Below are 99,693 nucleotides of genomic sequence, written 5' to 3'. Positions count from 1 at the left end.
CGCCGTCCTCGCCGAGCGGGGTGTGCAGCGAGATCGGCTCGCGGCCGTACTTCTGCACCTCGACGACCTTCTCCGGGGTCATGTCGAGCTCCTTGGCGAGCTCTTCCGGGGTGGGCTCGCGGCCCAGGTCCTGCAGCATCTGGCGCTGGACGCGGGCGAGCTTGTTGATCACCTCGACCATGTGCACCGGGATGCGGATCGTGCGGGCCTGGTCGGCCATCGCGCGGGTGATCGCCTGCCGGATCCACCAGGTCGCGTACGTGGAGAACTTGTAGCCCTTGGTGTAGTCGAACTTCTCGACCGCACGGATCAGACCGAGGTTGCCCTCCTGGATCAGGTCGAGGAAGAGCATGCCGCGACCGGTGTAGCGCTTGGCCAGGCTGACCACGAGGCGCAAGTTGGCCTCGAGCAGGTGGTTCTTGGCCCGCCGGCCGTCCTCGGCGATCCACTCGAAGTCTTCGAGCTGAGCGGCCCGGGTCTTCACCTTGGGGTCGTTGATCTTCTCGTCGGCGAAGAGGCCGGCCTCGATCCGCTTCGCGAGCTCGACCTCCATCTCCGCGTTCAGCAGCGCGACCTTGCCGATCTGCTTCAGGTAGTCCTTGACCGGGTCTGCGGTCGCGCCGGCGACCATCACCTGCTGCTCGGGCTCGTCCGCGTCGTCGGCCGTCGAGAGGACGAAGCCCTGGTCCTCGGTCAGCTCCTTCTCCAGCGGCGCCACGACAGCCGGCTCGAAGGTGGCGTCGTCGACGTCGTCCAGGGTCCGCTTCTTGCCCACGGTCACGACGACCTCGTCGCCCTCGATGTCGACGACCACGTCAGCCACCGCAGGGACGATCACGTCCGCCTCGACCTCAACGAGGTCCTCGATCGCGATCTCCTCGACCGCCGGGTCGTCGAGGTCGATGCCGGCGCCCAGCGCGTCGTCGTCAACAGCCAGCCCGTCATCCTTGGCGTTCGGACTCTGGCCAGCCAGCGGCTCGACGGCCTTGAGGGCCGCCTTCTTGGCCGGGGCCTTGCGGGCCGCCGCCTTCTTGACCGGAGCGCTCACCTGGCCGGCGCGGCCGGCGGCGGCGTTCAGGACGGGCTCGGACGATTCGACGTAGGACGGGGGTGTCACAAAGCAACCTCTCGGGGCTAACAGGTAGATCTAGGGCATGCAGTCGCCAGTTGGATGTCAACGGGAGCTCCAGGAAGGTATTCTGGCACGCCGATCCAAATAGTGGCCTGAGGGTTCCCTCAGACCTTCTTGGTGTCGCATCCGTCGAGGCCACGTCGGGCGAACGCGCGAGGCGGGTTGGCACCTCGGCATTCGTCTTGGCCGGCGGGACCGGCCCGACCACGAGCCTAGACGCGGGCGGAAAGCCTCGGCGGCGGCAAGTCCAGCGGGTGCGGGGGGTCGGTCAGGCGCTCTCGGCCTTGACCGCCAGCACGGGGCAGGACGCGTCGAGCAGGACCCGTTGGGCGTTGCTGCCGAGCAGCAGCTTGCCGACCGGCGACCGGCGCCGAAGCCCGATCACGATGAACTCCGCGCTACGGCTGTCCGCCGTCGAGATCAGCTCTTCCGCCGGGTCCATGGCGTCGACCGCCTCCAGGACCTCGTGCGGGACCCCGGAGCTGTCCAGCTGAGCCCGCAGGTCCCCGACCTCGACATCAGGCGAGGTGTGCACGACGACCACCTCACCGCCACGCAGCTCAGCCTCGGCGAGAGCCCGCTTCAGGGCAGCCCGCCCCTCGGGCTTGGAGGAGTACCCCACCACGATCACCGGCCGGCTGGGAGCGCCTGCGGGGTCGGTGCTGCCGGTCTGCTCGACCTTTGTGCCGGTCATCAGGCCGCCTCCCAGGTGTGTACGGGCTCGTTGCTGTGCATGCCGTCGAGATAGCTGCGGAGCATCCCGTGCAGGGCCTCGTCCCGAGACTCCCCGGCCGCCTCGCGCCGACCCACAGCCGCAGTCTGCCACGTCGCGCCGTTGACGCCTCGGAGGCACCGACGCTCGATGATGTCGAGGTAGCGGCCGCTCTCGGCGTCCGAGACGCCCCACAGCGCCAAGCCCTCCGCCGCTCGGGGCAACAGCTTGCGCACGACCAGCTCGGCGGCCCGCAGGTGGCCGACCTGAGGCCAGTAGACCTCGGCGTTGATCCCGTGTCGGGAGCCGGCGACAAAGTTCTCACTCGCCGCTTGGAACGACATCTGGCTCCACACTGGCCGGTCGTCGTCGGCGAACGCCCGCACCAGACCGGCGAAGAACGCCGCGTTGGCCAAGGTGTCGACGACCGTGGGCCCCGCCGGCAGCACCCGGTTCTCCACCCGCAGGTGCGGCTTGCCGTCGCTCACGTCGTAGACCGGACGGTTCCAGCGGTAGACCGTGCCGTTGTGCAGCCGCAGCTCCTCCAGCGACGGCACGCCGCCGGCGTCGAGAACGGCCACCGGGTCCTCGTCGCTGCTGATCGGCAGCAGCGCCGGGAAGTAGCGTGAGTTCTCCTCGAACAGGTCGAAGATCGAGGTGATCCAGCGTTCGCCGAACCAGACCCGGGGCCGGACGCCCTGCACCTTCAGCTCCTCGCTGCGGGTGTCGGTGGTCTGCTCGAACAGCGGGATCCGCGACTCGGCGTAGAGCTCGCGGCCGAAGAGGTACGGCGAGTTGGCCCCGACCGCCACCTGGATGCCGGCGATCGCCTGGGCCGCGTTCCAGTAGCCCGAGAAGTCGTCCGGGCTGACCTGCAGGTGCACTTGGGTTGAGGTGCAGGCCGCCTCCGGCGCGATGGTGTCCGAGATCAGCTGCAGCCGCTCGACGCCGTCGATCACGATCTCGAGGTCCTCGCCGCGGGCGGCGAAGATCTGCTGGTCGAGCAGGGAGTAGCGCGGGTTCTCGCTGAGGTTGTCCAGCTGGACGTGCTCGGGCCGCAGCGTGGGCAGGATGCCCACCATCACCGTCTGGGCGCCGATCTCCTTGACCCGCGGGTCCGCCTCGTTCAAGGCTCGCCGTACCGACTCCTCGAACAGGGTCAGGCCCGACTCCGAGAGCCGCCGCGGGGCGACGTTGATCTCGATGTTGAACCGACCGAGCTCGGTGACGAAGGAGGGATCGGCGATCGCCGCCAGCACCTCCGCGTTGCGCATCGCCGGCTCGCAGTCGTGGTCGACGAGGTTGAGCTCGATCTCCAGTCCGGCCATCGGCCGCTCGAAGTCGAAGCGGGACTCGGTCAGCATCCGGGCCAGCACGTCGAGGCCCTTGCGCACCTTCTCCCGGTGCCGTTTGCGGTCCTCACGCGTGAACGTGGTCTGGTCGACCTCGGCTCCCATGCGTCCATCCTGGCGGGCTTGGGCCCCGACCGCATCCCCGGGGGTCCGCCAGGTGTCGTCCGGGGCACGCGTCAGGAGCGGCCGAGGCCGGCCTCCCGGGCCCGCACGATCATGGCCGGCCGGTCGCTCGCCCCGACCTTAGCCATGATCGTTGAGACCTTGTTGCGCACCGTCTTCGGCGACAGGAAGAGCGAGGCGGCGATCTGGCCGTTGCTGCGGCCCGCGGCCACGAGGTCCAAGATCTCGTGCTCGCGCTCGGTGAGGTCGGCGAAGGGTCGCACCGGCGGCGCTGGCGGCGCGTTGAGCAGGCCCGTAAGGCGACCGGCCAGGGCCGCCCCGAAGACGATCCCACCTGCGTGGACCGTGACGATCGCCTGCACCACCTCAGTCTGCTCGGCTCCCTTGAGCAGGTAGCCACGGGCGCCGGCCCGGACCGCGGCGAGCAGGGTGGCCTCGTCCTCCCCCATCGTGAACACCAGTACCCGCGTCTTCGGCGACGCGGCGACGACGCGCCGGGTCGCCTCGATGCCGTCCAGCACCGGCATCGTGACGTCCATGACCACCACGTCGGGTCGCAGGTCGGCGGCCAACGCGACCGCCTCGGCGCCGTCGGCGGCGGTACCCACCACCTCGACGCCGGGCAGAGGCGAGAGTAGGGACGCGAGCCCGTCCCGGAAGACCGGGTGGTCGTCGGCGATCAGCACGCGCACGGCTCCGCTCACCGGACCGGCTCCCGTCGTGGGTCCAGCGGCAGCCAGGCGGTGACCGTCGTCCCGCCCGCGGGTGGACAGCTGACCTGGCAGCGGCCACCCAGCTCGGCCACCCGTTCGCGGATCGAGCGCAAGCCCGTCCCGGCACCGACCTCGGCCTCGATCCCGGTGCCGTCGTCGACCACCCGCAGCTCCAGCCCGGCGTCTCGCACCCCTATCCCGACGGTCGCCCGGCGCGCGCCGGCGTGCCGGACCACGTTGGTGACCGCCTCGGAGGCGATCCGGTAGGCGGCCACCTCCACCGCGGCGGGCAGGGCCGGCAGCGGCTCCATTTCCAGCGAGACCTCCAGCGGGGCGGCGCGGGCCCGGTCGAGCTGCTGTTGGAGCGCCCCGCGCAGGCCCAGGTCGTCCAGGGCCGGCGGCCGCAGGTCGTGCACCAGGCGCCGGACGTCAGCGAGCGCCTCGCGCACCTCGGCCCGGGCCTGGGCCACCAGCTGCTCCGTCCGGTCCGGGTCGGTCCGGACGGCGTTGCCGGCCGCGTCCAGCCGCAGCGCGACCCCGCCGAGCGTCGGCCCCAGCCCGTCGTGCAGGTCGCGACGGATCCGCCGGCGGTCCTCCTCCCGGGCCAGCACCAGGCGCTCCCGGCTCACCTGCAGCTCCGCCGACAGCCGGGCGCTGCGCAGCGCGATCGCCGCCTGCCGGCCGACGTCGACCAGCAGGGCCTGGTCCCGGCTCGACAGCAACGAGCGGACGCCTCCCACGGGCAGCATGAAGCGGCCGATCTGCTCGCCTCGGTAGCCGATCGGCAGCTCGCGGGTGGCGGTCGGCGGCGTCCCCGAGGTGGCCGCGACCGTCGACCCGTCGGGCTGCCGCACCTCGACCCGGACGAAGCCCAGCTTGAACGTGGCCGCCACCGCGGCGGCGAGGGCGGGCAGCTGGTCGTCGAGGTCGGCCGACTCCTCCAGCCGGGCGGCGAGGGAGGACACGACCTCGTACCGGTCACCCCGGCGGCCGAAGAGCCAGCGCCGGACCAGCGCGCTGAGCACGTGCCGCAGCGGGGCGTAGAGCAGCACAGCCAGCCCCAGCACCACCGCGACCAGCTGGGACGGGGTCAACCGGTCGCCGAGGCCCCGGGTGAGCAGCGCCACCACGGCCGCGTCCACCACCAGCACGACCGCCGCCACCCCGGCCCAGACCAGTGTGGTCGCGACCAGAGCGTCGATGTCGGCGAGGTCGGGCCGGAGCACGCCGATCGTCGCGGACAGGCTGGTCACCACCACCGCGACCACCAGGGCGGCGTAGGAGACCGCAGCGCCGGGCAGTAGTGCCGTCAGCAGGGCCGTGACCACGCAGACCGCTCCGGCCCACAGCAGCCAGCGCAGCCGCCTCCGGTCGGTCTCGGCACTGCCGCGGGAGCGGACGACGACCCCGGCCACAGCAGCCGCGACGGCGGTGAACGTCACCAGCTGGCTGGCCACGAGCAGTCGGGTAGCCGTCGTCGTCGACAACGGCAGCCCGAACGGGTTGAAGGCCTGGTAGGCCGCCGGAGCCGCGGCGTCCGCGGGGTAGACCACCGACGCCGGCGCCACCAGCAGGGCGACCACGAGCGAGGCCGAGGCCGCCAGCACCGCCACGGAGTACCAGCGGGCCCGACCGCGCATCAGGTGGCCGTCGGGAAAGACCAGCAGCAGCCACGGGAGACCGCACAGCAGCCCAGCGCCGAGCCGTTCGACCGTCCAGTGCGCCAGCGCCCCGCCTGGCGGCAGCGTGCCGTCCGCGACCGAGTAGGCCGCCCACGCCTCGCACAGCCCGTCCACGACCCAGCACAGCCCGAAGATGCCCAGGACCAGGCCGACCCCGTGCCGGCGCCGGTGCCACAGCACCACGCAGCCGCAGGCCGCCATCGCCACGCCGGGCGGCAGCACCGCGAGGCCGAGCTCGGTGTCGGCCGCCGTGCGGTCCGCGGGGGTCACGACCAGGTCGAGCGCCACCGTCAGCCCGGTCACTCCCAGCGTGAGCGCGCCGAGGACCAGGGGCAGGACGCGCGACGGCGGCAGGCCGGGAACGGCGGGTGACAGCGCGGGCACGGGCCCAGTATCGCGAGGTCGGGCGTCCCGTGGGGAGGGACCGGTGTCCCGCGTCGACGGGACGATCCGCGGGACCAGGAGAGGACGGCGGGCTCTGACCTGCGGGTCGCCGCGCGGCGAAGAGTGTGGCTCACCGCTCGACCGGAGCGGACCGCAAGCGGCGACACCGTCGCCCTTCCCGACAGGAGAGACCGATGACCATCGAGCGCACCCTCAGCCCCGCCCGCTCCGACCTCGACGCGGCGACCACACCCCCGTCAGCCCCCGCAACCCGGCGCCGCCCGTTCCTGTGGCACGGCTGCGGGCTGACCGCCGGTGCTGTGGCCTGGGCGGTCGGCATCGTCGCGGTGGGTCTGAACCCCGAGACGCCGGCGGCGCTCGCGGTCTCGGCCCTCAGCTCGGGCGCCTTCCAGCTGGGCCTGCTGTGCCTGCTGCGGGTGCTCTGGCGAACCCGGGCCATCGGCAGCGGACGGGTGGCGCGCACCTTCCTGCGGATCGAGACGGTCCTGGTGCTGTTCGCCATCGGCTCCACCACCGCGGACGGGATCGGCGTCTCCGACCTCGGCCAGTTCGGCTGGGCGCTGCTGGACGCCACCTGGCCGCTCTCCATGCTGGGCATGTTCGCCATCGGCGTGCGGATCGCCATCGCCGGCCGCTGGCACGGCTTCGCCCGCTTCTGGCCGATGGTGGCCGAGAGCTGGGCCGTGGTGACGATCCCGGCGATGGCGGTCTTCGGTCCGACGGTCGGCACGGTCGTGGCCGCGACGCACCTGGTGGTCGGGTACGCCGTCCTGGGTCAGCTGGTCGCGCACCGGGTGGTCAGCGCGCAGGAGTAGGGCGGCCCAGGCCCAGGGGGGAGCCGTGCCGGCGGGTGCGGCTCCCCTGCCGCGCCCCCGGTCAGCCACGCTCGATGGGGTGGGACGACCGGACTACTAAGGTCGAGACCATGGCTGCACGCCCGTCTGACCACCCTGTCCCGCCGGTCGCCGAACGGCGCCCCACCGAGCGCACCCACCACGGTGACACCTTCATCGACCCCTACGAGTGGCTGCGTGACAAGGAGGACCCGGCGGTCCTGGCCCACCTCCAGGCGGAGAACGCCTACACCGAGGCCCGGACGGCCCACCTGGGCGACCTGACCGACGCGATCTTCGGCGAGATCAAGGCCCGCACCAAGGAGACCGACCTCAGCGTCCCCGGCTACGCCACCCACACCGCGGCCGACGGCGGCCCGGGCCAGGCGTACTGGTACTACAGCCGGACGGTCGAGGGCTCGGAGTACGCCATCCACTGCCGGGTCGTGGCGACGGACCGCGGCACCCCGCCCGACCTGGAGAACGCGATCGTCGGCGAGCAGGTGCTGCTGGACGGCAACGTCGAGGCCGAGGGCCACGACTTCTTCTCCCTCGGCGCCTTCAGCGTCTCGGCCGACGGCCGGCTGCTGGCCTACGCGGTCGACCTGACCGGCGGCGAGCGGTTCACCGTCCGGATCCTCGACCTGACCACCGGCGAGCTGCTCGCCGACGAGATCACCGACACCGCGTACGGCGTGGCGTGGGCGGGCAGCGAGCACCTCTTCTACACCCGGGCGGACGAGGCGTGGCGGCCCTATGTCGTGCTGCGACACCGGCTCGGAACCGAGGCGAGCGAGGACGTCGCGGTGCTGACCGAGCCCGACGAGCGCTACTGGGTGGGCGTCGACGCCAGCCGCGACGACCGCTGGATCGTGCTGGGGGTGGGCAGCAAGGTCACCTCGGAGTACCGGCTGCTCGCCACCCACGACCCCGAGGGCGAGCCGCGGCTCGTGGCCCCGCGCCGCGAAGGCGTCGAGTACGACGTCGAACCGGCCGGCGACCGGCTGCTGATCGTCCACAACGACGGCGCGCTGGACTACGAGCTGGCGCAGGCGCCGCTGACCGCGACCACCCACGAGGAGTGGCAGCCGGTGCTGCCGCACACCCCGGGGGTCCGGCTGCTCGGGGTCAGCGCGTACGCAGGCCACGCCGTGGTGTCGCTGCGCCGCGACGGGCTGACCGCCCTGCACGTGCTGCCCCGCGACGCGGCCGGTGACTTCGGTGCCGGGACCGACATCGAGTTCGCCGAGGAGCTGCACGTCGTCGACGCGCACGGTGAGGCCGACTACGACACCCCGACCGTCCGGATCGGCTACGCCTCGATGCTGACCCCGGACTCGGTCTACGACTACGCCCTGGCGACCGGCGAGCTCACCCTGCTCAAGCAGACGCCGGTGCTGGACGACCCGACCTACGGCCCCTACCGGCCGCAGGACTACGTGCAGGAGCGCGGCTGGGCCACGGCCACCGACGGCACCCGGGTCCCGCTGTCGATCGTCCGCCGGGCCGACGTGGCCCTCGACGGCAGCGCGCCGGCCCTGCTCTACGGCTACGGCTCCTACGAGATCTCGATCGACCCGGGCTTCTCGCTGTCCCGGCTGAGCCTGCTGGACCGCGGCGTGGTCTACGCCATCGCCCACGTCCGCGGCGGCGGCGAGCTGGGCCGCGGCTGGTACGAGAGCGGCAAGACCCTCACCAAGGCGAACACCTTCTCCGACTTCGTGGCCTGCGCGCACTTCCTGCTCGAGCACGGCTACACCAGCACCGACCGGCTCGCCGCCCGGGGCGCCAGCGCGGGCGGGCTGCTGATGGGCGCGGTGGCCAACCTGGCGCCGGACACCTTCCGGGCCATCCACGCCGGGGTGCCGTTCGTGGACGCGCTGACCACGATCCTCGACCCTGAGCTACCGCTGACGGTGATCGAGTGGGACGAGTGGGGCGACCCGCTGCACGACCCGGAGGTCTACGCCTACATGTCGGCCTACACGCCGTACGAGAACATCGCGGCCAGGCCGTACCCGGCGATCCTGGCCACCACCAGCCTCAACGACACCCGGGTCTTCTTCGTGGAGCCGGCCAAGTGGACCGCCGCGCTGCGGCACACCACGACCAGCTCCGAGGACCGACCGGTGCTGCTGAAGACCGAGATGGTGGCCGGCCACGGCGGCGTCAGCGGGCGGTACAAGAGCTGGCGCGAGACCGCCTTCGAGTACGCCTGGATTCTCGACCAGATCACAGGCTAAAGGGGCGGGTCGCTGCGGACGCGGACGCTGTCGCGGGCCGGCCTCACCCGTGGCTTCGGCTGCATCCGGGGTACCCGTCGGCTCCGAAGTACAGATGCGGGATAACCCCCGGTGCAGACTCAGGGATTCCTCAGGGCATTCGAGGAATCCTGACCGGCGCCTGGAGCGTTATCCCTTCGAGGCAACGAAAGGGGCCACCGTGGCAGCATCCGCTCGTTCGCGAGTTTCCGAAGGCATCGATGGCAAGGATGCTGTCGGTCTTTATCTTGAAGGCATCGCCAAGACCGCCCTGTTGACGGCCGAGGAAGAGGTGCAGCTGGCGGGGGCGATCGAGGTCGGGCTCTACGCCGAGCACATCCTGAACGGCGACGTCACCGCCGCTGAGCGCGGCAAGCGGGCCAAGCGGCCCACGAAGGCCGAGCTCGAGTTCCTGGTCGAGGACGGGAAGCGGGCGATGCAGCGTTTCGTCACCGCCAACCTTCGGCTCGTGGTCTCGGTAGCCCGGAAATACGGGCGGTCACAAATGCCCCTGTTGGATCTGGTGCAGGAGGGAAATACCGGTCTGATCCGGGCGGTCGAGAAATTCGACTACACCAAGGGATTCAAGTTCTCCACCTACGGCACCTGGTGGGTCCGCCAGTCGATCAGCCGGGGAATCGCCCAGCAGGGTCGGATCGTGCGGCTCCCGGTGCACGTCGCCGAGCAGGTCAACCAGGTCGGCGCCGTCCGGCGCACCCTCGAGCGCCGGCTGGGCCGCGACCCCGAGATCGCCGAGATCGCGCTCGAGATGGACCTCGAGCCCGAGCGGGTGCTCGACCTGATCCGCTACGGTCGCGACCACGTCAGCCTGGACGCTCCGGTCGAGGAGGGCGGGGACACCGCTCTCGGCGACCTGATCGCCCGCGAGCCGATGCCCGGCCCGGACGAGGTCTTCCTCGACGCCGAGGAGCACGCCCGGCTGGAGGCCATGCTCTCCCAGCTCGACGACCGTTCCGCCGACGTGGTCCGTCGTCGCTACGGGCTGCTCGACGGCCGCCAGGCCAAGCTCGCCGACATCGGCGCCGTCTGGGGCATCACCGCCGAGCGTGTCCGCCAGATCGAGCGGCACGCGATCGCCAAGCTGCGGGGCAAGTCCGTCCTCGCCGCCTGACCCTCACAGCACGGCCCCGAGCCTTCATGGCCCGGGGTCGTGCTGCGTCTCCGGCCGGGAGCGCGGCGTTAGGCTCCTCGGGTGCCCCAGTCCGTGACCGAGCTGATCGATCTGCTGGACCTCGAAGAGATCGAGGTCGGGCTCTACCGGGCTCGGCAACCGGCGACCCGGCTGCAACGAGTCTTCGGCGGCCAGGTGCTGGCCCAGGCGCTCGTGGCCGCCACCCGTACGGTCCCGGACGAGCGGGTCGTGCACTCCCTGCACGCCTACTTCCTCGTCGCCGGCCGAACCGACCTGCCGATCGTCTACGACGTCGAGGCGGTTCGCGACGGCGGCTCCTTCTCGTCCCGCCGCGTGGTCGCGCGCCAAGCGGGCACCGTGATCTTCTACCTCTCGGCATCCTTCCACGGGCACGAGGACGGCTTTGACCACGCTGACCCGCTACCCGTCGACGTGCCCGCGCCTGAGGACTGCCCGCGGATGAGCGACGTGCTCAGCCGTGCCTCCGGTCGTTCGGCCGACTTCTGGGAGGCGGAGTGGGGCGCGCTCGACGTCCGTTACGTCGGCGACTCGCGGCCCGGCGGCTCGCTCGTCGACGCCGAGCACCCCGCCCGGGCTCGGGTCTGGGTCCGTACGGACGGGCCGTTGCCCGACGACCCGCGACTGCACGAAGCCGCCCTCGCCTTTGCGAGCGACCTGACCCTGCTCTCGGCCAGCACGGTGCCCCACGACGTCGTGATCGGCGGCGACGTGCAGGCCGCCTCGATCGACCACGCGATGTGGTTCCACCGCCCCTTCCGCGCCGACGACTGGCTGCTCTACGACCAGATCTCGCCCTCGGCCTCCTCCGCCCTCGGGCTGTCGACCGCGCGGCTCTTCCAGCACGGCGCCCTCGTCTCGAACGTCGCCCAGGAGGGCCTTATTCGCCCCCTGCGCCAGCAGGGGCAGGATGGGTCCCAGGCATGACCGTCACTCGAGGGAGGAGCAGCGATGGCGACCCGTGGTTTTCTGGGCAGGCGGCGCGAGGTACGCGAGGACCTGCCGCCGGGGCAGTACGACACCGGGGACTCATGGCCCGTCCTGACCGCTGAGGTCACGCCGAATCTGGACCCCGAGCGCTGGACGATGACGGTCGACGGCCTGGTCGAGCGGCCGCAGACCTGGAGCTGGGCCGAGATGCACGCGCTGCCGCCGTCGGAGTACAGCGGGCCGATCCACTGTGTCACGACGTGGTCGAAGTTCGACACCCGCTTTGCCGGCGTCAGTGTCGACGTGCTGCTCGACGCCGTCTCGCCGCGGCCCGAGGCCACCCACGTGCTCGCCACCTCGACCACCGGCTACACCACCAACCTGCCGCTGGAGCACGTCCGGGGTGGCCAGGCGTGGGTGGTGTGGTCGTTCGACGGCCAGCCGCTCGCCCGCGACCACGGCGGCCCGGCGCGGCTGCTCGTACCGCACCTGTACTTCTGGAAGTCGGCCAAGTGGGTCACCCGGCTCACCCTGCTCGACCACGACCAGCGCGGCTTCTGGGAGCGCAACGGCTACCACGACCTCGGCGACCCGTGGCGCGAGCAGCGCTACCACGGTGACTAGGCAGTGGCCGTGACCAGTGCCGTGACTGCCCTGCCGGCGGCCGGCCCGTGGCGGCGCGCGGTGGTCCGCGAGGTACGGCACCCCTTCCCGCGGGCCGTCGTGCTGCGGCTCGACGTAGCGGACCGGACCGGTCACCTGCCCGGTCAGCACGTCGTGGTCCGGCTGACCGCCGAGGACGGCTACACCGCCTCCCGCTCCTACTCGATCGCTTCCGCACCTTCGGACCCGCTGCTCGAGCTGTTCGTGGAGGAGCTGGCCGAGGGCGAGGTCTCGCCGTACCTGGCTGGAGCGGTCGAGGCCGGTGACGAGCTGGAGGTGCGCGGACCGATCGGCGGCTGGTTCGTCTGGGACGGCCGGACGCCTGCGGTCGGGATCGGCGGCGGCAGCGGCGTCGTGCCCCTGGTGGCCATGCTCCGGCACGGCCGCGACCTCGGCACGTCCGACCGGCTGCGGCTCGCGGTGGCGGCCCGCACGCTGGCCACGCTGCCGTACGCCGCCGAGCTCACGGCCGCCGGCGCCGTGACCGCCCTCTCGCGGGAGGTCTCCCCCACCGGCCGCGCCGCTGGCCGGCTCAACCCCGCCGCGATCGCCCCCCTGGTGAACCCGGACGCCACCTACTTCATCTGCGGCTCGGCCGCCTTCGCCGCGGGAGCGAGCGACCTGCTCACCGGACTGGGCGTCGACCCGGCTTCCGTCCGGGTGGAACGGTTCGGCGCGAGCGGCTAGCTGTACTCGGCTGACACGTTCAGGACAGGCGACTGATCGGGGGAAGACCTCGATGGCTGAGTGGCGCCGTCCAGTGTGGGAGAACTCGAGCCAGGGAGCAACAGCGTTGCTGCGCTCGGCGTTGGTGAGGAAGACCTGCCGGTAGGCCCACTCGACCTGCAGCGTGCCGTTGTCGCGCTCGACCTTGCCGTTCTGCCAGGGGCAGTGGGGCCGGATGAAGACGTGCGTGGCGTTGAGGTCGGCGATGGCTTCGATGAGCGCATTGCCGCGACACCCCGAGCTCATTGGCGACATGAGCCACCGGACGACCATCACCGATCACCCGCTCAACGAGAAGACGGCCGTGCCGATTCAGACGAGCGTTAGCGCGGGCCACGAGGACCTCTTGGGCGGTAGAGACGTCAGACATCTCCACCAAGCCCGCGTCCCGAGCTTGTCGAGGGCCCCGAAGGCGTTGCGTTCAGCTTCCTCGAAAGCCGCTCCTCAGTCTTCCTTCTCGCGGTCGGCGAGGAACTTCTCGAACTCGGCGGCGATCTCCTCGGCCGTGGGAACGGGGTCGGGCCGGTCGACCCGGACGGCGTCGTACTGCTGCTCGAGGGTGGCCACCAGCTCCTGCACCTCGCTGGAGGACGCCATCTCCTCGGCGATGTCGGACAGGTTGGTGGCCGAGGCCTTCTCCAGCGCGTCCAGCGGCACGGCCAGCCCGGTCGCGGAGTTGAGCGAGCGGGTCAGGCTCAGCGCGGCTTCGGGAAAAGCGGCCTGGGCAAGATAGTGCGGCACGTGAGCGGCGAAGCCCATCGCCTTGCGGTCGAGCTGGCCGAGCCGGTACTCCAGCAGCCCGGTGAAGCTGGCCGGCACCTCGACCCGGTCGATCCAGCTGCGGTAGCCCTGGACCAGCCCGGGGTCGGTGGCGTGCGCGGTCAGAGTGACCGGTCGGGTGTGCGGCACGGCCATCGGGATGCCGTGCACGGTCACGGTCAACCGGACCCCGAGCCGCTCGATCAACCCGACCAGGGCGGCGGAGAACCGCTCCCACTGCACGTCCGGCTCGGGCCCGCTCAGCAGCAGGAAGACCTCTCCCTGCTCGTCCACGACCCGGTGGATCCGCAGGTGCAGGTCCGCGTAGGAGGTCCACTGGTTGGTGTCGAAGACCATGGCCGGTCGACGGCTGCGGTAGTCGTGCAGCTGGTCGTGGTCGAACTCCACCACGACCTCGTGCTCGAGGTTCTCCAACAGGTGGGCAGCGACGATCCGGCCGGCCTGACCGGCGTCGACAAAGCCGTCGAGCTGGTGGATCAGCACAGGGTGGGCGTCGGCGAGCTTGGCCACGACGGCCTCGTCCACGACGTAGAGCTCCTGGGGATCCAGCATGCGCCCAATCTACCCGCCGATGGCGATGTCTACAGCCGAGCGCGCGCGGCGCGGACGGCGGTCAGCAGCCGCTTCTCCGACACCGGCACCTTCGTCCGCAGTGGCTGGGCGAAGAGCCCGACCCGCAGCTCCTCCAGCAGCCAGCCCACGTCCTCGACGAAGTCCGGCAGTCGGCCCGGCGGCGCCGCGGCGCAGAGCTCGGCGTACGCGTCCTCGCACCGGCTGACGCTCTCCAGCGGCCCACGGTCGCGGGCCGGCGTCGCCAGCAGGGTGTCGGTCCGCGCCCGCGCCGCCTGCAGATAGCGCGGCAGGTCGACGAGGTGCTCGTACCTGGTGGCGGAGAGGAAGCCCGCAAAGACCAGGTTGGCCAGCTGCTCGGTCAGGTCGGCGGCGGCGGCCGGGCTCGTCGCCGCCACCCGCGGTAGCTCGGTCTGCACCGCGCGGAGCCGGCCCAGGATGGTCGCCCCGAGCCGGATGACGTCGCGCATCAGCTCGGCGTTGTCGGCGCGGACCCGGTCGCAGAGGGCCTGGAAACGCTCGGCGTCGCGGACGGGCGTCAGGCCCGAGCGCCGGACGAGCTGCCCCACCGAGGCCAGCCGGGCGTCGGCTAGCAGGGCCGGTACCGAGGCGTACGGGCTGGTGCCCAGCGCAAGCTTGTCGGCGTTGCCGAGGTGGGCGATCACCCACTTCGTCGGGTCGGGGGTGCCGAGCAGCACGAGCCGTCGCAGTCCCGCTCCCTGGCTGACCGCCTGCCGGGCCGGCGTGTCGAGGACCACGACGCCAACCGTCGAACCCTCGTCGACCAGGGCCGGATAGCCGACGACGTCGTGGCCGCCGCGGCTCAGCTGCACCTGTTCGGGCAGCTCGCCGAAGTCCCAGGTCGTCGCGCCGGTCCGGGTGTGCGCGGCGGCCGCCGAGGACAGGGTCCGGCTGACCTGGGCGGCCAGCTCGGCCTTGAGCTCGAGCAGGTCGTCGCCGGTGCCGAGCACGGCCGGGATCCGCGCGCTGCTGTCGGCCACGACGTCCAGGTGCACCCGCAGGTGGGGCGGCACGGCGTCCAGCCGCCACTCCGCCGCCGGCACGATCTCGCCGGTGAGGGCCCGCAGCGCCCGACCGAGCGCCAGCGGCAGCGACTCGTCCGCGCTCCCGGGGTGCTGGGCCAGCCAGCCCAGCGCGCGGGCGGCGAACTCGGGGGCCGGAACGAACGCGCGCCGCGTCGCCTTGGGCAGCGAGCGGATCAGCTCGGTCGCGAGCTCGGAGCGCAGGCCGGGCACCTGCCAGCTGAACGGAGCCGGGTCGAGCTGGTTCAACACCGAGACCGGGATCCGGACGGTCACCCCGTCCCGGGGGTTCGCCGGCTCGAAGACGTACTCCACCTCGAGCACGTGAGTGGCCCCGGCTCGCCCGGGCACGGTCCAGGTGTCGGGGAAGCCCTCGGTGTCGAGCTGGTCGGCGGAGGCGGTGGTGAGGTCGTCGAGGGTCAGGGTGAGCAGGTCCGGGGTGACGTGCCGGGCCTTCTTCCACCAGCCGTCGAAGTGCGCGACCGAGGTCACCTCGGCCGGCACCCGGGCGTCGTAGAAGGCGAAGATGGTGTCGTCGTCCACCACCAGGTCGCGCCGGCGCGCCCGTTCCTCGAGCGCTTCGGCCTCGGTCCGCAGCGCCTGGTTGTCCCGGTAGAAGTGGTGCCGGGTGCGCCACTGGCCCTCCACCAGCGCCGACCGCAGGAAGATCGCCCTGGCTTCCGCCGGGTTGACCCGCCCGTACGCGACCGGCCGGCGCGCGATGATGGGGACGCCGTAGAGCGTGACCTGCTCGTAGGCGAGCACCGACCCGGAGCGGGCCGACCAGTGCGGCTCGGAGTAGGAACGCTTGAGCAGGTGGGCGCCGACCTCCTCGACCTGTTCGGCGCGGATGCCCGCGGCCGTCCGGGCCCAGAGCCGGGTCGTCTCCACGATCTCGGCGGCCATCACCAGCGGCGGCTGGCTGCGGGCGACGCTGGAGCCGGGGTTGATCGCGAACTTGGTGCCGCGCGCTCCCAGGTACTCCCGGGCGGGCGCGCGTCCCTTCCGGCGGCCACCCGCCTTGGGCTCGTCGCGGACGTCGGCCAGCCCGACGTGGGACAGCAGACCGGTGAGCACGGCCGTGTGGACGCGTCCGGGGTCGGCCGGTTCGACGTTGCGGTTCAGGCCCAGGTCGCGGGTGATCTGCTTGAGCTGGCTGTGCAGGTCCTGCCACTCCCGGATCCGCAGGAAGTGCAGGTACTCCTCGCGGCACAGCCGACGGAAGGCGTTGCCGGACAGCTCGTGCTGGCGGTCGCGCAGGTAGTCCCAGAGCCGCAGCAGGGCCACGAAGTCGCTGCCGTCGGGGTCGGGGCCGGCGTCTGTCCCCTTGGTCGCGGCGTCCGCGCTCGGATCAGGAGCGGACGCCCAGAAGCGGCGGTGCAGCGTATCGGCGGCGTCGCGGTGCTCGGCCGGACGCTCCCGCGGGTCCTGGATGCTCAGCCCGGAGACGATCACCAGCACCTCGCGCAGACAGCCCTGGCGTTCGGCGGCCAACAGCATCCGGCCCATCCGCGGGTCGACCGGGATGGCGGCGAGCCGGCGGCCGACCTCGGTCAGCCGGGGCTTGGTCCGCGCCCCGCCCTCGGCCAGCGCACCCAGCTCCTCGAGCAGCCGCAGCCCGTCGCTGATCTGGGTGCTGTCGGGCGGCTCGACGAACGGGAAGGCTGCGACGTCACCCAGGTCGGCGGCGGTCATCTGCAGGATGACCGAGGCGAGGTTGGTCCGCAGGATCTCCGGCTCGGTGAACTCCGGCCGGGCGGCGAAGTCCTCCTCGTCGTACAGCCGGATCGCCACGCCGGGCGCCACCCGGCCGCAACGGCCGGACCGCTGGTTGGCCGAGGCTTGGGAGACCGGCTCGATCGGCAGCCGTTGCACCTTGGTGCGCGGGGAGTAGCGCGAGATCCGGGCCGTGCCCGCGTCGATGACGTAGCGGATACCGGGGACGGTCAGCGAGGTCTCGGCGACGTTGGTGGCGAGCACGATCCGCCGGGCGCCCTGCTTGTCGCTCCCCTTGCCGTCAACACCGTGGGACTGGAACACCCGGTGCTGCTCGGCGGCCGACAGGCGCGCGTAGAGCGGCAGCACTTCAGTGGCGCGCAGCTTCAGCCCGGCGATGGCTTCGGCGGTGTCGCGGATCTCGCGCTCGCCGGAGAGGAACACCAAGATGTCGCCGCCGCCGAGCGCACTCAGCTCCTGCACCGCGGCCGTGATGCCCGCGATCTGGTCGACCTCGCCGCCGCGGTCGGGCTGGAGCAGCGGCCGGTAGCGGACCTCGACCGGGAACGTCCGGCCCGAGATCTCGATGATCGGGGCGCCGACCCCGTCCTCGCCGGCGAAGTGCAGCGAGAAGCGGTCGGTGTCGATGGTGGCCGAGGTGACGATCACCTTCAGCTCGGGGCGCCGGGCGAGCAGCTGCTTGAGGTAACCGAGCAGGAAGTCGATGTTGAGGCTGCGCTCGTGCGCTTCGTCGATGATGATCGTGTCGTAGCGGCGCAGGTCGCGGTCGTGGGCGATCTCGGCCAGCAGCACGCCGTCGGTCATCACCTTGAGCCGGGTGGCGCGGCCGGCGAGTCGGGTGAAGCGGACCTGGTAGCCGACCAGGTCGCCCAGGGTGGTGTGCAGCTCCTCGGCGATCCGCTCGGCAACGGTCCGGGCGGCGATCCGGCGGGGCTGGGTGTGGCCGATCGAGCGGCGGCCGAGCTCGAGGCAGATCTTGGGCAGCTGGGTGGTCTTGCCCGAACCGGTCTCCCCGGCCACGATCACGACCTGGGAGTCGCGGATGGTCGCGGCGATCTCGTCGTGCCAGGCGGTGATCGGCAGCGCGGGGTCAAAGGAGATCGCGGGCTCGGACGAAACGCCGGGCTGGTCCTCCACGGGGGTGGGCGGGACCGCCGGGCTGGACATCTGCCCCACTCTACCGAGCGGTGATCAACGCCAGGCCGGGTCGAACCGGAGCCTCAGCCGTCGTAGTCGCTGAAGGTCGTCCGCCCGTTGAGCTTGGCCGCCAGCTCCTCGTCGATCCCGTCGGCCACCTCGGAGAGAATGCGGACGGCCTGCCGCAGGTGCTCGGCGACGAACGGGCGGGCCAGCACCGACAGGCTGACGAAGACGCGGTCCCGGACGAGCTGGAACTTGACCCAGCGCGCCTCCACGTTGAGGTCGTTGAGCACCTCGGCAGCACGGGAGCGGCCGGCGATGTCGTGCACCACCGCGGCGAAGACCACCACCTCCTGGCCGTCGGGGGAGGTGCGCAGGAAGAGCATGGTCGAACCCACCCGGATGGCCACGTCGCCCTCGCCGTCGCGCATCGGCGGGTGGCCGTACAACGCGGTCAGCTCGGCGTCGACCAGCGCGTTCAGGCGTTCCCGGGCCCCGGGCTCCACCGCCGCACGGACGGCGGGTACGGCCTCGGTCGGCTCACCGGGGGTCGGCCCGCGCAGCACCTCGGCCAGCTGGTCAGGAGCGAGGAACACCGGGTGCGTGACGCCGAAGATGTCACGCAGAGCCGCGACCGCCAGCCCGGCTATCTGCTCGCAGCGGTCCTGGGTGTCCTCCACCCAGAAGTTCGGGGTGGGAACGGGGCCGTCGGTGGCGGGTTCGTGCCAGCCGAGCGCGGTCATCGACGCCAGCTGCTCCTCACTCAGCCGAAAGCTGGGGCCGAGCGTCGCGTTGCTCGCCGCCTCGCAGCGCACCCGGTCCCGGCCCGGCGCACTGAAGCGGAGGAAGGGACCAGCGCCGTCGCCCACGGACTCGGCGTTGATGGTGAGGTCCGCCGAGTCGTCCATCATCGAGATCACCTCGCTGAGCCGCGTCTGGAAGCCGGCCCAGGCCTCAGCGGTGCTGCGGTCGAGATCAAAGTCATCCATCCACGTACCTCCTGCGCACCGAACCTAGCGCACGACAGCTGTGGCGCCTGTCCAACGCCTGCCCGTACGGCTGCGGCCGTGCCTAGGGTAGGACCACCACGACCCGAAGGACCTCGGATGCCCTCAGCCTGCCGCACCGCCCGATGGCCAGACGCATGACCGGACAGCCCTACCTGCCAGCCGTGCCCCCGGGCCCCGGCCTGGTCGGCCCCGTCCCGCGCACCCTGCTGCGTCGGCGGACCTCGGCGCTGACCTGGGTGGCGATGATCATCCTCGGCGTCGGCGCGCTCGTGGTCGCGCTGCTCATCCTCTACACCGGCGGTCCGATCGGGGCGCTCGTCACGACGGTGCTGGCCGCCATCTCGTTCCCGCTGCTGATCGCGGTCTGTTTCTGGCTCGACCGCTACGAGCCGGAACCCGCCCGCTACCGGATCGCGGCTCTCGGCTGGGGCGCCGTGATCGCGGTGATCCTCAGCTTCGTGGCCGAGCAGCTGCTCTTCTCGCTGCCCGGGACGAGCGACTTCACCGACACCGCCATCCTCGCGCCGCTGGTCGAGGAGCTCGGGAAGGGCCTGTTCCTGGTCGTCGTGCTGCTGCTGCGCCGCAACCAGGTGCACGGGCTGCTGGACGGGATCGTCTACGCCGGCCTGGTCGGCATCGGCTTCGCCTTCGTCGAGGACATCCTCTACTACACCTCCGCGCTCAGCGAGGGCGGCGGTGCCGGTCTGACCGTCACCTTCGTGCTCCGCGGCGTGATGAGCCCCTTCGCGCACCCGCTCTTCACCTCAGCGACCGGCATCGGCATCGGCATCGCCGCGTCGACCAGGCGGCCGGTCCTGCGCTGGCTCGCGCCGCTGACGGGGTACGTGGTCGCCGCCGTGCTGCACGGCATCTGGAACGGCAGCAGCTTCTGGGGCTCCCGCGGTTTTCTGGTCGCCTACGCCGCGGTGTTCCTGCCGCTGCTGGCGGTGGTGCTGTTCGTCGGCGTGTGGGCGCGGATCCGGGAGGGGCGGATGCTGCGGTCCGGGCTGGAGCAGACCGCCGACCTCGGCTGGAACACCCGCGACGAGATCCGCTGGATCGCCACGCTGTCGGACCGGATCTCCTCCCGCGGGTATGCCCGGCGGAGGGCCGGCAAGCCCGCTGCGGAAGCGTTACGGGCCTATCAGCAGACGATGACCGAGATCGCGTTCCTGCACCTGCGGGCCCTCGACGGGACCGCGCCCCGCGACGTCAACCAGCGGATGGGCGCCCTGCTGCAGCACGCCGGCGAGCTCCGCCCCTACGTCATCCTGCCGCCGCCGCTGCCGGCCGTCCGGGGCTACGGCGGACCTCCGCCGGGATCGTGGGGCGCACCCCCGGGACCGCCCCCGTTCGGGCCGTCGCCGTACGGGCCGTCACCGTACGGGCCCCCGCCCTCCGCGCCGTCGCCGTACGGCCCACCGCCGTCGGGGCCGTGGCCACCGTCGGCCTGAGGACCCGGTCTCGCCGGTCGCTGGCTCGGGCGGGCCGACGGACCAATCTCGCGATCCTGCTGCTGGTCGTCGGCGCGCTGCTGAGCGGTGGCCTGCTCTTTTCCGCCGGCACGCCTGGCCCGGCGACGGCGGCGCGGCTCGCGCACGGTCTGGTCGGGGTCGGCCTGATCGTGCTGGTGCCGTGGAAGACCGCGATCATCTGGCGCGCGAGCCGGTTGCGGGTGGCCAGCCTCGCGCTGCTCGCGCTGGTGCTGACCTGTCTGGTGTCCGGCTTCGTGCAGGTCTTCGGCGGCTACGGCCTGCTGCTCGGCATCAGTCCCATCCAGGTGCACGTGGGAGCGGCGCTGGTGCTGGTCTTCTTCCTGGTGGTGCACGCGGTGCGGCACTGGCCGGTGAGCCTGCGCCGCAGCGACCTGTCCCGGCGGCGGCTGCTGACCACCGGCACGTTCAGCGTCGCCGCGGGCGCGGTCTACGGAGCGGCCGAGCTGGTCGGCCGGGTCACCGGGTCCCCCGCCGCGACCCGGCTCACCACCGGGTCGCACCCCTTGGCGCCGGCCGACATCCCGGCCACCATCTGGCTGTTCGACCGCGTCCCTGACCTCGACCCGAGCACCCACCGGGTGCTGGTGGCCGGCGCCAGCCTGAGCCGGGCCGACCTCGAGGCCCTGGCCGGCCCGGTCCGGGCCCGGCTGGACTGCACGAGCGGCTGGTACGCCGACGCCACCTGGACCGGCGTCCCGCTCACCGCGCTGCTCGACCCAGACACCCTCGCGGCCGCCGCGAGCGTCGAGGTCTGCAGCGTCACCGGCTACTCCCGGCGTTTCCCTACGGACGAGGCCTCGAAGCTGTGGCTGGCGACCAGGCTCGAAGGCAGATCCCTGTCCGCCGGTCAGGGCGCCCCCGTACGGCTCGTCGCGCCTGGTCGCCGCGGTTTCTGGTGGGTCAAGTGGGTGGCCGCGGTCGAGCTGAGCGACCGACCCGCGACGCTGACCCCGCCGTTCCCGCTGCAGTAGCGACGCCGCTCTTGCGGGCTCGGGCGCCGGGCGGGAGGCTGTGGCCATGAGCTTCGCGGTGAGTGCGGCGGCGTACCACCGCTTCATGGGCCGATTCTCCGAGCCGCTCGCCGAACAGTTCGTCGCCGTCGTCGGGCTGCGCCCCGGTCAACGAGCCCTGGACGTCGGCTGCGGGCCGGGTGCCCTGACCGCTCCTCTCGTCGCCGCGCTGGGCCCCGACGCCGTCAGCGCGGTCGACCCGTCGCCGACCTTCGTCACCGCGGCCCAGCAGCGCTTCCCCGGCCTGGACGTCCGCCAAGGGACCGCCGAGCACCTCGACTGGCCCGACGACACCTTCGACGCCGCGTTCGCCCAGCTGGTGGTGCACTTCATGACCGACCCCGTCGCGGGTCTGCGCGAGATGGGCCGGGTCACCCGACCGGGCGGCGTGGTCGCGGCTTGTGTCTGGAAGCACGGCGGTGGCGGCGGCCCGATCGACACCTTCTGGCGCGCGGCGCTCGAGCTCGACCCGGACGCCCCAGACGAGGCCGACCTGGCCGGTTCGCGCGAGGGCCACCTGGCGACGCTCTGCGAGGCCGCCGGTCTGGTCGAGGTCGAGGCCTCGACGCTCGCCGTCGAAGCCGCCTTCACCGGGTTCGACGACTGGTGGTCGGGCTACACGCTGGGGATCGGTCCGGCCGGTGCGTACGTCCGCGACCTCGACGAGTCCGCCCGTGCCCGGCTCCGGGAGCGGTGTGCCGATATTCTGCCGGCCGGCCCTTTCGTGCTGCCCGCCGCCGCCTGGTGCGTCCGAGCGCAGGTGCCGGGAGCGACCTGAGCCTGACGCAAGCACGTAGGTCCCGAGATCACGCCACGACAGGGGTTGCCGTTTCCGACGGCAACCCCCGCCGCCACCAGGCTTGCTCACGTCCACCGCGTTGTTGCGGCGGAAGCAACTGTGCCCAGTTTCAGCTGCAGCCGCTGGTCGAGCCGCAGCCCTCGCAGACGTAGCAGGAACCGCTCGGACGCATCTTCGTCCCGCAGGTCAGGCACAGCGGGGCGTCGACACTGGTACCGGTGAGGGACTCGAACAGCTCCGAGGTCGTCCGAGCCGTCGCCGGGGCGGGCTTGGCCGCCGCGATCTCGGGCTCGTCGAGCAGGTCGGTGTTGACGTTGTCACCGGCGTCGTTCTTCAGCGACTCGGCTTCGGTGACCTCCTCCTCCGGCAGGTAGGAGCCAGTCTCGACCTGGCGGGCCCGCTCGGTGGCGGTGTAGATGCCGAGCTCGGCCCGCTCGTCGAAGGACAGGTAGTCCAGCGCCAGCCGGCGGAAGATGTAGTCCATGATCGACTGCGCCATCCGGATGTCGGAGTCGTCGGTCAGACCGGCCGGCTCGAACTTCAGGTTGGTGAACTTCTGCACGAAGGTCTCCAGCGGCACGCCGTACTGCAGACCGATCGACACTGCGATCGAGAAGGCGTCCATCACTCCGGCCAGCGTCGAGCCCTGCTTGCCGAGCTTCAGGAAGACCTCACCCAGACCGTCGTCAGGGTAGGAGCCCGAGGTCATGTAGCCCTCGGCGCCGCCGACGGAGAACGAGGTGGTGAGGCTGGGCCGCGACTTCGGCAGCCGCTTGCGGGTCGGCTTGTAGACCACCCGCTCGACCACGGTCGGCTCGGCCGGCGTCTCGACCGCCACCGGCTCGGCCTTCTTGCCGCCGTCGCTGAGCGGCTGACCGACCTTGCAGTTGTCACGGTAGACCGCGAGCGCCTTCAGACCGTACTTCCAGCCCTGCAGGTAGACGTCGGCGATCTCCTCGACGCTGGCGCTCTCGGGCAGGTTGACGGTCTTGGAGATCGCGCCGGACAGGAACGGCTGGGCCGCCGCCATCATCCGGACGTGACCCATGGGCTTGATCGACCGGGCGCCCATCGCGGTGTCGAAGACCTCGTAGTGCTCGAGCTTGAGGCCGGGGGCGTCGATGACGTGGCCGTGCTCGGCGATGAACTCGACGATGGCCTCGACCGTCTCGGTCGCGTAGCCCATCCGCCGCAGCGCCCGCGGGATCGTCTGGTTGACGATCTGCATCGAGCCGCCGCCGACGAGCTTCTTGAACTTGACCAGCGAGAAGTCCGGCTCGATGCCGGTGGTGTCGCAGTCCATCATGAAGCCGATGGTCCCGGTCGGCGCCAGCACCGAGGCCTGGGCGTTGCGGTAGCCGTTGGTCTCGCCGAGCTTGATCACGGCGTCCCAGGCGCGGGTGGCCCGCTGCTGGACGTGGGTGTCGAGCGAGCCGACCGTCCGCAGCGAGTCGTTCGCGGCCTGGTGCTTACGCATCACCCGCTTGTGAGCGTCGGCGTTGCGGGCGTAGCCGGCGTACGGGCCGACGATCGCGGCCAGCTCGGCCGAGCGCCGGTAGGAGGTGCCGGTCATCAGCGAGGTGACCGCCGCGGCGAAGGCGCGGCCGCCGTCGGAGTCGTAGCCGTGGCCGGTGGCCATCAGCAGCGCGCCGAGATTGGCGTAGCCGATGCCGAGCTGGCGGAAGTCGCGGGTGGTCTGGCCGATCGACTCGGTCGGGAAGTCGGCGAAGCAGATCGAGATGTCCATCGCGGTGATGATCAGCTCGACAGCCTGCTCGAACTTCGCGGCGTCGAAGCTGTCGTCGTCGGTCAGGAACTTCAGCAGGTTGAGGCTGGCGAGGTTGCAGGAGGAGTTGTCCAGGCTCATGTACTCCGAGCACGGGTTGGACGCGGTGATCCGGCCCGACTCCGGCGTGGTGTGCCAGTCGTTGATCGTGTCGTCGTACTGGATGCCCGGGTCGGCGCAGGCCCACGCGGCCTGGGCGATCTTGCCCCACAGCTCGCGCGCCTGGACGGTCTCGATCACCGAGCCGTCGGTGCGCGACCGCAGCCCGAACTCACGACCGTCCTCGACGGCGCGCATGAACTCGTCGTTGACCCGGACGGAGTTGTTGGCGTTCTGGTACTGGACCGAGGTGATGTCCTTGCCGCCGAGGTCCATGTCGAAGCCGGCGTCGCGCAGGGCGCGGATCTTGTTCTCCTCGTTCGCCTTGGTCTCGATGAACTCCTCGATGTCGGGGTGGTCGACATCGAGGACGACCATCTTGGCCGCGCGGCGGGTGGCGCCGCCGGACTTGATGGTGCCCGCACTGGCGTCCGCACCGCGCATGAACGAGACCGGGCCGGAGGCGGTGCCGCCGGAGCTGAGCAGCTCCTTGGACGACCGGATCCGGGACAGGTTGAGCCCGGCGCCCGAGCCGCCCTTGAAGATGAAGCCTTCTTCGCGGTACCAGTTCAGGATCGAGTCCATCGAGTCGTCGACGCTCAGGATGAAGCAGGCGCTGACCTGCTGCGGGGACTGCGTCCCGACGTTGAACCAGACGGGTGAGTTGAAGGAGAAGTACTGGTGCAGCAGCATCCAGGTGATCTCGTGCTCGAAGACCTCCGCGTCGGCCGGGGTCGCGAAGTAGCCGTGCTCCTCCCCCGCCTGCCGGTAGGTGTGCACGACCCGGTCGATGAGCTGACGCAGACCCTGCTCGCGCGCAGCCGAGCCGAGAGCGCCGCGGAAGTACTTGGTGGTGACGATCGTCGAGGCGTTGACGCTCCAGAAGTCGGGAAACTCGACCGCCTTCTGCTCGAAGACGACCTCTCCGGTCTTCCAGTTCGTCTGGACGACGTCACGCCGCTCCCACACGACGTCGTCGTAGGGGTGGACGCCCTCGGTGGTGAAGACGCGGTCGATGGTCAAGCCGGCGGTCTTGCCGCGGCCGGACTTCCGTGCGTCGGTGCGTCCGTTCCCCGAACGGGCCAACTCAGTCATGTGGTGCCTTCCTGGTGCTGCCCGGCGATGAGCCGGACGGGTCTGACGGTGGATTTCCCGAGTGCTGGTGCCGGCTGAGCCGACGGGTCGAGCTGGTTCTGACGAAGTGGAACCGGGGCTGGGCTCGCGCGGGCCTTCCCCGGCCACGCGAACCCTGCCCCGGGGTCTAGGGGAGGGTGCCGGGCTACGGCGGGCTCTTGCGGCCCCGGCTGAGCCGGTGCGGGGTGAAGGTCGCAACCTTGGCGTCGGCCGCGGGAGCAGGGATGAGGGGTTCGATACCGATCGGCTCCTGCTCGACGCGCAGCAGCGCGATCTCGGCCTCGAAGTCGTCAACGGAGCGGAACTGGCGGTACACGCTGGCGAAGCGAAGGTAGGCCACCTGGTCGAGGTCACGCAGCGGCCCCAGGATGGCGACGCCGACCTCGTCGGCCGGTACCTCCGGCTGACCTGAGGCCCGCAGCGAGTCCTCCACCAGCTGGCCGAGCCGGGCGAGCTGGTCCTCGGTCACCGGCCGGCCCTTGCAGGCCTTGCGGACCCCGCTGATGACCTTGTCGCGGCCGAAGGGCTCGACGACGCCGCTGCGCTTCACGACCACGAGCTGCATCTGTTCGACCGTGGTGAAGCGTCGCTCACATGAGGGGCACTGACGACGCCGACGGATGCTGCCGCCGTCTTCGGCGGTCCGGGAGTCCAGCACCTTGGAGTCGTTGTACCGACAGTAGGGACAGTGCACGGCAGGACTCCTTTCTGCTGGGTGATCGGCATGCTGGGGTGGTCGGCGCGCTGGGTGGTCAGCGCCCCGCCCTGAAGGTGCTGGGCGCTGACGGAAACCGCTTCTGGGGACAAGGCTGTGGAGATGGTGTGGACGAGCCTGTGGATCAGTGTGCACAAGCAACCACTACCTGTGGATGAACGACACCACTGTAACTACTAGATGTAGAGAGGGTACGTCCGTCGTGGGATGGGAGCAAGGGGGAACGGACGTGTCCGCGTGTCGTGCTGCGTTCGCGGTCCCACACACGCGCGGGCGCCCCCGCGACCGCCACCAGCGACCGCCCGGTCACACCTGGTGTCGTCGACCCGGGGCTGGCGGTATCGGCTGGTCAGAGCAGGTTGCGGACCGCGACGTCCACCGCAGCGGCGCCGAGCCCGAGCACGAGCCACCGGGTCAGGGAGACCGCCCTGAGGCGCGCGGACCAGGCGACCGGCAACCGGACGGCCGGTCCGCCGAGCACCTCGGCCGTCCAGAGGAGGGCCAGGACGCCGAGGAGGGCAAGTCCCACCAGCACCACGGGGTTGGCCGCGAACGCCGAGAGGAGGTGGCCGTGCAGCAGAGCGCTGCCGAGCCGCGTACCGCCGCAGAACGGACACTGCCAACCGGTGAGGGCAAGGAAGGGGCAGGCCAACCCGACGCCGGTGGTGGCGTAGAGGGCGCTGAGGCCGACGCCGCCGGCGCCGAACCCGCCCGCCCACGCGAGCCCGCGGGACGCCCGGAAGGGCCGGCTCGAGTAACGGACGGCGACCACCAAGCCATTCTGCCCTCTTGGAGCCTGCGACACGAGCCGCTCGTCAGCTCAGGGCAGCGACGGCGGGGCCGAGGCGACCAGGGACACGCTCGGGCCCTGATAACGGTCTCCGGTGACCCGGACGGCGGTCAGACCCACCACGGCCAGCGCGGCCGTCACGATCACGAGCCCGGTCACCAGCACCAGCGCAATCGCCCGCTCAGTGAGCCGCCATTGCGCCGGACGCACGACAGGCTGCGGAGCGGACGTCCGGCAGCTCTGGGCTGCCGCCGTGCCGGCCCGCGTGATGACCGGCGTGTCGAGGGGGCGGGTCGGGCGGGCGCGGGGAGCCGTCCGTCGACCGTCCCGGTGAGCCGGGCGCGGCCGCGTGCTGCGACCAGGCGCCGCCACCGGTGCACCGGACGACTGCTCAGCCCGCGGCGCCCGAGGCTGCTGACGCTCGGGTGCACGTGCCTCGAGGGTGCTGACGGTCATGGCCGAACTCCTCTGACGATGTCGAACGGACGTTCGATAGAACGTGTGTTTGATTCATACCGCATTGGGCGCGCGTTGCCAAGAGCATGGGAACGCGTGTTCGAACGAAAAAGCTGCCCGAGGGTCGGCTGCGGTCTGGGCCGACGGGGTGATCTGGTCATGGCTCGAGACAACCAGGAGCCACTGACAAAAATCGCTCGAGCGTCGATCGGCCCCGGTCGGGCGCAGGTTCCGAGCTGCCAGCCACCCCTCCGACCGGAGGAAAAACAGCCGCGACACGCCTCGAACAGGTGTTTGAATTTGTCAGGGCCACGTTCTAATGTCAGCCGCATGGCAGACCACGACGCTCCTTCCACTCCTTCCGACGGCGGCCCACAGACGCCGAAGCGCAAGCGCGGCCGTCCGAGCGCGGCCGACATCGAGGCCCAGCTCGCCAGCGCTCCCAGCGTCCGTCCGCTGCCCGACGGGCCGGTCGACGGGCACGGGCTGACCCGCCGGCAGCGGCGCATCCTCGAGGTGATCAAGCACGCCGTCGACTCCCGCGGCTACCCGCCGAGCATCCGTGAGATGGCCGACTCGGTCGGCCTGGCCAGCTCCTCCAGCGTGGCCCACCAGCTGAAGGTGCTCGAGCAGAAGGGCTTCCTGCGACGCGACCCGCACCGGCCGCGGGCGCTGGAGGTGCTGCTGCCCACCGAGGTGGACGCCGTCAGCGAGGGCAGCCTCAGCGGCTCCGGCTCCGAGCGCGACTTCGACCCGACCGGGTCAGGGGACGCGTACCCGGCGGCGGTGCACGTGCCGGTCCTCGGTCGGATCGCCGCGGGCGGCCCCATCCTGGCCGAGGAGCGTATCGAGGACGTGTTCGCCCTGCCTCGCCAGCTGATCGGCGAGGGCACCATGTTCCTGTTGGAGGTCCGTGGCGACTCGATGATCGACGCCGCCATCTGCGACCGGGACTGGGTGGTGGTGCGGCAGCAGCCGACCGCCGACAACGGCGACATCGTGGCCGCGCTGCTGGACAACGAGGCGACGGTCAAGACGTTCAAGCGCACCGACGGCCAGGTCTGGCTGATGCCGCACAACCCGGCCTACGACCCCATCGACGGCAACCACGCCTCGATCCTCGGCAAGGTCGTGGCCGTCCTGCGCAAGCTCTGACCTTTCGACCCGGCACCCGCAGGTCCGGTCCGGCCGGTCAGTCCTCGCCGGCAAGCCGTTGTAGGGCCTGGATGACGGTCTCGCGCTCCCCCGTCTGCCACATCGGGGGCATCGAGGCCTGCAGATAGCTGCCGTAGCGAGCGGTGGTCAGCCGCGGGTCCAGCACGGCGACGACCCCGCGGTCGGTCGTCCGTCGGATCAGCCGACCCGAACCCTGCGCCAGCAACAGGGCGGCGTGGGTGGCGGCGACGGCCATGAAGCCGTTGCCGCCCGCCTCGGCCACCGCGCGTTGCCGCGCCAGGGTGAGCGGTTCGTCCGGCCGCGGGAAGGGGATCCGGTCGATGATGACCAGCGAGCAGGTGGCCCCGGGGACGTCGACGCCCTGCCACAGCGAGAGCGTCCCGAACAGGCTGGTCTCCTCCTCGGCCACGAATCTGCGGGTCAACTCCGACAGCTGGGCGTCGCCCTGGCAGAGCACGGTCAGCTTCGGCAGCTGCTTGCGCACGTGCACCGCGGCCGCTTCCGCCGCTCGCCGCGAGGAGAACAACCCGAGCGTGCGCCCGCCGGCCGCCCAGACCAGCTCGGCGATCTCGGCGAGGGTCTCACTCGCCATCCCGTCCCGGCCCGGCTGCGGCAGGGACCGGGCCACGTACAAGATCCCCTGACGGCGGTAGTCGAACGGCGAGCCGACGTCGAGCCCGCGCCACCGCTCGACCTCGGACTCGTTCTTCTCGGGACGCGACGCCGAACCGCCCGGGACAGCGACACTGTCGTCGCGCTCGGTGGGGAGCAGACCGAGGGTGCCGGCCACCTGGTCGAAGTCGCCCCCGAGCTTGAGGGTGGCCGAGGTGAGGATGGCCGTGTGCTCGCCGAAGACGCTGCCGCGCATCAGCCCGGCCACGGTCAGCGGTGCGACCCGGGCCTCGCGGCCGAACCGCTCCCGCTCCGTGACCCAGACGACGTCGGTCGCGTGGAGTCCCGCCATCCGCTCAGCGACGTCGAGGATCTCCTTGACCGCCGCCGCCGCCTGACGCCGGTCCGGGTCCTGCCCCTCGGCCGTCCCGGTCAGCGCCGTCACGGCGGCACGAGCCGCGGCCCGGACGGCGGCGCAGGCTGTGACGAAGGCGGAGTCGGGATCCTCGACCCGCTCCAGCGGGGTCGCGTCGAGGGCGTTCCGCAGCGTATCGGCCGACTCGAGCAGCGCCAGGCCGGTGTCGTCGTCGAGGTGAGTGAGGGCGCGGCGGGCGACCCGCTCGATCTGTGGCGGCGACAGCTCGGCGGAAGCGGCCCCGGTGACCCGGGCGACGAGCTCGTGGGCCTCGTCGATGACCACCGCCGAGTGCTCGGGCAGCGCGGTGCCACCGTGCATCGCGTTGATGGCGAGCAACGCGTGGTTGGTCACGACCAGGTCAGCGGCCCGCGCCACCTCACGCGACTTCTCCACCAGGCACGCGTCACCGTACGGGCAGCGCTGGACGCCGAGGCATTCCCGTGCCGGGATCGACACCTGCTGCCAGCCCCGCTCGGTGTGCGAGGGTGCCTTGTCCCGGTCGGCGACGCCACCAGAGGCCGCCTCGGACTCGACCCACTCCCGCAGGGTCACCACCTCGGCGCCGAGCGCCGACTCGGGGGTGGCCAGCGGTGAGCCGGCGATCGTCTCGCGGAGCTCAGCGGCGGAGATGAGGGTGCTCTGGTCCCCGGTACCGCCGTCGCGGACGCGCAGCAGGCAGGCGTAGTTGGTCCGGCCCTTGAGGATCGCGTGGCTCGGCCGGATCCCGGTGACGGACTCGACGGCGTCCAGAGCGGCCGGGATGTCGTTGTCCGCCAGCTGCGACTGCAGCGCCAGCGTCGCCGTGGCCACCACGATCCGCTCCCGGCCACGGGCCAGCCGGACCAGGATCGGCGCCAGGTAGCCCAGCGACTTACCGGTGCCCGTCCCGGCCTGGACCAGCAGGTGCCGGCCCGTGGTCAGGGCGTCGTCGACCGCATCGGCCATCGCGACCTGACCGGGCCGTTCGGACCCGCCGATCGCCTGGACCGCCGCCACCAGGACGTCGCGGTGCCCGGTCGCGGGCTTCGTGGCGGGGGCGGGACTCACCTCAGAACTCTAACGTCGGCGGCCCGCGCCGCCCGGCTGACGAGCCTCGCTGTGGACAGCGTGACGGGGCCGCCAGCCCTGTGGACAGGGACGGGCCCTTGAGCGAAGCGCAACCTCTTCGAGGCCAACCAAGCTCAGGACGCGTCAGCTGGTGGCGGCGAGCGCGTACGGGGCGAGGTCGCCGGCGAGCGAGCCCTGGACGCGGGCGGTGACCAGCGTGCCCGTCCCGGTGTGCTCCAGGGTGGTGATCTCCCCCGCCTGGTGGATGCGGTTGAGCAGGTCGCCTCGCTCGTAGGGCAGCAGCACCCGCACCGACACCTCCGGCCGCGGCAACCGGCTCTCGACGACCGCGCGGACCTCGTCGAGGCCCTGGCCGGTCCGGGCGGACGCGGTCACCGCTCCCGGGTAGGTGGTGCGTAGCGTGGTCAGCACGGCCGGGTCGGCGGCGTCGGCCTTGTTCAGCACGATCTGCTCCGGGACGTCTCCGGCCCCGATGTCGGCGAGCACGGCGCGGACCGCACTGATCTGGCCGTCGGGGTCGGGGTCGGAGGCGTCGACGACGTGCACGAGCAGGTCGGCCTGGGCCGACTCCTCCAGCGTGGAGGCGAAGGCCTCGATCAGGTCGTGCGGCAGGTGCCGGACGAAGCCGACGGTGTCGGTGAGGGTGTAGACGCGACCGTCGGCGGTGGTGCTGCGCCGCGTGGTCGGGTCGAGGGTGGCGAAGAGGGCGTCCTCGACGAGCACGCCCGCCCCGGTGAGCCGGTTCAGCAGGCTGGACTTGCCGGCGTTGGTGTAGCCGACGATAGCGACCGAAGGCACCTCGTGCCGGCGGCGTTCGGCCCGCTTGGTCTCGCGCGTGCCGTCCATCTCGCGCAGCGTGGCGCGCAGCTTGGCGATCCGGCTGTTGATCCGTCGGCGGTCGGTCTCGATCTTGGTCTCACCAGGTCCGCGGCCACCGATTCCGGCGCCACCGGCCGCGCGGCCACCTACCTGCCGCGACAGGTTGCCACCCCAGCCGCGGAGCCGTTGCTTGAGGTAGTTGAGCTGGGCCAGCTCGACCTGCGCCTTGCCCTCGGCGCTTTGGGCGTGAGCAGCAAAGATGTCGAGGATCAGGGCCGTCCGGTCGATCACCTTGACCTTGACCTTGTCCTCGAGGTTGCGCAGCTGGGCCGGGCTCAGCTCGCCGTCGCAGATCACGGTGTCGGCCCCGGTCGCCACCACGACCTCGCGCAGCTCCTCGACCTTGCCGCTGCCGATGTAGGTGGCAGGGTCGGGCCGGCCGCGGCGCTGGATCAGGCCCTCGAGGATCTGCGACCCAGCGGTCTCGGCGAGCAGCTTGAGCTCGGCGAGGGAGTTCTCGGCGTCCTGGGCAGTGCCGGTGGCCCAGACGCTGACCAGGACGACCCGTTCGAGCAGCAGCTGGCGGTACTCGACCTCGCTGATGTCCGCGAGCTCGGTGGACATGCCCGCCACCCGGCGTAGGGAGATCCGGTCGGCGAGGTCTTGCTGGTCACCGTCGTAGTGGTCGTCGTCGGGGGCGTCCGAGGCCGACGCGGCGGCCGCTCGACCGGCGCGGGTGAACTCCGGGTGCTCCCGAGGGTCCAGCCGTTCGATCAACAGGTCGTCGCCCGTCTCGTCGGTGGGGCGTGCGGCCGTGGGCTCAGGAGCTGTCATGTTCTGTCCAGGCTCTCATGCACCGCCAAGACCCGGCCAGCCGTTTTGGTCCTCGGGCCGAGGCGGTCCGGGCTCAGAACAGCGTGTACCCGCCGTCGATGACCAGCACCTCACCGGTCATGAACGAGGAGGCGGCCGAAGCCAGGAAGACCACGCTGGGGCCGAGCTCGGCCGGCATCGCGTAGCGCTGCATGGGCGCGTCCTCGATCCAGTTCCGGCGGAACTCGGGATTGTCGACCGGCGCCATCTCCGTCTTGATGTAGCCCGGAGCGAGCGCGTTCACGCGTACGCCGGAGGGGGCCCACTCCGCGGCCAACGACCGGGTCAGCTGGTGCACGGCGGCCTTGGAGGCGTTGTAGCCCGGCTGGTGCTGGGGGCGGTTGACGATCATCGCCGAGATCGAGCCGATGTTGACGATCGCCCCGCTGCCCTGGGCGACCATGACCCGACCGAACGCCTGGGCGCAGTTCCAGACCCCCGTCACGTTCACGTCCAGCACCGTCTGCCACTCCTGGGGGGTGACCTCCAGCGCCGGCCGGTGGACGCAGGTACCGGCGTTGTTGACCAGCACGTCGACGTGCCCGAAGGCGGCGACCGCGTCGGCAGCGGCCCGGTTGACCTCCTCGAGGTCGGTGACGTCGGCGGTCACCACGGCCCCCCGCACGCCGAGCGCCTCGACCTCGGCCAAGGCGCCGGCCGCAGCGGCCGCGTCACGGACGAGCAGCACGATGTCGCTGCCCGCCTCGGCGAGCGCGGTCACCAGCGCCCGGCCGATGCCGCGGTTCGCCCCGGTCACCACCGACACCTGGCCGGCGAGTGAGAACGTGTCCAGTACAGCCATCTACCCCTCCTCGGGCACGGTCACCTGGCCGGAGGCGACGAGCACCGCCGGCCCGGTGAGATAGGCCTGGTCGTCGGCGAGCTCGACCTCGACCGATCCCCCAGGCACATCGACACGATAGGTGACCGGCAGCGGGGTCGTGTCCGCCGTGTGGACCCGGCTCGCGGCCGCAGCGGCGACGGTGCCGGTGCCACAGGACCGGGTCTCCCCCACGCCGCGCTCGTGCACCCGCAGCTGCAGGTGCCGCGGCCCGAGCTCGCGGACGAACTCGAGGTTGACCCCGTCCGGGAACGTCTCGGCCGGGTAGCGCGGCGCAGCGTGCAGGTCCAGCCGGGCCGGATCGTCCACGAAGCTCACCGCATGGGGGTTGCCGACGTCGGCCGGCAGGGCCGCGAAGGTCTCACCGTCAGCGGTGCTGACCGTCACCGTCGCCTCGGCCGCGCCCACCGTGACCGGCCCCATCGAGACGCGGATGCGGCCGTCGCTGAGCGCCGTCGCCTGCTGCATCCCGGCCCGGGTGGCGATGGCGACCGTCGGTCCAGACGCCAGGTCGGCGTCGAACAGGAAACGCGCAAAGACGCGCAACCCGTTGCCGCACATCTCGGCGACCGAGCCGTCGGCGTTGCGGTAGTCCATGAACCAGGTCGAGCCGTCGCCGTCCCAGCCGGGCCCCCCGACCTCGTCCTGCATGTGCCGGACCGCGACGGCACGCAGCAGTCCGTCGGCTCCGAGGCCGGCTCGGCGGTCGCACAGGTAGCGGACCTCGGCGGGGCCGATGTGCAGCGCCGCGTCCCGGTCCAGCAGCACGACGAAGTCGTTCTCGGTCCCGTGCCCCTTGGTGAAGGACCATCTGCGCATGGGTTCAGTCTCCCATCGCCGACGAGGTTGCCCGGGCGCCGTCCGCGGCGCCGATGCCGTCCCCCTGGGGTCCGGCGAGCGCGTACGCCGCCTCGACCAGGTCGGACCGGTCCCAGTCCAGCCACCGGATCCGGGCGTCGGGGCGGAACCAGCCGTCCTGACGGCGGGCAAACCGTCGGGTGCCGGCCACCGTCTGCTGCTGCGCCTCCTCATCGCTCAGCTCGCCGTCGAGGTGAGCGAGCAGCTGGCGGTAGCCGAGCGCCCGAGACGCCGTCACCCCGTCGCGCAGCCCGGGGCGCTGAGCGGCCAGCCGCTGGACCTCGCCGACGAAGCCGGCCTCCCACATCGCCGCCACCCGCGCGGCGATCCGGGCGTCGAGAGCGGGACGGGCGATCCGGAGCCCCACCTGGACCACGTCGGGCAGCAGGTAGCGGTGAGCGGGCAGCCTCGCCGCGTACGGTCGGCCGGTCAGCGCGATCACCTCCAGCGCCCGGACGATCCGGCGACCGTTCGCGGGCTCGATCCGGGCTGCCGCCACCGGGTCCACCGCCCTCAGCCGCGCGTGCAGCGCTTCCGACCCGGACGCCGCGAGCTCATCCTCGAGCCGGCCGCGGGCGGCCGCGTCGGTGCCGGGGAAGGAGAAGTCGTCGACGACCGCCCGGACGTAGAGCGCGGAGCCGCCGACCACCACCGGCACCACCCCGCGCGCTCGGCAGTCCGCGATCGCGGCGCGGGCGAGCACCTGGAACTGCGCGACGGTCGCCGTCTGGTGCGGGTCGAGGACGTCCAGCAGGTGGTGCGGGACGCCGGCGCGCTCGGCTGCGGAGGGCTTGGCTGTCCCGATGTCCATGCCGCGGTAGACCAGCATCGAGTCGGCGTTCACCACCTCCGCCGGCTGCCCTGCAGCCGCGTAGCGCTGGGCGAGCCGGACGGCAAGGGTCGACTTGCCGACGGCCGTCGGACCCACCAGCACCACGGTCACGGGACCCAGTCTCGCCCACCCCGGCAGCGGCCAGCACGTGCTGGTGGATCTTGCCCCGACGGCCGGCAGAGGGCAAAGTAGTGGGGTCCGTCCCCCGGCACCCATCAGCACGACGACGAGAGGCGGTCCCGCATGGGCATCTTCGACAAGGCCAAGGACGCCCTGAGCGCTCACCCCGACCAGGTCAGCTCAGCCCTCGACAAGCTGGCCGACGTGGCGGACGAGCGCACCGGCAACAAGCACACCGAGCAGATCGACAAGGGCGTCGGCGCCGCGAAGGAGCGTCTCGACGACGTCCTGCGCCGCGACCACCCGCCGGCCTGACCCGCCCGCTGCCCCTGCCGGGCGGGCGCTCAGCCCGTCTGGCAGGCGGCGGCCGGAGCCAGCGGAGCCGGGACGCCGACCGACGGCAGGCCCAGTCCGACCGCCGCTCGCGTGGGCATGGCCCGGCGACCCTCCCAGGCGTCCCCGCCACGCGTCCGGCGCAGGCCGGCCAGACCGCCGTCGGCGTTCAGGTGGTGCGGGGCGGCGTAGGTGATCGTGGTCTGAGCCAGGTCCCCAGGCCGAGGCCGCAGCGCCGGGTCCTCCGGGACGGCGACGTGCACCAGCCGGTTGTCCCGGGCCCGGCCCGACATCCGCGCGGTCGCGGCGTCCTTCCGGCCCTCGCCGTCGGCGAACATCACCTCGACCTCGGTGCCGACCAGCCGCCGGTTCTCCTGCCAGGCCATCTCCTTGACCAGCGTGGTCAGCCGTTCGTAACGCTCCTGCACGACCGGCTTGGGCACCTGGTCGGGCATGGTGGCCGCGGGCGTGCCCGCGCGGATCGAGTACTGGAAGGTGAAGGCCGCGGCAAAGCGGGAGGCGGCGGCGACGTCCAGGGTGGCCTGGAAGTCGGCCTCGGTCTCACCCGGGAAGCCCACGATGATGTCGGTGGTGATCGCGGCGTGCGGCATCGCGGCCCGGACCCGGTCCAGGATCGCCAGGTAGCGCTCGCTGCGGTAGGAACGGCGCATCGCGCGGAGCACCGCGTCCGACCCGGACTGCAGGGGCATGTGCAGCTGCGGCATCACGTTCGGCGTCTCCGCCATGGCCGCGATCACGTCGTCGGTGAAGTCCTTGGGGTGCGGTGAGGTGAACCGCACCCGTTCCAGGCCCTCGACCTGCCCGCAGGCACGCAATAGCTTGGCGAAAGCGGCCCGGTCGCCGAACTCCACCCCGTAGGCGTTGACGTTCTGACCCAGCAGCGTCACCTCCTGCACGCCCTCGGCCACCAGCATCTCGATCTCGGCCAGGACGTCGCCCGGTCGCCGGTCGGTCTCCCGGCCCCGCAGCGACGGAACGATGCAGAAGGTGCAGGTGTTGTTGCAGCCGACGCTGACCGACACCCAGGCGGCATAGGGGGACTCCCGTCGCGTGGGCAGGTTGGACGGGAAGGTCTGCAGCGCCTCCTCGATCTCGACCTGGGCCTCGCGCTCGATCCGCGCTCGCTCGAGCAGCACCGGTAGCGACCCGATGTTGTGGGTACCGAAGACCACGTCGACCCACGGGGCGCGGCGGACGATGTCGCCGCGGTCCTTCTGGGCCAGGCAGCCGCCGACGGCGATCTGCATGCCGGGCGTCGTGTTCTTGGTCGCCAACAGATGACCGAGGCTGCCGTAGAGCTTGTTGTCGGCGTTCTCCCGCACCGCACAGGTGTTGAACACGACCACGTCAGCGGCGGCGCCGTCCTCAGCCGGTCGGTAGCCCGCCGTCTCGAGCAGCCCGGCCAGCCGTTCGGAGTCGTGGACGTTCATCTGGCAGCCGTGGGTGCGGATCTGGTACGTCCGGCCCTCCACGGGAGCCGCGCTGAGGGCGGAAGGGGATACGAGGGTTGTCATGACGCGGACCAGCCTAACGGCCGGCCACCGCTGGACCAGCCGAGGAAGCTGCAGCATAGAGTCCTGACTCGTGACCAACCCCACGGGTGAGCAGTACGAGATCGTCTCCGGCGAGCACCGCGCCGTCATCACCGAGGTGGGCGCCACCTTACGGACCTACACCGTCGAGGGCCGCCACGTCGTCCGGGGTTTCGAGGCCCACGAGGTGATCAAGGGCGGCCGCGGGATGCAGCTGCTGCCCTGGCCGAACCGGATCCGCGACGGCCGCTACCCCTTCGACGGCACCACCCAGCAGCTGGCCCTGACCGAGCCGAAACGGCACAACGCGATCCACGGACTCGCCCGGCACGTCGTGTGGACGGTCACCGAGCAGGCGGCGGACGCGATCACCCAGCGGGTGCGGATCTATCCGCAGTCGGGCTGGCCCGGCACGATCGAGGCGACCGTCACCCACCAGGTGAGCGAGCGCGGTCTGCAGGTCACCGTCCGGGCGACGAACATCGGCTCCACCGACGTGCCCTTCGGCTACGCCAGCCACCCCTACCTCACTGTCGGCGAGGAGACCGTCGACGACGTCTCGATCACGGTGCCGGCGGCCTCGTACCTGGAGGTCGACGACCGGTTGCTACCCGTCCGCGTCTCCCCGGTCGACGGGCTGCCCGAGGACCTGCGCAGCGGCGCGCCGCTCGGCCCGACGAACCTGGACACCGCCTACACCGACCTCGAGCGGGACGAGGACGGACGCTGGCGGGTCAGGCTCGCCCTCGGTGATCGGCAGGCCGAGCTCTGGGGCGACTCGACGATGACCTGGATCCAGATCTTCACCGGCGAGAGCTTCCGCAACCTCTCGATCGCCGTCGAACCGATGACGTGCGGCCCGGACGCGTTCAACCCGGGCCCCACCCACGAGGGCATGATCGTGCTCGCACCCGGCAAGAGCTACACCGGGCGCTGGGGTGTGACGGGCCAGTAAATCCCAACCACTGCCTCCGTCATCACGTGGCGAGCGGCCAAGAATCGGTCTTTCTCCTGAGCACAAGGCTGCTGGCCGTCGTCGGGGTGGTGTTTCTGGCTTTTCAACCTGTCCGCGCAGGAGACGGTGCTCGAGAACGTGACCCTCGGGCCGACCATGGTGCGGCGTAGGAGCGCGGACGAGGCGAGGCTCCGAGGCGTGGAGCCGCTGACGCGGGTCGGCGTGGAGACCCAGGCCGACTACGAGAGCGCCGACAGTCCGGCGACCAGGCGGTCCACGTCGTCGTCGTCGGTATACGGAGCCAGCCCCACCCGGACGGCTCCCCGGTCGCCTAGCCCGAGGTGCCGCGAGGCCTCGATCGCGTAGAAGTGCCCGGCGGGGGCGTTGACCCCGACGGCGGCGAGCCGCTCGGCCACCACCGCAGCGGGGGTGCCCGGCAGGTCGAAGAGCAGGGTCGACGTCCGGTGCCGCGCTCGGCTGTAGACGGTCGCACCGAGGTCGGCCAGCGCCTGCTCCAGCCGACCGGTCAGCCGGTCCTCCTGCTGCTCGACGGCGGCCAGGGACGCCTGCAGGTGCTCGCGCCGGCTCTCCCCGGAGGGGGCCAGCTGGGCGAGGTAGTCCACGGCCGCGGTCGCGCCGGCCAGCAGCTCGTACGGTAGGGTGCCCAGCTCGAACCGCTCCGGCACGACGTCAGCGGAGGGCAGCAGCTTGGCCGGGTGCAGGGTCGCCAGCAGCGCCGGGTCGGCGACCAGGATGCCGTGGTGGGGACCACAGAACTTGTACGGCGAACAGACGAAGAAGTCGCAGCCGAGGGCAGCGAGGTCGACCACCGCGTGGGCCGCGTAGTGCACGCCGTCCACCCAGAACAGGGCGCCAGCCGTGTGCACGGCAGCGGCCACCGCCGCGACGTCGGGCTTGGTGCCCAACAGGTTGCTGGCGGCGGTCAAGGCGACCAGCCGGGTGCGGTCGGTGAGCACGTCGGCGACCCGCGCGGGGTCGAGCTCAGCGGTGGTGGGGTCGAAGTCGACCCAGCGGACCACGGCTCCGCGTTCCTCGGCGGCGAGCACCCAGGGCCGGATGTTCGCGTCATGGTCGAGCCGGCTCACCACCACCTCGTCCCCTGGCGACCAGGTGGCGGCCAGCGTACGGGCGAAGTCGAAGGTCAAGGACGTGGCGCTACGCCCGAAGACCACCCCCTCGGGACGGCCGGCGACAAGGTCGGCCACCGCGGCCCGGGCTTCGACGACGATGGTCTCGGCGTTGCGTTGCGCCTGGTTGCCGTGCCCGCGGTTGGCCAGCGGCTCGGCCAGCGCCCGGCTGATCGCCTCGATCACCGGCGTCGGCGTCTGGGTGCCGCCCGGGGAGTCGAAGTGAGCGAGGCCAGCGGCCAGGGCCGGAAAGTCGGGCCGGATCTGAGCGGGCCGGAACTGAACGGGGTCGAAGGACACGTGCGGAACCTACCAGCGGGTGGTCGCTGGAGCCTGGGTCAGCGGGCGGTCTCGGTCGCGCGCGACTCCCGGACGACGGTGACGCGGATCTGGCCGGGGTAGGTGAGCTCCTCCTCGATCTGCTTGGCGATGTCGCGCGCCAGCACCTGGGCCTCGATGTCGTCGACCACGTCGGGGATCACCATCACCCGGAGCTCGCGGCCCGCCTGCATCGCAAAGACCTTCTCGACGCCGTCGCGGGCACCGGCGATCTCCTCGAGCCGTTCGAGCCGCTGCACGTACGCCTCGATGCTCTCCCGGCGGGCACCGGGTCGGCTGCCGCTGATCGCGTCCGCCGCCTGGGTGAGGATCGCCTCGACGGTACGCACCTCGACCTCGTTGTGGTGGGCCTCGATGGCGTGCACCACGTCGGGGTGTTCCCCGTACTTACGGGCCAGGTCGGCGCCGATGATCGCGTGCGACCCCTCGACTTCGTGGGTCAGGGCCTTGCCGATGTCGTGCAGGAACGCCGACCGCTTGCACTGCGCGATGTCGAGCTGCATCTCGGCGGCCATCAGGCCGGCGATGTGGGCGCTCTCGATGAGGTGCTTGAGCACGTTCTGGCCGTAGGAGGTGCGGTAGCGGAGGGTGCCGAGGATCGGGACCAGTGCCGGGTGCAGGTCGGAGATCCCGACCTCGGCCAAGGCGTCCTCCGCCGCGCGGAGACACTGCTGCTCGATGGCAGCCTTGCTGCGCTCGTGCACCTCCTCGATCCGCTGCGGGTGGATGCGACCGTCCTTGACCAGCTCGGACAGGGTCATTCGGGCCGTCTCCCGGCGGACCGGGTCAAAGCTGGACAGCAGGACCGACTCAGGGGTGTCGTCGATCATCACGTTGACCCCGGTGACCTGCTCGAAGGCCCGGATGTTGCGACCCTCGCGGCCGATGATCCGACCCTTCATGTCGTCGCCGGGCAGGTGCACCGCCGAGACCACCGACTCTGACGTCTGCTCCGAGGCCACTCGCTGGATCGCGCCGACGACGATCGTCCGGGCCTTCGCGTCTGCCTCGCGGGTGGCCTGCCGCTCGATGTCGCGGGCCACGAGCACCGCCTGCCGCTTGGCCTCGTGCTCGACCGCGGTGACGATCTCGGCCTTCGCCTGTTCGGCGGTCAGTCCGGCCACCCGCTCAAGCACCTGGCGCTGCTCAACCTCAACCTCGACCAGAGCCTGACGCTGAGCCTTGAGCTGCGCCTTGATCTCGTCGACGTGCCGGGCCCGCTCCTCCAGACTCCGGGCCTCAGCATCAAGTCGCTCCTCCCGGTCAGAGAGTCGCTGCTCACGTCGTTCGAGGTCCACGCGCTGGTCCCTGAGCTCGGTCCGGCGGGCTCGGGCTTCCTCGTCGGCCTCAGCGCGAGCTGTCTGAGCCGTGGCCATCAGTGCGTCGGCCTTGACCTGAAGATCGCGGTACTCGGTCGTCGTGCGCTCCCGAAGCGCCGCGAGCTCCTCGGCGGTGGCGTCGAGCTCGGCTCGGCGGCTGATGAGCTCCTCGTCGGCCCCCGACGAGCCACGTGGGGCCGCCGACGCCGTGCGGGGGACTGGGTCCGGGCTGAAGCCCGAAAGGGGGCTGGTGATGAGCTGCGACGTGTCGATCGGCTGCACCGTCTGGATGGGATGCACTGCCGCCGTGGACCCGGAGCGGACACCGGACGAGCCTCGACCACGGCGGCTCAGCAGTACCACCGCCGTGATCACCAAGCCTAGGACGATCACAGCGGCGATGACCAGCACCAGCAGCAGACCTGCATTCATGGCGCACTCCCGTCCACACGCTCCCGCGTGCACTCAAGAGGCTTCAGGCCGTGCGGTCGCGCCCGTCGAGGGGGTCACGCGGTGAAACGGACCAGCGTCCGGAACATCAGGTGGTCAGAACAGGCGAATTCACTGTGCAACAACACAAGTCTTTAAACATTCAACGCATCAGTTGACGATTCACATATCAAGATCGAACAGGACTGCCGAAACCTCGTCTAGAAGAGTATGGTCGCGGCCCACTGTGGTCAAGCACAGACAAGGTGTGCGGAATTGCGCCGGAGCTGCCCGATCAGTCCTCACGGCCGTCGAGCAGCGGCCCGATGACGGCGGCCGTCACCCCACCGCTGAAACCGCGCCGAGCCAACGCCCCGGCCAGCCGGCGGTACTGCACTTCGCGAGGCAGCCCGCTCACCGAGCGGAGCTTCTTTTCCGCGAGCGCACGGGCCGCAACCAGCTCGTCGTCGCCGTCCACCTGAGCCACGGCAGCGTCGATGGTGTCGCGGTCCACGCCCTTGGTCTGCAGCTCACGCCGCAGCGCCGAGCTCGACAGGTGCCGGCGCTGTTGCCGCGACTCGACCCAGTCGTGGGCGAACGTGACGTCATCGACCAGGCCGACCTCCTGGAACCGGTCCAGGACGTCACGTGCCACTTCCTCAGATACATCTCGCACGGCCAGCGCCTTGGTCAGCTCGTGCCGCGTCCGCGCCTGAGCAGCCAGCTTGCGCAGCACGATCCCCCGCGCTACCGCCACCGGATCGGCGTCCGCGTCGTCCGAGCCGGACGGCTCCCGGGACCGCCGCCTCGACCCTGCGCCACGCTGGCTCTCGGGTACAGGTTGAGACTGCGCCAGGTCGCCCCGACCCGCACCCGCGCTCTCCTCGGCCTCGGGCACGCCAGCAGAGCCAACCGAGTCCCGCTCCGGCACGGGCAGCCCCTGGCGGGCGAGCCACTGCCGCGCGGCCGATACCGCATCGTCGTCGCCGTGGCCCGCCACCCCCACGCCGGAGCCGTCCTCAGCCAAGGCCTAGAACTCCACCTCACCCGTCACCGGGTCGACCCCGGCCGGGGTGTCCAGCTGCGGACCGATGCCCAGCTTTTCCTTGATCTTCTTCTCCAGCTCGTCGGCGAGGTCTGGGTTGTTCCGGAGGTAGGTCCGAGCGTTCTCCCGGCCCTGGCCCAGCTGGTCGGCGTCGTAGGTGAACCAGGCGCCGGCCTTGCGGACGATGCCGGCGTCCACGCCGAGGTCGATCAGGCTGCCTTCGCGGCTGATGCCGTGGCCGTAGAGGATGTCGAACTCCGCCTGCTTGAACGGCGGGGCCACCTTGTTTTTCACGACCTTGACCCGGGTCCGGTTGCCGACCATCTCCTGGCCGTCCTTCAGCGTCTCGATCCGGCGGATGTCGAGCCGCATGGAGGCGTAGAACTTGAGCGCCTTGCCACCCGTGGTGGTCTCGGGGGAGCCGAACATCACGCCGATCTTCTCGCGCAGCTGGTTGATGAAGATCGCGGTGGTGTTGGAGTTGCTCAGGGCGCCGGTCATCTTGCGCAGCGCCTGGCTCATCAGCCGGGCCTGCAGACCGACGTGGCTGTCGCCCATCTCGCCCTCGATCTCGGCGCGCGGTGTGAGGGCCGCGACGGAGTCGATGACGATCAGCGTGATCGCACCAGACCGGACCAGCATGTCGGCGATCTCGAGGGCCTGCTCACCGTTGTCGGGCTGGCTGACCAGCAGCGAGTCGGTGTCGACGCCCAGCTTGGCGGCGTAGTCGGGGTCGAGGGCGTGCTCGGCGTCGATGAAGGCGCAGATGCCTCCGGCCGCCTGGGCGTTGGCAATGGCGTGCAGCGCCACCGTGGTCTTACCGCTGGACTCCGGGCCGTAGATCTCGATCACCCGACCGCGGGGCAGGCCACCGATGCCGAGGGCGACGTCGAGGGCGATGGATCCCGTGGGGATCACCTCCAGCGGGGCGCGGACCTCGTCACCGAGCCGCATCACCGACCCCTTGCCGTACTGCTTGTCGATCTGGGCGAGAGCTGTCTCCAGTGCCTTCTCGCGGTCGTTGGTCGTCATCATGTCCTTCCCTCACCCGTCCGGGCGTCTTGTGTCGTTCCGTCTGTGCAGGGACTCTAAGGAGGCGCACTGACAATCGTGCGGAACTGCGACCCGCTGTGGACAACCGAGCTGCACGTCCAACCCGGTGGACAACTTACCGAACAGGTGTTCGAAGCACATCCCGACACGCCGCCAGGGTCGAAAGAGGGTCAGCGTTCGCGCGGCGGTAGCTCGAGCGCCGCCCAGACGGCACGCCAGACGGTCTTGGCGGGCACGCCGTCGGCCACGGCCTGAGCCACCGTCCGGTCCTGGAGGTCAGCCAGGTTGTACTCGGCCGCCCAGACCCGGTAGTAGCCCGCACCCAGGTGCTGCTGCAGGCGCAGCCAGAGCTCGGTCTCCTTCACTCCACCCGCCCTCGTCGCTCCGTCTGGTCACCAACACCCCGGTTCGCGAGGCGCGAGGCAGCCTACCCGGCGGGCCGGGCTCGCGTGCGGAGGAAAACTGTCGGAGCCGCCAGGCAGTATGGGCAACGTGCCGCTCGACGTCCTCGAAGTCTTCTCCCCCGCCACCGCCACGTGGTTCCGGGAGGTCTTCGCGCGCCCGACGGCGGCGCAGGCCGGCGCGTGGCGAGCCGTCGCCGCGGGCGCGAACGCCCTGGTCATCGCTCCGACGGGCTCTGGCAAGACGCTGGCTGCGTTCTTGTGGGCGCTGGACGACCTCACCCGGTCGGCACCTCCCGCGCCGAAGGAGCGGTGCCGCGTGCTCTACGTGTCACCGCTCAAGGCGCTGGCTGTCGACGTCGAGCGCAACCTGCGCGCACCCCTGGCCGGAATCACCCAGACGGCGCTGCGGCTGGACCAGACACCCCCGAACGTGACCGTCGGGGTGCGGTCTGGGGACACCAGCCCGGCCGAACGCCGGGCGATCGCCACCCGCCCGCCGGACATTCTCATCACCACTCCCGAGTCGTTGTTCCTGATGCTGACCTCGAACGCGCGTGACGTGCTGCGCTCGGTCCAGACCGTGATCGTCGATGAGGTGCACGCGCTCGCCGGCACCAAGCGCGGCGCCCACCTGGCGTTGTCGATGGAGCGCCTGGAGGCGCTGACCGCGGAGTCGGCCACCCCAGACGCTCCGCACCAGCCGCTGCAGCGGATCGGGCTGTCGGCGACCGTCCGGCCGCCCGAGCGGGTGGCGGCCTATCTCGGCGGACCGCACCCCGTCCAGGTCGTGGCGCCGCCGGCCGAGAAGTCGTGGGACCTGCAGATCGTCGTGCCGGTGGAGGACATGAGCGACCTCGGGGCTTCGGCGTCGAGCCCACCGGCCTCGCTCGAGGACGAGCGGGCACCCACCCGCGCACCCTCGATCTGGCCGCACGTGGAGAACAAGATCCTCGACCTGATCAGCGCCCACCGCTCGACGATCGTCTTCGTCAACTCCCGTCGGCTCGGCGAGCGGCTGACCTCCCACCTCAACGAGCTGCACGCCGAGCGGCTCGGTGAGCTTGTCGAGGACCAGTCGACGCCGTCCGGACCGCCCGCCGAGGTGATGGCGCAGTCCGGCGCCTCCTCCGGTCACGACGGAACGGCATCACCGGTGATCGCGCGCGCGCACCACGGCTCGGTGAGCAAGGAACAGCGGGCGCAGATCGAGTCGGACCTCAAGTCCGGGATGCTCCCATGCGTGGTGGCGACCTCGTCGCTCGAGCTCGGCATCGACATGGGCGCCGTCGACGTGGTGGTGCAGGTCGCGTCCCCGCCGTCGGTCGCCAGCGGCCTGCAGCGGGTCGGCCGCGCAGGCCACCAGGTCGGCGCCACCTCGCGCGGGGTGTTCTTCCCGAACCACCGCGGTGACCTAATCGAGTCCTCGGTCGTCGTCGAGCGGATGCGGCGGGGCGCCATCGAGGAGGTCGCCGAGCTGCGGAACCCGCTCGACGTGCTCGCCCAGCAGGTCGTCGCCATCGTCTCGGGCCAGGAGACCAAGGTCGACGAGCTGTACGCGCTGGTCCGCCGCGCCAGCAGCTTCCGCGACCTGCCGTTCAGCGCGTTCGAGGCGGTCCTCGACATGCTCAGCGGTCGCTATCCGTCGGAGGACTTCGCCGAGCTGCGACCGCGGCTGGTCTGGCAGCGGGACACCGGGCTGCTGATGGCTCGCCCCGGCGCTCAGCGACTGGCGGTCACGTCCGGCGGCACGATCCCCGACCGGGGGCTCTTCGGCGTCTTCATCGTCGGCGAGGGCAACGCGTCCGGCCGGCACTCCCCCGGCCGTCGCGTCGGCGAGCTCGACGAGGAGATGGTCTACGAGACCCGGGTCGGCGACGTCTTCACCCTCGGCACGACCAGCTGGCGGGTCGAGCAGATCACCCACGACCAGGTGCTCGTCACGCCGGCGCCGGGCGTCCCGGGGCGACTGCCCTTCTGGAAGGGCGACTCCCCCAGCCGACCGCTCGAGCTCGGCCGGGCGTTCGGCGGTTTCGTCCGTGAGGTCGGCACGATGCCGGCCGCCCGGGCGAACTCGCGGCTGCGGGAGAGCGGGCTCGACGAGTACGCCGCCCGCAACCTGGTGGCGTACCTGACCGAGCAGTCCTCGGCCACCGGTGCGCTGCCCACCGACCAGACGATCGTCTTCGAACGCTTCCGCGACGAGCTGGGCGACTGGCGGGTCTGCGTGCACTCCGCCCTCGGCACCGGCGTGCTGACCCCGTGGGCCTTGGCCGTCGAGGCCGCCGCTCGGCAGCGGTACGGCCTGGAGGTGCAGGCCACCGCGACCAACGACGGCATGGTGCTGCGTATCCCCGACACCGAGTCCGAGCCCCCGACGGCCGAGCTGATCATCTGCGACCCCGACCTGATCGAGTCCGTCGTCACCGAGGAGGTCGGCGGCTCCGCCCTGTTCGCGGCCCGGTTCCGGGAGTGTGCGGCGCGCGCCCTGCTGCTGCCGCGGCGCGACCCGAAGTCCCGGTCGCCGCTGTGGCAGCAGCGGATGCGGTCGGCCCAGCTGCTGACGGTCGCCTCGCAGTACCCCGACTTCCCGATCGTGCTCGAGACGATGCGCGAGTGCCTGACCGACGTCTTCGACCTCGACGGGCTGCTGGAGGTGCAGCGGCAGATCGCCTCCCGGGCGATCCGGCTGGTCGAGGTCGAGACGACCGAGCCGTCCCCGTTCGCGAAGTCGCTGCTCTTCGGCTACGTCGGCGCCTTCGTCTACGAGGGTGACGTCCCGCTGGCCGAGAAGCGCGCTGCGGCCCTGTCCCTCGACGCCACCCTGCTCGCTGAGCTGCTCGGCAAGGACGGGCTCAAGCAGCTGCTCGACGCCGCCGTCATCGCCAGCAGCGAGGCCGACCTGCAGTGGCTCACCGCCGAGCGGCAGGCGACCACGACCGAGCAGCTCTACGACCTCCTCCGGACGGCCGGCCCGTTCAGCCGGCCCGAGCTGCGGCTCCGCTCGGCGCCCGACTTCGAACCCGAGCCGGCGCTGGAAGAGCTGGTGCTCGACCGGCGGGTCGTCGACGTGCGGATCGCCGGGGTGCCGATGGTCGCCGTCGCCGAGGACGTGCCCCGGCTGCGCGACGGGCTGGGTATCCCGGTACCGCCCGGCGTCGCCGCGAGCTTCACCGAGGCCTCGGCGCACCCGATCGAGGACCTCGTCCAGCGCTGGGCCCGGACCCACGGGCCCTTTGTGGCGGGCACGGTCGCGGCCCGCTACGGGCTCGGCCGGTCGGTGGTCGAACAGGCCTGCGACGCCCTGGTGGCGGCGGGGACGGTCGTCTCTGGATCCTTCGTCGACCTCGACGGTGAGGCGGGCGAGGAGCGGCGCCAGTACTGCCACAGCCGGGTGCTGGCGCTGGTCAAGCGCCGGACGCTGGCGCTGCTGCGCCAAGAGGTCGAGCCGGTCGAGCAGGTGTCGTACGCCCGGTTCCTGACCGAATGGCAGGGTGTCGGGTCGTCGAGCCGGGGAACGGACGGCGTGCTGGGCGCCCTCGAGCAGCTGTCGGGCTACGCCATGCCGGCGAGCGCGGTCGAGTCGGTCATCCTCCCGGCCCGCGTCGCCGACTACCGGCCGGCGATGCTCGACGAGCTGACCGCCAGCGGCGAGGTCTTCTGGGTCGGCGACGGCGGGATCGGGGACGCTGACGGCTGGGTGCGCTGGTACGTGGCCGGCGCTGAGCCGCATCCGGTGCGTTCCGCGCCCGCGCACGGCCGCAGCACCGAGCTGTTGGAGGCGCTCGCCGGTGGTGGCGCCTACTTCTTCGACGCGTTGCTGCCGCGGGAGGCGCTGACCGAGCGCTCGGAGTGGGTCGGCGCGCTCTGGGACCTGGTCTGGGCGGGTCTGGTCACCGGGGACACGTTCGCGCCGGTACGCGCACTGTCGGCTGGCGGCGCGCACAAGAAGCCGCCGACCCGGCCCACCGCCCGCACGCACCGGTCGCGCCTGGCCGGGGGCGGGCTCGGACGTCCCGGGCGAGCGCCGCGGATCGCGTCGCCGACGACGGCGGGCCGCTGGTCGCTGGTCGTCCGCCAGGGCGGGACCCCGGCCGACCGGTTGGCGGCTGACGTCTTCGCCCAGCTCGACCGCTACGGCGTGGTCAGCCGGGGCAGCGTGATGACCGAGAACGGTGAGGGCGGCTTCGGGGCCGCGTACCGAGCGCTGAGCGCGCTCGAGGAGACCGGCCAGTGCCGACGCGGCTACTTCATCGAGGGTCTCGGCGCGGCCCAGTTCGCCTTGAGCGGTGCGGTCGACCGGCTGCGCTCCCACTCCCGGGATCCGGAAGTGCCGCAGGCGCTGGTCCTCGCCGCCTGCGACGCGGCCAACCCGTACGGCGCCGCCCTGCCCTGGCCCGAACGTGAGGGTCATCGCCCCGGCCGCAAGGCCGGGGCGCTGGTCGTGCTGGTGGACGGCGGTCTCGTCTTCTACGTCGAGCGCGGCGGCAAGACGCTGCTGTCGTTCACCGAGGACCCGCGACGGCTCGCGCCCGCGGCAACAGCCCTGGCCAGCTCGGTACAGCGTGGTCTCCTCGGCAAGCTGAGCGTCGAACGGGCCGACGGCGGCCACGTCTTCGGTTCCACCCTGGTCAGCGAGGCCCTGCAGACCGCCGGCTTCCGGATGACCCCCCAGGGTCTCCGGCTCCGCCCCCCCGTCACCTCCGCCTGAGCTCTCGGCTGCCAACAGCGGCTTACCCCGGCGACCAGTGGGCCCGTCACTTCACAGGCTCGCGGGCGTCTTCACCGGTGCGCGCGCACAGGTGAAGTCGCCCCCGAGCATGTGAAGTGGACGTGAGGGCTCGGCCCGAACAGAACGGATGGCCGGGGCCGCGGGACAGGGTCAGGCGGCCGCTTGGGTCATCGCGCGGACGGTCGGCAGGGTGGTGACCCGCTCGTACATTGCCATCTTTTCGCTGACCACGTTCAGGACGACCGAAAGGGGCAGGTCGAGGGCGCCGCAGATGGAGGCGAGCAGCTCGCTCGAAGCTTCCTTCTGGCCGCGTTCGACCTCGGAGAGGTAGCCCAGGGAGACCCGGGCGGCTTTCGAGACCTCGCGGAGCGTACGGGCTTGCGCCACTCGCTCCTCGCGCAGGGACTCCCCGATGAGCTCCCGCACCAGCACCGGTTTCATCGGATTCTCCTCTTCCATGACCAAACTGTACCCACCCGGTCCGACAAGCCAGAGCCGACCGCGCTCAGTCTCACCACACGGCCTCAACGCCGGAGCCGGCTCGGTCCATTCCGAGGGCTTCGGCGAGCAGGGCGATCGCCGCCGCCGCGGTCCGGTTGCGGATCGCCGTCCGGTCCCCCGCCAGGTGCAGCTCGCGGACCTGCGGCTCACCGTCGACTCGGGCGACCGCGACGAATACCTGGCCGACCGGATGCCCGTCCTGGGGGTCGGGGCCGGCCACCCCGGTCACCGCCAGCCCCCAGTCGGCGTGGCAGCGCCGGGCCACCCCGGCCGCCATCTGGGCGGCCGTTGGTGCGGCGACCGGTCCGAGCTCGGTCAGGACCGCCTCGTCCACGTCGGCCAGCGTGGCCTTGAGCCGGGTGGCGTAGGTGATCACGCCCCCGAGGTAGCTCGCCGAGGCGCCGGGGACGTCGGTCAGCAGGCCGCCGATCAGTCCGCCGGTCAAGGACTCGGCCGTGGCCAGCGTCTGGCCCCGGCGACGCAGCTCGGCCAGGACCTCGACGGCACCCGTCACGGCCGGGCGGGGGCCCCGCGGCGCAGCCGAACCGCGTCGCGGACGTAGTCGATCCCGGTGACCACGGTGACCACGAGGGCCAGGGCCATCACCACCTGCGCCACGAGGTGTGCCCAGTCGGGCAGCGGCAGCAGGTAGAGCATCACGGCGACCGCCTGCAGCACGGTCTTGATCTTGCCGCCACGTCCCGCGGCCATCACGCCGTAGCGGAGGACGACGAACCGCATCACCGTGATCCCCCACTCGCGGACCAGGAACGTGATGGTGACCCACCACCAGAGCTCACCGATCACCGAGAGCCCGATGAAGGCCATCCCGGTGAGCGCCTTGTCCGCGATCGGGTCGGCGAGCTTGCCGAAGCGGGTGACCAAGTGGTACTTGCGGGCCAGGTGCCCGTCGAGGGAGTCGGTGAGGATCGCGCCGAGGAAGACCGCCGCCGTACCGACCCGCCATCCCGACTCGTCGGCGTGCGCGAGCAGCATCCAGGCGAAGACCGGGACGAGCACGATCCGCAGGGCGGTCAGCGCGTTCGGGATGTTCCAGGGGCTGGTCTCGGGCACGACGGCAGAGCCGGCTGGCTCAGCCACCGCCCGCTCCGCGATCGAGAGGACGACGCCGGTCAGCCGCCAGGTACGTGGCCACCAGGTCGGCGCCCTCACTGGCCGTGACCGTGGCGGTGACCAGGTCACCGATGCTGAGCGAGCCGACGTCGAGCCCGGCCACGCTGCGGTCGAGCCGGACGGTGCCGTCCACCTCGGGACCCTGGTGCGCGGCCCGACCGACGACGCCGTCGATCCCGGTCTCCTCGACCAGCACCTGCACGGTCTCGCCGATCCGCTGCTCGGCCCGTTGGCTGACCAGCTCGTCGACGAGGTCGGTGAGCAGGACCCGACGCTCCTCGACCACCTCGACGGGCAGCTGAGCATCCAGGCCCGCCGCCTCGGTGCCGTCCTCGTCGGAGTAGCCGAACACCCCGATGGCGTCCAGGCCGGCCTCGGTCAGGAAGTCCGCCACCACCGCCACGTCGGCTTCGGTCTCGCCCGGGAAGCCGGCGATCACGTTGCTGCGGATGCCCGCCGCCGGCGCCAGTGCCCGGATCGAGGCGATCAGCGCCAGGAAGGAGTCCGGGTCACCGAAGCGGCGCATCCGTCGCAGCACCGCCGGGGCGGCGTGCTGGAAGGACAGGTCGAAGTAGGGCACCACCTTGGGGGTGCTGGCCATGGCCTCGACGAGACCGGGCCGCACCTCGGCAGGCTGCAGGTAGGAGACCCGGATCCAGTCCAGCCCGTCGATCTCGGCGAGCTGCGGCAGCAGGCTCTCCAACGCCCGGATGTCGCCCAGGTCCTTGCCGTAGGAGGAGGTGTTCTCACTGACCAGGAACAGCTCGCGGACGCCCGAGTCGGCGAGCCAGCGCGCCTCGGTCACGACCTCGGCCGGGGTCCGGGAGACGTAGGCGCCGCGGAAGGCCGGGATCGCGCAGAAGGTGCAGCGGCGGTCACAGCCCGAGGCGATCTTGAGCGGCGCGGTCGGTGAGCTGCCGAGCCGGCGGCGCAACGGCCGCGGTCCGCTGGCCGGCGCGACCCCGGCCGGCAGCTCGGCCCCCACCACCGCGCCCGTTCCGAGACCGTGGCCCGGGACGGCGTGCCCGGCGACCGCGGCACGACGAGCGGTGGGCGACACGGGCAGCAGCCGGCGCCGGTCGCGCGGGACGTGCGGGGTGTGGGCGTGACCGCCGAGGATGGACTGCAGGCGGTCGGCCACGTCGGCGTAGTCGTCGAAGCTGAGCACGGCGTCGGCCTCGGGCAGGGACTCGGCCAGGTCCGCCCCGTAGCGCTCGGCCAGACAGCCGACCGCGACCACGGCCTGCGGTCGCCCGCCGTCCTTGAGGTCCGCGGCAGCGAGCAGGGTGTCGACCGAGTCCTTCTTGGCCGCCTCGACGAAGCCGCAGGTGTTGACCATCACCGCGTCCGCGGCTTCGGGGTCCGACACCAGCCGGAAGCCCCCGTCCTCGAGCCGGGCGGCGAGCTCCTCGGAGTCGACCTCGTTGCGCGCGCAGCCCAGCGTGACGAGGTGGACGGCGAGCGGCTCCCCCGCCGACCGGGGCGCAGGCAGGGTGGCGGGCGGGGAGGTAGGCATGACCCACCCAGTATGACCGATCGAGAGAGGTCGGCCAGATCTCGTGGCCGCGCGGCCCCGGCCCCGGCCGACGACGGACTCAGCCGACGCGGTCGAGCCTGGCGACCCCGATCGCGGAGTCGGCCATGCCGTAGAAGACGTACGGCACACCCGCCACCTCCTCGATCGCGGTGGGGAAGACCACGTTGGGCACGGTACCGGAGCGCTCCTCCTCGGTCTCGGCCTCCAGCAGCGGCGTACGGCTGCGAGTCACCACCAGCCAGGGCCGATCGGCGTCGAGGATCAGCCCCCCGGTGGCGTAGTGGACGTGCTTCTGCTGCGCGAACGCCCGCAGCAGCACGCCGGTCACCCCGTGGTGCAGCAGCAGCCAACCCTCCGGTACCCGGCGTGGTGGCGGCCCGCCGCCGATCTTGAGGGCCTCGTACGGGTGCTCGGGGCCGGCGACGAAGCGGTGCTGGCGCCAGTGGGCCAGGGCGCTGAGGTCACTCTGCACCTCGGTCAGCGGCACGAACGAGATCCAGATGCTGCCGCGCCCGTCGGGCAGCCCGGGCGGGGGCCGGTCCCCCTGGCCGGGGGCGACCTCGTCCAGGTCCCACGTCGGCCGGTGCAGCACGGCCAGGCTGGGCGCGCCGTCCGGAGCGAGGACCGGCTCGGGGAAGAAGGAGGTGTCCTTGTTCGGGTACAGGTTGAGGTCGACGTCCTGGCTGTCGTCGTAGCCGTAGCGGACCGGACCGTGCCGGGTCCAGTGCCGCAGGTCGGTCGAGGTGGCCACGGCGGTCCGCGGACCCAGCGGGCCGTACGCGACGTAGGTCATCACGTGCACGCCGAGCGCGGGCACGAACGTGATCCGCGGATCCTCCACACCGCCGTGTCCGACGCCGCGCTCCCAGGTGCGGTCAGCGGCCAGCACCACGCCGTGGCGTCGGACTCCGGTGGGCACGCCGGCGGTGACCAGCACCTCCGCCAGCCCGATCCGGGAGACGTTGCCCGCAGCCACCAGCCGGGGCAGCAGGAAGAGGGTGCCGGCCGGGTCGCGTCCGCTGCCCGGGTTGAGCACCCCCTCGGCCTCGTCGGGGTTCCCCGCGTCCCGGGTCATCAGGACCCCGACCCGGCTCAGCCGGTAGGGAAAGACGGGCTCCTGCTCGGCACTCGGCACGTTCGCCACGGAAGCGATCGTACGGGCGGCGATTCGGCAGCGCCTCGCTCGTCGGCCCGGGACCTACGATGACCGCGGAGGTGGCGGGTGCCTGAGGATCAGCACGACGAGCTGGGCCGACTCGCGCGCGTGGTGGCCGGCAGCCCGGACGGCGCGGCGGAGCTGCTCGGCGAGGTCGCCGTGCTGAGCCGTCGGTCACCGGTCCACGGTGACGACGACGGGTACGAGGAGCGCCGAGCCCTGCTGGTCCAGCGCGTGCTCCGTCGCCGCGCGACGTCGGCGGCGCGCACCGACCCTGTCGCCTCCGACCCGGCCGACCCCAGCTCGGCGGAGCCTCCCTCGGTCGTCGCCCGGCTGGCCCAGCTGGAGCCGCTGGCCCGCACGCTGCTGGTCCTGCGGCACGGCGAGCACCTGACGCTGGCCGAGCTGGCGCGGATCACCGACCGGTCGCCGAGCGCCATCCAGCGCGCGCTCGAGCAGGCCGAGGCGGCCACCGACGCGTCGACCGAACCTGGCCAACAGCCGCTGCAGCCGTACGAGATCGAGCAGGCGCTGTGGAACGCGGAGGCCCCTGCGCCGGGCGCGGTCCGGGAGGTCGAACGCCGGTTCGGCGCCCGCCGCCGCCGGACGCGCTTCCGCGTCGTGCTGGCCAGCCTGGCCGCGGTCGCCCTCGTCGTCGGTCTGACCGCGCTGCCCGGGCTGCGGACCGACCCGTACGTCCGCGCGTACGGGGAGTGGACGTCGGCGGTCCAGCTGCCGGCCCAGCCGCGGTTCACCTTCCAGGCCCGACAGCTGACGGCGAGCGAAGAGGTGCTCAGCGTGATCATCACCGAGACCGAGGCAACCTGCTCGGTGACCGTGACGACCGCCCGCGCTCGGATCCCGGTGCCGGCCGGACGCCCGACGAAGGTCAGCGAGCGGGTCGCCCGGTTTGTCGACGCCACCGACGAGACCGACCCCGGGCTGTGGTGGTCGGTCGGGCCGCGGACCTCCGCGGAGGCGCGGTGCGACGAGCAGCCCGAGGACGCGCTTCTGGTCGAGCTGGCCGAGCTGGTGCAGTTCGCGCCCGGCCCTGTCCGGGTGCCCTTCGACTTCCGCGACCTGCCGAGCAGCGACGAGGTGCACACCTTCCTCGACTACTCCGGCACCACGGCCGTCCTCGTCACGCCCCGCGGCCAGAACGAGGAGTCGCCCGACGCGGTGTTCGTCGGCCTGGTCTCCAGGACCGCCGCGGCCGCCCTCTCAGGCCGACGCGTTGACATCAACGGCGATCCCGGCCAGCTGTCCGACGACGAGGACCAGACCACGCTCTGCTGAACCCCGGGGTCGCAGCCGGTGTGTGCCGGGATCATCAACGACCAGGCCACCGTCAGCCGGCTCCAACGGGCAAGCCGTACCGCGCGGGTGCTGCAGACCGCGCGGTCGGTGCACCTGGTGTCCGACCTCGACGACCACGCCACCTGGCTGGACGCCCAGGACGCGTTTCCGCGCTGACCACCTCCGGGTGGGACGATCAGGGGGCCATGCCGCTGCTCACCGACCTCGTCCCCGCCGACCCAGGGCCGGACGCGGTGTTCGAGGCCTTCTCCGGGTGGGCGGCCGACCGCGGCTTCGAGCTCTACCCCGCGCAGAGCGAGGCGGTGATCGAGCTGGTGTCCGGCTCGAACGTGATCTTGTCGACCCCGACCGGCTCAGGCAAGAGCCTGGTGGCCACCGCCGCACAGTTCGCGACGCTGGCGGCCCGGTTGGCCTCGGGCAGTACCGCCCGCACCTTCTACACCGCGCCGATCAAGGCGCTGGTCTCGGAGAAGTTCTTCGCCGCGGTCGAGGTCTTCGGCGTCGACCAGGTCGGCATGATGACGGGCGACGCCAGCGTCAACCCGGGCGCCCCGATCATCTGCTGCACAGCCGAGATCCTGGCCAACCTGGCCCTGCGCGAGGGCGGCGACAGCGACGTCGCCATGGTGGTGATGGATGAGTTCCACTACTACGCCGACCCCGAACGCGGCTGGGCGTGGCAGGTCCCGCTGCTCGAGCTGCCGCGAGCCCAGTTCCTGCTGATGTCGGCCACGCTCGGCGACGTCACCCGCTTCGTCGACGACCTGACCCGGCGGACCGGTCGGCCGACCACCGCCGTCACCTCCACCGAACGGCCGGTCCCGCTGCACCACGAGTACGTCACCTCGACGCTGCTGGAGACCATCGAGGAGCGGCTGGCCACGCACCAGGCGCCGATCTACGTGGTGCACTTCAGCCGGGCCGCCGCCATCGAGCAGGCGCAGGCGCTGAACAGCCTGCGGGTCACCACCCGGGAGGAGAAGGACCAGATCGCCGACCTGATCGGCGGCTTCCGGTTCACCGCCGGCTTCGGCAGGATCCTCTCCCGGCTCGTCCGCAACGGGATCGGCGTGCACCACGCCGGCATGCTGCCGAAGTACCGCCGGCTGGTGGAGCTGCTCGCCCAGGCCGGTCTGCTCAAGATCATCTGCGGCACCGACACCCTCGGCGTGGGCATCAACGTGCCCATCCGGACGGTCCTGCTGACCTCGCTGAGCAAGTACGACGGCGTCAAGCCGCGGCTGCTCACCGCGCGGGAGTTCCACCAGATCGGCGGTCGGGCAGGCCGGGCCGGCTACGACGCGTCCGGCACCGTGATCGTGCAGGCGCCCGACCACGTGGTGGCCAACGAGAAGGCGCTCGCCAAGGCCGGGGACGACCCGAAGAAGCGCCGGAAGGTCGTCCGCAAGAAGCCGCCGGAGGGTACGGTCGGCTACGGCCTGCCGACCTTTGAACGGCTGGTCGACGCCGAGCCTGAGCCGCTCGAGTCCTCCTTCAAGGTCAGCCACGCGATGCTGCTGAACGTGGTCAACCGGCCGGGCGACTGCTGGGCCGCGATGCGGCACCTGCTGACCGACAACGACGAGCCCGCCGGACGTCGCCGGGGGCACGTCCACCGCGCGCTGCAGATCTATCGCGGGCTGCTGGAGTCCGGCATCGTGGAACAGCTGCCCGTCCCGGACGCGCAGGGCCGGACGGCCCGGCTGACGGTCGACCTGCAGGCCGACTTCGCCCTCAACCAGCCGCTCTCCCCCTTTGCCCTGGCCTGCCTGGACCTGCTCGACCGCGAGTCCGACGACTACGCCCTCGACGTGCTTTCGGTGCTGGAGGCCACCTTGGACGACCCGCGGCCGATCCTCAGCGCGCAGCGGTCCAAGGCCCGCGGCGAGGCCGTGGCCGAGATGAAGACCGAGGGGATCGAGTACGAGGAGCGGATGGTCCTGCTGGAGGACATCACCTATCCCCAGCCGTTGGCCGAGCTGCTCCGGATCGCCTACGACGCGTACGGGCAGACCCACCCGTGGGTGCTGGACAGCTCCCCGTCGCCGAAGTCGGTGGCGCGTGACCTGAGCGAGCGGGCCATGACCTTCACCGAGTACGTCAGCTTCTACGGCCTCGCGCGCGCCGAAGGCATCGTGCTGCGCTACCTCGCCGACGCGTACAAGGCGCTGCGGCAGACCGTCCCGGAGGAGGCGCGGACCGAGGCCGTCGCCGACCTGATCTCGTGGCTCGGCGAGCTGGTCCGCCAGGTCGACTCGAGCCTGCTCGAGGAGTGGGAGCAGCTGCGGAACCCGGGCGAGGTCGCGGCCGTCACCCCGGCCGGGATCGAGGACCGGACACCGCCGGTCACGGCCAACCGGCGGGCGTTCGGCGTGCTGGTCCGCAACGCCCTCTTCCGCCGGGTCGAGCTGGTCGCGCGTCGCCGCTGGTGGGACCTCGGCGAGCTGGACGCCGAGTTCCTCTCGGCTGATGAGTGGGCGGCGACCCTGGAGCCCTACTTCGCCGAGCACAGCGCGATCCAGACCGGCGCGGCCGCCCGCGGTCCGGCGCTGCTGCTGATCACCGAGGAGCCGACCCGCTGGCTGGTCCGGCAGATCTTCGACGACCCGGCCGGCGACCACGACTGGGGCATCAGTGCCGAGGTCGACCTCGCGGCCAGCGACGCCGAGGGCACCGCCGTCGTCCGGGTGACCGAGGTGGGTCAGCTCGGTGGCTGGTGACCCACCGCCAGCCGTGACGCGGGTCGACCCGGCGCGTGCGGCCAGCGTCGTCGAGCGGTGGCGCGAGCAGCACCCGGGTGGCGCGATCGTCCGGCTGCGCGCCGACCGCGCGCTCGACCGCACCAGCCTCTTCGCCGAGGTCGAACGGGCGCTGAGCCTTCCGCCGTGGTTTGGCCGCAACTGGGACGCCCTCTGGGACTGCCTCACCGACCTGAGCTGGCTGGACCGACCGGCCTACCTGCTGGTGGTCACCGACGCCGAGCAGCTGCTGCGCGACAGCCCTCAGGAGCTGCCGCTGCTGCTCGAGCTCCTGCGCGCGGCCACGGCCGCCTGGGCGAGCGGCCCCGTACCGACGGCGTTCGCGACCCTGCTCGTCACCGCCGCCGGCGAGGCGTCAGCCTAGGCGCAGGTTGTCCAGCACGACGTCGATCTCGTCGGGCTTGACCAGCACCTCGCGCGGCTTGGAGCCCTCGGAGGGGCCGACGACGCCGCGGGTCTCGAGGATGTCCATCAGCCGGCCGGCCTTGGCGAAGCCGACGCGCAGCTTGCGCTGCAGCATCGAGGTGGAGCCGAGCTGCAGGTTGACGATCAGCTCGGCCGCCTGCACCACCAGGTCGAGGTCGTCACCGATGTCCTCGGCGACCTTGGTCGAGGCCTCCGGCGTGGCGGTCACGTCCGGCCGGTAGGTCGGCTTCAGCTGCTCGGTCACGTGCGCGACGACCTGGCGGACCTCGTTCTCGGTCACCCACGCGCCCTGGATCCGGATCGGCTTGCTCGAGCCCATCGGCAGGAAGAGCCCGTCGCCCTGGCCGACCAGCTTCTCGGCGCCGGGCTGGTCGAGGATGACCCGGGAGTCGGTCATCGACGAGGTCGCGAAGGCCAGCCGGCTGGGCACGTTGGCCTTGATCAGCCCCGTGACCACGTCGGTGCTCGGCCGCTGGGTGGCCAGCACCAGGTGGATGCCGGCGGCGCGGGCGAGCTGGGTGATCCGGACGATCGAGTCCTCGACGTCGCGCGGCGCGACCATCATCAGGTCGGCCAGCTCGTCGACGATGACCAGCAGGTACGGGTACGGCGTGAGCTCGCGCTCGCTCTCTCCGCCGTGCGGGGGGGACGACCCCCCCGAGCCGCCCCGGACAAGATCGGTCGGCTTGACGCTCCCCGCCCGGACCGCCTTGTTGAAGTCGTCGATGTGCCGGAAGCCGAAGGCGGCCAGGTCGTCGTAGCGCATGTCCATCTCGCGGACGACCCACTGCAGCGCCTCGGCGGCCTTCTTGGCGTTCGTGATGATCGGCGTGACCAGGTGCGGGACACCCTCGTACGCGGTCAGCTCGACCCGCTTGGGGTCGACCATCAGCATCCGCACCTCATCGGGGGTGGCGCGCATCAGCACCGAGGTGATCATCGAGTTGATGAAGCTCGACTTGCCCGAGCCGGTCGCCCCGGCCACCAGCAGGTGCGGGGTCTTGGCCAGGTTGGCCACCACGAAACCGCCCTCGACGTCCTTGCCGAGCCCGACGGTCATCGGGTGGTGGTCGTTGCGGGCGGTGGCCGAGCGGAGCACGTCGCCGAGGGAGACGATCTCCTTGTCCAGGTTGGGGATCTCGATCCCGATCGCGGACTTGCCGGGGATCGGGGACAGGATCCGGACGTCCGCGCTGGCCACCGCGTAGGCGATGTTCTTGCTCAGCGCCGTGACCTTCTCGACCTTGACGGCCGGGCCGAGCTCGACCTCGTAGCGGGTCACCGTCGGACCGCGGCTGTAGCCGGTGACCCGGGCGTCGATCTCGAACTGGTCGAGCACCTCGGTCAACCGGTGCACGACGGCGTCGGACGCCTCCGTCCGCGCCTTGTGCACGCTGCCCGGCTTGAGCGCGGCGGCGTCGGGCAGCAGGTACTGCACGTCACCGGAGAGCTGCAGCTGCTCGACCCGCTGCGGGATCGACCTCGGCGAAGCCGTCAGATCGTCACTGTGGGGCGGCGCCTCGAGCTCGGTCGGGTCGTCGTCCACGCCGAGCACGGTGACTCGGGCGGGCAGTCCGGCGGTGACGGAGCGGCGGACGGGCTGGGTGAGCTCGGGGCCGGACGTGGGCCCGGCCTCATCGGGCTCAGCGTCCTCCAGCCCCGGGACGGCGGTGGCCCCGCGACGGCGGGTCTTCTCGCTGGGGGACTTCGGCTCGGCCACCACCGGGGTGTCGTAGGCCTGGTCGACGCCGAACTCGAGCCGGTCGCTGGGGGTCTCATCCTCGACCACAGCCGGGCGCCGGAACCGCGCCCGCAGGGCACCGGCCCGTTCCGGGATCTCGTGCAGCGGGATGCCGACCACCACGAGCACCCCGAACAGGGTGAGCAGGACGAGCAGCGGCACGGCCACGTAGACGCTGAGCAGGTCGCTCAGCAGGCTCGAGGAGAGGTAGCCGAGGATGCCGCCGGCCTCGCGCAGCTGCGGCAGCTCGTTGGTGCGCGGCAGGCCGTGGGCGATGTTGATCAGCCCGAGCAGGCCGAGCAGGATCGCGCTCCAGCCGACCGCCTGCCGGCCCCCGGGGCCGTTGCGGTCGGGGTGGCGCAACGTCCGCCAGGCCATCAGCACCAGCAGGATCGGGGCGGCGTAGGCGAGGGTGCCGATGACGCCGGCGACGCCGACGTGCACCAGGTGACCGACCGGGCCGGGGATGCCCCACCAGAACTCGGCGGCCACCACGATGGCGGCGCCGATCAGGAACAGTCCGACGCCGTCGCGCCGCAGCGCCGGGTCGATGTCCCGGGCGCTCGAGCCGATCCGGCGGGCGCCGGCCCCGATCAGGTGGGCGAGACCGAGCCAGGTCCGGCCCAGACCGCGCCCGAGCTGACGCAGCGCGGAGGGCCGCTTCGAGCGCGCGACCGGCCGCGAGCCGTTCCGGGCGGGCGGGCGACGCGAGGCCGGGGTCGAGGACCGGGGCCGGGAGCCTCCGGACCGGGGTCGTGGCGCGCGCGCGGTCGCCGAGGATCGGGTGGAGGTGCTTCCGGACGACCGCGGCTTCGCTGACGACCCGGAGGTCGTCGAAGTGCTACGAGACCGCGGTGGGGAAGACGCGCGGGTCGCCATGGTGGCAGGCTACGCGACCAGGCTCATCGGCCTCGGCCGCACACGCCGACCTCAGCGTCGGGCCGCGGCCAGCACCTAGCGCCCGCTGGCGAAGTGGTCGAAGCCGCCATCGGCGGGCCACGGGTCGCCGTCGACGAGGACCTGGGCCGGCTGCTCGTCGCTGAGGCCGAGGACGGTACCGACCACGCGCCAGCCCTCGGGCACCGCCCCGACGTCGGGAAAGGTCGCGGCGAGCGCGTGGTCCTCGCCGCCGGTCAGCAGCAACGCGTACGGGTCGGCGCCCGTCGCGGCGGCCACGGCGTGCAGGGGGTCGGGCACCTCGAACGCGTCCCGGTGCAGGTCGACCACCACTCCGGACGCGGCCGCGACGTGCCCGAGGTCACCGACCAGGCCGTCGGAGACGTCGATCATGGCCGTCGCCCCGGCCGCGGCCGCGACAGCACCGGCCCCGTACGGCACCTGCGGCACGCGTTGGGCCTCGACCACCACCCGCGGCGAGCGGAACCCCCGCTGCAGCACGGCCAGCCCAGCGGCCGCCCAGCCGGTCCGGCCGCAGAGGGCGACGACGTCCCCGGGACGTGCGCCGCTGCGGCGGACGGGTGCGCGGCCGTCCAGCCCGCCGAGGACGGTCACGCTGATGGTGAGGTCGCGGGAGCGGGTGACGTCCCCGCCCAGCAGGCTGACCCCGGCGCTAGCGCACTCGGCCCGCAGCCCGGCCGCGAACTCTCGCACCCAGCGCAGCTGCAGCTGGGGCGGGGCCGAGAAGCCGACGACCAGCCCGGTGGCGCGCGCCCCCATCGCCTCGAGGTCGGCGACGTTGACGGCGACGGCCTTGCGACCGACGTCAGCGGGCTCGGACCAGCCGAGCTTGAAGTGGACGTTCTCCACCAGCACGTCGACCGAGGTCACGACTGGGCCCTCGACCGCGAGCACCGCTGCGTCGTCACCGGGACCGAGCAGCACGTCCTCAGCCGGCGGCAGGTCGGCGGTGAGCGCCTCGATCAGCGCCCGCTCGCCGATCTCGGCGAGTGTCGCCGCCGCGCTGAGCGGTGCGGTCATCGGGCCGCTCGTCGGTGTGGACCTGCCCCGAGGCAGTCGGACGCGATAGCGTGACGCACGCCGCGAGCGTACGCGGTGGTCTGAGCGGTCGACGTGCGAGGACTTGAGCGAAGCAACGAAGCGGAGGAACCCTCATGGTCGTCAAGGCCTACGTCCTGGTCCAGACCGAGGTCGGCAAGTCCGCCCAGGTGGCCCAAGCCATCGCCGACCTGACCGGGGTGGCCGGCGCCGAGGACGTCACGGGCCCGTACGACGTGATCGTGACGGTCGAGGCGCCGAGCGTCGACGAGCTCGCTCAGCTGGTGACCCGAGGGGTGCAGAAGGTGCCCGGCATCACCCGGACCGTCACCTGCAACGTGGTCCACCTCTGACCCCGGCCCTGCTTGCTCGGCCGGCTGTGGCCCTGTTCGCGGCCGGTCTCGTGCTGTCGGGCTGCTCGGGTGCCGTGGCGGTGCCGGAACCGTCCCCGGACGCCGTAGGCCGGCCGGTCTGCGCCGACGTGATGGTGAACCTCCCGGCGACGGTGCTGGAGGGCACCCGTCGGACGACGACGAAGCCGGAGCTGACCGCGGCCTGGGGCGACCCGCCGATCACCCTGCGCTGCGGCGTGCCCGCGCCGCCCGGACTGACCGCGTCGAGTGAGTGCCTCGAGGTCAACGGCGTCGGCTGGTACGCCGAGCCGGCCGAAGGCGGGATGCTCTACACCACCATCGGTCGCGCCGTCTTCGTCGAGGTGGGCGTCCCGACGCGCTACGCGCCCGAGGCGGGCGCCCTGGTCGACCTGGCCGCCGTGGTCAAGGACCGGAACCCCACCCGGCAGCCCTGCCAGTGAGACCGTTCGCCAGGGTCCTCAGCGCAGGCCGAGGGGACGCTGCAGGGCGAGCTGGATCAGCCGGTCGACGAGCTCGGGGTAACCGATCCCGCTGGCGGCCCACATCCGCGGGAACATCGACATGGTGGTGAAGCCGGGCATCGTGTTGATCTCGTTGACCACCACGTGGCCGTCGGCGGTGGCGAAGACGTCGACCCGGGCCAGCCCCTCGCAGCCGATGGCCTCGAAGGTGCGGACGGCCAGGTCCTGCACCCGGGCCGCGAGCTCGGCCGAGATGTCGGCGGGCACGTCGAGGTCGACCTGCTCCTCGGGCAGGTACTTGGCCTCGAAGTCGTAGAAGCCGGACGCGCTGTGCACCCGGATCTCGGCGACCTGGCTCGCCGCCGGCGGACCGCCCTCCAGGTCGGCGAGCACCCCGCACTCCAGCTCGCGGGCGCCGACGAAACCCTGCTCGACGATGACCTTGGGGTCGAACCGGTGGGCCTCGGCCACCGCCGCCGGGAGGTCCTCGGCGCGGTCGACCTTGGTGATCCCGAGGCTGGAACCGCCGCGGGCGGGCTTGACGAAGACGGGCAGCCCGAGCGCGGCGACCGCCTCCAGGCAGGCGTCAGGATCACGGGCCCAGGCCGCCGCGGGGATCGGTACGAACGGACCGACGGGCAGGCCGGACGCGCTCAGCACGAGCTTCATCACGTGCTTGTCCATCCCGACCGCACTGGCCAGCACGCCGGCTCCGACGTAGCGGGTGCCCATCATCTCGAACAGACCCTGGATGGTGCCGTCCTCGCCGAACGGCCCGTGCAGCAGCGCCAGGGCGACGTCGATCCGGCCGAGTGCGGAGAGCGCAGCGCGTCCGGTGCCCGCCGCCGGCCGGGTGGCCAGCTCGGTGCCGGCGCCGTCCCGCAGCAGCACCGCGTCCGCGGCGTCCTCGCTCAGCTCGGGCAGCCGGCCGTCGACGACCTGCAAGCCGGCCAGGGTGGCGTTGTCCACCAGCACCCAGCGCCCGGAACGGGTGATGCCGATGCCGAGCACCTCGTAGCGGGCGGGGTCCAGCGCCCCGAGCACGCCGGCGGCGGTCAGGCACGAGACGCCGTGCTCGCCGCTGGTGCCGCCGAAGACGACCGCGACGCGCGTACGGTGGTCGGCCATCGGCCCCCCTCGTCGTCTCACTCGTCGCCGTGACCGCGGTGGCGGTCGCGGCACAAAACCTACCGGCGGCGTGAGGAGCCGCCCGGCCGACGCGCAAGACTGGACCCCGTGACCTCAGACTCCCCTTCCCCCGACGAGCCGTCCTCGGCCTGGCGACCGGAGACCCTGGCGGTGACCGTCGGCCGGCCCGCACCGGAGGTGGACGCGCCGCTGAACACGCCGGTGACCTTTGCCTCGACGTACGTGGGCAGCGCCGACACCACCGACGGCTCGCTCGGCTACGGCCGCTACGGCAACCCGACCTGGCTGGCGCTCGAGGAGGGCATCGGCGCCCTCGAGGGCGGCCGGGCGCTCGCCTTCTCCTCCGGGATGGCGGCGGCGCACGCCGTGCTCGAGCTGGTCCCCGCCGGCAGCACGGTGGTCCTGCCGTTCAACTGCTACCTCGGCGTGGCCGCGGCCATCGACCTCCGCGGTGCACGGGACGGCTGGACCGTACGCAAGGTCGACGTCGCCGGCACCGAGGCGGTGCTGGCCGCGGCCGAGGGCGCAGACCTGGTCTGGATCGAGTCCCCCACCAACCCGATGATCGAGGTGGCCGACCTGCCGGCGCTCGGGGCCGCGCTGGCCGGGCGGACCCGGCTCGTGGTCGACAACACCTTCGCCACGCCGCTGCTGCAGCAGCCGCTGAGCTCTGGCGCCGACATCGTGCTGCATGCGGTGACCAAGGCCATCGCCGGGCACTCCGACGCCCTGCTCGGCGCGCTGGTCGTCCGCGAGTCCGACGACGCCACGTTCCGCGCGCTCGAGGCGGTCCGCCGCTCGCACGGGGCGACCCCGGGCACGATGGAGGCCTACCTCGCGCTCCGCGGTCTGCGGACCCTGCCGCTGCGGCTGGCCCAGGCCCAGGCGAACGCCGGCGTGCTGGCCGAGCGGCTGGCCGGACACCCGAACGTCCGACGGGTCCGCTACCCCGGCTTAGCTGAGGACCCCGGCCATGCGCGCGCCGCCCGCACGATGTCGGGCTTCGGCTCGCTCATCTCGGTCGACCTCGCCGACGCGGCCGCCGCCGACGCCTTCGTCGCGGCCACCCGGCTCTGGGTGTTCGCCACCAGCCTCGGCGGCGTCGAGTCGATGCTGGAACGCCGCCGCCGCTGGGCCGGCGAGCTGCTCACCGTCCCCGAGGGTCTGGTCCGCCTCTCGGTGGGGATCGAGCATGTCGAGGACCTCTGGGCCGACCTCGCCCAGGCCCTGGACTCGATCAGCTGACTCAAGCCGTGAACGAAGGCGGCGTACTCGGCCCCTTGGTTGACGACTTGTCTGGGGAGCCAGCGGCCGGAGCCTGTGGATAACGATCGACCTGGGTCTGATCGGCGGCAGGGTGGTCGACATGCACCCCCGAGAGGACCCCTCCGTCGATCTGCTGCGCCTCGCAAGCCTGCAGGGCGGCGTGTTGTCCACCGAGCAGGTCGCGGGCCACGGCCTGGGTAAGGCGCCGGTCCAGCGACTTCTACGCCAAGGTCACTGGCAGCGGCTCGAACGGTCGATCTACCTGACCACGGCCCAGCCGGCGGACTGGACGGCTGAGGCCTGGGCGGGTGTGCTGCTCGGCGGCTCGGCGGCACGGCTCGGTGGCAGTGCCGCTGGCTTCCTGCACGGGCTGGTCAGTGACGAGCCTCGACCCATCACCGTCCTGGTGCCTGCCGATCAGGTCACCCGCAGCCGCTATCCGTGGCGCTTCAGGCGGGAGACTGCGGACGTGCGAGACCGCCGCACCCCGGGTTCGCCGCCGCGGACAACGGTCGAGGACACCGTTCTGGACCTCTGCGACGAAGGCAGTGTCGGTATGGCCATTGGCTGGGTGACCAAGGCCGTGCAGTCCCGGCGGACCACCGTGCCGCAGCTCCGCCGTGCGTTGCGACGCCGGCATCGGGTGCGTCACCGGGGGCTGCTCGAAGAGCTGCTGGGCGACGTCGCTGACGGCGTCGAGTCTCCGCTGGAGCTGCGCTACCTCCGCGACGTCGAGCGCGCCCACCGGTTGCCCAAGGGCGAGCGACAACTACACGGCCGGACCCCGTTCCGCCGCGACGTCGCCTATCCGCAGTACCGGCTGGTGGTCGAGCTTGACGGCCGCCTAGGCCACGAAGGAATGCACCGGTTCCGCGACATGTGGCGGGACAACGTGACCACGGTCGGCGGCGAGCGCACGCTGCGCTACGGCTCCTTTGACGTGAACGTCCACCCGTGCCTCGTCGCCCATCAGGTCGGCACGGTCCTGCAGCAGCAAGGCCGGGAAGACGCTCCGGCCCGCTGCCCTCGCTGTCCGATCAATGTGTAAACGAAGGGTGCGTACTCGGCCCCTTCGTTCACTGTTAGTAGCGCTCGGGCTTGGCCGACCGGGACATCAGGGTCGTGATCAGGCCCGCGGGGGTGAGCTCGCCGGCTACGACGGCGGCGACGCTCTCCACGATCGGCAGCTCGACGTCGTGGGCCGCGGCGAGGGCCTGGATCGAGGCGCAGGAGAGGACGCCCTCGGCGACCTGCCGGGTGGAGGCGGTGATCTCGGCGACGGACCGGCCGCGGCCGAGCTCCTCACCGAAGGTCCGGTTGCGCGACAGCGGCGAGGAGCAGGTGGCCACCAGGTCACCGAGGCCGGCCAGGCCCGAGAACGTGTACGGGTCGGCACCGAGCGCCTGACCCAGCCGGGTGATCTCGGCCAGGCCGCGGGTGATCACCGAGGCGGTCGCGTTGGCGCCGAGTCCCAGACCCACGGCCATCCCGACGGCCAGCGCGATCACGTTCTTGGTCGCCCCCCCCAGCTCGCAGCCGATCACGTCAGGGTTGGTGTAGGCCCGGAAGCGTGGCGTGTGGCAGGCCTGCTGGAGCGCGGTCGCGGTCGCCTCTGACGTGCTGGCCACCACGCTGGCCGAGGGCTGACGCTCGGCGATCTCCCGCGCCAGGTTGGGCCCGGTGACCACGGCGATCCGCTCGGCGGCGATGCCGCCGGCCTGGGACACCACCTCGCTCATCCGCAGGCCGGTGCCCAGCTCGATGCCCTTGGCCAGGCTGACCACGATCGCGTCGGCGGGGATCGGCCAGTGGCTCAGGTTGACGCGCAGCGACTGGGAGACCACGGCCAGCACCACGAACTCGGCTCCCTCCATCGCCTGCTCCGGGTCGCTGACCGCCGTCAGCGACTCCGGCAGCTCGATGCTCGGGAAGTAGTCGGGGTTGCGGTGCTCGGCGTTGATCGCGGCAGCCAGCTCGGGCCGGCGCGCCCACATCGTCACGTCGTTGCCCGCGTCGCTGAGCACCAGCGCGAACGCGGTCCCCCAGGAGCCTGCGCCCATCACCGCGACCCGGCTCACGGCGACACCTCGTGGGTCGGTCGCGGATCGAAGCGGACGGCCGGCGGCGATTCCGCGCGGAGCTCGGCCACCAGCGCGGTGATGGCGGCCATGATCCGCTCGGTGGCCTCAGCCAGGACGGCAGCGGTGACCGGCAGCGCCCGGAGGTCCTCCAGTGGCACCGGCTCGCCCGTCACCAGCCGGAAGGTCGCACGCGGCAGCAGCCGCGGGACGGTGAGCCGGTTGCCGTAGAGGATCTGCTGCGCGCCCCACTGACCGATGGGGACGACCGGCGCGCTCGTCTGCAGCGCCACCCGCGCCGCACCGGTGTGGCCCCGCATCGGCCACAGCAGCGGGTCCCCGCTGATGGTGCCTTCGGGGTAGATGACCACCGCCCGGCCCTGCTCGACCGCGACGACGGCGGCGGCGAGTGCGTCCTTGGCGGCGGCTGAGCGGCGCTGCACCGGGATCTGGCCGCAGGCGCGGATCACCGCGCCGACCACCGGGACACCGAACAGGGACGCCTTGGCGAGGAAGCGCGGCCAGCGGCCCGAGAAGGCGATGTACTGGCCGAGCGCGATGGGGTCGACGTTCGAGATGTGGTTGGCCACCAGGATCACGCCGCCGGTTTGTGGCAGCCGCTCCTGGTGCCGCCAGTCGAGCCGAGTGAGCGGCCGGGCTATCGCGTGCAACAGGCTCACGGTCCAGTAGATCGCTCGCTCCCCCGGCTCCCGGTTGGCCTGCGCAAGCGGCCTCAGCACGGTCGAGGACGCGTCGACCGACCTGCCCATGGCGTCCCTCGCTCCCCTGATCGTCCGACCCTCGGTCCTGCGCGGCCCTCACCCTAAGCGATCACGCCGGTCCGGGCCGTGACAGCATCGGATGATCATGGACGCGTCGGTGGGGGACGTCGCCGCCGTCGTCGCCCTGAAGACCGTGACGTACGCGAAGTCGCGGCTCGGCACGCTGCCCGACCCGCTGCGTCGCAGGCTGGCCTGGACGATGGCCGTCGACACCCTGGTCGCGCTCGGCGAGGCCGTGGCGACGGTGCTGGTGGTCAGCGACCAGCCCGCGCTCGCCAGCCGCCTCGCCCGCGCCGGTGCCCGGGTGCAGGTGGTCGGTGACGCGGGTGCGGTCGGCCTCAACGACGCGCTCCGCCGGGGTGCGCGGCTGATGAACGAGGCGGGCTACCCGACCGTGCTCGGCTGCGTCGGCGACCTGCCCGCGCTGCGCCCCGCCTCGGTCGCCACGGTCCTGGCCGCCGCCCCGGACGGCGGACGCGCGTTCCTGGCGGACGCCAGCGGCGTCGGCACCACGATGCTGATGGCCCGCGGGGTCCCGCTGGACCCGCACTTCTCAGGCCGCTCCGCTGCCGCGCACGCCACCTCCGGTGCGCTGGCGTTGAGCGACGACCGGCTGGGCCATCCCGTCCCGGACGCCCGCCGCGACGTCGACACCGAAGTTGATCTTGGTCCGGCTGTTGATCTTGGCGTGGGACGGGCGACGAGCGCGCTGATCGACCAGGAGACAGGCGTTCTGGGCGCGTACGCGGTGATCACCACGACCTCACACCAAGATGATCATGGTCGACCGTTGGCCGTGACCGCCGGCGGGCACCGGCTTCGGCTACCGTCGGACAGCCTCGACGGCCTACGCCCACTGCGGTCCGGTCAGCGGCTGCACGCCGTGCACGCCCGCGGCGTCGTCCTGTCCGCCTGGCTCTGAACCAGGCTACTTCTTCTTGCCCTTCTTGCCCGAGTCCTTCTTCTTGGCGTCCTTCTTCTTGACGTCCAGCTTGGCGGCGTCCTTCTTGCTCGCCGCCTTCTTGCTCGCCGCCTTCGCCACCCCCTTCACCTTCTCGGTCACCGGCGTCGGCTCGGAGTCCGGCTCCGCCGCAGGCGCGACCGGCTCAGCGACCGCCGCGGGGGCCGTGCGCCGCGGGATCGACACGGGCGCCAGCTCGGGGACGGGGCGAGCACCCGACACGTACGCCTTCAGCTCGGTCCCGGCGCGGAAGCGCGGCACGGCCGTGGCGGCCACGTCCAGCCGCTCACCGGTTCGCGGGTTGCGGACGGTCCGGGCCGGTCGATCGATCTTCTCGAAGACGCCGAACCCGGTGATGGCCACCCGGTCGCCGGCCGCGGTGGCCGAGCTGATGGTGTGCACGAACGCGTTCAGCGCCCGGGTGGCCTCGGCCCGACTGCCGTCGAAGTGAGAGGCGAGGGCCTCGATGAGCTCTGTCTTGTTCATGCCGGCTGCTCCGTTCGCTGGGTGAGCGGCTTGAAGGACGGCCGCGTCTGCTCGTAGGTGGTGATGGCCTCAGCCTGCCGCATGGTCAGTCCGATGTCGTCAAGGCCCTCCAGCAGCCGCCACCGGGTGTAGTCGTCGATCTCGAACGTCGTCGCAAAACCTTCGGCGGTGATCGTCCGCTCCCGCAGGTCGACGGTCAACGGGGTCGCCGGGTGGGCCTCGATGTAGTCCCACAGCTCTTCGATGATCTTCTGGTCGACGACGGCGACCAGCAACCCGGCCTTGCCCGAGTTGCCGCGGAAGATGTCGCCGAACCGGGCCCCGATCACCACCCGGAAGCCGTAGTTCTGCAGCGCCCAGACCGCGTGCTCGCGGGAGGAGCCGGTGCCGAAGTCCGGTCCGGGCACGATGATCGACGCCCCGGCGTACTGGGGCTGGTTCAGCACGAACGCCGGATCGTTGCGCCAGGCGGCGAACAGCCCGTCCTCGAAGCCGGTTTTGGTGACCCGCTTGAGGTAGACGGCGGGGATGATCTGGTCAGTGTCGACGTTGCTACGGCGCAGCGGCAGCGCGGTGCCGGTGTGGGTGGTGAACGCGTCCATCTCAGACCTCCTGCAGGTCGGCCGGAGCACTCAGGGTGCCGATCACGGCGGTCGCGGCGGCGACCGGCGGGGAGACGAGGTGGGTACGGCCGCCCTTGCCCTGACGGCCCTCGAAGTTGCGGTTCGAGGTGGACGCAGCCCGCTCGCCCGGCGCGAGCTGGTCGGGGTTCATCCCCAGGCACATCGAGCAGCCGGCAGCCCGCCACTCCGCACCGGCGTCCTTGAAGATGGTGTCCAGGCCCTCGTCCTCGGCCTGCAGCCGCACCCGGGCCGAGCCCGGCACCACGAGCATCCGGACGTGCTCGGCAACGTGGCGCCCCTCGATCACGGCGGCGGCGGCCCGCAGGTCCTCGATCCGGCCGTTGGTGCACGAGCCCAGGAAGACGGTGTCGACGGCGATCTTGCGCATCGGCTGGCCGGCCTCGAGACCCATGTACTCCAGCGCCTTGGTCGCTGCGGTGCGGTCCGCCTCTTCGGCGAAGGTCTCCGGGTCGGGCACGCTCGCCCCCAGCGGGACACCCTGGCCCGGGTTGGTGCCCCAGGTGACGAACGGACTCAGCTGGGTGGCGTCCAGGTCGACCTCGGCGTCGAAGACGGCGTCCGGGTCGGTGACGAGGGTCTTCCAGTCGGCGACGGCGGCGTCCCAGTCGGCGCCGACCGGAGCGTGTCGGCGGCCCTTCAGGTAGGCGAACGTCTTCTCGTCCGGCGCGATCATGCCGGCCTTGGCACCCCACTCGATGCTCATGTTGCAGATGGTCAGCCGGCCCTCCATCGACAGGTCCTCGATGGTCGAGCCGCGGTACTCCACGACGTAGCCCTGGCCGCCGCCGGTGCCGACCTTGGCGATCAGCGCGAGCACGACGTCCTTGGCGGTCACCCCGGGGGGCAGCTCGCCGTTGATGTTGACCGCCATCGTCTTGGGCTTGGCCTGGGTGAGGGTCTGGGTGGCGAGAACGTGCTCGACCTCGGAGGTGCCGATGCCGAAGGCCAGCGCTCCGAACGCCCCGTGGGTGGAGGTGTGGGAGTCGCCGCAGACGACGGTCATGCCGGGCTGGGTCAGGCCCAGCCACGGGCCGATGATGTGCACGACGCCCTGGTCGGCGGAGCCGAGGCTGTAGATCGGGACGCCGAACTCAGCCACGTTCTGCCGCAGCGTGTCGACCTGCGTCCGCGACACCGGGTCGGCGATCGGCTGGTCGATGTTCAGCGTCGGAGTGTTGTGGTCCTCGGTGGCCAACGTGAGGTCGGGCCGGCGCACCGGACGGCCGGCCTGGCGGAGACCGTCGAACGCCTGGGGGCTGGTGACCTCGTGCACGAGGTGGAGGTCGATGTAGAGCAGGTCCGGCTCGCCCTCGACAGACCGGACGACGTGGCTGTCCCAGACCTTCTCACTCAACGTCTTGCCCATGCGTTCTCCTTCGTCCTCTTCGCCGGCGCGCAGCACCGTCACCGCCTGCCGGAGCCGTCCGTGATGACTCCGACACTGTCCACCTTGACGCCCTCGTCGGACGACTTGAGTTTCAGCATCCGAGACGGCAGTATCAAGGCATGGACAACTCTAGCGGGGTCGGCGTGCTGGACAAAGCCGCCCTCGTGCTCGGCGCGCTGGAGACCGGCCCCACGACGCTGGCCGGTCTGGTGGCGGCGACCGGGCTCGCCCGACCCACCGCCCACCGGCTCGCGGTGGCGCTGGAGCACCACCGGCTCGTCAGCCGCGACCTGCAGGGACGCTTCATCCTCGGACCGCGGCTGGGCGAGCTCGCCTCGGCGGCCGGGGAGGACCGGCTGCTCGCGACCGCCGGGCCCGTCTTGGCGCGACTGCGCGACATCACGGGCGAGTCGGCCCAGATGTTCCGCCGCCAGGGCGACTTCCGGGTCTGCGTCGCCACCGCCGAACGGATGTCCGGGCTACGCGACAGCGTGCCGGTCGGCACCCAGCTGACCATGACCGCCGGCTCGGCCGCGCAGGTGCTGCTGGCCTGGGAGGAACCCGACCGGATGCAGCGCGGGCTGCGTGGCAGCCGCTACTCCGCCGTCGCGCTGGCGGCCGTCCGCCGTCGCGGCTGGGCCCATTCGGTCGGTGAGCGCGAGCCGGGCGTGGCCTCGGTGTCGGCGCCCGTCCGGTCGCCGTCGGGCAAGGTGATCGCCGCGGTCAGCGTCTCGGGTCCGATCGAACGCCTCTCCCGCCAGCCCGGCCGGCTGCACGCCCCCGCCGTGATCGCGGCCGCCGAACGGCTGAGCGAAGTCCTGCGCCGCAGCGGCGCCGAGTGACTCATCCGACGGCTGAGCCGTTAGGTTGACGCCATGACGGCCGACACCCGGGACGGAGCCCAGATGCACCGGGCGGCGCGGGTCGACCTCGCCATCCTCCGCTGGCGGGCGCGACGAGCCCGAGACGCCGGCCAACGCCCGTCCGTGATCCCCTACACCGGTTACGGCTCCACCTCCTGGGTCCGGCTGCTCGGTCGGGTGCTGCTCACCCACCCCGGCTCGCAGACCACCAGCGAACCGGCCGGCGCGCGCGGCTGGCGCAGCTTCACCAGCGTCCCCGTCGAGGACGCCGTGGTCGCCGTCCAGGTCGAGGGCACCGCGTACGAGGTCCGCGCCGACAACAGCGGCATCATCGACACCGTCCTATCAGTCGACCTGGATCCCGGCTGGCACGAGATCCGGCTCAGCTGCGAGGACTCGGACTGGGTGACCTCGGAGGTGTACGTCGTCGACCCGGCGACCCCGGTCGGTCTCGTCTCCGACGTCGACGACACCGTGATGGTCACCGCACTCCCCCGGCCGCTGCTCGCCGCCTGGCACACCTTCGTCGTGAACGAGCACGCGCGCGCCACCACGCCGGGCATGCCGGTGCTGTACGAGCGGCTGACCACCCACTATCCCGGCGCGCCCGTCATCTATCTCTCCACCGGCGCGTGGAACGTCGCGCCGACCCTGACCCGCTTCCTCTCGCGCAACCTCTATCCGGCGGGCGCCCTGCTGCTGACCGACTGGGGCCCGACGGCGGACCGGTGGTTCCGTAGCGGCCAGGAGCACAAGCGCCTCAACCTCAAGCGGCTGGCCGGGGAGTTCCCCGGGATCACGTGGCTGCTGATCGGCGACGACGGCCAGCACGACCCCACCATCTACGGCGAGTTCCTGAACGCCCACCCCGACCAGGTCGCCGCGGTCTGCATCCGCCAGCTCAGCCCGGGCGAGGCCGTCCTGGCCGGCGGCAGCTCGACGGTCCGGCCCGAGGGCGAGGCGTCCGACGTGCCCTGGCTGTACGCGGCCGACGGCGCCGGCCTGGCCGAGGAGCTCGACCGGGTCGGGCTGCTGCCTCATGGCCCCTCGCAGCCCGAGATCGACGTCCGCGACACCCCGTCCGGACGCCTCTGACTCTGACCCCGCTGCCGACCTGTCAGACACCAGGTGACCCAGAGGTCAACTCAGGTCTGACAAGTCGGCGGTGAGTCAGTGCATCCAACCCCGGATGGCCTCCGCGACGGCCCGGGTCGACAGCCCGTAGCGGTCGTGCAGAGTGGGCAGGGCGCCGGCCTTCAGGAACTCGTCCGGCAGGCCGATCCGCCGCAGCGGAGGCAGCGTGCCGCCGCCGGACTCGAAGACCAGGCTCGAGACGACGGCGTCGGCGAGCCCACCGACGATGGTGTGGTTCTCCAGCGTCACCACCAGCCGGCCACCGGACGCCGCTCGGGAGATGGCGGTGTGGTCGAGCGGCTTGATCGTCGGGACGTGGGTCACGCCGACGTCGAGCCCGTCGGCCGCGAGCACCTCCGCCGCGGCGAGGGCGCGCATCGTCATCAGCCCGGTGGAGATGAGGCTGACGTCCCGGCCGGTCCGCAGCTCGGCCGCGCGGCCGAGCTGGAAGCGGTAGTCGTACTCGTCCAGCACCCGCGGCACCTTGCCGCGCAGCAGCCGCAGGTACGTGGGGCCGGGATGCGCGGCGAGCTGGGGCACGGCCTGCTCGATGTCGACGGCGTCGCACGGGTCGACGATGGTCAGGTTGGGCATCCCGCGCAGGATGGCGAGGTCCTCGGTGGCCTGGTGGCTGGGTCCGTAGCCGGTTGTCAGCCCCGGCAGCGCGCCGACCACGTTCACGTTGAGGTTCGGCTCGGCGATGTCGAGACAGAGGAAGTCGTACGCTCGCCGGGTCGCGAAGACCGAGTAGGTCGAGGCAAAGGGCACCAGCCCGGTCTCGGCCATCCCGGCCGCGGCACCGAGCATCAACGCCTCGGCCATCCCCATCTGGAAGAATCGGTCTGGGTGCGCGGCGGCGAAGACGTGCATGTCGGTGTACTTGGCCAGGTCGGCCGAGAGCCCGACGACGCGGGCGTCCTGCTCGGCGACCGCGGCAAGGGCGTGGCCGAACGGAGCGGAGGTGGTGCGCTGACCGTCCTCGGCGATGCTGGCGATCATGGCCGAGGTCTTGGGCCGGGCGCTGCGGGTGGTCGTCATGTCAGTTCCTCTCCTGCGCGGCAGCGGAGCGCAGGGCCTCGCGGGCCAGCTCCCACTCGTGCTCGTCGATGCGGATGAAGTGCGACTTCTCGCGGGACTCCAGGAAGTCCACGCCGCGGGCGATCCGGGTGTCACAGATGACCACGGCCGGCCGGCCGTCCTCAGCCGGGACGGAGTCGAAGGCCTCGAGCAGGGCCGGGATGTCGTTGCCGTCGCAGCGCACGGTCCGCCAGCCGAACGCGGCCCACTTGTCCTGCACAGGCTCGGTCCGCAGCACGCCCCGGGTCGGCCCGTCGGCCTGCAGACCGTTCATGTCGACGACGCAGAGCAGCCGGCCGAGCCGGTGGTGCGCGGCGGCCATGGCCGCTTCCCAGGTCGACCCCTCGTCCAGCTCGCCGTCCGACATCAGGTTGATCACCCGGGCGTCGCGCCCCTGGTGGCGCAGCCCGAGGGCCATCCCGACCGCGACCCCGAGCCCGTGGCCCAGCGAGCCGCCGGAGATCTCCATCCCCGGCGTGTAGCTGCTCATCCCCGACATCGGCAGCCGCGAGTCGTCCGAGCCGTAGGTCTCCAGCTCCTCGACCGACAGCGTGCCCGCCTCGGCCAGCGCGGCGTAGAGCGCGATGGCGTAGTGGCCCATCGAGAGCAGCACCCGGTCGCGGTCGGGCCAGTCGGGGTCCTCAGGGCGCAGGCGGGCGACGTCGCGGTAGACCACGGCCAAGACGTCGGCGAGCCCGAGCCCCTGGCCGACGTAGCCCTGGCCCTGCACCTCCCCCATGTCGAGAACGTGGTGCCGGATGCGGTCGGCGGCCGCGGCGAGGGCCGTCGCCCGGTCGGTGCGGTGGAGGGTGGAGGTCATGGCGGATCCTTTCCGAGGAGGGATGGGTGCGGTCAGGCGATGTAGGAGCCGCCGTTGAGGTTCTGGGTGGTGCCGGTGATGTAGCCGGCGTCCTCGGAGGCGAGGAAGGCGAACAGCGCCGCGACGTCAGCCACCGTGGCCTGACGGCCCAGCGGTACCCCGGCCACGATCGAGGCCTCCAGCTCGGGGGTCGTGCCGTGCGCCCGGATGTCGGTGTCGACCGCGCCGGCGGCGATCGCGTTCACGGTGATGCCGGTCGGGCCGAGCTCGCGGGCCAACGAGCGGGTGAAGCCGATCACGGCGGCCTTCGCTGACGAGTAAGGCGTCTTGCCGAAGACGCCGCCCCCCTGCTGGGCCGACACCGAGGACATGTTGACGACCCGGCCGAAGCCGCCCTCGATCATCTCGGGCAGGAACGCCTTCGTGACCAGGTAGGTGCCGGTGGCGTTGACCGCGAAGACCCGGTTCCACAGCTCGAGGGTGGTGTCGAGGAACGGCACCGGTGAGGTGATGCCGGCGATGTTGAGGACGGCCCCGACCAGCGGCAGGCCGGCGGCGGCCACGTCCGCGCGGGCGGCCAGCACGGAGGCCTCGTCGGCGACGTCGACCTGGCCGCCGAGCGCGGGGACCCCGTGGCGCTCCCCCAGCTCGGCGGCGAGCTTCTCGGCGGCGGGGCCGTCGAGGTCCAGCCCGACGACGGCCCAGCCGTCGCGGGCGAAGCGGTGGGCGGTGGCGCGGCCGATGCCGCGCTCGGCTCCGACCCCGGTGATGATGACGGTGCGCTGGGTGGTCACGGGTGCTCCTGGTGGGTCGACGGGTACGGGAAGGTCAGGCGTGGGTGGCGGTCGCGACCGGTGCCGCCCGGTCGACGTCGAGCAGCCCGCCGAGGTAGGCCGCGGCTGCGGCGGCTGCGGCGGGACGGTCGTCATCAGCGACGTCGCGGGTCTCGAGCTCGAGGGTGAAGTGGCCCTCGTAGCCGGCGTCGGCCAGAGCCCGGACCGTGCCGGGGAAGTCGACGTCGCCGTTGCCGATGCTGTGGTGGATGTCGTCCGGCGTCGCGTCCCGGAGGTGGACGTGCCGGATCCGGTCAGCGAAGAGCTCGACGAACTCTTGCGGCCGGGAGCCGGAGGCGACGACGTGGCTGACGTCCAGCACGACCCCGACCGGCGCCCCGGCGAGCGCGTCGGTCAGCCGACGGGCCCGCTCCAGGGTGTGGCAGAGGCGGAGGACGTGCAGCGACTCCACCCAGAGCTCGAGGCCGTGGTCGGCGGCGCGCTCGGCGACCGTGGTCAGCTCAGACGCGACCAGACCGATGTCGGCGTCGAGGTCGGCCACCGGCTCGTGCTGCAGGGCGCCGTTGGGCAGCACCAGGGCGCGGGCGCCGACCGCGGCAGTCAGGGCGAGCAGCCGCTCGACGTGCTGGCGCCGCTCGGTCTGCCCCGACGGGTCCAGCGGCCGGTTCAGGTCGCCGACGTCCCCGTTGACCGAGCGGACAGCGAGTCCGGAGGCCCGGACGGCCGCGGCGACGTCGCGGACCGCGGCGGCGTCAAGGACGTACGGGACGTGGTCGCAGACCCCCGGCAGCGCGCCGAGGTCGATCTCGCCGAAGCCGAGCGCGCTGATGGTGTCGAGCGCCGCGGTCAGCGGCAGTCGACGAAAGGTGATGGTGGAGCAACCGAGCCGGTCACTGATGCTCATGAGCTGACAACCCTGTCTGCGTGGTTCTCGGGACGTCCCCGCACCCAGCATCGTGCCACCGGCAGTGTTGACAGTCAACAGTTACCCGAGCCCGTATGCTCCTACCATGACCAGGAGCGCCGGATGACCAGCGTCAACGACAGCGTCGCGTACGGGACGAGCCTGGGCGGCCTGGCCCGGACCAACCTCCGCGAGCAGGCGCTGCGGGCGATGCGGAACGCGGTCACGTCCGGTCAGATCGCGCCGGGCACCCACCTGGTCGAGACCGAGCTGTCCGCCGCCCTGTCGATCTCACGCGGCACCCTGCGCGAAGCCCTCCGTCAGCTGCAGCAGGAGGGCCTGGTCGAGGCCGCGGAACGGGGCCGGCTGCGGGTCCGGTCGCTCAGCCCGACCGAGATCACCGACCTGTTCGAGGTCCGCTCCGCGCTGGAGGGGCTGGCCGCAGCCAGCCTCGCCCGGATCCCCGACCGGGACGGGGTGGTCGCTGAGCTGCAGGCTGCGCTCGAAGCGCTGGCCGCAGCGACGGGGTCCATCAGCGACATGGTCGAGATCGACCTGGCCTTTCACCGCGCACTCTGCCGACTGACCGGCAACAGTGCACTGCTGCACAGCTGGGAGGGCATCGCCGGGTCGATCCGGATGTCGATCATGTTCGCCGGCACCGAGCGGGCGACCGCCAACATGTCGGTGCCGCGACACCAGGTGCTCGTGGACGCCATCGCCAGCGGCGATCCCGGCGCGGCGCGGGCGGCCGTCGAGGAGCACATGGCCGGAGCCGCGACCACCCTGGTGGCCGAGAAGGCCCTCGAGAACGGCCAGCCGGCCGCCTGACGCTGGCACCGAGAGTTCTTCGCTGGCACTGTTGACAGTTGACGGCTTCCCGAGCATCATCGTCTGCATTCACTGTTGACAGTCAACAAGGGCGGGTCGACAACCTAGCTTCGCAGAGGTGCGGAGGAACGGAGGGCTCGACGATGAGCGGTGCAGCACAGGCGGTCGAGGAGCGGCCGGCAGGTGGCTGGCAGACCCGGAAGGTGGCCGTCAGCTCCGGCGTCGGGGCCACGATCGAGGCGTACGACTTCATCGGCTACGGAACGGCAGCCGCGCTCTACTTCTCCACCTACTTCTTTCCGGCCTCCGACCCGCTGACCGGGACCCTGCTCTCCTTCGCCACGCTGGGGGTCGGCTTTGCCGTCCGGCCGTTGGGCGGCGTGGTCGGCGGCTACCTGGGCGACCGGGTCGGCCGCAAGCCCGTCCTGGTGGCGAGCCTGATCGTGATGGGGCTCGCGACCTTCTGCATCGGGCTGCTGCCGACCTACCAGACCGTCGGCATCTGGGCCGGCATCCTGCTCGTCTTCGTCCGGGTGGTGCAGGGCCTCGCGTACGGCGCCGAGTGGGGCGGCGCGATCCTGATGACCTACGAGCACGCGCCCCGACGGTCCAAGGGCAAGTACACCGGCATGGTGCAGGCCGGCTTCCCCGTCGGTCTGCTGCTGGCCAACCTCGTCTTCCTGTTCAGCGTGCACCTGCCCGGCACCTGGGCCTGGCGGCTGCCGTTCCTCGCCTCGGGCCTGCTGGTCATCGTCGGTGTGGTCATCCGGACCAAGGTGCCCGAGTCGCCCGTGTTCGAGGGCGTCCGGGACCGCGGCGAGATCGTCAAGAACCCGATCGCCGAGGTCATCCGGCAGGACTGGCGCAACATCCTGCGGGCCCTCGGACTGCGGATCGCCGAGACCGCCGGCTACGCCGTCGCCATCACGTTCATGCTGTCCTACCTGAAGTCGGAGAAGCTGGCCGACAAGACCCTGACCCTCACCGCGCTCTGCATCGCCTCGGCGATCGGCATCCTCGCCACCTACAACTGGGGCCGATTGACCGACCGGATCGGACGACGGCCGGTCTACCTGCTGGGCACGGGCATCATGGTGGTCTTCGCGTTCCCGATGTTCCTGCTGGTCAACACCGGTTCCGCGGTGCTGATCGTGATCGCGGTCGTCATCGCCTACGCGGTCTGCCAGAACTCCCTCGCCGGGGCACAGGGACCGTGGTTCCCCGAGCTGTTCGTCGCCAACACCCGGGCCTCAGGCGCCTCGCTGGCCTACCAGTTCGCCGCCGTGGTCTCGGGCTTCACCCCGTTCGTGGTGACGCTGCTCTACTCCGCGTACGGCTGGTCCGGGGCCGCCACCCTGTTCGGCATCTACGGAGCCATCGGCCTGGTCGCCGCACTGGTCACCCGGGAGACCTTCGGGCCCGCCGAGCGCAAGGCCGCCCAGCAGACCGACCAGCCCGTCCGGACTGCTGTCTCGCACTGATCCGCACCTGTCAGCGTCGGTGGTCGCTCGGGCGGCCACCGACGCTGACATGTCTGCGCTCCGGGCAGGCTCAGCGGTCGCCGGTGACGAGCACGTAGTGGAAGTCCTTGGTCCACGGCGTGGAGCGGGAGCAGGTACCGGCGAGGTCGCAGCTGACGATGCCCTCGGAGCCGTCGGCGGGGTTGCGAACGACCACGGTCAGGGTGTCGTCGTCGGCGAACCGGGACGTCGTGTCGTCCAGGTCCTCGTTGCTGCCGAGCTCATAGACCACGGTCTGCTCGGCGATGTCGAGCACGGCCAGGCCGCCGTCCCCGCGGGCGAGCACGTAACGTCGGTCGCTCGAGAGCCGCAGGAACGTCCAGCTACAGCTCTTCCAGCGCTCGCTCCCGGTGGTGCCGTCGACGATCACGTTGCAGGCCAGCGGGTTGCCCGCGGCCGAGTTGTCGTTGAGCACCACCTGGTCACTCCGCGGGTCGCTGGTGGTGATGTGCTGCCAGTCGCCGCTGATGGTCGTGGTCGTCGCGCCCGCGTCGAGCGAGCTGAGCCGGACGACCACCGGTCCGGTGTCCGGATCCCGTTCGTCGACCGCCCAGACCGTCGTCCGTGCGGGATGGGGGGTGGTGAGCTTGCCCGCGTAGGAGCCGTACGCGTCCTCGTTCCGCCACTGCCCGTCGCGCCCGTAGACCGACAGCACCTTGTTCTCGACCAGCACGCTGCCGTCTGGGCCGGGCACGCCGGCGACGGTGTTCAGGTCGTCCTGGCCGGGCACCGACCGGTACGGTCCGCCGTCGATCGCGTAGTCGCTGGTCCGGCCCACGAACAGGTGGTCGCCGCTGTGCACCCAGCTGACCGCGCCGTCGCCGCGGTCGGCCTGCCGCAGCGGGACCGTCGTGCCGTCCGCACGGTGCCAGACGTTGTCGGCCACGTAGTCGACCCGCGGCGCGGCGCCCAGCGGGAGAGCGTCGGGACGCGCGAGCTGACCGCCGGCGACGGTTGGCGGCGCGGCGGGGGCCACCGGCGTGACCCGGGCGCCGAAGAGTGCGGGCCCCTGGGCGCCGCCCACCGCGGCACCGACGATGACCGCCGTCGCCAGGGCGGCGCCGGCCAGGCGCCGGCGGCGACGGATCTGCCGGCCGCGGCGGGCGCTGGTCCGCTCGAGCCCGGGGATCGAGGCCGGCAGCGCACGGCCGTGCAGCCGCTGCGACAGGTCAGCCTCGAAGGGTGCGTCGTCCAGGATCGTGGGGTCAGGCACGAGCGGTTCCTTCCGTGGAGTCACTGAGGGCGGCCCGGAGCTTGGCCACGGCACGCGAGGTGTGGATCTTGACCGCGCCCGTCGAGCAGCCCATCGCCGCCGCGGTGTCAAGGACGCTGAGGTCGGCGTAGAAGCGGAGAGCGATCGCCGTCCGTTGCCTGGGCGGTAGGGCCTGCACCAGCGCCCAGGTCGCGTCGTCCGGATCGGCGGGCTGGCCGGCGCGCTCGGGGACGGCGTCGGTGGACTGCTCGAGCCGTTTCCACGCCCGCCGCCACAGGCTGGTGTGGTCGTTGACGATGATCCGACGCACGTACGCCGCGGGCGACTGCCCGGGCTGGCTGAGCCGGGACCACTTCAGGTACGCCTTGGCGAGCGCCACCTGGACCAGGTCCTCGGCCGCGTGCGTCTCGCCGCAGACCAGCTGGGCAAAGGCCAGCAGCGACCGCTGGTGCTCGCGCACCCAGGCGGAGAAGTCCTCGTCGAGCGACGCTCTGGGGCTTACGGGCCCGCCGGTGAGCAGGACCTCAGGTCCGGGGCGGTCGGTGGCCATGCTCCCCCTCTCGGCTTCAGCCTGCTCGGGGAGTCTCATACCCGTCCAACGCGATAAGCGGTGGGTTTGGTTGACAGGAGCGTGCCCGGCTTGGCCGTGAGCGACGCTGAGGAGGGAAACTGGTAGCCCCGACGGGATTCGAACCCGCGCTACCGCCTTGAGAGGGCGGCGTGCTAGGCCGCTACACAACGGGGCCCTAGCGCCTGGTCTTGTCGGACCAAGCCGCAGAAGCCTACCAACTCACTGACTCGTCGGGCGAATTGAAGGCGTCTGCGTGGCTGGGGTACTAGGACTCGAACCTAGACTAACTGAACCAGAATCAGCCGGGCTGCCAATTACCCCATACCCCACCGGGCGTCCTTGGCTGTGCTGGCCGCCTGGTGGCCCCTCGCGGGGCACGAGGGATGACTTTACTGCAGGGACTGCCCCGCACCCAAACCGGTACCGAGGTCGACGGTGTGCCGCAGCCTCAGCAGACGGAACGTGACGTAGGCCAGCACCGCGAAGAGGGCGAAGCTGCCCACATCGAAGGCCGCGTCCGACCAGCCGATGCTCTGGATCGCCCGCAGGCTGGCGATCGAGGTGGTCAGCCCGGCGAGCAGGAAGGCCAGCACGTTGTTGACCACGTGCGCGGCGATCCCCGCCTCGAGACCGCCGGTCCGCCACACCAGCACCGCAGCCAGCAGGCCGAACGCGAGCCGGTCGACGAACAGCGGCAGGTTCTGGGTGCCGTGCAGCAGCGCGAACACCACCGACGACCCGATGATCCCGACCCACGGTCCGCGGCCGAGGCTGCCCAGCGCCTGCATCAGGTAGCCGCGGAAGAAGATCTCCTCCGCCGCTGCCTGGATGGGTGAGGTCAGCACGATCACCACGAGAAAGCCCCAGAAGCCGGCCTGCGGCCGGATCGGCAGGAAGCCCGAGACGACCTGCGAGAGCAGCTGCACGCCGAGCAGGCTGACCAGCGCGACGCCGAGACAGATCAGCAGGTACCGCCACCGGATCCCCGGCTGCACCGACGCCAGCCAGCGGGGCCGCACCCGGTGCAGGACGGCGAGTACCGCCCAGGTGATCGGGATCATGGTGGCCAGACCGAGGTTGGTCCCGAGCATCCCGACAGGCTTCTCGAAGGCATACGCCGACCGGTAGTACGCGGCCCAGGTGGTGCTGTGACCACCGAACGCGTAGCCGATCGCGACGACCACCTGGCTGACCACCCCGGTGAGCAGGTAGAACAGCGCCAGGCCCATCACCACCCCGACCGCCGAACGCCACCAGAGGTAGCCCGGTCCGCGAAGAGTCTGCGGGTACGTCGCGCCGTCGGGCGGCAGCACCTCGTTCTCCTCGAGCAAAGGCGGCGTGAACCGGGGCTCGCGGCGAGACGGCACGCGTGGCTGCCCCGGGGTGGGCGCCTGGAACCCCGAGCGGACCGCGGGGTTGCCCGAGCGGGAGCTACGGGCAGGCGGACGGGGTCGCTCCCTGCTGGCCATCGCGGCTACGCCGACGCGGTCGCGAGACCGGACCGTGCGGCCTCGATCCGGGCCAGGGCCGAGCTGCGGCCCAGCAGCTCGATCGACTCGAACAGCGGGGGCGAGATCTTGCGTCCGGTGATCGCGACCCGGACCGGCCCGAACGCCAGCTTGGGCTTCAGCCCCAGCCCGTCGACGAGGGCGCTCCGCAACGCCGCCTCGATCGCGGCGTGGTCGAACGTCTCGAGCTCGGTCAGCGCCGCCGCTGCGGCCGCGAGGGTGGCGTCGGCCTGGGGAGCAAGCGCTGCCGCCGGCTCGATCACGACGTCGGCGTCGGCCCGGAAGAGGAAGCCGAGCATGGCGACCACCTCCGACAGGGTGTTCATCCGCTCCTGCACCAACGGCGTAGCCGCCTCCAGCAGCTGGGCCTGCTCGAGCTTCGGCGGGTCAGCGACCAGACCGGCACCCTGCAAGAAGGGCAGCAGCTCCCGGGTCAGGTCGGCCGGAGCGAGGGCACGGATGTGGGAGGCGTTGATCGCCTCGCACTTGCGGGCGTCGAAGCGCGCCGGGTTGGCGTTGACCCGACGGATGTCGAACGCGGCGACCATCTCGGCCAGGCTGAACACGTCGCGGTCGTCCGCGATCGCCCAGCCGAGCAGCGCCAGGTAGTTCAGCAACGCCTCAGGCAGGTAGCCCTGCTCGCGGTACTCGGCCAGGCCCGACCCGCGGTCGCGCTTGGACAGCCGGCGGTTGCCGTCGCCGAGCACGGTCGGCAGGTGACCGAAGACCGGCGTCCGGCCGCTGCCGACCCCGATCTGGGCCAGCGCTTGGTAGAGCACGATCTGCCGAGGCGTGGAGGGCAGCAGGTCCTCACCGCGGAGGACGTGGGTGATGTCCATCAGCGAGTCGTCGACCGGGTTGACCAGCGTGTAGAGCGGCTCGCCGTTGCCCCGCACCAGCACGTAGTCGGGCACGTGCTCGGCGCCGAACCGGACGGGTCCGCGGACCAGGTCGTCGAACTCGATCGGCGCGTCCGGCACCCGCATCCGCACCACGAAGGACGTGCCGAGCGCCTCCAGCTCGGCCCGACGCTGGTCGGTGAGGTCGCGGCAGAAGCCGTCGTACCCCGACGGCGCGTTCGCCGGCAGTGCACTCTGGCGCGCCTCGATCTCCTCGCGGGTGCAGTAGCAGCGATAGACCAGGCGCGCCGCCAGCAGCTGCTCGACGACGTGTGAGTAGATGCTGCTGCGCTCGGACTGGATGTAGGGCCCGTACGGCCCGCCGACGACCGGACCCTCGTCCCAGTCGAGGCCGAGCCAGGTCAGCGCCTCGAGCAGGCCGGTGTAGGACTCCTCGAGGTTGCGGCCCGCGTCGGTGTCCTCGATCCGCAGCACGAAGGTGCCGCCGTGGTGGCGGGCGAACGCCCAGTTGAACAGCGCGCTGCGGACGTTGCCGACGTGCAGGTTGCCGGTCGGGGAGGGGGGGAACCGGACCCGGACCTGCTCGGGTCGCAGTCCGCGCAGGGCCGGGTCGGAATGGGCCGGGTCGGGGAGGGTTGAGGGGGCGTCAGGCTCGGTCACGAGGTGGCTTCCGGGTCGCGGGTGGAGTCAGCGTGGTCGTCGGCGTCGGAGGTCACGTGGTTGGTCAGGGTGCCGATGCCTTCGATCTCGATGCTGACCTGCTGGCCGGGCAGCATCGCGCCGACCCCTTCCGGGGTCCCGGTCAGGATGACGTCGCCGGGCAGCAGGGTCGTGTAGGAGGAGATGTAGGCGATCAGCGCGGGGATGCTGTTCACCATGGCGGACGTCCGGCCGTCCTGGCGGAGGTCGCCGTCCAGCGTGGTGCGGATGGACAGGTCGGCGACCTCGTCCAGGCTCTGGTGGGTGGTGATCCAGGGGCCGAGCGGGCAGAACGTGTCGGACCCCTTGGCGCGGGCCCACTGGCCGTCGGACTTCTGCAGGTCGCGGGCCGTGACGTCGTTGGCCACGGTGTAGCCGAAGATCACCTCGGCGGCGCGAGACTCGGGCACCTCCTTGCAGATCCGGCCGATGACCACCGCCAGCTCCCCCTCGAAGCTGACCTCGTGACTGGCCCGGGGATAGACGATGGCGTCACCGGGGCCGACCACCGAGGTGTTCGGCTTGTAGAAGGTCAACGGGGTGGTCGGCACCTCGTTGCCCAGCTCGGCGGCGTGGGCGGCGTAGTTGCGGCCGACGCCGACGACCTTGCTGCGGGGGATGACCGGGGCGAGCAGTCGGACGGCGGCCAGCTCCTGCCGCTCGCCCGTCAGCTGGACCGGCATGGCGATCGGGTCGCCGGTGAGAACGGACACGGTGCCGGGATGGCGGCCCCCGTCCTCGGCGAGCTCGACGATGCCGAACTGGGGGTCACCCCCCGCGGCGAAACGGGCGATACGCATTCGGCCAGCCTATCGAGGGATCCCGGCTGGTCTGAGCACTAGTCTGCCCGGATGAGCGCGCACCCGAACGCCTTCGACCCAAACGCCTTTGATGCCGTGGACTTGATCCGGACCAAGCGGGACGGCGGCGAGCTGGCCCCCGAGGCGGTCGACTGGCTGATCGCGGCGTACACCGACGGCCGGGTCGCTGAGGAACAGATGTCGGCGATGGCGATGGCGGTCCTGCTGCGGGGGCTGAGCCGGGCCGAGCTGAGCCGGTGGACGGCGGCGATGATCGCCTCGGGCGAGCGGCTGGACTTTTCGGGCCTGTCGCGGCCGACCGTGGACAAGCACTCCACCGGCGGCGTCGGCGACAAGATCACGTTGCCGCTCGCCCCCCTGGTGGCGGCGTGCGGGGTGGCCGTACCGCAGCTGTCGGGCCGTGGCCTCGGCCACACCGGAGGCACCCTGGACAAGCTCGAGGCCATCCCCGGCTGGCGGGCCACGCTCAGCCTCGCCGAGATGACGGCCCAGCTCGAGGACGTCGGCGCGGTGATCTGCGCCGCCGGCTCCGACCTCGCGCCGGCGGACAAGAAGCTGTACGCGCTGCGGGACGTCACCGGCACCGTCGAGTCGATCCCGCTGATCGCCTCATCGATCATGAGCAAGAAGATCGCCGAGGGCACCTCGGCGCTGGTGCTGGACGTCAAGGTCGGCACGGGCGCGTTCATGAAGACCGAAGCGGACGCGCGCGAGCTGGCGGAGACGATGGTGCGGCTCGGCCAGGACGCCGGCGTCCCCACCGTCGCGCTGCTGACGCAGATGTCGACCCCGCTCGGGCGGACGGCGGGCAACGCGTTGGAGGTGGCCGAGTCGGTGGAGGTGCTGGCCGGCGGCGGACCGGCGGACGTCGTCGAGCTCACCCTCGCGCTGGCCCGGGAGATGTTGGCCGGGGTCGGTCGCGGCGACGTCGACCCGGCCGAGGCCCTCGTCGACGGCCGCGCGATGGACGTCTGGCGGGCGATGATCCGCGCCCAGGGCGGCGACCCGGAAGCGGCGCTAACCGTCGCGAAGGAGACCGAGGTGGTCCGCGCCGACCGCGCGGGAACGGTGGAACGGGTCGACGCCATGGCCGTCGGATTCGCCGCGTGGCGGCTCGGGGCCGGCCGAGCGCGGCGCGAGGACCAAGTCCAGGCCGGCGCGGGCGTCACCCTGCACGTCCGGCCCGGCGACGAGGTCGCCGCCGGTGATCCGCTCTTCACCCTGCACACCGACACCCCGGCACGCTTCGACCGGGCCCGGGACGCTCTGGCCGGCGGTTATGCCGTTGGCGCCGGTCCGGTCGTCCCTCAGCCCCTGGTGATCGACCGGATCGGCTAAGACTTCGCGCAACCCCTTCAGGGCCTTCCACAAGCTCAAAGCGCGGATCTCTCTTACGCGTCCCGAGCTCGTCGAGGGCCTCGAAGAGGTTGCGTCAACTTTGCGCTGGCGGTGAGCGCAACCCCTTCGGGGCCTTCGACAAGCTCAGGGCGCGTCGCTCGAGCTGGCGGTGAGCGCAACCCCTTCGGGGCCTTCGACAAGCTCAGGGCGCGTCGCTCGAGCTGGCGACGCGAACGACGGCTCAGACGGGGAGGGCCTCGCGGTTCTCGGTGGGACGGCGCAGCGGCGCGGGGTCGTCGGCGTGGATCAGGCCGAAGAGGTAGGCGTCGCTGAGGGCCTCCCAGGAGGCCTCGACGATGTTCTGGCCGACGCCGACGGTGGTCCAGGCCCGCCGTCCGTCGGTGGTCTGGATCAGCACCCGGACGGTGGCGTCGGTGCCGTGGCCCTGGTCGAGGATCCGGACGCGGTAGTCGATCAGCTCGAAGGCGTCGACGACGGGGTACGCCGGCCGGAGCGCGTTGCGGACGGCGTGGTCGAGGGCGTTGACGGGACCGTTGCCCTCCCCCACCACCCGCTGGCTCTGGCCCTTGGCCGTGAGCCGGACCGTGCACTCGGTGTCGGTCTCGTGGGCGGCGGAGGCGGAGTCCGCGCCGCCGGCGGGGGCTGGCTGACCCTGGGTGAAGACGCGCCAGGACTGCACCGCGAAGTATTCGGGCAGCTGGTCGAGCTCCCTACGCAGCAGCAGCTCAAAGCTTGCGTCTGCTGCCTCGTAGGTGTAGCCCGCTGCTTCCGCGTCTTTCACCCGGGCCGTGATCCGAGCCGCGAGGTCGCGGTCGGAGAGGTCGAACCCCAGCTCTTCGCCCTTCATCTGGATGTTCGCCCGGCCAGCCATGTCCGAGACGAGCATCCGCATGTCGTTCCCGACAGCAGCCGGGTCGATGTGCTGATAGAGGTTGGGGTCGACCTTGATCGCGCTGGCGTGCAGCCCCGCCTTGTGGGCGAAGGACGACAGACCAACATAGGGCTGACGAGCGCTGGATGGTGCGTTCGTCACCTCTGCGATCGCGTGCGCGAGGCGGGTGGCCTCACGCAGCGCGCCGGCCGGAAGCAGCGGCCAGCCGTACTTGAGCTCGAGGTTGGCGACGACCGAGACGAGCTCGGCGTTGCCCGTGCGCTCGCCGTAGCCGTTGACGGTGCCCTGGACGTGCATGGCACCGGCGTCGACCGCGGCGAGGGTGTTGGCGACCGCGCAGCCGGTGTCGTTGTGGGCGTGGATGCCCAGTGGGACGCCGGTCTCGGCGGTGGCGGTGACGATCTCGCCGACCCACGGCGGCAGCATCCCGCCGTTGGTGTCGCAGAGGACCACGACCTCCGCGCCCGCCTCCGCGGCGGTCCGGACGACCTCCAGCGCGTACGCCGGGTTTTCGCGGTAGCCGTCGAAGTAGTGCTCGCAGTCGACGAAGACGCGCTGGCCTTCGGCGCGCAGGTGGCTGACGGTGTCGGTGATCATGGCCAGGTTCTCAGCGAGGGTGGTGCGGAGAGCCTGCGTCACGTGCCGGTCGTGGCTCTTGGCCACCAGACAGGCCACGGGGGCGCCGGAGTTGCGCAGCGCGGCGGTGAGCGGGTCGTCGGCCGCCTTCATCCCGACCCGCCGGGTGAATCCGAACGCCACCAGGGTCGCGTGGCGCAGGGCGGCGGCCCCACCGGCCATCGCGGCGAAGAAGGCGGTGTCGTTGGGGTTTGCGCCCGGCCAGCCACCCTCGACGAAGTCAACGCCCAGCTCGTCCAACAGTCCGGCGATGGTCAGCTTGTCCGACACCGACAGGTTCAGGCCCTCCTGCTGGGAGCCGTCCCGCAGGGTGGTGTCGAAGACGTGGAACTCGGCCGGCATTGGCCTCAGCGGCGCAGACATTCGTAGATCCCTCGGTGTGTGGGTGGTGTCGGTGGCGTGGTCCGGGAACGAAAAAACCTCCCGCACGAGGACAGGAGGTTTGGCGCGCTGAAGGAAGGCTTCAGCGCGCTAGGTAATGAGGACGACGGACCGCATGGCCTCACTATGACCCAGATCGAGCGATTTGGCCAGCACCGACCACCAGGTGGTCGGACGCGTCGATCGGTTCACAGGACGCGCCGCAGCCAGCCGTGGGTGTCCTCGGCCCGGCCGTACTGGACGTCGAGCAGGTTCTTGCGCAGCGCCGCCGTGGTCTCACCGGTCTGGCCGGAGCCGACCTGGTGGGTGCCCTGCTCGTTCTTGAGCGTGCCGATGGGCGTCACCACCGCGGCCGTGCCGCACGCGAACAGCTCGGCCACCCAGCCGCTGTCGATGCCCTCGAGCAGCTCGGTGACGCCGATCCGCCGCTCGACCGGGGTGAGCCCGAACTCACGAGCCAGGCTGAGGATCGAGTCCCGGGTGACCCCTTCGAGGATGGAGCCACTCAGCTCGGGGGTGATCAGCTCGGCGTCGGAGGTGACGAGATAGACGTTCATCCCGCCGAGCTCCTCGACGTAGGCGTGCTCGGCGGCGTCGGCGAACATCACCTGGTCGCAGCCGTGGGTGGCCGCCTCCTGCTGGGCGACGAGGCTGGCCGCGTAGTTGCCGCCGGTCTTGGCCGCACCCATGCCGCCGGCGGCCGCACGGGTGTAGGTGGTGGAGATCCAGATGCTGACCGGGTGCACCCCGCGGGCGAAGTACGGCCCGGCCGGGCTCGCGATGCAGCAGTAGGTGACCCGCTGGGCCGCCCGGACGCCGAGGAACGCCTCCGAGGCGAACATGAACGGCCGCAGGTACAGGCTCTGCTCGTTGTCCAACGGCATGCTCGCTCCGCTCGCGGGCGCCGAGGGCACCCAGGCCACGTCGGCGGCGACGAGGGCGTCGATGCTGGCCAGGAAGTCTTCCTCCGACAGCACCGGCAGGGCGAGCCGGTGGGCCGACCGGGCCAGCCGGGCCGCGTTCTGGTCGGGCCGGAAGAGCCAGACGCTGCCGTCCGCGTGCTTGTAGGCCTTCAGGCCCTCGAAGATCTCCTGCGCGTAGTGCAGCACCGCGGTGGCCGGGTCGAGGGAGAAGGGTCCGTACGGGACGACGGCCGAGTCGTGCCAGCCGTCCGCGCCGGTCCAGGTGGCGACGGCCATGTGGTCGGTGAAGCTCACGCCGAACCCGGGGGCGGCCAGGATCGCCTCGCGCTCCGCGGTGGGACGCGGGTGCGGGTTGGGACGGAGATCGAACGGAAGACTCACGCGGGCCACGCTAACAGCCAGGGCCCTGAGACGGGCCGGGCATTCCTCAGGCGGGTGGCTAGCATACGCGGGTGACTGAGACGAATGCCGCGCGTACCTTCAACCTCGCCGTCATCGCCGGTGACGGCATCGGGCCCGAGGTGGTGACCGAGGGGCTCAAGGTGCTGGACGCCGTGACCGGCCCCGGCACCTTCGCCACCACGGCCTACGACCTGGGGGCCACCCGCTGGCAGCGGACCGGTGAGGTGCTGCCCGACAGCGTGCTCGCCGAGCTGGCGGCCGCGGACGCGATCCTGCTCGGGGCGGTCGGTGCCGCGCCGGGTGCGACCGACGTGCCGAGCGGACTGCTGGAGCGCGGGCTGCTGCTCAAGCTGCGGTTCGCCTTCGACCACTACGTGAACCTGCGGCCGAGCCGGCTCTATCCCGGCGTGCCCACCCCGCTGGCCGAGAGCGTGACCAGTCGCGGCGAGATCGACTTCGTGGTGGTCCGCGAGGGCACCGAGGGCCTCTACTGCGGCAACGGCGGCACGGTCCGGAGCGGCACCCCGCACGAGATCGCGACCGAGGTCAGCGTCAACACCGCGTACGGCGTGGAGCGCGTCGTCCGCGACGCCTTCGAGCGCGCCACCCGCCGCCGCAACCAGCTGACCCTGCTGCACAAGCACAACGTCCTGGTCAACGCGGGTGGGCTGTGGCGCCGGGTCTTCGAGTCGGTCGCCGCGGAGTACCCCGGCGTCACGACCGACTACCTGCACATCGACGCCGCCATGATCTTCCTGGTCACCGACCCGGCCCGCTTCGACGTGATCGTCACCGACAACCTTTTCGGCGACATCGTCACCGACCTCGCGGCGGCGGTCACCGGCGGTATCGGGCTGGCGGCGAGCGGCAACGTCAACCCGGACGGCACCTACCCCTCGATGTTCGAGCCCGTGCACGGCTCCGCACCCGACATCGCCGGCCAGGGCATCGCCGACCCGACCGCGACGATCCTCTCGGTCGGTCTGCTGCTGGAGCACCTCGGGCTGACCGAGGAGGCCGCGCGGGTGGAGAAGGCCGCCGTGGCCGACATCGCCAGCCGCGGCACCACCCCTCGGTCGACCAGCGCCATCGGCGACGCGATCGCCGCTGCGGTCTGAGGTTGGGGGTCTGAGGGGGCGTTCAGCCGAGCGAGGGCCGGACGTCGCCGGCCGCGAGCTGACGGGCGATCACCGCAGGAACCACCGAGTGCGCCTTGCGCGGACGCCGGCGGGGCCGTTCGGGGGCGCCGCCCATTGGGCCCTCGTCGAGGGCCCAGGCCTGGGGGTACATGTCGTACATCGTCGTGCTCCTGCCTTTCGACCGGCAAAGTCGGACATGTTGGCGCATGCCCGCTGCGGCTTGAAATACTAGGACGCCCTAGTAAGTTGGTACCGATCAGCCGGCGTGATACCACATCGTGGACCGGACCTGACCGGCGGGAGTTCCTGACACACTTTCGGGGTGAGCGCGCCCCCCGACCTACCCGACCTGGTCGTCCGCGCCCTGCGGATGTCTCTGGTCCGCGGGTACGTGCAGGCCTCGCGGAGCGAGACCGGTCGGCTGCTGGCCACCCTCGCGGCCACCCGGAGCGGCACCATCGCCGAGTGCGGGACCGGCTGCGGCGTCGGAGCCGCCTGGCTGCGCAGCGGAGCCCCGAAGACGACCCGGGTGATCACCGCCGAGCTCGACCCCGAGCTGGCGCACGGCGTGATGACGATGTTCGCTGACGACGACATCGACGTGATGCACGCCGACTGGAGCAGCCTGCGCGAGCACGCGCCTTTTTCGTTGATCTTCCTGGACGCCCTCAGCGCCCGGGAGTGGCCGCGTCAGGACATCATCGAGCTGCTCGACGACGGCGGCATGATCGTCCTCGACGACTTCACCCCCTGTCCCACCTGGCCGCCGCTGATCCGGGGACGGGTGGACACGCTGCGGCTGGACTGGCTGTCCGACGAACGTTTCACCAGCGTGGACGTGATGGTCGCCGAGGACACGTCCGTGCTGATCGCCGTCCGCCGCTGACCGCGGGCTGATCCGCCCCCGCTGACCCCCGAAGCCCTGCGCGTCAGGCATCCTGTGGGGGTGGCAACGGGTCGACGGACGTTCGTGCGGGTGCTCGGGGGAACGTTCCTGATGCTCGCCTTCGTGGGGATCGTGCTGGCGGTGCTCGTCCGGCAGGCGGGCGGCTGGGGGGTTCCGTACTTCTCCTTCACCTCCGCGCACGGGTCCCCGTGCACCAACAACCTGACCGGCTACACCTGCTCGCCGCTCACGCTCGCCGACGTGGAGTTCTTCGGTGACGTCGACCTGCCGGGGGGCACCACCGTGGTCGCGAGCCACTACCGCTCGACCCACGACTTCTCCCTCGAGGCGTCTCTGCAGGTTCCCCGCGCCGGGGCCGCCACCGCCCTGAAGAACCTGAAGCGGGCGTACGGGCCCTGCCAGCGCGGCGCCACCTCACCGCTGTCGCCCACCGGACTGCGCGAGGTCTGCGTGATGGTCAACCCCGAGGGCGCCGAGTCCGACGGGCAGCTGTCGTCCCGCGTCTACGCCGTCGGCACCGGCCTCCGCGCCGACGGCAGCCGGATCGTGGCGATGACCGTCCGCTCGCGGTGACCAGGGGCGCGCCCGGCCAGTTCGCCCGCCGACCTCATCCGCCGCGTCTTCAGCGGGCGGCGGTGCCCTCGACGTAGTCGTCGTCGTGGTTCTTCACCCAGGCCATCAGGTCGCGCAGCTCGTGGCCGACCTTCTCGATCGGGTGCTGGGCACCCTTCTCGCGCAGGGCCAGGAACTCCGGCGCGCCGGCGTCCTGGTCGGCGATGAACCGGGTGGCGAAGGCGCCGTCCTGGATGTCGTTCAGCACGGACTTCATGTTCTCCTTCACCCGCGCGTCGATGACGCGCGGACCGGACACGTAGTCGCCGTACTCGGCGGTGTCGGAGATGCTCCAGCGCTGCTTGGCGATGCCACCCTCGTACATCAGGTCGACGATCAGCTTGAGCTCGTGCAGGCACTCGAAGTAGGCGACCTCGGGCTGGTAGCCGGCCTCGGTCAGCGTCTCGAAGCCGGCCTGGATCAGCGCCGACGCGCCACCGCAGAGGACGGCCTGCTCACCGAACAGGTCGGTCTCGGTCTCCTCGGTGAAGGTGGTCTTGATGCCGCCGGCCCGCAGGCCGCCGATGCCCTTGGCGTAGGCGAGCGCCAGGTCCCAGGCCTTGCCGGTCGCGTCCTGCTCGACCGCGACGAGCACCGGGACCCCCCGACCCTCGGCGTACTCGCGACGGACCAGGTGGCCCGGACCCTTCGGCGCGACCATGGCCACGTCGACCCCTTCGGGGGGCTTGATGTAGCCGTAGCGGATGTTGAAGCCATGGCTGAAGAAGATCGCGTCGCCCGGTACCAGGTTGGGCTCGATGGCCTCGGCGTAGACCTTGCGCTGGATCGGGTCCGGGGTGAGGACCATGATCAGGTCCGCCTCCTCGCACGCCTCGTACGGGGTGAGGACGCGCAGGCCCTGCGCCTCGGCCTTGGCCCGGCTCCTGCTGCCCTCGGGCAGGCCGACCCGGACGTCGACGCCGGAGTCGCGCAGCGACAGCGCGTGGGCGTGGCCCTGGCTGCCGAAGCCCAGAATGGCGACGTTGCGGCCCTGGATCAGGGCCAGGTCGGCGTCGGAGTCGTAGAACATCGTTGCTGGCACGGGTGGATCTCCTCTAGGTGGTGGTTCTGGGATCGGGTGGGCGGGCGCCGCTCAGACGGCGTGCACGCGGCTGCGCTCGGCACGCGCGGCCCGGTCGGTCATGGAGCGGTTGCCGCGGCCGAGGGCGACGAGACCGGACTGGACCAGCTCGCGGACGCCGTACGGCTCGAGCAGGCTGAGCATGGCGGTCAGCTTCTCGGGCTTGCCGACGGCCTCGACGGTGATGATGTCGGCGGTCACGTCGACGACCTTGCCGCCGAAGAGCCCGATGATCTCGATCAGCTGGCCGCGGGTCTCGGCGGTGGCGCGGACCTTGACCAGGCACAGCTCACGGCGGACCGCGTCGCCCTCGAGCTCGACGATCTTGAGCACCTCGATCAGCTTGTTGAGCTGCTTGGTGATCTGCTCCAGGACCTGGTCGTCGACGGTGACCGCGAGGGTGATCCGCGACATCGTCGGGTACTCGGTGGGCCCGACCGCCAGCGACTCGATGTTGTAGCCGCGGCGCGCGATCAGGCTCGACACCCGGGCCAGGACCCCGGGCTTGTTCTCCACCAGCACGCTCAGCGTGTGCGTGGACAGCTCCCCGCTCACAGGGTCTCCCCGTCCCACTGCGGCGCCATGTCCCGGGCCACCTGGATCTCGTCGTTGCTGGTGCCGGCGGCGACCATCGGCCAGACCATGGCGTCCTTGTGCACCACGAACTCCACCACCACGGGGGCGTCGTTGATCGAGTTGGCCTTGTCGATCACGGCGTCCACGTCGTTGACGTCCTCGGCGCGTAGCCCGACGCAGCCCATCGCCTCGGCGAGCTTCTGGAAGTCGGGGACCCGGTTGGTCTTGAGGTCGGTGTTGGAGTAACGGCTCTCGTAGAACAGGGTCTGCCACTGACGCACCATGCCCAGGCTCTGGTTGTTGATCACCGCGATCTTGACCGGGATCCCTTCCAGGGCACAGGTCACGAGCTCCTGGTTGGTCATCTGAAAACAGCCGTCGCCGTCGATGCCCCAGACGATGCTGTCCGGGAGGCCCACCTTGGCGCCCATCGCGGCGGGGACGCAGTAGCCCATCGTGCCGAGACCGCCGGAGTTCAGCCAGTGGCCGGGCTTCTCCCAGGGGAGGAACTGGGCGGCCCACATCTGGTGCTGGCCGACGCCGGAGGCGTAGTAGGCGTCCGGTCCGGTGATCTCACCGATCCGCTTGATCACGTGCTGCGGCGACAGCGACCCGTCCTCGGGGAAGTCGAAGCCGGCGGGGTAACGGCGCTTGAGGTCAGCCAGGTAGCGCGCCCAGTCGGCGATCTCGGGGTGGGTCTCGCTCGGCCGCAGCAGGGTGATCAGCTCGGCGATGACCTCCTTGCAGTCACCGACGATCGGCACGTCCGCGGTCCGGTTCTTGCTGATCTCCGCCGGGTCGATGTCGGCGTGGATGACCTTGGCGCCGGGGGCAAAGGTCGACAGCTTGCCGGTCACCCGGTCGTCGAAGCGGGCGCCGAGGGTGATCAGCAGGTCGCTGCGCTGCAACGCGCCGACCGCGGACACCGTGCCGTGCATGCCGGGCATGCCCATGTGCTGGGGGTGGCTGTCGGGGAACGCGCCCAGGGCCATCAGCGTGGTGACAACGGGGATACCCGTGATCTCGGCCAGCACCTTCAGCTCCTTCGAGGCGCCGGACTTGATCACCCCGCCGCCGACGTAGAGCACGGGCCGACGGGAGGCGGTGATCAGCTTCGCGGCCTCACGGACCTGCTTGGTGTGCGGCTTGGTCACCGGCCGGTAGCCGGGCAGGTCGAGGGTGCGCGGCCACTCGAAGGTGCCGCTGGCCTGGAGCGCGTCCTTGGTGATGTCGACGAGCACCGGGCCCGGTCGGCCCGTGCTGGCGATGTGGAACGCCGACGCGATCGCGGCCGGGATGTCCTCGGGGTGGGTGACCAAGAAGCTGTGCTTGGTGATCGGCATCGTGATGCCCCGGATGTCGGCCTCCTGGAAGGCGTCCGTCCCGATCGAGGGACTGGCCACCTGCCCCGTGATCGCGACCATCGGCACCGAGTCCATGTGCGCGTCGGCGATGGGGGTGACCAGGTTGGTCGCGCCCGGACCGGAGGTGGCCATGCAGACGCCGACCTTGCCGGTCACCATCGCGTAGCCCTCGGCGGCGTGGCCCGCACCCTGCTCGTGCCGCACCAGGATGTGTCGCACCGTGGTCGACTGGTAGAGCGGGTCGTACGCCGGGAGGATCGCCCCGCCCGGGATGCCGAAGACGACGTCGGCCCCGACCTGCTCGAGCGACTTGACCAGGGACTGCGCCCCGCTCAGTTTCTCTGCTGTCGTGCTCGACTCTGACATCGTCTGCTCCTTGGCCGTTCGAGGTCGGATGAGGACCCGTTGGATGTTACGCCTGTGCTACGCCGGTCTCCTCGTCGCGGAACCCGGCCAGAAAAAAACCCCCGCTGCCCGAGGGCAGACGAGGGAGCGTGTCGGTGGATGAGCGAGAACTCAGCCGACACGCGGGCTAACTACGAGGAGGGTGATGCGCAGCACGAAGACGACGATAGCCCGCCGACCACTCTCCGCCCAGTCACGACCCGCGATGTCTTGACATGCGGAAGGACGCTCGGACGTCCTAGCAGTTGTCGCCCCTTGGCGGCCTGGCTCAGAGCAGCCGCTCAGCCGACCGCAGGAAGGGGGCGGCGGCCCGGTCGGCGCCGAAGGACCTTAGGTACAGCCCTGTCGAGACCCGTTCGAGGTAGCCCCACTCCCAGATCGGGGTGGCGTCGACCCCGCTGCGGTTGGCCAGCAGCTCACACCAGCCTTTGAGCTTCGTACGGGCTCCCGGCCCGTCGAGGCGGCCCGACCAGTCGCGCAGCACGACGCCGAGGTCGTACGCCCGGTCGGTCACGAAGCCGTCCGGGTCGACGAAGCACCAGCCGGTCCCCGCCCCGGGCCGCGGCACCGAGCGTCTCAGCAGGTTGCCGGGGTGCGGGTCCCCGTGCACGACGACCGGCTCGCCCGGGTCGGCCGCACGTCGTCGGGCGTACGCCAGCGCGCACTCGACCACCGCCTCGGGGCACGGCCGGCCCTGCTCGAGCCACGCCCGGGCGACGAAGTCGCCCAGGTCGCGGGCCTTGTCCTGGTGCGCCTCGGGGTGCTCTGCGGCCGGTTGCCAGGCCTCGGCGAGGGTGTCGGCCAGCAGCCGCAGCTGGTCGGCCACCCCGAGGGACGACGTCTGCAGGCTTGCTCCCAACGCCTCGAGCAGCAGGGCGCCTCGGTCCAGGTCGGCGTCGAGCAGCCGGACGTAGCCCCGGCCCTCAGCTCGGCGCAGGGTCTCGGCCTGCTGGACCAGTCCCGGGTCGGGGAGGCTGACCTTGAGCACCACCTCGACGCCGGCTCCGGTGCGCGCCGTCGTCACGTAGGAGCTGCTGCCACCCGGCAGCGGTCGGCCGAGGCTCAGCGACCAGCGGGCTGCCAGCTCGGTCAGCACCCGCGGCAGGTCGGCCGCCCACGCCGCTCCCGGCTCACCCAGTGACCGCACGCGGGCTCGGGTCAGTGGCTGCAGCCGGGGCTGCTCGCGACCTGGGGTCACGACGGCGGCCGCGACCGCGAGGCGTCCTGGGCGGGCGTCTCGCCGAGCATCCGCCCGAAGGCGTTGGTGAGGGGGGCCTGGTCGTACCAGCCGAGGCGGACAGCGAGGTCGGCGAGGTCGGCGCCCGTCCGGGCCGCGGTACTGATCACGGTCGAGGTCAGGGGCTCGGACCCGCTCAGGTCCCAGGCCACCGTCCAGAGGTAGGCGAAGACCGCGGCGGAGGCCGGCCGACGGACCAGTCCGCGGGCCGCTTCTGCGGTGGGTGCCGCACTCCTCCACGTCGGCACGGACAGACCCTAGCCAGAGTGGCCGACATGACCGACACCGCGCAGCAGCCCACCAGTCAGCGGACCAGCAGCGTCGCGAGCGAGTCGAGCCGACGGCCCGATATTGCTACCGCGGTAGCATCCCGGTGTGAAACTCAGTGTGAGCCTGTCCGAGACGGACATGGCTGCCCTCGACGACTTCGTGCGCAGCGCTGGATTGCCGTCCCGCTCGGCCGCCGTGCAGCGAGCCATCCGGATGCTGCGATCAGCCGAGCTGGAGCAGGACTACGGGGCCGCGTGGGCCGAGTGGGAGTCGAGCGGGGAGCAAGCCCTGTGGGACGGCACTGCGGCTGACGGGCTACCCGATGCGACGCGGTGAGATCCGCCTGACCGACCTGGAACCGACGCGTGGGAGCGAGGCGAACATGCGGCGTCCCGCCGTCATCGTCAGCAACGACCGCGCCAACGCTGCTGCGGGGCGCTTGGGACGTGGTGTCGTCACCGTCGTCCCGGTGACCAGCAACGTCGACCGGGTCTACCCCTTCCAGACCTTGCTCAGCGCCGAGGCCACCGGCCTGCGGCTGAGCTCCAAGGCCCAGGCCGAGCAGGTTCGCTCGGTCAGCGTCGAGCGGCTCGGGCCGGTCTTGGGGCGCGTCCCTGCGCCGCTGATGGCCGAGGTCGACGATGCGCTGCGCCTTCACCTCCAGCTCTGAGGATCGCGTTGTTCCGGTGATCGATCCTGACGCGATGTCGAGGCAAGATCGATCAGGCTGACAGGATCCGGGGCTGGATCAGCCCGGGGAACCGGACGGTGAAGCGGGTGTCCCCGACCTGCTCACTGATCATGGCCAGCCGTTCGGAGAGCTCGTCGCGGCGGTCTGCTGGGACGCGTTCGAAGTAGTGGGTCAGCAGCCGGCCGTCCTTGGTCTGGGCCCAGGCGCCGACCACGCGGCCGTCCACCCACAGCGTCGGCCCGGCGTTGCCGCGACGATCGAACGCGTCGGCGGCCGCCGCCGGCAGGTACCAGTCGCGTTCCTTCCAGCCCATGGTGGTCGGGTCGAGACTCGGCAGCACCGCCACCCACGGCTCGGGGTCGGTCGCGCCGTCGTCGCCGGCCGCGAGCCAGCCGCGGACGCCGTCCATCTCGACGGGGACGGCGGCCGCCGCCGCGAGGGCGCGGACGGTACCGGTCTTGGTCCAGCCCGTCCACCACTGCAGGTCGGTGGTGGTCGCGGGTCCGAAGCGGCGGAGGTAGTGGTCGGCAAGTTCGGCAGCGGCCTCGGCGGGGTCCCGGTCGCCGAGCCCTCCGGGCAGCCACGCCTCAGCCACGGCGTAGCGGTAGGCGCCGTTGACCCAGCTGCCGGTGGGCCGGGCCCGCAGGATGTCCCCGGTGAAGCCGAGGTTGAGCGTGACCCGGGTGTGCGCGGCCTGGGTGGCGGCGTACTGGGTGCCGGACGCGAGCTGCAGCGGCCGGGCGAGCGCCGGTATCCGCGTACCCAGCTCACGAGCCGTGCTGGGTCCGTGGGTCTCGAGGTCGGACAGCACCAGGTTGCGCGCCCCGTCGAGCCAGGACTCCGGGTCGGCCACCCCCGAAGCGGCGAGCATGGCGCAGGTCCGTCGCCGCTCGACCGGGACCAGCGCCCTGGTCGCCGCCGCGTGCAGCCGCCGGACGGTCGGCGGCGTGCCGACCCAGAGTGTCCGGCGCATCGCGTGGTGCCGGACGAGGCTGCGCTCGACGTACAGCGCGTCACTCACGGCCTGGATCGACGGCGTCGCCATTCGCGCCAGCGCCGACAGGTAGACCGTCACCGGGTCCGAGGAGTGCAGCGCGACGAGGTCGTCGGCGAGCGTCGGCAGGTCATCGGTCCGCTGCCGGGGCAGCAGCCGGTGCCGTTCGGCCAGCCGCGCCCGCCGCTCCCCTACCCCAATCACCCGCACGCGCTCACCCCTCTTCCGAGTTGTCAGCGTCAGTGGTCGCTATAGCCGCCACTGACGCTGACAACTCGGTAGGACTCAGGAGCAGATGGCCCCGACGTTGGCGGACTTGACCAGCTTGGCGTACTTGGCCAGGACGCCGCGGCGGGCCGGACGCGGAGTGGGCGTCCATGTCGAACGGCGGCGCTCGAGCTCGGCCTCGTCGACCTCGAGCTCGAGCGTGCCGCCGGCGACGTCGAGGACGATCGGGTCGCCGTCCTGGACGAGCGCGATCGGGCCGCCCTCGGTGGCCTCCGGCGCGATGTGGCCGACGCAGAGGCCCGTGGTCCCGCCGGAGAAGCGGCCGTCGGTGATCAGCATGACGTCCTTGCCCAGGCCGGCGCCCTTGATCGCGCCGGTGATGGCCAGCATCTCGCGCATCCCCGGACCACCCTTGGGACCCTCGTAGCGGATCACCACCACGTCACCGGCGGCGACCGTGCCGTTCTCGAGCGCGTCCATGGCGGCCCGTTCGCCGTCGAACACGCGCGCGGTGCCGCGCCACACGTCGGTGTCGAAGCCGGCGCTCTTGACCACCGCACCCTCGGGCGCGAGCGAGCCGTGCAGGATCGTGATGCCGCCGGTCGCGTGGATCGGGTTGCTGAGCGCGCGGACGATCGTGCCGTCCACGTCGGGCGGGGCGATGTCGGCGAGGTTCTCGGCCATCGTGCGGCCGGTCACGGTGAGGCAGCTGCCGTCCATCAACCCGGCGTCCAGCAGGGCCCGCATCACCACCGGCACGCCGCCGACCCGGTCGACGTCGTTCATCACGTAGCGCCCGAACGGCTTCAGGTCGCCCAGGTGGGGCACTCCTCTGCCGACCCGGACGAAGTCGTCGAGGGTCAGGTCGACCTCGGCCTCGGCCGCGATGGCCAGCAGGTGCAGCACGGCGTTGGTCGAGCCGCCGAACGCCATCACCACGGCGATGGCGTTCTCGAAGGCGGGCTTGGTCAGGATCTGCCGGGCGGTGATCCCCTGCCTCAGCATCTCGACCACAGCCATCCCGCTCCGACGGGCGTAGCCGTCGCGGCGGCGGTCCACCGCCGGCGGCGCGGCCGAGCCGGGCAGGCTCATCCCGAGCGCCTCGGCGGCGCTGGCCATCGTGTTGGCGGTGTACATCCCGCCGCAGGCCCCTTCGCCGGGACAGATGGCCTTTTCGATCTCGGTCACCTGGTCGCGGCTGATCAGGCCCGCCAGGCACGCTCCGACGGCCTCGAACGCGTCGATGATCGTCACGTCCTTGTCACCGACCCGGCCGGGCATGATCGAGCCGGCGTAGAGGAAGACCGACGCGAGGTCGAGCCGGGCGGCGGCCATCAGCATGCCGGGCAGCGACTTGTCGCAACCGGCCAGCAGGACCGAGCCGTCCAGCCGTTCGGCGCTCATCACGGTCTCGACCGAGTCGGCGATGATCTCCCGGCTGACCAGGGAGTAGTGCATGCCTTCGTGGCCCATCGAGATGCCGTCGGACACCGAGATGGTGCCGAACTCCAACGGGTAGCCGCCGGCCGCGTGCACCCCGTCCTTCACCGCCTTGGCCAGCCGGTCCAGCGACAGGTTGCAGGGGGTGATCTCGTTCCAGCTGGAGGCAACCCCGACCTGCGGCTTGACCCAGTCGTCGTCGCCCATCCCGACCGCCCGCAGCATGCCGCGCGA

General features: G+C 71.7%; 87 protein-coding genes, 2 tRNA genes and 2 pseudogenes. 32 read left to right on the top strand and 59 right to left on the bottom strand.

The window, feature by feature from the left end; genetic code table 11:
* The 5 genes from ACFE76_RS12015 to ACFE76_RS11995 all read right to left on the bottom strand — a co-directional run.
* Positions 1-1,117 (bottom strand): RNA polymerase sigma factor (locus tag ACFE76_RS12015; protein WP_375431989.1); only part of this gene is annotated, 1,117 nt, incomplete at its 3' end.
* A gap of 283 nt (positions 1,118-1,400) precedes the next feature.
* Positions 1,401-1,826 (bottom strand): universal stress protein, encoded by a 426-nt coding sequence (locus ACFE76_RS12010; protein ID WP_375431988.1) that lies wholly within the window; start codon positions 1,824-1,826, stop codon positions 1,401-1,403.
* Positions 1,826-3,301, bottom strand: a complete 1,476-nt coding sequence (locus tag ACFE76_RS12005) for a glutamate--cysteine ligase (RefSeq protein WP_375431987.1) — start codon at positions 3,299-3,301, stop codon at positions 1,826-1,828. The genes ACFE76_RS12010 and ACFE76_RS12005 overlap by 1 nt, the downstream gene beginning before the upstream one ends.
* Before the next feature lie 71 nt (positions 3,302-3,372).
* A complete protein-coding gene (locus tag ACFE76_RS12000; RefSeq protein ID WP_375431986.1) occupies positions 3,373-4,023 on the bottom strand; it encodes a response regulator in 651 nt (216 codons plus the stop codon).
* On the bottom strand, positions 4,020-6,098 hold the full coding sequence (locus ACFE76_RS11995) for a sensor histidine kinase (protein ID WP_375431985.1): 2,079 nt from the start codon (positions 6,096-6,098) through the stop codon (positions 4,020-4,022). The genes ACFE76_RS12000 and ACFE76_RS11995 overlap by 4 nt, the downstream gene beginning before the upstream one ends.
* Before the next feature lie 194 nt (positions 6,099-6,292).
* Between ACFE76_RS11995 and ACFE76_RS11990 the strand changes: the two genes are divergently transcribed.
* The 6 genes from ACFE76_RS11990 (at position 6,293) to ACFE76_RS11965 (ending at position 12,664) form a co-directional block, all read left to right on the top strand.
* Complete coding sequence (locus ACFE76_RS11990) at positions 6,293-6,934, top strand: hypothetical protein (protein WP_375431984.1); 642 nt, start codon at positions 6,293-6,295, stop codon at positions 6,932-6,934.
* 110 nt (positions 6,935-7,044) lie between these two features.
* Positions 7,045-9,195 carry a S9 family peptidase gene (locus ACFE76_RS11985; protein WP_375431983.1) on the top strand — a complete coding sequence of 717 codons (2,151 nt, stop codon included), beginning with the start codon at positions 7,045-7,047 and terminating at the stop codon, positions 9,193-9,195.
* A 199-nt stretch (positions 9,196-9,394) separates the two neighbouring features.
* Positions 9,395-10,345, top strand: a complete 951-nt coding sequence (locus ACFE76_RS11980; protein WP_375431982.1) for an RNA polymerase sigma factor RpoD/SigA — start codon at positions 9,395-9,397, stop codon at positions 10,343-10,345.
* 81 nt (positions 10,346-10,426) lie between these two features.
* Complete coding sequence (locus tag ACFE76_RS11975; protein ID WP_375431981.1) at positions 10,427-11,311, top strand: acyl-CoA thioesterase; 885 nt, start codon at positions 10,427-10,429, stop codon at positions 11,309-11,311.
* A 24-nt stretch (positions 11,312-11,335) separates the two neighbouring features.
* Positions 11,336-11,938, top strand: coding sequence for a sulfite oxidase-like oxidoreductase (locus tag ACFE76_RS11970; RefSeq protein ID WP_375431980.1), 603 nt, complete (start codon positions 11,336-11,338; stop codon positions 11,936-11,938).
* Positions 11,939-11,947: 9 nt separating this feature from the next.
* Positions 11,948-12,664 (top strand): FAD-binding oxidoreductase, encoded by a 717-nt coding sequence (locus ACFE76_RS11965; protein ID WP_375431979.1) that lies wholly within the window; start codon positions 11,948-11,950, stop codon positions 12,662-12,664.
* Positions 12,665-12,683: 19 nt separating this feature from the next.
* On the opposite strand, the pseudogene ACFE76_RS11960 reads toward ACFE76_RS11965, so the two are convergent.
* From ACFE76_RS11960 to ACFE76_RS11940, 5 genes and pseudogenes are all read right to left on the bottom strand, one after another.
* Positions 12,684-12,889: pseudogene (locus ACFE76_RS11960) on the bottom strand (integrase core domain-containing protein); the annotation flags it as partial.
* A gap of 13 nt (positions 12,890-12,902) precedes the next feature.
* A pseudogene (locus ACFE76_RS11955) lies at positions 12,903-13,040 on the bottom strand (IS481 family transposase); the annotation flags it as partial.
* A 107-nt stretch (positions 13,041-13,147) separates the two neighbouring features.
* Positions 13,148-14,035, bottom strand: a complete 888-nt coding sequence (locus ACFE76_RS11950) for a proteasome assembly chaperone family protein (protein ID WP_375431978.1) — start codon at positions 14,033-14,035, stop codon at positions 13,148-13,150.
* A 29-nt stretch (positions 14,036-14,064) separates the two neighbouring features.
* Positions 14,065-18,000 carry an ATP-dependent RNA helicase HrpA gene (gene hrpA / locus ACFE76_RS11945; RefSeq protein WP_375431977.1) on the bottom strand — a complete coding sequence of 1,312 codons (3,936 nt, stop codon included), beginning with the start codon at positions 17,998-18,000 and terminating at the stop codon, positions 14,065-14,067.
* A 53-nt stretch (positions 18,001-18,053) separates the two neighbouring features.
* Entirely contained in the window at positions 18,054-18,962 is a 909-nt protein-coding gene (locus ACFE76_RS11940) for a hypothetical protein (RefSeq protein WP_375431976.1), read from the bottom strand.
* 143 nt (positions 18,963-19,105) lie between these two features.
* On the opposite strand from ACFE76_RS11940, the gene ACFE76_RS11935 reads away from it, so the two are divergent.
* Genes ACFE76_RS11935 through ACFE76_RS11925 form a run of 3 tightly spaced genes read left to right on the top strand, consistent with a single transcriptional unit; the run spans position 19,106 to position 22,267 of the window.
* Complete coding sequence (locus tag ACFE76_RS11935) at positions 19,106-20,437, top strand: PrsW family intramembrane metalloprotease (protein ID WP_375431975.1); 1,332 nt, start codon at positions 19,106-19,108, stop codon at positions 20,435-20,437.
* A complete protein-coding gene (locus tag ACFE76_RS11930) occupies positions 20,419-21,450 on the top strand; it encodes a molybdopterin-dependent oxidoreductase (RefSeq protein WP_375431974.1) in 1,032 nt (343 codons plus the stop codon). Before ACFE76_RS11935 ends, ACFE76_RS11930 begins: the two co-directional genes overlap by 19 nt.
* Positions 21,451-21,496: 46 nt before the next feature.
* A complete protein-coding gene (locus ACFE76_RS11925) occupies positions 21,497-22,267 on the top strand; it encodes a class I SAM-dependent methyltransferase (protein ID WP_375431973.1) in 771 nt (256 codons plus the stop codon).
* Between the two features lie 130 nt (positions 22,268-22,397).
* On the opposite strand, the gene ACFE76_RS11920 is transcribed toward ACFE76_RS11925, so the two are convergent.
* From ACFE76_RS11920 to ACFE76_RS11905, 4 genes are all read right to left on the bottom strand, one after another.
* Positions 22,398-25,268 (bottom strand): vitamin B12-dependent ribonucleotide reductase, encoded by a 2,871-nt coding sequence (locus ACFE76_RS11920; RefSeq protein WP_375431972.1) that lies wholly within the window; start codon positions 25,266-25,268, stop codon positions 22,398-22,400.
* 184 nt (positions 25,269-25,452) lie between these two features.
* Positions 25,453-26,001 (bottom strand): transcriptional regulator NrdR, encoded by a 549-nt coding sequence (gene nrdR, locus ACFE76_RS11915; protein WP_375431971.1) that lies wholly within the window; start codon positions 25,999-26,001, stop codon positions 25,453-25,455.
* A 370-nt stretch (positions 26,002-26,371) separates the two neighbouring features.
* Positions 26,372-26,794, bottom strand: coding sequence for a DUF2752 domain-containing protein (locus tag ACFE76_RS11910; protein ID WP_375431970.1), 423 nt, complete (start codon positions 26,792-26,794; stop codon positions 26,372-26,374).
* Positions 26,795-26,842: 48 nt separating this feature from the next.
* A complete protein-coding gene (locus ACFE76_RS11905) occupies positions 26,843-27,268 on the bottom strand; it encodes a hypothetical protein (RefSeq protein WP_375431969.1) in 426 nt (141 codons plus the stop codon).
* Positions 27,269-27,598: 330 nt separating this feature from the next.
* Here ACFE76_RS11905 and lexA point away from each other — a divergent pair, with 330 nt between their 5' ends.
* Positions 27,599-28,423, top strand: a complete 825-nt coding sequence (gene lexA, locus ACFE76_RS11900) for a transcriptional repressor LexA (protein ID WP_375431968.1) — start codon at positions 27,599-27,601, stop codon at positions 28,421-28,423.
* Positions 28,424-28,460: 37 nt separating this feature from the next.
* Here lexA and ACFE76_RS11895 read toward each other — a convergent pair whose 3' ends face one another.
* The 5 genes from ACFE76_RS11895 to miaA all read right to left on the bottom strand — a co-directional run bounded on the left by ACFE76_RS11895 (position 28,461) and on the right by miaA (position 34,867).
* Positions 28,461-30,419, bottom strand: coding sequence for an ATP-dependent DNA helicase (locus ACFE76_RS11895; RefSeq protein WP_375431995.1), 1,959 nt, complete (start codon positions 30,417-30,419; stop codon positions 28,461-28,463).
* Positions 30,420-30,665: 246 nt separating this feature from the next.
* Positions 30,666-32,195, bottom strand: coding sequence for a GTPase HflX (hflX, locus tag ACFE76_RS11890; RefSeq protein ID WP_375431967.1), 1,530 nt, complete (start codon positions 32,193-32,195; stop codon positions 30,666-30,668).
* A 73-nt stretch (positions 32,196-32,268) separates the two neighbouring features.
* Positions 32,269-33,036 (bottom strand): SDR family oxidoreductase, encoded by a 768-nt coding sequence (locus tag ACFE76_RS11885; RefSeq protein ID WP_375431966.1) that lies wholly within the window; start codon positions 33,034-33,036, stop codon positions 32,269-32,271.
* Positions 33,037-33,894, bottom strand: a complete 858-nt coding sequence (gene dapF / locus ACFE76_RS11880) for a diaminopimelate epimerase (RefSeq protein WP_375431965.1) — start codon at positions 33,892-33,894, stop codon at positions 33,037-33,039.
* Between the two features lie 4 nt (positions 33,895-33,898).
* Entirely contained in the window at positions 33,899-34,867 is a 969-nt protein-coding gene (gene miaA, locus ACFE76_RS11875; protein WP_375431994.1) for a tRNA (adenosine(37)-N6)-dimethylallyltransferase MiaA, read from the bottom strand.
* A 141-nt stretch (positions 34,868-35,008) separates the two neighbouring features.
* Between miaA and ACFE76_RS11870 the strand changes: the two genes are divergently transcribed.
* Positions 35,009-35,200 (top strand): antitoxin, encoded by a 192-nt coding sequence (locus ACFE76_RS11870; RefSeq protein ID WP_375431964.1) that lies wholly within the window; start codon positions 35,009-35,011, stop codon positions 35,198-35,200.
* A gap of 29 nt (positions 35,201-35,229) precedes the next feature.
* Here ACFE76_RS11870 and miaB read toward each other — a convergent pair whose 3' ends face one another.
* The gene (miaB, locus tag ACFE76_RS11865; protein WP_375431963.1) at positions 35,230-36,753 is read right to left on the bottom strand and encodes a tRNA (N6-isopentenyl adenosine(37)-C2)-methylthiotransferase MiaB; all 1,524 of its coding nucleotides are present in this window, start codon (positions 36,751-36,753) and stop codon (positions 35,230-35,232) included.
* A 70-nt stretch (positions 36,754-36,823) separates the two neighbouring features.
* On the opposite strand from miaB, the gene ACFE76_RS11860 reads away from it, so the two are divergent.
* Complete coding sequence (locus tag ACFE76_RS11860) at positions 36,824-37,726, top strand: aldose 1-epimerase family protein (RefSeq protein WP_375431962.1); 903 nt, start codon at positions 36,824-36,826, stop codon at positions 37,724-37,726.
* A gap of 239 nt (positions 37,727-37,965) precedes the next feature.
* On the opposite strand, the gene ACFE76_RS11855 is transcribed toward ACFE76_RS11860, so the two are convergent.
* From ACFE76_RS11855 to ACFE76_RS11835, 5 genes are all read right to left on the bottom strand, one after another.
* Positions 37,966-39,174, bottom strand: a complete 1,209-nt coding sequence (locus ACFE76_RS11855) for a cysteine desulfurase-like protein (RefSeq protein ID WP_375431961.1) — start codon at positions 39,172-39,174, stop codon at positions 37,966-37,968.
* A 38-nt stretch (positions 39,175-39,212) separates the two neighbouring features.
* Positions 39,213-40,964 carry a ribonuclease Y gene (gene rny / locus ACFE76_RS11850; protein ID WP_375431960.1) on the bottom strand — a complete coding sequence of 584 codons (1,752 nt, stop codon included), beginning with the start codon at positions 40,962-40,964 and terminating at the stop codon, positions 39,213-39,215.
* Positions 40,965-41,256: 292 nt separating this feature from the next.
* Entirely contained in the window at positions 41,257-41,988 is a 732-nt protein-coding gene (locus tag ACFE76_RS11845; protein WP_375431959.1) for a regulatory protein RecX, read from the bottom strand.
* A 3-nt stretch (positions 41,989-41,991) separates the two neighbouring features.
* On the bottom strand, positions 41,992-43,038 hold the full coding sequence (gene recA / locus ACFE76_RS11840) for a recombinase RecA (protein ID WP_375431993.1): 1,047 nt from the start codon (positions 43,036-43,038) through the stop codon (positions 41,992-41,994).
* 191 nt (positions 43,039-43,229) lie between these two features.
* Complete coding sequence (locus tag ACFE76_RS11835) at positions 43,230-43,424, bottom strand: DUF3046 domain-containing protein (RefSeq protein ID WP_375431958.1); 195 nt, start codon at positions 43,422-43,424, stop codon at positions 43,230-43,232.
* 118 nt (positions 43,425-43,542) lie between these two features.
* Between ACFE76_RS11835 and ACFE76_RS11830 the strand changes: the two genes are divergently transcribed.
* Entirely contained in the window at positions 43,543-48,171 is a 4,629-nt protein-coding gene (locus ACFE76_RS11830) for an ATP-dependent helicase (RefSeq protein WP_375431957.1), read from the top strand.
* Between the two features lie 171 nt (positions 48,172-48,342).
* Here the strand turns inward: ACFE76_RS11830 and ACFE76_RS11825 are convergent, their stop codons facing one another.
* The 5 genes from ACFE76_RS11825 to ACFE76_RS11805 form a co-directional block, all read right to left on the bottom strand.
* Positions 48,343-48,633 carry a helix-turn-helix domain-containing protein gene (locus tag ACFE76_RS11825; RefSeq protein ID WP_375431992.1) on the bottom strand — a complete coding sequence of 97 codons (291 nt, stop codon included), beginning with the start codon at positions 48,631-48,633 and terminating at the stop codon, positions 48,343-48,345.
* A 70-nt stretch (positions 48,634-48,703) separates the two neighbouring features.
* On the bottom strand, positions 48,704-49,207 hold the full coding sequence (locus ACFE76_RS11820) for a nicotinamide-nucleotide amidohydrolase family protein (protein ID WP_375431956.1): 504 nt from the start codon (positions 49,205-49,207) through the stop codon (positions 48,704-48,706).
* Positions 49,204-49,794 (bottom strand): CDP-diacylglycerol--glycerol-3-phosphate 3-phosphatidyltransferase, encoded by a 591-nt coding sequence (pgsA, locus tag ACFE76_RS11815; RefSeq protein WP_375431955.1) that lies wholly within the window; start codon positions 49,792-49,794, stop codon positions 49,204-49,206. Before pgsA ends, ACFE76_RS11820 begins: the two co-directional genes overlap by 4 nt.
* Positions 49,787-51,343 carry a 30S ribosomal protein S12 methylthiotransferase RimO gene (gene rimO / locus ACFE76_RS11810; RefSeq protein WP_375431954.1) on the bottom strand — a complete coding sequence of 519 codons (1,557 nt, stop codon included), beginning with the start codon at positions 51,341-51,343 and terminating at the stop codon, positions 49,787-49,789. The genes pgsA and rimO overlap by 8 nt, the downstream gene beginning before the upstream one ends.
* Positions 51,344-51,422: 79 nt before the next feature.
* Entirely contained in the window at positions 51,423-52,508 is a 1,086-nt protein-coding gene (locus ACFE76_RS11805; RefSeq protein ID WP_375431953.1) for a glycosidase, read from the bottom strand.
* Positions 52,509-52,586: 78 nt separating this feature from the next.
* On the opposite strand from ACFE76_RS11805, the gene ACFE76_RS11800 reads away from it, so the two are divergent.
* From ACFE76_RS11800 to ACFE76_RS11785, 4 genes are read left to right on the top strand one after another with little or no spacing between them, the layout of a single operon-like run.
* Positions 52,587-53,816 carry an RNA polymerase sigma factor gene (locus ACFE76_RS11800; protein WP_375431952.1) on the top strand — a complete coding sequence of 410 codons (1,230 nt, stop codon included), beginning with the start codon at positions 52,587-52,589 and terminating at the stop codon, positions 53,814-53,816.
* Positions 53,817-53,834: 18 nt separating this feature from the next.
* Positions 53,835-53,993 (top strand): hypothetical protein, encoded by a 159-nt coding sequence (locus tag ACFE76_RS11795; RefSeq protein ID WP_375431951.1) that lies wholly within the window; start codon positions 53,835-53,837, stop codon positions 53,991-53,993.
* A 29-nt stretch (positions 53,994-54,022) separates the two neighbouring features.
* Positions 54,023-56,557 (top strand): DEAD/DEAH box helicase, encoded by a 2,535-nt coding sequence (locus ACFE76_RS11790; RefSeq protein WP_375431950.1) that lies wholly within the window; start codon positions 54,023-54,025, stop codon positions 56,555-56,557.
* A complete protein-coding gene (locus tag ACFE76_RS11785) occupies positions 56,547-56,960 on the top strand; it encodes a barstar family protein (RefSeq protein ID WP_375431949.1) in 414 nt (137 codons plus the stop codon). Before ACFE76_RS11790 ends, ACFE76_RS11785 begins: the two co-directional genes overlap by 11 nt.
* On the opposite strand, the gene ACFE76_RS11780 is transcribed toward ACFE76_RS11785, so the two are convergent.
* Together ACFE76_RS11780 and ACFE76_RS11775 are read right to left on the bottom strand one after the other, a co-directional pair.
* Entirely contained in the window at positions 56,952-59,642 is a 2,691-nt protein-coding gene (locus tag ACFE76_RS11780; RefSeq protein ID WP_375431948.1) for a DNA translocase FtsK 4TM domain-containing protein, read from the bottom strand. The genes ACFE76_RS11785 and ACFE76_RS11780 overlap by 9 nt on opposite strands.
* A gap of 75 nt (positions 59,643-59,717) precedes the next feature.
* A complete protein-coding gene (locus ACFE76_RS11775) occupies positions 59,718-60,701 on the bottom strand; it encodes a thiamine-phosphate kinase (RefSeq protein ID WP_375431947.1) in 984 nt (327 codons plus the stop codon).
* 134 nt (positions 60,702-60,835) lie between these two features.
* Here ACFE76_RS11775 and ACFE76_RS11770 point away from each other — a divergent pair, with 134 nt between their 5' ends.
* Both ACFE76_RS11770 and ACFE76_RS11765 read left to right on the top strand, forming a co-directional pair.
* Positions 60,836-61,072, top strand: a complete 237-nt coding sequence (locus ACFE76_RS11770; protein ID WP_375431946.1) for an Lrp/AsnC family transcriptional regulator — start codon at positions 60,836-60,838, stop codon at positions 61,070-61,072.
* A 26-nt stretch (positions 61,073-61,098) separates the two neighbouring features.
* Entirely contained in the window at positions 61,099-61,533 is a 435-nt protein-coding gene (locus ACFE76_RS11765) for a DUF3515 domain-containing protein (protein ID WP_375431945.1), read from the top strand.
* Between the two features lie 18 nt (positions 61,534-61,551).
* Here the strand turns inward: ACFE76_RS11765 and ACFE76_RS11760 are convergent, their stop codons facing one another.
* Entirely contained in the window at positions 61,552-62,682 is a 1,131-nt protein-coding gene (locus tag ACFE76_RS11760) for a D-alanine--D-alanine ligase family protein (protein ID WP_375431944.1), read from the bottom strand.
* 108 nt (positions 62,683-62,790) lie between these two features.
* Here ACFE76_RS11760 and ACFE76_RS11755 point away from each other — a divergent pair, with 108 nt between their 5' ends.
* Both ACFE76_RS11755 and ACFE76_RS11750 read left to right on the top strand, forming a co-directional pair.
* Positions 62,791-63,948 carry a trans-sulfuration enzyme family protein gene (locus ACFE76_RS11755; protein WP_375431943.1) on the top strand — a complete coding sequence of 386 codons (1,158 nt, stop codon included), beginning with the start codon at positions 62,791-62,793 and terminating at the stop codon, positions 63,946-63,948.
* A gap of 121 nt (positions 63,949-64,069) precedes the next feature.
* Entirely contained in the window at positions 64,070-65,017 is a 948-nt protein-coding gene (locus ACFE76_RS11750; RefSeq protein ID WP_375431942.1) for a type IV toxin-antitoxin system AbiEi family antitoxin domain-containing protein, read from the top strand.
* Between the two features lie 34 nt (positions 65,018-65,051).
* Here the strand turns inward: ACFE76_RS11750 and ACFE76_RS11745 are convergent, their stop codons facing one another.
* Complete coding sequence (locus ACFE76_RS11745; RefSeq protein ID WP_375431941.1) at positions 65,052-66,047, bottom strand: NAD(P)H-dependent glycerol-3-phosphate dehydrogenase; 996 nt, start codon at positions 66,045-66,047, stop codon at positions 65,052-65,054.
* Positions 66,044-66,817 (bottom strand): lysophospholipid acyltransferase family protein, encoded by a 774-nt coding sequence (locus ACFE76_RS11740; protein WP_375431940.1) that lies wholly within the window; start codon positions 66,815-66,817, stop codon positions 66,044-66,046. Before ACFE76_RS11740 ends, ACFE76_RS11745 begins: the two co-directional genes overlap by 4 nt.
* A 97-nt stretch (positions 66,818-66,914) precedes the next feature.
* On the opposite strand from ACFE76_RS11740, the gene cofC reads away from it, so the two are divergent.
* A complete protein-coding gene (gene cofC / locus ACFE76_RS11735) occupies positions 66,915-67,751 on the top strand; it encodes a 2-phospho-L-lactate guanylyltransferase (protein ID WP_375431939.1) in 837 nt (278 codons plus the stop codon).
* 6 nt (positions 67,752-67,757) lie between these two features.
* On the opposite strand, the gene ACFE76_RS11730 is transcribed toward cofC, so the two are convergent.
* Genes ACFE76_RS11730 through leuC form a run of 3 tightly spaced genes read right to left on the bottom strand, consistent with a single transcriptional unit; the run spans position 67,758 to position 70,286 of the window.
* Entirely contained in the window at positions 67,758-68,276 is a 519-nt protein-coding gene (locus ACFE76_RS11730; RefSeq protein ID WP_375431938.1) for an HU family DNA-binding protein, read from the bottom strand.
* Entirely contained in the window at positions 68,273-68,878 is a 606-nt protein-coding gene (gene leuD, locus ACFE76_RS11725) for a 3-isopropylmalate dehydratase small subunit (protein ID WP_375431937.1), read from the bottom strand. The genes ACFE76_RS11730 and leuD overlap by 4 nt, the downstream gene beginning before the upstream one ends.
* Position 68,879: 1 nt before the next feature.
* Positions 68,880-70,286, bottom strand: a complete 1,407-nt coding sequence (leuC, locus tag ACFE76_RS11720) for a 3-isopropylmalate dehydratase large subunit (protein ID WP_375431936.1) — start codon at positions 70,284-70,286, stop codon at positions 68,880-68,882.
* Positions 70,287-70,426: 140 nt separating this feature from the next.
* Between leuC and ACFE76_RS11715 the strand changes: the two genes are divergently transcribed.
* Positions 70,427-71,149, top strand: a complete 723-nt coding sequence (locus tag ACFE76_RS11715) for an IclR family transcriptional regulator (RefSeq protein WP_375431935.1) — start codon at positions 70,427-70,429, stop codon at positions 71,147-71,149.
* Between the two features lie 33 nt (positions 71,150-71,182).
* The gene (locus tag ACFE76_RS11710) at positions 71,183-72,265 is read left to right on the top strand and encodes an App1 family protein (RefSeq protein ID WP_375431934.1); all 1,083 of its coding nucleotides are present in this window, start codon (positions 71,183-71,185) and stop codon (positions 72,263-72,265) included.
* A gap of 75 nt (positions 72,266-72,340) precedes the next feature.
* On the opposite strand, the gene ACFE76_RS11705 is transcribed toward ACFE76_RS11710, so the two are convergent.
* Genes ACFE76_RS11705 through ACFE76_RS11690 form a run of 4 tightly spaced genes read right to left on the bottom strand, consistent with a single transcriptional unit; the run spans position 72,341 to position 75,899 of the window.
* Positions 72,341-73,342, bottom strand: a complete 1,002-nt coding sequence (locus ACFE76_RS11705; protein ID WP_375431933.1) for a transketolase family protein — start codon at positions 73,340-73,342, stop codon at positions 72,341-72,343.
* A 1-nt stretch (position 73,343) separates the two neighbouring features.
* Positions 73,344-74,201, bottom strand: coding sequence for a transketolase (locus tag ACFE76_RS11700; RefSeq protein WP_375431932.1), 858 nt, complete (start codon positions 74,199-74,201; stop codon positions 73,344-73,346).
* 32 nt (positions 74,202-74,233) lie between these two features.
* Positions 74,234-74,995: an SDR family NAD(P)-dependent oxidoreductase gene (locus ACFE76_RS11695; RefSeq protein ID WP_375431931.1), complete on the bottom strand. Its 762-nt coding sequence runs from the start codon at positions 74,993-74,995 to the stop codon at positions 74,234-74,236.
* Between the two features lie 34 nt (positions 74,996-75,029).
* Positions 75,030-75,899, bottom strand: coding sequence for a sugar phosphate isomerase/epimerase family protein (locus tag ACFE76_RS11690; protein ID WP_375431930.1), 870 nt, complete (start codon positions 75,897-75,899; stop codon positions 75,030-75,032).
* 123 nt (positions 75,900-76,022) lie between these two features.
* Between ACFE76_RS11690 and ACFE76_RS11685 the strand changes: the two genes are divergently transcribed.
* Complete coding sequence (locus tag ACFE76_RS11685; protein WP_375431929.1) at positions 76,023-76,730, top strand: GntR family transcriptional regulator; 708 nt, start codon at positions 76,023-76,025, stop codon at positions 76,728-76,730.
* A 143-nt stretch (positions 76,731-76,873) separates the two neighbouring features.
* A complete protein-coding gene (locus tag ACFE76_RS11680; RefSeq protein WP_375431928.1) occupies positions 76,874-78,211 on the top strand; it encodes an MFS transporter in 1,338 nt (445 codons plus the stop codon).
* A 70-nt stretch (positions 78,212-78,281) separates the two neighbouring features.
* Here the strand turns inward: ACFE76_RS11680 and ACFE76_RS11675 are convergent, their stop codons facing one another.
* The 7 genes from ACFE76_RS11675 to ACFE76_RS11645 all read right to left on the bottom strand — a co-directional run bounded on the left by ACFE76_RS11675 (position 78,282) and on the right by ACFE76_RS11645 (position 83,901).
* On the bottom strand, positions 78,282-79,463 hold the full coding sequence (locus ACFE76_RS11675) for a hypothetical protein (protein ID WP_375431927.1): 1,182 nt from the start codon (positions 79,461-79,463) through the stop codon (positions 78,282-78,284).
* Positions 79,456-80,013: a SigE family RNA polymerase sigma factor gene (locus tag ACFE76_RS11670; protein WP_375431926.1), complete on the bottom strand. Its 558-nt coding sequence runs from the start codon at positions 80,011-80,013 to the stop codon at positions 79,456-79,458. Before ACFE76_RS11670 ends, ACFE76_RS11675 begins: the two co-directional genes overlap by 8 nt.
* A gap of 120 nt (positions 80,014-80,133) precedes the next feature.
* Positions 80,134-80,209: transfer RNA gene (locus tag ACFE76_RS11665), tRNA-Glu, on the bottom strand.
* A 79-nt stretch (positions 80,210-80,288) separates the two neighbouring features.
* Positions 80,289-80,363 (bottom strand) — tRNA-Gln (locus ACFE76_RS11660).
* A 60-nt stretch (positions 80,364-80,423) separates the two neighbouring features.
* Complete coding sequence (locus tag ACFE76_RS11655) at positions 80,424-81,347, bottom strand: lysostaphin resistance A-like protein (protein WP_375431925.1); 924 nt, start codon at positions 81,345-81,347, stop codon at positions 80,424-80,426.
* Positions 81,348-81,508: 161 nt separating this feature from the next.
* Entirely contained in the window at positions 81,509-83,062 is a 1,554-nt protein-coding gene (gltX, locus tag ACFE76_RS11650) for a glutamate--tRNA ligase (RefSeq protein WP_375431924.1), read from the bottom strand.
* Complete coding sequence (locus tag ACFE76_RS11645) at positions 83,059-83,901, bottom strand: fumarylacetoacetate hydrolase family protein (protein ID WP_375431923.1); 843 nt, start codon at positions 83,899-83,901, stop codon at positions 83,059-83,061. The genes gltX and ACFE76_RS11645 overlap by 4 nt, the downstream gene beginning before the upstream one ends.
* A 51-nt stretch (positions 83,902-83,952) precedes the next feature.
* Here ACFE76_RS11645 and ACFE76_RS11640 point away from each other — a divergent pair, with 51 nt between their 5' ends.
* Complete coding sequence (locus ACFE76_RS11640; protein ID WP_375431922.1) at positions 83,953-85,260, top strand: thymidine phosphorylase; 1,308 nt, start codon at positions 83,953-83,955, stop codon at positions 85,258-85,260.
* Between the two features lie 241 nt (positions 85,261-85,501).
* On the opposite strand, the gene cimA is transcribed toward ACFE76_RS11640, so the two are convergent.
* Together cimA and ACFE76_RS11630 are read right to left on the bottom strand one after the other, a co-directional pair.
* Positions 85,502-87,172, bottom strand: a complete 1,671-nt coding sequence (gene cimA, locus ACFE76_RS11635) for a citramalate synthase (protein WP_375431921.1) — start codon at positions 87,170-87,172, stop codon at positions 85,502-85,504.
* Between the two features lie 206 nt (positions 87,173-87,378).
* Positions 87,379-88,494, bottom strand: coding sequence for a branched-chain amino acid aminotransferase (locus tag ACFE76_RS11630; RefSeq protein ID WP_375431920.1), 1,116 nt, complete (start codon positions 88,492-88,494; stop codon positions 87,379-87,381).
* 71 nt (positions 88,495-88,565) lie between these two features.
* On the opposite strand from ACFE76_RS11630, the gene ACFE76_RS11625 reads away from it, so the two are divergent.
* Positions 88,566-89,633 (top strand): 3-isopropylmalate dehydrogenase, encoded by a 1,068-nt coding sequence (locus ACFE76_RS11625; RefSeq protein WP_375431919.1) that lies wholly within the window; start codon positions 88,566-88,568, stop codon positions 89,631-89,633.
* 22 nt (positions 89,634-89,655) lie between these two features.
* On the opposite strand, the gene ACFE76_RS11620 is transcribed toward ACFE76_RS11625, so the two are convergent.
* The gene (locus tag ACFE76_RS11620) at positions 89,656-89,814 is read right to left on the bottom strand and encodes a hypothetical protein (protein WP_375431918.1); all 159 of its coding nucleotides are present in this window, start codon (positions 89,812-89,814) and stop codon (positions 89,656-89,658) included.
* A gap of 162 nt (positions 89,815-89,976) precedes the next feature.
* Here ACFE76_RS11620 and ACFE76_RS11615 point away from each other — a divergent pair, with 162 nt between their 5' ends.
* Both ACFE76_RS11615 and ACFE76_RS11610 read left to right on the top strand, forming a co-directional pair.
* A complete protein-coding gene (locus ACFE76_RS11615; RefSeq protein WP_375431917.1) occupies positions 89,977-90,540 on the top strand; it encodes an O-methyltransferase in 564 nt (187 codons plus the stop codon).
* Positions 90,541-90,600: 60 nt separating this feature from the next.
* Positions 90,601-91,134 (top strand): hypothetical protein, encoded by a 534-nt coding sequence (locus ACFE76_RS11610; protein ID WP_375431916.1) that lies wholly within the window; start codon positions 90,601-90,603, stop codon positions 91,132-91,134.
* A gap of 49 nt (positions 91,135-91,183) precedes the next feature.
* On the opposite strand, the gene ilvC is transcribed toward ACFE76_RS11610, so the two are convergent.
* The 5 genes from ilvC to ACFE76_RS11585 all read right to left on the bottom strand — a co-directional run bounded on the left by ilvC (position 91,184) and on the right by ACFE76_RS11585 (position 96,084).
* Positions 91,184-92,203 carry a ketol-acid reductoisomerase gene (gene ilvC / locus ACFE76_RS11605; protein WP_375431991.1) on the bottom strand — a complete coding sequence of 340 codons (1,020 nt, stop codon included), beginning with the start codon at positions 92,201-92,203 and terminating at the stop codon, positions 91,184-91,186.
* Between the two features lie 63 nt (positions 92,204-92,266).
* On the bottom strand, positions 92,267-92,797 hold the full coding sequence (gene ilvN, locus ACFE76_RS11600; protein WP_375431990.1) for an acetolactate synthase small subunit: 531 nt from the start codon (positions 92,795-92,797) through the stop codon (positions 92,267-92,269).
* Positions 92,798-92,805: 8 nt separating this feature from the next.
* A complete protein-coding gene (locus ACFE76_RS11595) occupies positions 92,806-94,560 on the bottom strand; it encodes an acetolactate synthase large subunit (RefSeq protein ID WP_375431915.1) in 1,755 nt (584 codons plus the stop codon).
* Positions 94,561-94,867: 307 nt separating this feature from the next.
* Entirely contained in the window at positions 94,868-95,746 is an 879-nt protein-coding gene (locus tag ACFE76_RS11590) for an aminoglycoside phosphotransferase family protein (protein WP_375431914.1), read from the bottom strand.
* A gap of 47 nt (positions 95,747-95,793) precedes the next feature.
* Positions 95,794-96,084: a hypothetical protein gene (locus ACFE76_RS11585; RefSeq protein ID WP_375431913.1), complete on the bottom strand. Its 291-nt coding sequence runs from the start codon at positions 96,082-96,084 to the stop codon at positions 95,794-95,796.
* A gap of 127 nt (positions 96,085-96,211) precedes the next feature.
* Here ACFE76_RS11585 and ACFE76_RS11580 point away from each other — a divergent pair, with 127 nt between their 5' ends.
* Together ACFE76_RS11580 and ACFE76_RS11575 are read left to right on the top strand one after the other, a co-directional pair.
* The gene (locus ACFE76_RS11580; RefSeq protein ID WP_375431912.1) at positions 96,212-96,442 is read left to right on the top strand and encodes a ribbon-helix-helix domain-containing protein; all 231 of its coding nucleotides are present in this window, start codon (positions 96,212-96,214) and stop codon (positions 96,440-96,442) included.
* Positions 96,443-96,488: 46 nt separating this feature from the next.
* Positions 96,489-96,776, top strand: a complete 288-nt coding sequence (locus tag ACFE76_RS11575; RefSeq protein ID WP_375431911.1) for a type II toxin-antitoxin system PemK/MazF family toxin — start codon at positions 96,489-96,491, stop codon at positions 96,774-96,776.
* A gap of 52 nt (positions 96,777-96,828) precedes the next feature.
* On the opposite strand, the gene ACFE76_RS11570 is transcribed toward ACFE76_RS11575, so the two are convergent.
* Together ACFE76_RS11570 and ilvD are read right to left on the bottom strand one after the other, a co-directional pair.
* Positions 96,829-98,001: a winged helix DNA-binding domain-containing protein gene (locus ACFE76_RS11570; RefSeq protein WP_375431910.1), complete on the bottom strand. Its 1,173-nt coding sequence runs from the start codon at positions 97,999-98,001 to the stop codon at positions 96,829-96,831.
* 75 nt (positions 98,002-98,076) lie between these two features.
* The coding region (ilvD, locus tag ACFE76_RS11565; RefSeq protein WP_375431909.1) for a dihydroxy-acid dehydratase at positions 98,077-99,693 on the bottom strand (1,617 nt) is incomplete at its 5' end.

Source organism: uncultured Friedmanniella sp. (assembly GCF_964244005.1).
In the GTDB taxonomy this organism is placed as follows: domain Bacteria; phylum Actinomycetota; class Actinomycetes; order Propionibacteriales; family Propionibacteriaceae; genus Microlunatus.
Note: the sequence above shows the minus strand (reverse complement) of the source record. Positions and strands in the feature narration are given on the sequence as shown.

Bases quoted from the DNA above. Each gene is read 5' to 3' on its own strand.
- ACFE76_RS12010 (WP_375431988.1), bottom strand. From the start codon at position 1,826: ATGACCGGCACAAAGGTCGAGCAGACCGGCAGCACCGACCCCGCAGGC.
- ACFE76_RS12005 (WP_375431987.1), bottom strand. From the start codon at position 3,301: ATGGGAGCCGAGGTCGACCAGACCACGTTCACGCGTGAGGACCGCAAA.
- ACFE76_RS11990 (WP_375431984.1), top strand. From the start codon at position 6,293: ATGACCATCGAGCGCACCCTCAGCCCCGCCCGCTCCGACCTCGACGCG.
- ACFE76_RS11985 (WP_375431983.1), top strand. From the start codon at position 7,045: ATGGCTGCACGCCCGTCTGACCACCCTGTCCCGCCGGTCGCCGAACGG.
- ACFE76_RS11970 (WP_375431980.1), top strand. From the start codon at position 11,336: ATGGCGACCCGTGGTTTTCTGGGCAGGCGGCGCGAGGTACGCGAGGAC.
- ACFE76_RS11950 (WP_375431978.1), bottom strand. From the start codon at position 14,035: ATGCTGGATCCCCAGGAGCTCTACGTCGTGGACGAGGCCGTCGTGGCC.
- hrpA (WP_375431977.1), bottom strand. From the start codon at position 18,000: ATGTCCAGCCCGGCGGTCCCGCCCACCCCCGTGGAGGACCAGCCCGGC.
- ACFE76_RS11940 (WP_375431976.1), bottom strand. From the start codon at position 18,962: ATGGATGACTTTGATCTCGACCGCAGCACCGCTGAGGCCTGGGCCGGC.
- ACFE76_RS11935 (WP_375431975.1), top strand. From the start codon at position 19,106: ATGGCCAGACGCATGACCGGACAGCCCTACCTGCCAGCCGTGCCCCCG.
- ACFE76_RS11925 (WP_375431973.1), top strand. From the start codon at position 21,497: ATGAGCTTCGCGGTGAGTGCGGCGGCGTACCACCGCTTCATGGGCCGA.
- ACFE76_RS11920 (WP_375431972.1), bottom strand. From the start codon at position 25,268: ATGACTGAGTTGGCCCGTTCGGGGAACGGACGCACCGACGCACGGAAG.
- ACFE76_RS11905 (WP_375431969.1), bottom strand. From the start codon at position 27,268: ATGACCGTCAGCACCCTCGAGGCACGTGCACCCGAGCGTCAGCAGCCT.
- lexA (WP_375431968.1), top strand. From the start codon at position 27,599: ATGGCAGACCACGACGCTCCTTCCACTCCTTCCGACGGCGGCCCACAG.
- ACFE76_RS11895 (WP_375431995.1), bottom strand. From the start codon at position 30,419: ATGGCCGATGCGGTCGACGACGCCCTGACCACGGGCCGGCACCTGCTG.
- hflX (WP_375431967.1), bottom strand. From the start codon at position 32,195: ATGACAGCTCCTGAGCCCACGGCCGCACGCCCCACCGACGAGACGGGC.
- ACFE76_RS11885 (WP_375431966.1), bottom strand. From the start codon at position 33,036: ATGGCTGTACTGGACACGTTCTCACTCGCCGGCCAGGTGTCGGTGGTG.
- dapF (WP_375431965.1), bottom strand. From the start codon at position 33,894: ATGCGCAGATGGTCCTTCACCAAGGGGCACGGGACCGAGAACGACTTC.
- ACFE76_RS11870 (WP_375431964.1), top strand. From the start codon at position 35,009: ATGGGCATCTTCGACAAGGCCAAGGACGCCCTGAGCGCTCACCCCGAC.
- miaB (WP_375431963.1), bottom strand. From the start codon at position 36,753: ATGACAACCCTCGTATCCCCTTCCGCCCTCAGCGCGGCTCCCGTGGAG.
- rny (WP_375431960.1), bottom strand. From the start codon at position 40,964: ATGAATGCAGGTCTGCTGCTGGTGCTGGTCATCGCCGCTGTGATCGTC.
- recA (WP_375431993.1), bottom strand. From the start codon at position 43,038: ATGACGACCAACGACCGCGAGAAGGCACTGGAGACAGCTCTCGCCCAG.
- ACFE76_RS11830 (WP_375431957.1), top strand. From the start codon at position 43,543: ATGGGCAACGTGCCGCTCGACGTCCTCGAAGTCTTCTCCCCCGCCACC.
- ACFE76_RS11825 (WP_375431992.1), bottom strand. From the start codon at position 48,633: ATGAAACCGGTGCTGGTGCGGGAGCTCATCGGGGAGTCCCTGCGCGAG.
- rimO (WP_375431954.1), bottom strand. From the start codon at position 51,343: ATGCCTACCTCCCCGCCCGCCACCCTGCCTGCGCCCCGGTCGGCGGGG.
- ACFE76_RS11790 (WP_375431950.1), top strand. From the start codon at position 54,023: ATGCCGCTGCTCACCGACCTCGTCCCCGCCGACCCAGGGCCGGACGCG.
- ACFE76_RS11780 (WP_375431948.1), bottom strand. From the start codon at position 59,642: ATGGCGACCCGCGCGTCTTCCCCACCGCGGTCTCGTAGCACTTCGACG.
- ACFE76_RS11775 (WP_375431947.1), bottom strand. From the start codon at position 60,701: ATGACCGCACCGCTCAGCGCGGCGGCGACACTCGCCGAGATCGGCGAG.
- ACFE76_RS11770 (WP_375431946.1), top strand. From the start codon at position 60,836: ATGGTCGTCAAGGCCTACGTCCTGGTCCAGACCGAGGTCGGCAAGTCC.
- ACFE76_RS11760 (WP_375431944.1), bottom strand. From the start codon at position 62,682: ATGGCCGACCACCGTACGCGCGTCGCGGTCGTCTTCGGCGGCACCAGC.
- ACFE76_RS11750 (WP_375431942.1), top strand. From the start codon at position 64,070: ATGCACCCCCGAGAGGACCCCTCCGTCGATCTGCTGCGCCTCGCAAGC.
- ACFE76_RS11740 (WP_375431940.1), bottom strand. From the start codon at position 66,817: ATGGGCAGGTCGGTCGACGCGTCCTCGACCGTGCTGAGGCCGCTTGCG.
- cofC (WP_375431939.1), top strand. From the start codon at position 66,915: ATGGACGCGTCGGTGGGGGACGTCGCCGCCGTCGTCGCCCTGAAGACC.
- ACFE76_RS11730 (WP_375431938.1), bottom strand. From the start codon at position 68,276: ATGAACAAGACAGAGCTCATCGAGGCCCTCGCCTCTCACTTCGACGGC.
- leuD (WP_375431937.1), bottom strand. From the start codon at position 68,878: ATGGACGCGTTCACCACCCACACCGGCACCGCGCTGCCGCTGCGCCGT.
- leuC (WP_375431936.1), bottom strand. From the start codon at position 70,286: ATGGGCAAGACGTTGAGTGAGAAGGTCTGGGACAGCCACGTCGTCCGG.
- ACFE76_RS11715 (WP_375431935.1), top strand. From the start codon at position 70,427: ATGGACAACTCTAGCGGGGTCGGCGTGCTGGACAAAGCCGCCCTCGTG.
- ACFE76_RS11710 (WP_375431934.1), top strand. From the start codon at position 71,183: ATGACGGCCGACACCCGGGACGGAGCCCAGATGCACCGGGCGGCGCGG.
- ACFE76_RS11705 (WP_375431933.1), bottom strand. From the start codon at position 73,342: ATGACGACCACCCGCAGCGCCCGGCCCAAGACCTCGGCCATGATCGCC.
- ACFE76_RS11700 (WP_375431932.1), bottom strand. From the start codon at position 74,201: ATGACCTCCACCCTCCACCGCACCGACCGGGCGACGGCCCTCGCCGCG.
- ACFE76_RS11690 (WP_375431930.1), bottom strand. From the start codon at position 75,899: ATGAGCATCAGTGACCGGCTCGGTTGCTCCACCATCACCTTTCGTCGA.
- ACFE76_RS11685 (WP_375431929.1), top strand. From the start codon at position 76,023: ATGACCAGCGTCAACGACAGCGTCGCGTACGGGACGAGCCTGGGCGGC.
- ACFE76_RS11680 (WP_375431928.1), top strand. From the start codon at position 76,874: ATGAGCGGTGCAGCACAGGCGGTCGAGGAGCGGCCGGCAGGTGGCTGG.
- ACFE76_RS11670 (WP_375431926.1), bottom strand. From the start codon at position 80,013: ATGGCCACCGACCGCCCCGGACCTGAGGTCCTGCTCACCGGCGGGCCC.
- ACFE76_RS11645 (WP_375431923.1), bottom strand. From the start codon at position 83,901: ATGCGTATCGCCCGTTTCGCCGCGGGGGGTGACCCCCAGTTCGGCATC.
- ACFE76_RS11640 (WP_375431922.1), top strand. From the start codon at position 83,953: ATGAGCGCGCACCCGAACGCCTTCGACCCAAACGCCTTTGATGCCGTG.
- cimA (WP_375431921.1), bottom strand. From the start codon at position 87,172: ATGTCTGCGCCGCTGAGGCCAATGCCGGCCGAGTTCCACGTCTTCGAC.
- ACFE76_RS11620 (WP_375431918.1), bottom strand. From the start codon at position 89,814: ATGTACGACATGTACCCCCAGGCCTGGGCCCTCGACGAGGGCCCAATG.
- ilvC (WP_375431991.1), bottom strand. From the start codon at position 92,203: ATGTTCTACGACTCCGACGCCGACCTGGCCCTGATCCAGGGCCGCAAC.
- ACFE76_RS11595 (WP_375431915.1), bottom strand. From the start codon at position 94,560: ATGTCAGAGTCGAGCACGACAGCAGAGAAACTGAGCGGGGCGCAGTCC.
- ACFE76_RS11575 (WP_375431911.1), top strand. From the start codon at position 96,489: ATGCGGCGTCCCGCCGTCATCGTCAGCAACGACCGCGCCAACGCTGCT.